Origin of the sequence: Pseudomonas sp. yb_2 (genome assembly GCF_043103905.1) — a bacterium.
GTDB lineage: Bacteria > Pseudomonadota > Gammaproteobacteria > Pseudomonadales > Pseudomonadaceae > Aquipseudomonas > Aquipseudomonas alloputida.
In genome coordinates this window covers 1-115,343 of the sequence record NZ_JBICKH010000001.1, presented here as the reverse complement: position 1 = coordinate 115,343, position 115,343 = coordinate 1, and the positions used below count along the sequence as shown (strand labels likewise).

79 protein-coding genes and 2 pseudogenes (1 of these 81 running past the window's edge) are annotated in these 115,343 nt (G+C 63.4%); 23 read left to right on the top strand and 58 right to left on the bottom strand.

Annotated features, from left to right (window positions below):
- On the top strand, positions 1-2,760 hold the 3' portion of the coding sequence (locus tag ACF8FB_RS00405) for an aminotransferase (protein WP_392510782.1). Its footprint begins 171 nt before the window's first position; 2,760 of the gene's 2,931 nt are visible here — the last part of the coding sequence; the start codon falls outside the window, past its left edge; the stop codon is at positions 2,758-2,760.
- A 3-nt stretch (positions 2,761-2,763) separates the two neighbouring features.
- On the opposite strand, the gene ACF8FB_RS00400 is transcribed toward ACF8FB_RS00405, so the two are convergent.
- Positions 2,764-3,987 (bottom strand): FAD-dependent oxidoreductase, encoded by a 1,224-nt coding sequence (locus ACF8FB_RS00400; protein ID WP_392510780.1) that lies wholly within the window; start codon positions 3,985-3,987, stop codon positions 2,764-2,766.
- 90 nt (positions 3,988-4,077) lie between these two features.
- Between ACF8FB_RS00400 and ACF8FB_RS00395 the strand changes: the two genes are divergently transcribed.
- Positions 4,078-4,983, top strand: coding sequence for a LysR family transcriptional regulator (locus tag ACF8FB_RS00395; protein WP_010954926.1), 906 nt, complete (start codon positions 4,078-4,080; stop codon positions 4,981-4,983).
- 61 nt (positions 4,984-5,044) lie between these two features.
- Here ACF8FB_RS00395 and ACF8FB_RS00390 read toward each other — a convergent pair whose 3' ends face one another.
- The 14 genes from ACF8FB_RS00390 to ACF8FB_RS00325 form a co-directional block, all read right to left on the bottom strand.
- Positions 5,045-5,740 carry a response regulator gene (locus tag ACF8FB_RS00390; protein WP_392509086.1) on the bottom strand — a complete coding sequence of 232 codons (696 nt, stop codon included), beginning with the start codon at positions 5,738-5,740 and terminating at the stop codon, positions 5,045-5,047.
- Positions 5,737-8,391 carry a sensor histidine kinase KdpD gene (locus ACF8FB_RS00385; protein WP_064493156.1) on the bottom strand — a complete coding sequence of 885 codons (2,655 nt, stop codon included), beginning with the start codon at positions 8,389-8,391 and terminating at the stop codon, positions 5,737-5,739. Before ACF8FB_RS00385 ends, ACF8FB_RS00390 begins: the two co-directional genes overlap by 4 nt.
- Positions 8,392-8,540: 149 nt before the next feature.
- Complete coding sequence (gene kdpC, locus ACF8FB_RS00380; RefSeq protein ID WP_003251480.1) at positions 8,541-9,098, bottom strand: potassium-transporting ATPase subunit KdpC; 558 nt, start codon at positions 9,096-9,098, stop codon at positions 8,541-8,543.
- 10 nt (positions 9,099-9,108) lie between these two features.
- Entirely contained in the window at positions 9,109-11,163 is a 2,055-nt protein-coding gene (kdpB, locus tag ACF8FB_RS00375; RefSeq protein WP_049588226.1) for a potassium-transporting ATPase subunit KdpB, read from the bottom strand.
- Between the two features lie 9 nt (positions 11,164-11,172).
- On the bottom strand, positions 11,173-12,867 hold the full coding sequence (gene kdpA / locus ACF8FB_RS00370) for a potassium-transporting ATPase subunit KdpA (RefSeq protein ID WP_010954929.1): 1,695 nt from the start codon (positions 12,865-12,867) through the stop codon (positions 11,173-11,175).
- 9 nt (positions 12,868-12,876) lie between these two features.
- On the bottom strand, positions 12,877-12,966 hold the full coding sequence (gene kdpF / locus ACF8FB_RS00365; RefSeq protein WP_003251485.1) for a K(+)-transporting ATPase subunit F: 90 nt from the start codon (positions 12,964-12,966) through the stop codon (positions 12,877-12,879).
- Between the two features lie 176 nt (positions 12,967-13,142).
- On the bottom strand, positions 13,143-14,195 hold the full coding sequence (locus tag ACF8FB_RS00360) for an AI-2E family transporter (protein WP_019750854.1): 1,053 nt from the start codon (positions 14,193-14,195) through the stop codon (positions 13,143-13,145).
- Positions 14,196-14,207: 12 nt separating this feature from the next.
- A complete protein-coding gene (locus tag ACF8FB_RS00355) occupies positions 14,208-15,002 on the bottom strand; it encodes a DUF4892 domain-containing protein (RefSeq protein WP_010954931.1) in 795 nt (264 codons plus the stop codon).
- 109 nt (positions 15,003-15,111) lie between these two features.
- Positions 15,112-15,966 (bottom strand): alpha/beta hydrolase, encoded by an 855-nt coding sequence (locus ACF8FB_RS00350; protein ID WP_392510775.1) that lies wholly within the window; start codon positions 15,964-15,966, stop codon positions 15,112-15,114.
- Positions 15,963-16,751, bottom strand: coding sequence for an alpha/beta fold hydrolase (locus tag ACF8FB_RS00345; protein WP_049588223.1), 789 nt, complete (start codon positions 16,749-16,751; stop codon positions 15,963-15,965). Before ACF8FB_RS00345 ends, ACF8FB_RS00350 begins: the two co-directional genes overlap by 4 nt.
- A gap of 92 nt (positions 16,752-16,843) precedes the next feature.
- Positions 16,844-17,218, bottom strand: a complete 375-nt coding sequence (locus ACF8FB_RS00340; RefSeq protein ID WP_010954933.1) for a hypothetical protein — start codon at positions 17,216-17,218, stop codon at positions 16,844-16,846.
- 162 nt (positions 17,219-17,380) lie between these two features.
- On the bottom strand, positions 17,381-17,839 hold the full coding sequence (sixA, locus tag ACF8FB_RS00335; RefSeq protein ID WP_010954934.1) for a phosphohistidine phosphatase SixA: 459 nt from the start codon (positions 17,837-17,839) through the stop codon (positions 17,381-17,383).
- Positions 17,836-18,183 carry a DUF4389 domain-containing protein gene (locus tag ACF8FB_RS00330; protein ID WP_003251499.1) on the bottom strand — a complete coding sequence of 116 codons (348 nt, stop codon included), beginning with the start codon at positions 18,181-18,183 and terminating at the stop codon, positions 17,836-17,838. Before ACF8FB_RS00330 ends, sixA begins: the two co-directional genes overlap by 4 nt.
- 36 nt (positions 18,184-18,219) lie before the next feature.
- Positions 18,220-19,245, bottom strand: coding sequence for an NAD(P)H-dependent glycerol-3-phosphate dehydrogenase (locus tag ACF8FB_RS00325; RefSeq protein WP_010954935.1), 1,026 nt, complete (start codon positions 19,243-19,245; stop codon positions 18,220-18,222).
- Between the two features lie 227 nt (positions 19,246-19,472).
- Between ACF8FB_RS00325 and ACF8FB_RS00320 the strand changes: the two genes are divergently transcribed.
- The 5 genes from ACF8FB_RS00320 (at position 19,473) to fabB (ending at position 26,360) form a co-directional block, all read left to right on the top strand.
- A complete protein-coding gene (locus ACF8FB_RS00320) occupies positions 19,473-21,587 on the top strand; it encodes a TonB-dependent receptor plug domain-containing protein (protein WP_392510772.1) in 2,115 nt (704 codons plus the stop codon).
- Positions 21,587-22,477: an ABC transporter substrate-binding protein gene (locus tag ACF8FB_RS00315; RefSeq protein ID WP_392509083.1), complete on the top strand. Its 891-nt coding sequence runs from the start codon at positions 21,587-21,589 to the stop codon at positions 22,475-22,477. The genes ACF8FB_RS00320 and ACF8FB_RS00315 overlap by 1 nt, the downstream gene beginning before the upstream one ends.
- A complete protein-coding gene (locus tag ACF8FB_RS00310; protein ID WP_010954939.1) occupies positions 22,474-24,405 on the top strand; it encodes an ATP-binding protein in 1,932 nt (643 codons plus the stop codon). Before ACF8FB_RS00315 ends, ACF8FB_RS00310 begins: the two co-directional genes overlap by 4 nt.
- 207 nt (positions 24,406-24,612) lie before the next feature.
- The gene (fabA, locus tag ACF8FB_RS00305; RefSeq protein ID WP_003251509.1) at positions 24,613-25,128 is read left to right on the top strand and encodes a 3-hydroxyacyl-[acyl-carrier-protein] dehydratase FabA; all 516 of its coding nucleotides are present in this window, start codon (positions 24,613-24,615) and stop codon (positions 25,126-25,128) included.
- A gap of 11 nt (positions 25,129-25,139) precedes the next feature.
- A complete protein-coding gene (fabB, locus tag ACF8FB_RS00300; protein ID WP_392510771.1) occupies positions 25,140-26,360 on the top strand; it encodes a beta-ketoacyl-ACP synthase I in 1,221 nt (406 codons plus the stop codon).
- Positions 26,361-26,490: 130 nt separating this feature from the next.
- Here fabB and ACF8FB_RS00295 read toward each other — a convergent pair whose 3' ends face one another.
- Positions 26,491-27,498, bottom strand: coding sequence for an amidohydrolase family protein (locus tag ACF8FB_RS00295; RefSeq protein WP_392509081.1), 1,008 nt, complete (start codon positions 27,496-27,498; stop codon positions 26,491-26,493).
- A gap of 117 nt (positions 27,499-27,615) precedes the next feature.
- Between ACF8FB_RS00295 and ACF8FB_RS00290 the strand changes: the two genes are divergently transcribed.
- Complete coding sequence (locus tag ACF8FB_RS00290) at positions 27,616-28,479, top strand: pirin family protein (RefSeq protein ID WP_392509080.1); 864 nt, start codon at positions 27,616-27,618, stop codon at positions 28,477-28,479.
- Positions 28,480-28,573: 94 nt separating this feature from the next.
- Here the strand turns inward: ACF8FB_RS00290 and ACF8FB_RS00285 are convergent, their stop codons facing one another.
- The 4 genes from ACF8FB_RS00285 to ACF8FB_RS00270 form a co-directional block, all read right to left on the bottom strand.
- Entirely contained in the window at positions 28,574-29,299 is a 726-nt protein-coding gene (locus tag ACF8FB_RS00285; RefSeq protein ID WP_010954943.1) for a dienelactone hydrolase family protein, read from the bottom strand.
- Positions 29,300-29,362: 63 nt separating this feature from the next.
- Complete coding sequence (gene htpG / locus ACF8FB_RS00280; protein WP_010954944.1) at positions 29,363-31,267, bottom strand: molecular chaperone HtpG; 1,905 nt, start codon at positions 31,265-31,267, stop codon at positions 29,363-29,365.
- Positions 31,268-31,336: 69 nt separating this feature from the next.
- A complete protein-coding gene (locus ACF8FB_RS00275) occupies positions 31,337-31,819 on the bottom strand; it encodes a PaaI family thioesterase (protein ID WP_003251519.1) in 483 nt (160 codons plus the stop codon).
- On the bottom strand, positions 31,816-32,292 hold the full coding sequence (locus ACF8FB_RS00270; protein ID WP_010954945.1) for a PaaI family thioesterase: 477 nt from the start codon (positions 32,290-32,292) through the stop codon (positions 31,816-31,818). Before ACF8FB_RS00270 ends, ACF8FB_RS00275 begins: the two co-directional genes overlap by 4 nt.
- A 154-nt stretch (positions 32,293-32,446) precedes the next feature.
- Between ACF8FB_RS00270 and ACF8FB_RS00265 the strand changes: the two genes are divergently transcribed.
- Positions 32,447-32,719, top strand: a complete 273-nt coding sequence (locus ACF8FB_RS00265; protein WP_019437947.1) for a hypothetical protein — start codon at positions 32,447-32,449, stop codon at positions 32,717-32,719.
- A 67-nt stretch (positions 32,720-32,786) separates the two neighbouring features.
- On the opposite strand, the gene ACF8FB_RS00260 is transcribed toward ACF8FB_RS00265, so the two are convergent.
- The 11 genes from ACF8FB_RS00260 to sdhC all read right to left on the bottom strand — a co-directional run bounded on the left by ACF8FB_RS00260 (position 32,787) and on the right by sdhC (position 46,825).
- Positions 32,787-33,536, bottom strand: coding sequence for a DUF599 domain-containing protein (locus tag ACF8FB_RS00260; protein WP_010954947.1), 750 nt, complete (start codon positions 33,534-33,536; stop codon positions 32,787-32,789).
- A 235-nt stretch (positions 33,537-33,771) separates the two neighbouring features.
- Positions 33,772-35,085: a branched-chain amino acid transport system II carrier protein gene (gene brnQ, locus ACF8FB_RS00255; RefSeq protein WP_010954948.1), complete on the bottom strand. Its 1,314-nt coding sequence runs from the start codon at positions 35,083-35,085 to the stop codon at positions 33,772-33,774.
- A 403-nt stretch (positions 35,086-35,488) separates the two neighbouring features.
- The gene (gene sucD / locus ACF8FB_RS00250) at positions 35,489-36,373 is read right to left on the bottom strand and encodes a succinate--CoA ligase subunit alpha (protein ID WP_003254203.1); all 885 of its coding nucleotides are present in this window, start codon (positions 36,371-36,373) and stop codon (positions 35,489-35,491) included.
- Complete coding sequence (gene sucC, locus ACF8FB_RS00245) at positions 36,373-37,539, bottom strand: ADP-forming succinate--CoA ligase subunit beta (RefSeq protein WP_003254205.1); 1,167 nt, start codon at positions 37,537-37,539, stop codon at positions 36,373-36,375. The genes sucD and sucC overlap by 1 nt, the downstream gene beginning before the upstream one ends.
- A gap of 171 nt (positions 37,540-37,710) precedes the next feature.
- Positions 37,711-39,147 carry a dihydrolipoyl dehydrogenase gene (lpdA, locus tag ACF8FB_RS00240; RefSeq protein ID WP_003254207.1) on the bottom strand — a complete coding sequence of 479 codons (1,437 nt, stop codon included), beginning with the start codon at positions 39,145-39,147 and terminating at the stop codon, positions 37,711-37,713.
- A 93-nt stretch (positions 39,148-39,240) separates the two neighbouring features.
- The gene (gene odhB / locus ACF8FB_RS00235) at positions 39,241-40,464 is read right to left on the bottom strand and encodes a 2-oxoglutarate dehydrogenase complex dihydrolipoyllysine-residue succinyltransferase (RefSeq protein WP_010954950.1); all 1,224 of its coding nucleotides are present in this window, start codon (positions 40,462-40,464) and stop codon (positions 39,241-39,243) included.
- Between the two features lie 42 nt (positions 40,465-40,506).
- Positions 40,507-43,338: a 2-oxoglutarate dehydrogenase E1 component gene (locus tag ACF8FB_RS00230; protein ID WP_010954951.1), complete on the bottom strand. Its 2,832-nt coding sequence runs from the start codon at positions 43,336-43,338 to the stop codon at positions 40,507-40,509.
- Positions 43,339-43,584: 246 nt separating this feature from the next.
- Complete coding sequence (locus tag ACF8FB_RS00225) at positions 43,585-44,289, bottom strand: succinate dehydrogenase iron-sulfur subunit (RefSeq protein WP_003254212.1); 705 nt, start codon at positions 44,287-44,289, stop codon at positions 43,585-43,587.
- 11 nt (positions 44,290-44,300) lie between these two features.
- Positions 44,301-46,073: a succinate dehydrogenase flavoprotein subunit gene (gene sdhA, locus ACF8FB_RS00220; RefSeq protein WP_003254213.1), complete on the bottom strand. Its 1,773-nt coding sequence runs from the start codon at positions 46,071-46,073 to the stop codon at positions 44,301-44,303.
- A 3-nt stretch (positions 46,074-46,076) separates the two neighbouring features.
- Complete coding sequence (gene sdhD / locus ACF8FB_RS00215) at positions 46,077-46,445, bottom strand: succinate dehydrogenase, hydrophobic membrane anchor protein (RefSeq protein ID WP_003254214.1); 369 nt, start codon at positions 46,443-46,445, stop codon at positions 46,077-46,079.
- Positions 46,439-46,825 carry a succinate dehydrogenase, cytochrome b556 subunit gene (sdhC, locus tag ACF8FB_RS00210; RefSeq protein ID WP_008091902.1) on the bottom strand — a complete coding sequence of 129 codons (387 nt, stop codon included), beginning with the start codon at positions 46,823-46,825 and terminating at the stop codon, positions 46,439-46,441. The genes sdhD and sdhC overlap by 7 nt, the downstream gene beginning before the upstream one ends.
- Before the next feature lie 352 nt (positions 46,826-47,177).
- Here sdhC and gltA point away from each other — a divergent pair, with 352 nt between their 5' ends.
- Positions 47,178-48,467, top strand: coding sequence for a citrate synthase (gltA, locus tag ACF8FB_RS00205; RefSeq protein ID WP_003254218.1), 1,290 nt, complete (start codon positions 47,178-47,180; stop codon positions 48,465-48,467).
- Positions 48,468-48,642: 175 nt separating this feature from the next.
- Here gltA and ACF8FB_RS00200 read toward each other — a convergent pair whose 3' ends face one another.
- The 9 genes from ACF8FB_RS00200 to ACF8FB_RS00160 form a co-directional block, all read right to left on the bottom strand.
- On the bottom strand, positions 48,643-49,248 hold the full coding sequence (locus ACF8FB_RS00200; protein WP_049588216.1) for an START domain-containing protein: 606 nt from the start codon (positions 49,246-49,248) through the stop codon (positions 48,643-48,645).
- A 33-nt stretch (positions 49,249-49,281) separates the two neighbouring features.
- Positions 49,282-49,536, bottom strand: a complete 255-nt coding sequence (locus ACF8FB_RS00195) for a YkgJ family cysteine cluster protein (protein ID WP_010954952.1) — start codon at positions 49,534-49,536, stop codon at positions 49,282-49,284.
- 129 nt (positions 49,537-49,665) lie between these two features.
- Positions 49,666-50,100: a hypothetical protein gene (locus ACF8FB_RS00190; RefSeq protein WP_010954953.1), complete on the bottom strand. Its 435-nt coding sequence runs from the start codon at positions 50,098-50,100 to the stop codon at positions 49,666-49,668.
- A 64-nt stretch (positions 50,101-50,164) separates the two neighbouring features.
- Positions 50,165-51,607: a PLP-dependent aminotransferase family protein gene (locus ACF8FB_RS00185; RefSeq protein WP_003254223.1), complete on the bottom strand. Its 1,443-nt coding sequence runs from the start codon at positions 51,605-51,607 to the stop codon at positions 50,165-50,167.
- Between the two features lie 171 nt (positions 51,608-51,778).
- Positions 51,779-52,591: an OmpA family protein gene (locus ACF8FB_RS00180; RefSeq protein WP_010954955.1), complete on the bottom strand. Its 813-nt coding sequence runs from the start codon at positions 52,589-52,591 to the stop codon at positions 51,779-51,781.
- Positions 52,588-52,941, bottom strand: a complete 354-nt coding sequence (locus tag ACF8FB_RS00175; RefSeq protein ID WP_010954956.1) for a DUF4398 domain-containing protein — start codon at positions 52,939-52,941, stop codon at positions 52,588-52,590. The genes ACF8FB_RS00180 and ACF8FB_RS00175 overlap by 4 nt, the downstream gene beginning before the upstream one ends.
- 9 nt (positions 52,942-52,950) lie before the next feature.
- A complete protein-coding gene (locus tag ACF8FB_RS00170) occupies positions 52,951-53,772 on the bottom strand; it encodes an ABC transporter substrate-binding protein (protein WP_010954957.1) in 822 nt (273 codons plus the stop codon).
- A 75-nt stretch (positions 53,773-53,847) separates the two neighbouring features.
- On the bottom strand, positions 53,848-54,777 hold the full coding sequence (locus ACF8FB_RS00165) for an electron transfer flavoprotein subunit alpha/FixB family protein (RefSeq protein ID WP_010954958.1): 930 nt from the start codon (positions 54,775-54,777) through the stop codon (positions 53,848-53,850).
- The gene (locus ACF8FB_RS00160) at positions 54,778-55,527 is read right to left on the bottom strand and encodes an electron transfer flavoprotein subunit beta/FixA family protein (RefSeq protein ID WP_003254232.1); all 750 of its coding nucleotides are present in this window, start codon (positions 55,525-55,527) and stop codon (positions 54,778-54,780) included. It lies immediately after the preceding gene.
- Positions 55,528-56,062: 535 nt separating this feature from the next.
- Here ACF8FB_RS00160 and ACF8FB_RS00155 point away from each other — a divergent pair.
- Positions 56,063-57,745: an electron transfer flavoprotein-ubiquinone oxidoreductase gene (locus tag ACF8FB_RS00155; RefSeq protein WP_010954959.1), complete on the top strand. Its 1,683-nt coding sequence runs from the start codon at positions 56,063-56,065 to the stop codon at positions 57,743-57,745.
- 372 nt (positions 57,746-58,117) lie between these two features.
- Here ACF8FB_RS00155 and ACF8FB_RS00150 read toward each other — a convergent pair whose 3' ends face one another.
- The 3 genes from ACF8FB_RS00150 to ACF8FB_RS00140 form a co-directional block, all read right to left on the bottom strand.
- The gene (locus tag ACF8FB_RS00150) at positions 58,118-59,443 is read right to left on the bottom strand and encodes an MFS transporter (protein ID WP_010954961.1); all 1,326 of its coding nucleotides are present in this window, start codon (positions 59,441-59,443) and stop codon (positions 58,118-58,120) included.
- A gap of 72 nt (positions 59,444-59,515) precedes the next feature.
- Positions 59,516-59,995: a hypothetical protein gene (locus ACF8FB_RS00145; RefSeq protein ID WP_010954962.1), complete on the bottom strand. Its 480-nt coding sequence runs from the start codon at positions 59,993-59,995 to the stop codon at positions 59,516-59,518.
- A gap of 168 nt (positions 59,996-60,163) precedes the next feature.
- Complete coding sequence (locus ACF8FB_RS00140) at positions 60,164-60,640, bottom strand: sigma-70 family RNA polymerase sigma factor (protein WP_010954963.1); 477 nt, start codon at positions 60,638-60,640, stop codon at positions 60,164-60,166.
- Positions 60,641-60,852: 212 nt separating this feature from the next.
- Here ACF8FB_RS00140 and ACF8FB_RS00135 point away from each other — a divergent pair, with 212 nt between their 5' ends.
- From ACF8FB_RS00135 to ACF8FB_RS00125, 3 genes are read left to right on the top strand one after another with little or no spacing between them, the layout of a single operon-like run.
- Positions 60,853-62,031, top strand: a complete 1,179-nt coding sequence (locus ACF8FB_RS00135) for an efflux RND transporter periplasmic adaptor subunit (protein ID WP_392510763.1) — start codon at positions 60,853-60,855, stop codon at positions 62,029-62,031.
- A complete protein-coding gene (locus tag ACF8FB_RS00130) occupies positions 62,032-63,996 on the top strand; it encodes a MacB family efflux pump subunit (RefSeq protein WP_010954965.1) in 1,965 nt (654 codons plus the stop codon).
- 3 nt (positions 63,997-63,999) lie between these two features.
- Entirely contained in the window at positions 64,000-65,412 is a 1,413-nt protein-coding gene (locus ACF8FB_RS00125; protein ID WP_392510762.1) for an efflux transporter outer membrane subunit, read from the top strand.
- 20 nt (positions 65,413-65,432) lie between these two features.
- Here the strand turns inward: ACF8FB_RS00125 and ACF8FB_RS00120 are convergent, their stop codons facing one another.
- On the bottom strand, positions 65,433-67,055 hold the full coding sequence (locus ACF8FB_RS00120) for a twin-arginine translocation signal domain-containing protein (protein WP_010954967.1): 1,623 nt from the start codon (positions 67,053-67,055) through the stop codon (positions 65,433-65,435).
- Between the two features lie 200 nt (positions 67,056-67,255).
- Here ACF8FB_RS00120 and ACF8FB_RS00115 point away from each other — a divergent pair, with 200 nt between their 5' ends.
- From ACF8FB_RS00115 to ACF8FB_RS00095, 5 genes are all read left to right on the top strand, one after another.
- Positions 67,256-68,599 (top strand): dipeptidase, encoded by a 1,344-nt coding sequence (locus ACF8FB_RS00115; RefSeq protein WP_274146711.1) that lies wholly within the window; start codon positions 67,256-67,258, stop codon positions 68,597-68,599.
- A gap of 14 nt (positions 68,600-68,613) precedes the next feature.
- Complete coding sequence (locus ACF8FB_RS00110; protein WP_392510760.1) at positions 68,614-69,900, top strand: aminotransferase class V-fold PLP-dependent enzyme; 1,287 nt, start codon at positions 68,614-68,616, stop codon at positions 69,898-69,900.
- A 34-nt stretch (positions 69,901-69,934) separates the two neighbouring features.
- The gene (locus ACF8FB_RS00105; protein ID WP_392509413.1) at positions 69,935-70,840 is read left to right on the top strand and encodes a formylglycine-generating enzyme family protein; all 906 of its coding nucleotides are present in this window, start codon (positions 69,935-69,937) and stop codon (positions 70,838-70,840) included.
- 34 nt (positions 70,841-70,874) lie between these two features.
- A complete protein-coding gene (locus ACF8FB_RS00100; protein WP_392510758.1) occupies positions 70,875-72,533 on the top strand; it encodes a cyclic peptide export ABC transporter in 1,659 nt (552 codons plus the stop codon).
- A gap of 86 nt (positions 72,534-72,619) precedes the next feature.
- Positions 72,620-75,058, top strand: coding sequence for a TonB-dependent siderophore receptor (locus tag ACF8FB_RS00095; RefSeq protein ID WP_010954972.1), 2,439 nt, complete (start codon positions 72,620-72,622; stop codon positions 75,056-75,058).
- A gap of 68 nt (positions 75,059-75,126) precedes the next feature.
- On the opposite strand, the gene ACF8FB_RS00090 is transcribed toward ACF8FB_RS00095, so the two are convergent.
- The 8 genes from ACF8FB_RS00090 to ACF8FB_RS00055 all read right to left on the bottom strand — a co-directional run bounded on the left by ACF8FB_RS00090 (position 75,127) and on the right by ACF8FB_RS00055 (position 105,934).
- Entirely contained in the window at positions 75,127-76,083 is a 957-nt protein-coding gene (locus ACF8FB_RS00090; RefSeq protein ID WP_010954973.1) for an alpha/beta hydrolase, read from the bottom strand.
- A 42-nt stretch (positions 76,084-76,125) separates the two neighbouring features.
- Complete coding sequence (locus tag ACF8FB_RS00085; RefSeq protein ID WP_392510756.1) at positions 76,126-86,538, bottom strand: amino acid adenylation domain-containing protein; 10,413 nt, start codon at positions 86,536-86,538, stop codon at positions 76,126-76,128.
- 160 nt (positions 86,539-86,698) lie between these two features.
- A complete protein-coding gene (locus ACF8FB_RS00080) occupies positions 86,699-94,585 on the bottom strand; it encodes an amino acid adenylation domain-containing protein (RefSeq protein ID WP_392510754.1) in 7,887 nt (2,628 codons plus the stop codon).
- Position 94,586: 1 nt separating this feature from the next.
- Positions 94,587-101,111 (bottom strand): amino acid adenylation domain-containing protein, encoded by a 6,525-nt coding sequence (locus ACF8FB_RS00075; RefSeq protein WP_392510752.1) that lies wholly within the window; start codon positions 101,109-101,111, stop codon positions 94,587-94,589.
- A 155-nt stretch (positions 101,112-101,266) separates the two neighbouring features.
- Entirely contained in the window at positions 101,267-102,250 is a 984-nt protein-coding gene (locus tag ACF8FB_RS00070; protein ID WP_392510751.1) for a TauD/TfdA family dioxygenase, read from the bottom strand.
- 105 nt (positions 102,251-102,355) lie between these two features.
- Positions 102,356-103,756 (bottom strand): aspartate aminotransferase family protein, encoded by a 1,401-nt coding sequence (locus tag ACF8FB_RS00065; RefSeq protein ID WP_049588211.1) that lies wholly within the window; start codon positions 103,754-103,756, stop codon positions 102,356-102,358.
- A 175-nt stretch (positions 103,757-103,931) separates the two neighbouring features.
- Positions 103,932-105,254, bottom strand: a complete 1,323-nt coding sequence (locus ACF8FB_RS00060; RefSeq protein ID WP_010954979.1) for an ATP-binding protein — start codon at positions 105,252-105,254, stop codon at positions 103,932-103,934.
- Complete coding sequence (locus ACF8FB_RS00055) at positions 105,251-105,934, bottom strand: response regulator transcription factor (RefSeq protein ID WP_020193358.1); 684 nt, start codon at positions 105,932-105,934, stop codon at positions 105,251-105,253. Before ACF8FB_RS00055 ends, ACF8FB_RS00060 begins: the two co-directional genes overlap by 4 nt.
- Before the next feature lie 258 nt (positions 105,935-106,192).
- On the opposite strand from ACF8FB_RS00055, the pseudogene ACF8FB_RS00050 reads away from it, so the two are divergent.
- Together ACF8FB_RS00050 and ACF8FB_RS00045 are read left to right on the top strand one after the other, a co-directional pair.
- Positions 106,193-106,654: pseudogene (locus tag ACF8FB_RS00050) on the top strand (DUF6861 domain-containing protein); the annotation flags it as partial.
- Between the two features lie 17 nt (positions 106,655-106,671).
- A complete protein-coding gene (locus ACF8FB_RS00045; protein WP_392510749.1) occupies positions 106,672-107,289 on the top strand; it encodes a GAD-like domain-containing protein in 618 nt (205 codons plus the stop codon).
- A gap of 54 nt (positions 107,290-107,343) precedes the next feature.
- Here the strand turns inward: ACF8FB_RS00045 and ACF8FB_RS00040 are convergent.
- Positions 107,344-107,673 (bottom strand): annotated as a pseudogene (locus tag ACF8FB_RS00040) (two-component sensor histidine kinase); the annotation flags it as partial.
- 94 nt (positions 107,674-107,767) lie between these two features.
- On the opposite strand from ACF8FB_RS00040, the gene ACF8FB_RS00035 reads away from it, so the two are divergent.
- Positions 107,768-108,385: a GAD-like domain-containing protein gene (locus tag ACF8FB_RS00035; protein ID WP_060489310.1), complete on the top strand. Its 618-nt coding sequence runs from the start codon at positions 107,768-107,770 to the stop codon at positions 108,383-108,385.
- A 22-nt stretch (positions 108,386-108,407) separates the two neighbouring features.
- Positions 108,408-109,034, top strand: coding sequence for a GAD-like domain-containing protein (locus ACF8FB_RS00030; RefSeq protein WP_392509418.1), 627 nt, complete (start codon positions 108,408-108,410; stop codon positions 109,032-109,034).
- 16 nt (positions 109,035-109,050) lie between these two features.
- Here ACF8FB_RS00030 and ACF8FB_RS00025 read toward each other — a convergent pair whose 3' ends face one another.
- Genes ACF8FB_RS00025 through ACF8FB_RS00005 form a run of 5 tightly spaced genes read right to left on the bottom strand, consistent with a single transcriptional unit; the run spans position 109,051 to position 115,163 of the window.
- Entirely contained in the window at positions 109,051-109,617 is a 567-nt protein-coding gene (locus ACF8FB_RS00025) for an NTP transferase domain-containing protein (protein WP_392509419.1), read from the bottom strand.
- A complete protein-coding gene (locus ACF8FB_RS00020) occupies positions 109,614-110,585 on the bottom strand; it encodes an XdhC family protein (RefSeq protein ID WP_392509420.1) in 972 nt (323 codons plus the stop codon). Before ACF8FB_RS00020 ends, ACF8FB_RS00025 begins: the two co-directional genes overlap by 4 nt.
- A 3-nt stretch (positions 110,586-110,588) precedes the next feature.
- Positions 110,589-111,800, bottom strand: a complete 1,212-nt coding sequence (locus tag ACF8FB_RS00015; RefSeq protein WP_392510746.1) for a cytochrome c — start codon at positions 111,798-111,800, stop codon at positions 110,589-110,591.
- 2 nt (positions 111,801-111,802) lie between these two features.
- Positions 111,803-112,339, bottom strand: a complete 537-nt coding sequence (locus tag ACF8FB_RS00010) for a (2Fe-2S)-binding protein (protein WP_003254265.1) — start codon at positions 112,337-112,339, stop codon at positions 111,803-111,805.
- Positions 112,332-115,163: a xanthine dehydrogenase family protein molybdopterin-binding subunit gene (locus ACF8FB_RS00005; RefSeq protein ID WP_392510743.1), complete on the bottom strand. Its 2,832-nt coding sequence runs from the start codon at positions 115,161-115,163 to the stop codon at positions 112,332-112,334. The genes ACF8FB_RS00010 and ACF8FB_RS00005 overlap by 8 nt, the downstream gene beginning before the upstream one ends.
- Between the last annotated feature and the right edge of the window lie 180 nt (positions 115,164-115,343).

The following is a 115,343-nucleotide window of genomic DNA, read 5'->3' as shown; positions in this document are numbered from 1 at the left end:
CGCGTGGTCACACCGCAGGGTGGCTATGTGCTGAAGGCCTGCCACGGCAGCTACGCCCAACTGGAGCTTGAAGCCCAGCACGCCGCCCTGGCCTTCCTGCGCGATCAAGGTTTGCCGGTACCCGCCGTGCGCTCAGCCCACAACGGCATGGGGTTGCTGGAACTGGACATCGACGCGCAACCACTGCGCCTGCGCCTGCTCGATTACATCGAAGGCCAACCGCTGACCCGCCTCAAGCACATGGAGCCGCGCTTGATGGCTGAACTGGGCGGGCTCTGTGCAAAGCTGGACAAGGCGCTTGCCCATTTCGATCACCCGGGCCTTGCGCGCACCTTGCAATGGGACCCGCAGCATGCCGGGGCACTGATCGATCACCTGCTACCGGTGCTGCAGGACGGCGGGCAGCGCGCCCGCATCGAACACGCCACGCGACAGGCCAACGAGCACCTGATGCCGCTGGTCGATCAACTGCCCAGTCAGGCCGTGCACCTGGACATCACCGACGACAACACCGTGTGGGCCCGTGATGCCCAGCGTCAGTGGCAACTGCAAGGCGTGATCGATTTCGGCGACCTGCTGCGCACCTGGCGTATCGCCGACCTGTCGGTGACCTGCGCTGCGCTGTTGCACCACGCCGAGGGCGACCCCCTGCGCATCCTGCCAGCCGTGCAGGCCTACCAGGCGCTCAACCCGCTGACCGAGGCCGAATTGCGCGCCCTGTGGCCGCTGGTGCTGAACCGCGCTGCCGTGCTGGTGCTGAGCAGCGAACAACAGCTAACCGTCGACCCGGGCAACCAGTACACCCGCGACAACATTGCCCACGAATGGGAAATTTTCGACACGGCCACCGCCGTGCCTTTCGCCCTGATGGAGGCGGCCATTCTGCAGGCTGCGGGCCTGCAACCCGCGGCGCCGGACTGGAACGACTGTGCCCCCCTGCTCCCCGAGCTGGCCGGGCTGGCTGTCACACGGGTGGACCTGGGAGTACTCAGCAAACACTTCGAGGCCGGCAACTGGGAGCAACCCGGTTACGACCAGCATCTGCTGACTTCGCAAGCCGCCCCGGCCTGCAGCCTGCACGGGCAGTATCGCCTGTCGCAAACCCATATCGATCGCCCCGAGGAGCCTGCCACCTGCGCCCTTTTCGTCGAGCTGCATGTGCCCAACGGCAGCCCGGTGCAAGCGCCGGCAGCCGGCACCTGGCAGCACAGCGGCGACGGCCGGGGCTGCCTGCGCACCCCGCATTGGGCTTTGTGGCTGCAAGGCCTGGAAGACGCACCGGCAGACGGCCAGGCCGTGGAAAAAGGCCAGGCCCTGGGCAGCAGCTGCGGCTTCCTCAGCGTGCAGGTATGCCTGGACAATGGCAGCCAGCCGCCGCGCTTCGCCACGCCGTCACAAGCCGCCGCCTGGCTGGCCCTGTGCCCGTCACCAGCCGCACTGCTGGGCTTCGATTGCGATGCCGAGCCGCTACCCGATCCGCAAGCCCTGCTGGCCCGCCGCGATGCCAGCTTCGCCCGCTCGCAGAAGCACTACTATGCGCAACCGCCGCACATTGAACGTGGCTGGCGCAACTACCTGATCGATATGCAGGGCCGTTCCTACCTGGACATGCTCAACAACGTCGCAGTGCTGGGCCATGGCCATCCACGCATGGTTGCCGAGTCGGCGCGGCAGTGGTCGCTGCTGAACACCAACTCGCGCTTCCATTACGCAGCAATCACCGAATTCTCCGAGCGCCTGCTGGACCTGGCCCCCGAAGGTTTCGACCGGGTGTTCATGGTCAACAGCGGCACCGAGGCCAACGACCTGGCGATTCGCCTGGCCTGGGCCTACAGTGGCGGGCGCGATCTGCTCAGTGTGCTGGAGGCCTACCACGGCTGGTCGGTGGCCACCGATGCCATCTCCACGTCGATCGCCGACAACCCGCAAGCCCTGGAAACCCGCCCGGACTGGGTTCACCCGGTCGAAGCACCGAACACCTTCCGCGGCCGCTTCCGCGGGGCCGACAGCGCCGCCGACTACCTGCAAGACGTCGACGCCAAGCTGGCTGACCTCGACGCCCGTGGCCGTCAGCTGGCGGGCATCATCTGCGAACCGGTGTACGGCAATGCCGGCGGTATCTCGCTGCCCGCAGGCTACCTGCGCGCAGCCTATGCCAAGGTCCGCGCCCGCGGCGGGGTGTGCATCGCCGACGAAGTGCAGGTAGGCTATGGCCGCCTGGGCGAGTACTTCTGGGGCTTCGAGGAACAGGGCGTGGTGCCGGACATCATTACCATGGCCAAGGGCATGGGTAACGGCCAGCCGCTGGGCGTGGTCATCACCCGTCGCGAAATCGCCGAGGCGCTGGAGGCCGAGGGCTACTTCTTCTCCTCGGCCGGTGGCAGCCCGGTCAGTTGCCGCATCGGCATGGCAGTGCTGGATGTCATGCAGGAGGAAGGCCTGTGGGACAACGCCCGTGACACCGGGCGCTACTTCAAGGCACGCCTGCAGGCGCTGGTCGACAAGCACCCGCTGGCCGGCGCGGCACATGGCTCGGGCTTCTACCTGGGGCTGGAACTGGTGCGCGACCGCACCACCCTGGAGCCGGCCACCGAAGAAACCATGATGCTGTGCGATCGCCTGCGTGACCTGGGCATCTTCATGCAGCCGACCGGCGATGACCTGAACATCCTCAAGATCAAGCCGCCGATGTGCACCAGCCGTGCGAGCGTGGACTACTTTGTCGACAGCATTGACCGGGTGCTGGGCGAAGGCCTGTAAGTGTCAAGGCGTGGGCCCGACGGCTGCGGCCCACGCCTGCAATGCCTCACACGCGGCCATGGCCACCTGCTCATCGGTGCGCCCGGTGAACTGCCGCTCGATCGCATCGGCGGCAATCAGCCCGGCAATGGTGGGCTTGCCGACAGCATCGGTCAGGTCCAGCCATTCCCCCCAACTGGCGGGTACGTCGTACCAGCGCAGGTAGCCTGAGGGTGAACACGGCCACCATCGCTCATCGAACTGCAGAATCACTTTCTCCAGCTTGCCCATCCCCAGATGCGCCAACGCTCCCTGCTGTGTTTCAGGTAACGCAGGGGTAAAGCGCAACGTTTTCAGAACCCCCACCGGGACTGTGCAAATGCAGAAGTCGCACACGTCTTCATTCACCATGACGCGCGCGCTCGACCAGTCGATGTGGGTGACAGGACTGTTCAGGCGGATATCCAGGTGCTTCGACAGCAAGTCGACAAGCTCGCTGTAGCCGCCTGGCAGCATACGATCACCATGCCCGACCCCCTCTTCATCCAAGGCACAGGCCGACAGTTGCTCGACGGGCAAACACGCTTCCAGTACAAGGTTGGCGTCGATGGCGAACTGCGTGGCACGCGCGAGCGCGGGGTCGAGTGTGGCCATGTAGCCATCGATCGCGTCAGACAAAGGTTGTTGCCGATCGAGACGCCTGGTCAAGGCTTCCCAGGCGGTGTCGATATCCGGCAACGCCCCGCCGCGTGCCGCTGCAAGCGGGCAACTGAAATCGGTCTCGACGCAAGCCAAGCCATGTTGAAGTGCAACAGCGGCCAATGGGTTCTCGGCAAAATGCTGAAGCCATGCCGCACCTTCATCTGCTTTCACGCCGCCCAACTCGACAGTGTGCGTGCGCCCACCCGTTCGCCCACGCGCCTCCAGCACAGTGCAATCGACACCCCTTTCCCGCAAGCGTTGAGCGGCAGCCAAGCCTGCACACCCCGCACCGATCACGATCACCTTGCTCGCACCGGCACTCACGGCTGCCTCGGCGGCACGCAGCCCATCATTCCACGCACCATGAGTCATTGCCGGAGCGCTGGCATTACAAGCTTCTCCAGCGATGACCAAGCGCCCATGCAGCACTTGGCCCAGGGCGCTTCGATGCAACGGCGATCCGCCAGGCAGCAAGGCACTGTAGGCACCGAGGCTGAACGGGTCGCTACTCCAGTGGGTGACATGCCACGCGGTTGGTCTGTGCACGCTTTTCTCCGTTGAGGGGACTGTCCTGCAGGTGCATTAATGTTCATAATTTTTAGCAATAAAAGATGATCATCATCAGGTTTACTGACAATGGCCTTTACCAGCGACTCCCTGGCGATTTTCCTCGCGGTGCTCGATGCCGGCTCGTTCTCCGCCGCCGCCCGCAAGCTGGGCCGTGTGCCTTCAGCCGTGAGCATGGCAATCGCCCAACTGGAAGCGGAACTGGACCTGCCCCTGTTCGACCGGGCCACGCGCAAAGCCTTGCCCACCAACGCCGCCCTGGCGCTGGAACCTCAGGCCAGGCAGGTCATCTGCCAACTCAACCTGCTCGATGCCCAGGCCCTGCAATTGCACAAAGGCCTGGAAAAGCGCCTGACCATCGCCATGGCGCCCGAGTTGCAGACCGGCCGCTGGAGCCAGCCGCTGGAAATCCTCGCCCAGGCATTTCCCAGCCTGGAAGTCGAGGTACGTTCGGCCACCCAGACCGAGGCCATTCGCCTGCTGCATGACGGCAGTGTGCAATTGGCATTGGTGTTCGAACGGCCCGGCATCGATGAGCGCGAGTCATTCCTCGAGGCCGGCAGCCAACTGCTGGTAGCCGTTGCCTCACCGCGCCATCCAGCCGGGCAGAACAGCGGTTCGCCATTGCCTGAAGAGGCCTTTGCCGAACAACGGCAGATCATCGTGGCTTCGGGCAAGGCCACCGGATCGGACCCGCGCATGGTGCTGTCCCGGCGCATCTGGCTGACCGACAGCTACCTCGCCACGCTGGACCTGGTGCAGTCCGGGCTGGGCTGGGCCTACCTGCCGCAGCCATTGGTCGAACCGCTGATTGCCTCGGGCGCACTGGCCGAGGTGCGCTTCGACAACATGGCCAACCGCCTGCGCTTGTGGGTAGACATCATCTGGATCAAGTCGCGCCCGTTGGGCCTGGGCGCGCGACGCTACCTGGAAGTCATGCGCCAGCTGTTCGAGAAGGAGCCCCCCAGGGCCTGATATCCCTTGCACGCGTCCAGGCCCTGCAGGCGTTCGCCCAGCCCTTTGGGCTGTGTGCGGGTTATGCTGTCGGCGCCACCAACCTGTAGCCAACCCCCGCCTCGGTAATGATGAACCGCGGCGCCGTGGGGTCATCGCCCAGCTTCTGTCGCAGATGCCCGACCACGATGCGCAGGTAGTGGGTATCCTCCGCATGGGTCGGCCCCCAGATATCCTTGAGCAACTGCTGCTGGGTAATCACCCGCCCGGGGTGCCCGGCCAATATCGCCAGCAAAGCATACTCCTTGCGTGTCAATGCCACCTCCACACTGTCGAGCGTCACCCGGCGGAAGGCAAAATCCACCGTCAACGGACCAAAGCTGGCTGCCACTTCCGAGCCGCCGGCTTGTGGCACCTGACGCAGCAACGCCCGCACACGCGCGAGAAACTCCTGGATACCGAACGGCTTGGTCACATAGTCATTGGCACCACCATCCAGCGCATCGACCTTCTGCACTTCACTGGCACGCACCGACAACACCATCACCGGCACTGCACTCCATTCGCGCAACTCACGCAGTACCTGCTGGCCGTCCATGTCCGGCAGCCCCAGGTCGAGCACCACCAGGTCCGGCTTGCCCAGTGCCGCCTGGGACAACCCTTCGGCACCGGTGGCGGCCTCCAGCACCTTGTAGCCTTGCGAGGCCAGGCTGATACGCAGGAACTTGCGGATCTGCGGTTCATCGTCGATGACCAACAGGGTGGCGGACTGGCTCATGGGGTTTCGCTTTCGGCTTCAGGTTGAGGAGGCAGCGGCAAGCATAGAGTGATGCTGGTGCCTTGGCCATCAATGCCTTCGCCCACCAGAATCTGCCCGCCATGGGCACCGATCATGCCCTGGCAGATAGCCAGGCCCAGCCCGGTACCCTGCCCGCCGCGGTCGCCACGGGCGGCGGTGTAGAACATATCGAAGATTTTCTCGCGGTCGGCTTCAGGAATGCCGGGGCCCTGGTCGCTGACGGTCAAGCGCAGTTGGTCGTCATGCACCGCCACCTGCAGCTCAAGCCGACCATTGGCCGGCGAAAAGCGTGCGGCGTTTTCCAGCACGTTGACCAGTGCCTGCTCGATCAACGCCGCATGCACGAACAGCAATGGCAGCTCGGCCGGCACGTCCGTGTGCACACGCAGCGGCGCCAGCACCACCCGCAGGCGGTTGAGCGCACTGCCGACGATATCCGCCGGGGCCACCCAGTCGCGGGCCAGCTTGAGGCCGCCATGGCCCAGGCGGGTCATGTCCAGCAGGTTCTGGATGTAGCGATCGAGGCGTTCGGCTTCGTTACGGGTGCCCTCCAGCAGCTCGCGGCGGTCTTCAGCCGGGATCGCATCGCCCAACGCCAACAGGCTGTCGATGCTGCCACGCATGGCGGTCAACGGCGTGCGCAAGTCATGGGATACGGAAGCCAGCAGGGCGCTGCGCAGTTGCTCGGTTTCGCCGTGCAGGCGTGCGGCTTCCAGCTGTTCAGCCAGGCGTGCGCGGGCCAGGGCCTGGGCCAGGGGCTGGCCTAGGGCGGTGAGCAGGCGCCGGCGTGGGTCGCTGAGCGGCTGCCCGTTGCGCGGGCGCACACCCAGCAGCGCCAGCGGCTGATCGTCTACCGCCAATGGCCACCACCACCAGCGGCCATTAGGCAGGGTATCGCTGCCGTGACCGGCGGCCTGCCCATGCTGCCAGGCCCAATCGGCAGCCGCCCGTTCGGTGTCGCTGAAGGTGCAGGCTTCCCCGCTGGCCACTTGCAACTGGCCTTCGGCGTTGCGCTCCAGCAAGCACACCTGGGCGTCCTGCCAGCCGTCCAGGTGCTGGCCGGCAGCCTTGAATATGGCTTGGCGGTCGGTGGCTACCGTCAACCGGCGAGACAGGTCGAGCAACTGGCTGGTCTGTGCCTGGGTCTCGCGCAGCGCCTGCAACTGGCGACGCTGGCGCGCGGCCAGGTTGCCGGTAAGCGCAGCCATCAACAGAAAGAACACCAGTGTCAGCACGTCTTCTTCGCGCTGGATGGTGAACGAGAAGTTGGGCGGTATGAACAGGAAGTCATAGACCAGGAACGACAGCGCGGCGCAAGCCAGCGCAGGTCCCAGGCTACTGCGCACCGCGACCAGCAACACCGCCGCCAGGAACACCAGCGAGATATTGGGCAACGCGAGCACACTGGACACCGCCCAGGCCAGACCCGCAGCCATCACGGTGGCCAGCAGCGCAAGCAGGTAATGACGCCACACCCACACCCGCCGCACGGCTGAACGCGGCGCTGGCGGCTGCACGTCGCGGTCCAGCACGTTGATTTCCAGGCCACGGCTTTCGCGCAGCAGCCGCGCCGCCACACCCGCGCCGAACAAACGCCTACGCAGGCGGTTGCGGGACTGCCCGACCAGCACCAGGCTGGCCCGCCGCTCGACAGCATGCTGGATCAGCGTACGGGCCACTTCGCCAGCACGCAGCAGTACCACCTCCCCGCCCAGTCGCTCGGCCAGTTGCTGCGCGGCTTGCAAACGATGCCGTGCGGTTTCGTCACGCAGGCGGCCGTTGTCCACATGCACCAGGCTCCAGGGCAGGTGGCGGCGCTGGGCCACGCGGCTGGCATGGCGCACCAGGCGTTCGGCCTGGTCGTCACCGTCTATGCCCACCAGCAACCGGCCGCGCAAGGCCGGCGCCTCCTGGCCGCGCTGACGATAGCCGTGGGCCAGGTCGGCATCGACCTGAGCAGCGGCGGTCTGCATGGCCAGCTCGCGCAGGGCGGTGAGGTTGGTTTGCGAAAAATACGCATCGATGGCCGCCCTAGCCTGCTCGGGCACGTACACCTTGCCTTCACGCAGGCGTTCGAGCAGCTCTCGCGGAGGCAGGTCGATCAGCACCAGCTCGAACGCTTCCTGCAGCACCCAGTCCGGCAGGGTCTCGCGCACTTGCACGCCGGTAATGTCGCGGACCTTGTCGTTGAGGCTTTCCAGGTGCTGGACGTTGACCGTGGTGTACACGTCGATGCCCGCGGCCAAGAGTTCTTGCACATCCTGCCAGCGTTTGGCGTGGCGGCTGCCGGGGGCGTTCGTGTGGGCCAGTTCGTCCACCAGGGCCAAGGCCGGCGCGGCACGCAGCAGGCCGTCAAGGTCCATTTCCTCAAGGGTGACGCCACGGTACTGGCTGCGCAACAAGGGCTGCTGATGCAGCCCTCCGAGCAACGCTTCGGTTTCGGCGCGGCCATGGGTTTCGACCACCCCGGCCAACACCTGCACGCCCTGGCGTTGCTGGGCGTGTGCGGCCTGGAGCATGGCGAAGGTCTTGCCGACGCCGGGGGCAGCGCCCAGGAACACCTTCAGCCGGCCCCGGCCGGTGCGTGGGAGGTTGGCCAACAGCGCATCGGCGCGGGCGGAGTCACTCATGTTTCATCCTTTACTTTGTCCAACAGTCCGCCGCTTCAGGGAAAGCCCCCTTAACGTGTAGGAGCGGGTTTACCCGCGAATACGTCAGTGGCACCACCACCGCATTCGCGGGTGAACCCGCTCCTACAGGCTTCCTGCCAGCGCTTCGATTACCTGACAATGGCGAGCTTTTCCAAGGCCTGGTTCAACGCCAGCACGTTGACCACCGGCGGGCCGATCAATGGGTGGAGGGTGGCCTGTTCCAGCAAGGCTTGCAAGCGCTCGACCGGCAGCTGCCGTGCCGCCGCCACCCGCGGGATCTGATAGGCCAAGGCCTCCGGTGGCAAGTGCGGGTCCAGGCCGCTGCCCGAGGTGGTCAGCAGCGCCTGCGGCACTGGCCCCTGCTGCGCCTGATACAACGTGGCCGCATCGCCCTTTACCCGCTCAGCCAGCGCCGGGTTGCTCGGCGACAGGTTGCTGGCGCCGCTGGCCACGGTCGCGTAGGCACCTGCCGAGGGCCGCGAGTGGAACCAGCCATCGCCCTGGAAGTCCTGGGCGATCAATGCCGAACCCCGCACCTGGCCTTGCGCATCGCGTACCAGGCTACCGTTGGCCTGGTTCGGGAAAGCGACTTGGGCAATACCGGTCACCGCCAGCGGATACAGGGCGCCCGTCACCAGGGTCATCAACAAAGCCAGGCTCAATGCCGGGCGTAGATAAGCAGTCATGGCGGCCTCCTCAGACCAGGTTCAGGGCGTTGAGCAGCAGGTCGATCAGCTTGATCCCGGCAAACGGCACCACAATGCCACCCAGCCCGTAGATCAGCAGGTTGCGCCGCAACAGGTGCGCCGCACTGGCCGCCTGCACGCGCACCCCACGCAGCGCCAGCGGGATCAGCACGATAATGATCAGCGCGTTGAACACGATCGCCGACAGGATCGCGCTCTGCGGGCTGGCCAGTTGCATCAGGTTGAGCACACCCAGTTGCGGGTAGATGGCTGCGAACAGCGCCGGCAGGATGGCGAAGTATTTGGCCACGTCGTTGGCAATGGAGAACGTTGTCAACGCACCGCGGGTGACCAGCAGCTCCTTGCCGACCTGGACTACGTCCAGCAGCTTGGTCGGGTCGCTGTCCAGGTCGACCATGTTCGCGGCCTCCCGCGCAGCCTGAGTGCCGTCGTTCATGGCCATGCCTACGTCAGCCTGGGCTAGTGCCGGGGCGTCGTTGGCACCGTCGCCACACATGGCAACCAGGCGGCCGTCATTCTGCTCCTGGCGAATGCGCGCCAGCTTCTTCTCGGGCGTGGCCTCGGCCAGCACGTCATCGACCCCCGCTTCGGCGGCGATGGCGGCCGCAGTCAACGGGTTGTCGCCGGTCACCATGACCGTGCGAATGCCCAGCTTGCGCAGCTCGGCGAAGCGCTCGCGGATACCAGGCTTGACCACGTCCTTGAGGTGGATCACACCCAGCAAACGCTTGTCGACGCACACCAGCAACGGTGTGCCGCCACTCTGCGCGATGCGTTCGACTTCGCGAGCCAGCGCCGCCGGCATTTCCAGGCGTTGCATACCGACGAATGCCAGCACCGCATCGACGGCGCCCTTGCGGTAGCGGTGCTGTTCGAAGTCGATGCCCGACAGGCGTGTCTCGGCACTGAAAGCCACCGCTTCGAACTGCCCGGCAGGCGGGTCGACGAAGTCGTGCAACTGGCGCAGGTATTCGACAATCGACTTGCCTTCGGCGGTGTCGTCGGCCAGCGAGGCCAGCAAGGCGCCCTCCCCCAGTTCCTTGGCGGTAATGCCCGGTGCAGCATGCAGTGCGCTGCAGCGGCGGTTACCGAAGGTGATGGTGCCGGTCTTGTCGAGCATCAGCGTATGCACGTCCCCGGCCGCCTCGACGGCGCGGCCCGAGCGGGCAATGACATTCAGCCGTACCAGCCTGTCCATGCCGGCGATACCGATGGCCGACAGCAGGCCGCCGATGGTGGTCGGGATCAGCGTCACCAGCAGCGCGGCCAGGAAGATCAGCGGCAGGCTGCCACCCGCGAAGTGGGCGAACGGCTGCAAGGTCACCACCACGATCAGGAAAATCAGGGTCAGGCCGATCAGCAGGATGTCGAGGGCGATTTCGTTTGGGGTCTTCTGCCGCTTGGCACCTTCGACCAGGGCGATCATGCGGTCCAGGGTCGACTCGCCCGGGTTGCTGGTGATGCGGATAAGCAGCCAGTCGGAGACCAGCCGCGTATTGCCGGTCACCGCCGAGCGGTCGCCACCTGATTCGCGTATTACCGGTGCGGATTCGCCGGTAATGGCGGCCTCGTTGACGGCCGCAATGCCTTCAATCACCTCGCCGTCGCCGGGGATCATTTCGCCGGCGACCACGCGTACCACGTCGTCCTTGCGCAGCGCGCTGGCAGCCACCGTCTCGTAGCTGCCATCACGCAGACGACGCTGGGCGGTCAGGCCCTGGCTGCCGGCCTTGAGGCTGTCGGCGCGGGCCTTGCCACGGCCTTCGGCCAACGCCTCGGCGAAGTTGGCGAACAACACGGTGAACCACAGCCACAGGGCAATCTGCACCGCAACGCCGATGCTCACGCCGCCGCCGGGGGCGAAACACAGCACGGTGGTCAGCACCGCGGTCAGGGCCACCACCAGCATTACCGGGGAGCGCTTGAGCTGACGCGGGTCGAGCTTGACGAACGCCTGCACCAGCGCCGGGCGCCACAGCGCGGCGAAGCGGGTCTGGTCCTTGGCACTGTGCCGGCTATTCACTTCAGGAATGGGCATGTTCATGATCGGTCCTCAAAAACCCAAGCTAAGGTGTTCGGCGATTGGCCCAAGGGCCAGGGTCGGCAGGAAGGTCAGGCCACCGACCAGCAGGATGGTCACCAGCAGCAAGCCGGTGAACAGCGGGCCGTGAGTCGGGAAGCTGTTCTGCCCCAGCGGCGCGCTTTTTTTCGCCGCCAGGCTGCCGGCCAACGCCAGTATCGGCAGGATGTAGCCGAAGCGGCCGATGAGCATGGCCAGGCCGATCATCAGGTTGTGGTACACGGTGTTGGCGCCAAACCCGGCAAAGGCCGAGCCGTTGTTGGCCGAGCCCGAGGTATAGGCGTACAGCAACTGGCTGAAACCATGCGCCCCCGGGTTGGTGACCGCCCCGGCCGGGCCGGGCAGGCTGGCGGCGATGGCGCCAAGTACCAGCACGCCAACCGGCATCACCAGCAGGGTTGCCACCAGAAGCTGCACTTCACGGGCCTGCAGCTTCTTGCCCAGGTATTCCGGGGTACGGCCAATCATCAGCCCGGCCAGGAACACCGCGATAAGGACGAACAGCAGCATGCCGTAGAGGCCCGCGCCGACGCCGCCGAATATCACCTCGCCGACCATCATGTTGACCATCGCCACCATACCGGTCAGCGGGTTCAGGCTGTCGTGCATGGCGTTGACCGAACCGTTGGAGGCAGCGGTGGTGGTGACCGCCCACAGCACCGAACCGGTGGTACCGAAGCGGCTTTCCTTGCCCTCCAGAGGGGCGGTCTGTTGCACCTGCGTGCTTTCCAGGGCCGGGTTCGGCTGATGCTCGGACCACAGCGCCGTGCTGCCACCGATCAGGAACAGGGCAAGCATGCAGGCGAGGATGGCGCGGCTCTGACGCAGGTCCTTCACGTAGTGACCGAAGGTGAACACCAATGCCACTGGAATGAGGATGATCGATGCCACCTCGAACAGGTTGCTCCAGGCCGTTGGGTTTTCGAACGGGTGCGCCGAGTTGACGCCGAAGAAGCCACCGCCATTGGTACCCAGCTGCTTGATGGCGATCTGGCTGGCGGCCGGCCCCAGCGGAATGGTCTGGTCGGCCCCTTGCAAGGTCAGCGCGTGGGCGTAGTCGGCAAAGGTCTGCGGTACGCCCTGCCATACCAGCAGCAGCGCCAGCAGCAAGCAAAGCGGCAGCAGGCCGTAGAGGGTGGCACGGGTCATGTCGACCCAGAAGTTGCCCAGCGTCGTCGCGCTGCGCCGGGCGATACCGCGGCACAGGACAACCAGTACGGCCAGGCCGGTGGCAGGGCTGACAAAGTTCTGCACGGTCAGGCCAAGCATCTGGCTCAGGTAGCTGACCGACGCCTCACCGCTGTAGGCCTGCCAGTTGGTGTTGGTAACGAAACTGACGGCGGTGTTGAACGCCAGTGACCATTCCTGGCCAGGCAGGTTCTGAGGGTTGAGTGGCAGGTAGCCCTGCAACAGCAGCACGGCGAACAGCAGCAGGAAGCCGACCAGGTTGAACGCCAACAGGGCCAGGGTGTATTGCCGCCAGTTCTGCTCCTGGCTGGCGTTCACACCCGCCAGCCGGTAACAGCCCTGCTCGACCGGCCCCAGTACAGGCGTCAGCCAGGTACGCTGGCCTTCCATGACCTTGTAGTAGAACCGCCCGAGCCAGGGTGCCGGTAGCAGCACGATGACAAAGAATGCCAAGAGCAAGGCGAAATCGTAACTGTGCATGGCCGCTCCCTAGCTGCGATCGGCGCGCAGCAGCGCCACCAGCAGATAAAACGCCAATGCCACTGCCAGCAGCAGTGACAGCCCGTCGAGCATGTTCATGTGTGGATCTCCCCGTGTTACGGCTTGGGCCGCTTTGGGGAAATTGTCCGAGGGAGAGGCGTAAAGGGGCGAGATCGGGGGGTGGGGGTGGGTATAAAGAATGCGTAAAAATCAGCGTTGTGGTCTGCCTGTAACGGCCTCTTCGCGGGCTTGCCCGCGAAAGGGCCGTTACAGGCTTATTGTTGTGGCGGCTGCTGCGCCGCGTTACGGCTCCAGTCCAGCAGCAGGCTGTAGCCTACCGCCAGCAAGGTCGGCCCGATGAAAAGGCCAATGAAGCCAAAGGCAAGCAAGCCGCCGAACACGCCCAGCAGCACGATCACCAGCGGCAGGTTGCCGCCACGGCTGATCAGGTACGGTTTGAGCACGTTGTCCACGCCGCTGATGACGAACGTGCCCCACACACCCAGGAACACCGCCATGCCGTATTCGCCCTTCCACACCAGCCAAGCGGTGGCCGGGATCCAGGCCAGTGGCGGCCCCATGGGGATCAGGCTGAGCATGAAGGTGACCAACCCCAGCACGATCGCCCCGGGCACCCCGGCGATCAGGAAGCCGATCAGTGCCAGCAGGGCCTGCGCGGCCGCCGTGCCGATCACCCCGTTGACCACCCGCTGCACGGTAGCGGCTACCAGGTCCAGGTAATACTCGGCGCGCTCGCCCACCAGCCGGTGCAGCAAGCGCAGCACGAATGCCGCCAAGCGTGGTCCGTCGCGGTAGAAGAAGAACACGAACACCAGGCTCAGGGTCAGTTCCAGCACGCCGCTGCCGATCTGCGCGCTGCGCGCCAGCAACCAGTTGCCCACCTGCCCAAAGTAAGGCTTGATCGAGGTAAGCAAGGCTGCGCCTTGCTGGTCCAGCGATTGCCATCCGTTGACCAGACGCTCGCCAACGAAAGGAATGCCACCCAGCCAGGCCGGTGCATCGGGCAGGCCGTCGACCTGCACGTCACGCACGAACGCCGTAGCGTCGCGAATGTGATCGGCCAGGTTGAACCCCAGCCACACCAGCGGCAGTGCCACGATCAGGATCCAGGCCATGGTCAGCAGGCCGGCGGCCAGCGTCTCGCGACCGCCCAGCAGGCGCGTAAGAAAGCGCATCAACGGCCAGCTGGCAAAGGCCAGGATGGCGCCCCACAGCAATGCCGATATGAAGGGTGCCATCACCCACAGGCCGGCCCCCAGCAATGCCACCAGCAGAATCTGGACCAGCAGGCGATCATTGTTAACCATGAGGGTGCTCGTTCAAGGGATCAGTTCAAGGTGCAGGCCGTCTGTAGGCGCGCTGCCGACTTCAAGACGGCGATTGCGCACCCCGGCCTTGACCAGCGCCTCGCGCCAGGCCTCAGCCTGGGCGCCACTGAGGCTGACGCGCAAGGTGCTGTCAAGGTTCAGGCTGCGGGCCAGCAGGTTTACCCAGGCGTCTTGCGGTGCAGCAAGGTCAGGGTAGTCGAGCTTGCCGGTGTCACGCATTTCGCGCAGCACCGTAGCGGCGGTTGGCAGCAGCTCGCCCAGCGGGCTGCCTGAGATGAACTCTTCCACATGCAGATAGGCACGGCGGTTGCCACGGGTAACGCTGTACAGCGCGACCAGGGTGTCGGCCTCGTCTGCCGAGCGGCGCAGCAGGATGAACGCCTGCTGCTCGTCGCCTCCGTTGAGGCGGGCATTGGCGAACACATCATTGGCCCACAGGCTGGCCTCACCGCAATCACGCCCCTGACACCAGAACAACGGGTAGCCACCCTCGCGTACAAGTGCTTCGCGGGCACTGGTGAAGGCCTCGCGTGCAGTACGCTCGACGGGCAATTCGTAGGTCACCGAGCTGACCTGACCGCGGCTCTCGACTTTGTCATCGACCCGCAGGCGGCCACTGATCTTGCGTAGCGGGCCCATCGGGTAGACCCGCTCCTGCTCCGTCGCCGGGCGTTGATCGACCACCTTGGCGTCCTGCGGGACCGGTAGGCTGCCGGCCCACGACACGGGGGTGGCGAGCACCAGGCAGGCAGCCAAGGCAGTGCGAATGGAAACGGGTACGCTCATTGGCGAACCAGGCGGCGCTCAGCGCCGAATTGAAGCTCCAGGATGTCTGGCAGTTGCATGGTTGTCTCCCTGTTCAACCCGCCAAGCCTCGACACTTGTCCGGTGCAAGTCAAGCAAAGCCAAAGAAGCGATTGATACAGTCTGCAACAAGGGCCGCGCCCTGCGCATCGTTCAGGTGCAGGTGATGGCCGCCGGGTAGTGTCACCTGTTCAAAGGGTAGCTGCTCCAGCAACCCGGTGTGGCGCGCCAGCATACCGTTGGCGGCCACCACCAAGAGCGCCGGGCAACTCACCCGCCGCACATAGGCCATGGCCTGGGCCTCGCTCAGGCGCACCGGCGAGGGCAGGGTCAGCCGGCTGTCGCTGCGCCAGCTATAGCCACCGGGCACTGGCATCAGGCCACGCTGGGCCAGCAGCTCGGCCGCTTCACGGCTGACCGCGACCATGCCTTTCATCCGGGCTTGTACCCCTGCTTCCAATGTCGCATACACCGACTTGCGCTTGCCATCCAGCCGCAACTGGGCTTGCAGTGCCATCCCTAAGCGCTCACCTGCGTCCTGCTCGGCGCCAGTCGGCGGGATGACGCCGTCGATAAGCGCCAGGTGACTGACCCGATCGGGCAATGCACCGGCCAGTTGCACCGAAATGATCGCGCCCAGCGAATGCCCCAGCAGGGCGAAACGCGGCCAACCCAGTTGCTCGGCCACGCGCAGCACGTCATGAGCATAGTCGGCCAGGGCATACCCGGCGCCGAGCGGGCGGTGCTCGGAATAACCATGGCCGGCCAGGTCCAGGGCGACGAGGCGTAGACCTTTCAGCTGCGGTGCCAGGCGGGCAAAGCTGTTGGCGTTGTCCAGCCAGCCATGCAGGGCAATCACCGGCAGCCCGTCTTCGGGGCCGAACAGGTGTGCAGCCAGTTCGATATGGCCCAGGCTCAGGCAAATTTCCTCAACGTGTGCGCTCATGCCTGGCTCCAGCGGTCGAACAGGCCCTTGATCAGGCTGGCAGTGTCGGCCGGGCGCTCCAGGGGGAACATGTGCCCACCCGGTACACTGTGGTATTCACCTTTGGGCATACCGCGCACAGCCAAGGTGTGGTGGCGACGAATGACGTTGCTGCGGTTGCCGCGCACCATGGCCAGCGGCACCTGCAACTGGCGCGCGGGGGCGGGGCTGGTATGCGGGATGCTGCGGTAGATGCTGATTTCAGTGGCAGGGTCGAAGCGCAACTGCAGCCCTTGCCCCACCACCTGCAGGCCGTGTTCTACATAAGCGTCGAGGCAATCGGGATCGAAATGGCGGAACAGTGATTTGCCAGCGAAATAGTCCCGGGCGCTGTCGCGGTCATTGAACGTTTCGCGACGCCCCAGGGTGCGCCCGGCCGGTGTGATACGGTCGATGAAACCAAAGCGCTTGGCTGTGCGCAGCAGCCATTGATCAGCGCGGGTGAGCACCGGAGAGTCGAGCATCACCAGCCCCCGGTAGTACTCGGGGCAGCGCAATGCCGCGTGCAGGTGCAACACGCCACCCAGCGAATGGCCAACGCCCCAGACCGGCTGATCCTGCTGCGCCAGGTGATGCAACAATTCATCGACCAGGCTTTGCCAGTTTTCGTCCACGGGAAAACGCGGGTCATGCGCATGCTGGGCCAGGTGCTGCACCTGATAGTCCGGCGCCAGCGCGGCAAACAGCTTGCCGTAGGTGGCCGATGGGAAACCGTTGGCATGGGCGAAGAAGATCTGCTGCGACATGGCGCCTGGTCCGGACCGGAATGATGGCCCATTGTCGGCATCGCGGGGCAGTTCGGCAATGTCCATAAAGGTCATCGGCGAGGGGGATCAGGTCATGCCGAGCGGTCGAAACTGCTCAGCGACCGACGCAGGCAGGCCTGCATGTAGGCCACTTGGCTCTCCAGCGCCTCGCGGGCCAGACGCTGGTCCTGGTAGTCCAGTTGCAGGCGGCGCAAGGCCAGACAACTGGTTTGCAGCAGGTGCGAGACCCGCAGGCAGGCATCCTGCAGCGTACGCAGGTCCTGCTCGCATTGTTGCCTCGCAGCAGGGTCCAGCCCAGGGTTGTCGTTCACCTTGCGCATCAGGTGGTAAAGCTTGGCATCGGCCGATTCACGCAGCAGGCTGTATTGGGCGAAATCCAGCGAAGTACCTTGGTCAACCTGTTCCAGGGTGGGTTGCAGGTCCAGGGAGCGCAACAGTTCCAGCATTTCACCCCTCATTCGCCGTTCCCTGATGTTTGCCATGTGGCAACGCTAGCAAGCGGTGGTGAAGCGCGACAACTGACAAAAATGCCAGTTGCCTTATCGATCTTTACCCATGCCAGCATGCAGACGCGAGCGAAACATTGGCCTGCACAAGCCATGGGAAGTTCACGCGGGTGAGTGGATGGCCCGAAGCGTCATCAACCCGGCCAGCGGCCACTCCCCTTCCAGCTCCGCCAGGCTGGCAGTGCTCATGGCTGCCGGCTGTTGCCTGTCGCCGTGCTCCAGTGCACCGACCAAGGTACCTACCAGCGGCTGGTGGCTGACCAGCAGCACATGCTCGAGCCCCAGTCGCTCGATTTCGCCGATGACCTGCTGCACATCACCCTCGGGCGTCAGCCAGGGCACGGTGCGCACCGGTTCGGCGAAGCCCAGGGTGTCATGCACCAGCGCGGCGGTCTGCTGGGCGCGTACGTAAGGGCTGGCAACAATCGCCTGCAATGGCTGCCCGATCAGGTAAGCCGCACTGTGCAGCACCTGCTCGCGACCATGGGCAGTCAACCGGCGCTCGGCATCCGTCTTGGCCCGCGGCTCAGCTTCACCGTGGCGCAGCACCCACAGCTTCACAGCTTGGGTTCCTCGTCACGCACCGGATGCGCGGCCGGTGCCACGGCGTGCGCTGCTTCACCTTCCGGCGCACGCGGGGCCGGCCAGTCTGCGAACGGCCACGGCTTCTGGTCGCTGTGGAAACTGCCGAAGCGGCCGATCTGTGCCAGGTACTGGCTCAGACTGTCGCCGAAGTTCATCAGGCTGGCGCTGGGCGCGCCATACACCAGTCGGTAGATCAGCTGTACCAGCACCAGGCCACCCAACAGCAACTCGGCCAGTTGCCAGACCACCAGGAACACCAGCATCCACAGCACCCGCAGGATGATCGACTCGCGCTGGGCGCGTTCGGGCGTATCGTTCATGTGTTGCTCCTTGCTCGTGTCAGAGCCGCCAAGGGCTCAGTTGAAACCGCTGATGGAAATGAAATCGACATCGGTCTTGGGCTCGGCGCGCATCAGGTGCTCGATCACCTGGTTCAGCGTGCGCCCTTCGAACAGGATGGCATGCAGGCCAGCCACCAGCGGCATGTACACCTGCACTTGCTGGGCCTTGGTCTTGAGCACCTTGAGCGTGTTGACCCCCTCGGCCACTTCGCCCAGGCGGTTGACCGCCTCTTCCAGGCTTTGGCCCTGCCCCAGTGCGTAGCCAACCTGATAGTTGCGGCTCTTGGGCGAGGAGCAGGTGACGATCAGGTCACCGACACCGGCCAGGCCGAGGAACGTCATGGGGTTGGCGCCCTGGCTGACGGCGAAACGGGTCATCTCGGCCAAGGCCCGGGTAATCAGCATGCTCTTGGTGTTCTCGCCCATCCCCAAGGCCACCGCCATGCCGGCGATGATCGCGTAGACGTTCTTCAGTGCACCGCCCAGTTCGACGCCGAAACGGTCGGCACTGGCGTAGACGCGGAAGGTGCGCCCGTGCAGTACGGCCTGTACCTGCTGGCACAGGTCTTCGTGCTCACTGGCCACCACTGTGGCAGTCAGCGCATGTTCGGCGATTTCGCGCGCCAGGTTGGGCCCCGACAAAACGCCGATGCGCGCCTCGGGGGCGATCTCTTCGAGGATCTGGCTCATCAGCTTGAAGCTTTGCGCTTCGATGCCCTTGGTCAGGCTGACCAGGCCCTTGCCGCGCAGCAGCTCGGCATGCGGTGCCAGCACGCTGCGCAAGGCACTCGATGGCAGGGCAACGAAGATCAGCTCGCTGGCCTGCAGGGTGGCCAGCAAGTCGTTGACCGGCTCAACCCCATCGTGCAGGCGGATACCCTTGAGATAGCGCGGATTCTCGCGATTCACACGCATGGCCTCGGCCTGCGCCGGGTCGCGCATCCATTGGCGCACCGGCACACCGTTTTCCGCCAGCAGGTTTGCCACGGCGGTGCCGAAGCTGCCGCCGCCCAGAACCGCAACAGGTTGCTGTTCAGTCATATCCAATCCATTAAAGCCAAAAGTTAAGTGGCGACCCGGCCATTATACGGCTCGCCTGCTACAGAACCAGTGTCTGGGCGTTTGCGGTATTTGCCATGGCATTTTCGGAGCCGTCGAGATCGAGCACCGCCACGCGGTACTTTTCAAGACGTACGCCCGACACCCACTGGCAAAACCCCCACGGTCAGTTACCATGCCTGTTTCAATCCTGAAACAAAGGCCGCTCCGTGTTCCCTGGCACGCCCCCGTACCCGCGCCTGCTGTTATTGACCGCCCTGCTCGGCGGTCAGGCCGTGGCCGACGACCTGTTCATCGACAACACCGACCTGCCACAGGTTCTGACCGCCACACGCCTGAAACAATCCCCCGCCGCTGTCCCGGGCAGCATGACCGTACTCGACAGCGAACTGATTCGCGCCAGCGGTGCCCGTGACATCCCCGAACTGCTGCGCCTGGTACCGGGCATGATGATCGGCTACGGTGCCGGTAATCAACCCACGGTCAACTACCACGGCAGCAACGTCAACGACGCACGGCGCATGCAGGTATTGATCGATGGCCGCTCGGTATACCGCGCGGGCCTGGCCACGGTGGACTGGAGCGACATCCCCTTGGCCATGGAGGATATCGAGCGCATCGAGGTGTTTCGTGGCCCGAATACCGTCAGCTATGGCGCCAACGCGCTGATGGCAGTGGTCAACATCCTCACCCGCAAACCCGCCGACAGCCATGGTACGCGGCTGAAAGTGACACGCGGCCAGGACGGTATCAACGACTTCTATGCCAGCCACGGCTTGGGCTGGGACGGTGGCGACATGCGCCTGTCGCTGTCGGGCCAACAGGACGACGGCTTCGATGAGAACCAGTTCGGCCAGGACTACCGCGACAGCCGCCGCCTGACCCGCTTCAACCTCAGCGCCAACCACAACCTGGCGGTCGACCAGACCCTGGAGTGGCAACTGGCGGCCAAGGAAGGCAGCAATCAGCGGCCCTACACCTACCAGCCGGTGTTCCAGCAGTACGAGTCCGGGAACAATGCCGACGTCAACGCCAAGGACTATGCGGGCTCGTTGCGCTGGACCAAGGACTTCAGCGCTGAACACAGCCTTTATATCCAGGGTTCAGCCCAGCATTTTGATCGCCAGCAAGTGTGGCGCGCCTGTGATGCCTTGCAGTCGTTCAGCCCCGAACTGACCCAGCTCTGGCAGATGAACCCCGACTTCGCCGAAAAAGTGGCGCGCGGCATTGCGACTGGCGCCCCCCTTTCCACTGATGACCCTGCCATGAAAGGGCTTCTGCAGAAAGTGCAGCAGCAATGGGAGCAGGGAGGACAGGAGCAGGTCTGCGGCGATGTCGATCAGAGCACCCGTGAAACCCGCTATGACCTGGAAATCCAGGACACCCTGAGCCTGACCGATAGCCTGCGCCTGCTCAGTGGCATGAACTACCGCTATGATCGCGCCGACTCGCAGACCTACTTCAACGGCAGCATCGACGACCAGACCTGGCGCCTGTTCGGCCAGCTGGAATGGCGGGCCGACGAGCACTGGATACTGCAAGGTGGGGCCATGTTCGAAGACTCGCGCCTGTCTGGCAGTTCGCTGACCCCGCGCGTTGCGGTCAACTACCTGATCACCCCGCGCCACGGCCTGCGTGCGGTGTACTCCGAAGCGGTGCGCTCGCCCGACATGTTCGAGAACAACGTCAACTGGAGTTACACGGTCAAGAACCTCACCCCCAATTCATTCGGCCTGCAAAACGGTGAGTACTTCGTCAAGACCCGTGGCCCTGGCGACCTTGAACAGGAGCGCATGCGCTCGCGCGAGCTAGGCTACAACGGCTACTTCAGCGACCTCGACCTGGGCCTGGATGTGAAGCTGTTCTACGACGAGATCACCGGCATGATCAGCGAGCCTCTGAGGAACAACCAGTACATCGCCAGCAATGCCAACAAGGCCCGTTTCAGCGGCAGCGAGGCGCAAATGGACTGGCGCCCCACCCTGCGCGACCGCCTGCGCCTGACCTATGCCTACGTCGATGCCTGGGCCAGCAACCCCGACGACCGTCGCCTCAGCGCCCGCAACAGCGGCTCGGCCGGGTGGATGCGCGAATGGGGTGCCGGCTGGTCGAGCGCGCTGTTCTACTACGGTGACGATGCCCTCAACCAGTACCGCTACGAGCGTCTGGACCTGCGCCTGGCCAAGCGTTTTCGGGTGTATGGCAGCAACCTGGAGCTGGCGGCGCTGTGGCAGCAGCGCCTGGACGATGAACCCACCTCGGCCCTGCAGAACCGCTACGACAGCCGTCACCGCCTGAGCGTGAGCGCGGAGCTGGAGTTCTGATGGCCCTGCTGCTGCGCCTGTTGCTGCTCTGCCTGTGGCCGTTGGGGCCTTTGTCCGCCAGCGAAGTCCTGCTGGTGGGGGCTGAGGACCAGCCCGGTGTCCGCAGCTTCATCGCCGCCCTGGAAAGCCGCCGGCCGCACGATCATGTGCAGTTTCAAACCACCGCCAACCTGCCGCGCCCGAGCAAGCTCAAAGCCGACCAACGCCTGATCCTGCTCGACAACGCAGCACTGGAATGGCGCCTGGGAGAAACCGCCGGCCCGCCGGCGCTGGTCATGCGGGTCAGCCGGGTACAGGCTGAACAGCGCCTGGGAAAGTCGCGCCCCGCGTTCCTCACACTGCTGTGGAGCGACGCACCGCTGGGACGGCAACTGCGCCTGGCACGTTACCTGTTGCCGCAGGCCAGGCGCATTGGCGTGCTGTACGGCGAGCACAGCAGCTTTCTGCTGGACGAACTGCGCCATGCTGCGCGGCCGCTAGGCCTGGAGATCGTGGCCCAGGACTGGTCCGACCCGCGTGACAACAGGCCCCTGCAGCACCTGCTGGGCAACAGCGATGTGCTCCTGGGCCTGGACGACCCTGACTTGTACAACTCCAAGACTGCAAAGAACCTGCTGTTGAGCAGTTATGGCCGGCAGATGGCACTGATCGGCCCGAACGCCGGCTTCGTTCGCGCCGGCGCCCTGGCCAGTACCTACAGCGACCAGGACGACTGGCTGTGGGTGCTCGACCAGTTGCTCGACCAGCCGCCGACGCGCTGGCCGCGCAGCCTGTACCCGGTGCGTTACGGCGTCAGTGGCAACCAGCAGGTGGCCCGTGCCCTGGGTCTTGAACCAATCGATCAGAACGCCGCCGTCAAGGCCCTGGCCGAGGGAGAACCCACCCCATGAGCAAACGCTTGAGCTGGGACATTCATACCCGCACGCAGATCATCAGTCTCGGCCCCGCCCTGCTACTGACCTTGCTCTTGATCAGCTTCTTTACCTTCGTACGCATCCAGGACCTGCGCCAGGAACTCAACCACACCGGGCAACTGATCGCCAACCAGTTGGCACCGGCGTCGGAATATGGGGTGATCTCGGGCAACAACGAAGTGCTTGAAGGGCTGATGCGTGCCACCCTCAGCATCCCGCACGTGCGCTTTCTGGAAGTGCAGGACAGCCGCAACCACATCCTGGTGTACGTCGAGCAGTCCGACGAAAGTGCCAACCGCGCGCAACAGGTCGAGGTGTTCCAGGCGCCCATTCGCCTGCAGCAAATCCGCCTGGACAACGACTTCCTGCAACAGGGCAAAGCCACCAGCCCGGCCATCGGTGACGACTACCTGGGCCGCGTGATCGTCGGCATGTCCGATGACGCCTTCAGTCAGCGCCAGCAGGAAATCGTGATCAAGGCCGGAATCCTGGCGTTGTTCGCCCTGCTGTTCACCTTCTTGCTGGCACGCCGCCTGGCCCTGAGCCTGGCCAAGCCGATCAGCGACATGGGCCATGCGGTCAAGGCGATTCAGCAAGGCGAGTACAACACCCCCTTGCCGGTCGTCGACGACAGCGAGCTGGGCCACTTGGCCCGCCACATCAATAACCTGGCCAGCGCCCTGGAGCAGGCCAGCGATGAACAGAAGCAGGCCATCGCCGAACTGATCCAGGCCCGCGAGGAGGCCGAACAGGCCAACCGTGCCAAATCGGATTTCCTGGCGATGATGAGCCATGAGTTGCGCACCCCGATGAATGGCGTGCTGGGCATGCTGCAACTGCTGGAAACCACACCGCTGAGCAGTGAACAGGCCGATTACACGGCAGTGGCCAGCGAGTCCACCGGGCATTTGCTCAAGGTCATCAACGACATCCTCGATTTTTCGCGCATCGAACGCGCTGCGCTGCAGCTGGAGCACATCGACTTCAACCTGGGCGAGCTGATCACCAACAGTGTCCAGTCGTTCCAGCACAGCGCCCAGCAACGCGGCCTGGGCCTGCACCTGCAACTGCCGGCCGGCATCGAGCAGTTGCAGGTGAACGGCGACCCCACGCGCATCCGCCAGATCCTGCTGAACCTGATAGGCAACGCCCTGAAGTTCACCGAACGTGGCCAGGTGCAAGTCGACGCACGCTGGCAGGTGCTCGACCGGCAGTTGATCTGGCTGACCTGCAGCGTGCGCGACACCGGCATCGGCATCGACAGCGACCGCCTGGAAATGATGTTCGTCGCCTTCCAGCAGGCCGACAGCTCGATTTCCCGTCGTTATGGCGGCACCGGGCTGGGGCTGTCGATCGCTCGTACCCTGGCCGAGCGCATGGGCGGCAAGCTACGCGGTGAAAGCCGTGAAGGCCTGGGTTCGACCTTCACCCTGGAGATGCCGTTGGCCCTTGCCAACCCTGCCCCCGTCCCGTTGACGCCGCCAACGACTGTACGAACGACGGTGCCGGACAATGATCAGGTACTGCTGGTGGAGGACAATCCGGTCAACCGGAGTGTCGTGGAAGCCATGCTGCGCAGCCTGGGGCTGGCAGTATGCACGGCAGAAGATGGCCTTGAAGCCGTCGAGCTGGTCGGCCGGCAGCGCTTTGCTGCCGTGCTGATGGATTGCCGCCTGCCTCACCTGGACGGCTATGAAGCCACCCGACGCATCCGCCAGTTGCCCAACGGCGCCGGGCTACCGATCATCGCCCTGACCGCCAACGCGTTGCAGGGCGACCGCGAACGTTGCATGGCCGCCGGTATGGACGATTACCTGAGCAAACCCTTGCGCCGCACCGAATTGCAGCAGGTGCTGCAGCGCTGGTTACCCGGTCAGACAACCGCGACTGGCGATAAATGCTAAAGTGCGGCAGTCTTAAACACTGGACAGGACCTTCATCGGACCTGAAAATAGACGTTTCAGTGCACACCTGTACTTCTTTCGCCAGGTGCGCTGTGACTTTCACCACAACGCAATAGTCTACCTGTAGGCTGCCGTCTCGAAGCGCTTGGTTTTCGGGCCGGCCGGGAAGATTCATCCCCTGCCGCAGGGGGTTATTGAGGAGCTCGCATGACCAAACAACACGCCTTTACTCGGGAAGACCTGCTGCGCTGCAGTCGCGGTGAGCTGTTCGGCCCAGGTAATGCGCAACTGCCCGCGCCGAACATGCTGATGGTCGATCGCATCACCCATATCAGCGAAGAAGGCGGCAAGTACGGCAAAGGTGAATTGGTCGCCGAGCTGGATATCAACCCGGACCTGTGGTTCTTCGCCTGCCATTTCGAAGGCGATCCGGTAATGCCGGGCTGCCTGGGCCTCGACGCCATGTGGCAGCTGGTTGGCTTCTTCCTCGGCTGGCAGGGCCTGCCGGGCCGTGGCCGCGCCCTGGGTTCGGGCGAGGTGAAATTCTTTGGCCAGGTACTGCCTGAAGCCAAGAAAGTCACGTACAACATTCACATCAAGCGCGTCCTGAAGGGCAAGCTGAACATGGCCATCGCCGATGGTTCGGTCAGCGTCGACGGCCGCGAGATCTACACTGCCGAAGGCCTGCGGGTCGGCGTGTTCACCTCCACTGACAATTTCTAAGGGTTATTCGCATGCGCCGCGTCGTTATCACTGGTCTGGGCATCGTATCGTGCCTGGGCAATGACAAAGCTACCGTCACCGAAAACCTGCGCAACAGCCGTCCGGGTATCCGTTTCAACCCGGAATACAAGGAAATGGGGCTGCGTAGCCAGGTTTCCGGGTCCATCGACCTCAACCTCGAAGAACTGATCGACCGCAAGGTTTACCGCTTCGTCGGCCATGCGGCTGCCTACGCCTACCTGGCCATGCAGGACGCGATCAAGGACGCTGGCCTGACCGACGAGCAGGTTTCCAACCCGCGTACCGGCCTGGTGGCGGGTTCCGGCGGCGCCTCGACCCTGAACCAGATGGAAGCGCTGGACACCCTGCGTGAGAAAGGCGTCAAGCGCGTCGGCCCATACCGCGTTACCCGCACCATGGGCAGCACCGTTTCGGCATGCCTGGCCACCCCGTTCAAGATCAAGGGCATCAACTACTCGATCTCGTCGGCCTGCGCCACCTCGGCTCACTGCATCGGTACCGCACTGGAGCAGATCCAGTGGGGCAAGCAGGACATCGTCTTCGCCGGTGGCGGTGAAGAAGAGCACTGGAGCCAGTCGTTCCTGTTCGATGCCATGGGCGCCCTGTCGACCAAGCGCAACGAAACCCCGGAACTGGCCTCGCGCGCCTACGACGCTGACCGTGATGGCTTCGTCATCGCTGGCGGTGGCGGCATGGTCGTGGTCGAGGAACTGGAACACGCCCTGGCCCGCGGCGCCAAGATCTACGCCGAAATCGTTGGCTACGGTGCGACTTCCGACGGCTACGACATGGTTGCACCGAGCGGCGAAGGCGCCATCCGCTGCATGCAGCAGGCGCTCTCCACTGTCGACACCCCGATCGACTACCTGAACACCCACGGTACCTCGACTCCGGTCGGTGACGTGGCCGAGATCAAGGGCGTGCGTGCCGTGTTCGGCGACAAGGCTCCGAAGATCAGCTCTACCAAGAGCCTGTCGGGTCACTCGCTGGGCGCTGCCGGCGTGCACGAGGCGATCTACTGCCTGCTGATGATGGAAAACAACTTCATCGCCGGCTCTGCCAACATCGACGAGCTGGACGCGGAAGTCGCCGACTTGCCAATCCTGCGTAAAACCGAAGAAAACGCCAAGATCGACACGGTCATGAGCAACAGCTTCGGCTTCGGCGGCACCAACGCCACCCTGGTGCTCAAGCGCTGGGAAGGCAAGTAAGACGCTGCTGCTGTAAATGAAAACGCCCCGACTGGTTCGGGGCGTTTTTGTTTGGGTTGCCTGTGCTGGCCTCTTCGCGGGTAAACCCGCTCCTACACAGGTCATTTGCAGTGCTTGTGGCCATTGCAGGCTAATGGCGCGCCTTGGGCAACACCGCCAGAAAATTCTCCCGGGCCACCTTGTGCGCCACCGACTCCGGCAAGGCATCCAGAAACGGCTTGAACCCGTGCATCTGCTCCCCCAGGCTGCCAAACCGCCCCACCACATCCGACCCCAGCATGAACCGCTCCGGGTACTTCTCGACCAGCGCCAGCCATTCCTTGCGCGGCGCGCCCTGCTCATCCAGCAAATACGGTTGCAGCACACTCCACGACAAATCGACATACAGGTTCGGGTAGTCCTCCAGCAATCGCGTCAGCACCGGCAGTAGAAAGTCCATCTGCGTCTGGTGGCGGTGTATCTCCATGCTGCTGCCCGCGTGCGCCCAGATGAATCGCGTATGCGGGTGATTGCGCAGCGGCTCTTCGATCTCCGCCAGGTACAGCGGGTTGCGCTCGCGCTTGGAGGTGATGTTGGAATGCAGCAGCACAGGCAGGTCGCGCTCGGCCGCCAGATGGTAGATACGCGTCATGGCCTCATTATTGGCACGTGGCGTGTCGCCACTGGTCAGCGCTGTCAGGTCATCATGTCGGGTGAACACCTCGCCGATGCCCTGCCAAAGGCCCGGGTACAAATCGAGCATGCGCTCGATATGGCTGACCGCATTCTTGTCCACCGGGTTGAAACCGCTGAGGAACGGGTGGAAGCGCTTGCGCTGATCACTTGGCAATTGCTGCAGCGCCGCCGCCACGTAAGTATCAGTGGCGCTGTACCAGTAGGCATCAGCGTCATCACCGGCGTAGTAGCGCGGGCGCTTGGGTTCGTCTTCGTGCCATTTCTTGGCCACCGGTATGCCTGAAATCATCGACTGCTCAACCCCTGCGGCATCCATGGCCTTGATCAGCGCCGGCATGCCTTCACTTTCCTGGAAGAAGTCCACGTAGTGCAGATGGGCATCACTGTAGCGGTACTCGCGCGCCTGGGACGCCTGGCACAGCCAGCCGAACAACAGCACACAAGCCAGCGCTCTGGCGGTCATGGTCATCCTCCTCATGCAAGTACGAACCCAGTAGACCAGGCGGCCGCCAAGACGGTTCAGCCACGGCGGGCAAACCGCTATGCTTGAGGCACTTCCACCGTGCCTGGAGCCTTCCCCATGAGCAGCCCACTGGTCATCCACCCCCGAGCCGAGACGGTCGAGGGCCAGCCGATCCTGCGCCCGCTGCCGTCAGCCCAGTGCCGCAGCGTCGGCCCGTTCGTGTTCTTCGACCACATGCTCGAAACAGACTATGCCCCGGGGCATGGCATGGACATCCGCCAGCATCCGCATATCGGCTTGTCGACGCTGACCTACCTGTTCGAAGGCGCAATCCTGCACAAGGACAGCCTCGGCTCGGCGCAGCGGGTGCTGCCCGGTGATGTCAGCTGGATGACCGCAGGCAGCGGCGTCGCCCATGTCGAGCGCACCCCGGAAGATGCCCTGGCCCATGGTTCACGCCTGCATGGGCTGCAGGTATGGCTGGCATCGCCACGCGAGTTTGAGCAAGGCCCGGCAAGCTACAGCCATCACCCCGCCGCGAGCTTGCCCGTCAGTGACAGCCTGGGTGTGCGTATCTGCATGATTGCTGGCAGCGGGTTCTGCCTGGCGTCACCGGTGCCGGTGCTGTCCCCTACCCTTTATGCGCATGTCCGGATGCAACCGGCGACCACCTTGCTGGTACCGACCGAGCATGTGCAGCGAGCGCTGTACGTACTCGATGGTGAGTTGATGATGAACGATGAAGACGTGGAGCCGTGCAGCCTGGTGGTACTGCCGGAAGGGGAAGAGGTGACGTTGTATGCGGAGGGTGAATGCCAATTGGTACTGATTGGCGGCGCACCGCTGGATGGGCCGCGTCGGATGAACTGGAATTTCGTGGCCAGCGACCCGGAACTGATCGAGCGGGCCCGGGCCAGGTGGGCTGCGGGGGATTGGCCGGTGGTGCCGGGGGAACATTCGAGGATCGAGTTACCTCGGTGATCGGGGATGGGCACAGGTCGGCGGTTGGGCGCAGTCCACCGTCGCGTAGGAGCGGGTTCACCCGCGAAGGGCTGCAAAGCAGCCCCCTGCAATCTCAGCGCTGGAACACTTCACTCAGCAGATTATGCATCGAACGGAACGCTCGCTCGGAAGTGCGCCGGTCATACTGCATCTTGCCCGGCATATTGGCATTCGGGTCGGTAAACGAGTGCACCGCGCCACCATAACTGAGCAACTGCCAGTCCACCTTGGCTGCGTTCATCTCGTCTTCGAATGCCGGCAGCTGCTCTTTAGGCACCAATGGATCGGAGGCACCATGCAACACCAGCACCGAGCCCTTGATGCGCTTGGCATCTTCAGGATTCGGCGTGTCCAGGGTGCCGTGGAACGACACGGCCGCACGCAGGTCGGCGCCGCTACGGGCCAGTTCCAAGGCACAGCAGCCACCGAAGCAGAAGCCGAAGGTGGCCACCTTGCCAGGCTCCAGCAACGCCTTCGACTGCCCCAGCAATTGCGCCAAGGCCTCCTGCATGCGCTTGCGCAGTTCGCCACGGTCATTCTTCAGCGGCATCATCGCCACGCCTGCCTCATCGGCATTGGACGGGCGCACCGATTGCCCGTACAGGTCGGCGATCAGCACCACATAGCCCTTCTCGGCCACTTCCTTGGCAATGCGCTCGGCACCTTCACCAATGCCCATCCAGTTCGGCGCCATCACCAGCCCTGGGCGGCCCAGCGCACCCGGCTCATAGACCAAACGGCTTTCGTAGGTCTTGCCAGACAGGTGATAAACCAGCGATTCGACGATTACTTTGCTCATCAAGCACTCCTTTGGCACTCGTCATAAAAAAGCCCGCCGAAGCGGGCTTTGCTGTGCATCAACTCAAGCAGACAGCTCGACCAGTAGCTTGTTCAGGCGACGAACGTAAGCCGCCGGGTCCTTCAGGCTGTCACCGGCCGCCAGGGCCGCCTGATCGAACAGGATGTGCGACAGCTCGGCGAAACGGTCTTCGCTCTGCTCGTGATCCAGCTTCTCGATCAGCGGGTGGCTCGGGTTGAACTCGAAGATCGGCTTGGACTCCGGCACTTTCTGCCCGCTGGCTTCCAGGATCTGGCGCATCTGCAGGCCCAGGTCCTGCTCGCCAATGGCCAGGATCGCCGGCGAGTCGGTCAGGCGGTGCGATACGCGTACTTCGGCCACGCTGTCACCCAGCGCACCTTTCAGTCGCTCGACCAGACCTTCCTTGTCCTTGGCGACTTCTTCCTGGGCTTTCTTGTCTTCCTCCGAATCCAGCTTGCCCAGGTCCAGGTCGCCACGGGCAATATCGACAAAGGCCTTGCCGTCGAATTCGTTGAGGTAGCTCATCAGCCACTCGTCGATGCGATCAGTGAGCAGCAGCACTTCGATGCCTTTCTTGCGGAAGACTTCCAGGTGCGGGCTGTTCTTGACCTGCGCGTACGACTCGCCGGTGAGATAGTAGATCTTGTCCTGACCTTCCTTGGCGCGGGCCAGGTAGTCGGCCAGGGCGACGCTCTGCTCGCCGCTGTCGTCCTGGGTGGACGCAAAGCGCAGCAGACCGGCGATTTTCTCCTTGTTGGCGAAGTCTTCGGCCGGGCCCTCTTTCAGCACCTGACCGAAGTTTTTCCAGAAGCCCTTGTATTTCTCGGGTTCGTTCTTCGCCAGCTTCTCCAGCATGTCCAGCACACGCTTGGTCAGCGCGGTCTTCATCGAATCGATGATCGGGTCTTTCTGCAGGATTTCACGCGACACGTTCAGCGACAGGTCATTGGAATCAACCACACCCTTGATGAAGCGCAGGTACAGCGGCAGGAACGACTCGGCCTGGTCCATGATGAACACACGCTGCACGTACAGCTTCAGGCCGCGCGGCGCTTCGCGCTGGTACAGGTCGAACGGCGCACGGGCCGGCACGTACAGCAGCGAGTTGTATTCGAGCTTGCCTTCGACCTTGTTGTGGCTCCAGGCCAGCGGGTTTTCGAAGTCATGGCCGATGTGCTTGTAGAACTCCTGGTACTCCTCGTCCTTCACTTCGGTGCGCGAACGGGTCCACAGGGCGCTGGCGCGGTTGACGGTTTCCCACTCTTCGGCCGGCTGCTCTTCACCTTCGGTGGCGGCCTGCTCTTTCGGCAGTTGAATCGGCAGGGCGATGTGGTCGGAGTATTTCTTGACCACGTTGCGCAGGCGCCAGCCATCGGCGAACTCCTGCTCGTCCTTCTTCAGGTGCAGGACGATACGGGTACCGCGCTGTGGTTTGTCGATGGTGGCGACTTCGAATTCGCCCTCGCCTTTCGACGACCAGTGCACACCTTCGGCCGCTGGCTGGCCGGCACGGCGGCTGTACACGTCGACCTTGTCGGCAACGATGAACGCGGAGTAGAAGCCCACGCCGAACTGACCGATCAGGTGCGAGTCCTTCTTCTGGTCACCGGTGAGGTTCTTCATGAAGTCGGCAGTACCGGACTTGGCGATGGTGCCCAGGTGGGCAATGACGTCTTCGCGGCTCATGCCGATGCCGTTGTCCTCGAGGGTCACGGTACCGGCGTCCTTGTCGAAGCTCAGGCGAATCTTCAGGTCAGCATCGCCCTCGAACAGCTCTGGCTTGGCCAGGGCTTCGAAACGCAGCTTGTCGGCGGCGTCGGAAGCGTTGGAAATCAGCTCCCGCAGGAAGATTTCCTTGTTCGAGTACAGCGAGTGAATCATGAGGTGCAGCAGTTGCTTCACCTCGGTCTGGAAGCCCAGCGTTTCCTTTTGTGTTTCCACAGTCATGGTCTTCGAAACTCCGATCTGATGGCGTTGGCGCCTGGCGGCCGGTTCGGCCAGCGTTAACGGCGGATGTCATGCAGATGGGGGCTGCCCGGATGATTTCAAGGGCTTTTCCGGTTCGATCTTGAAATGCGCACGGGCCGTGGCAATCGGCGACTGCCTGTCGCCCTGCCAGGCGGTGATGGCCACATTGGTCACCCGCCGGCCCTGGCGCCACAGCTGGCACTGGGCGTAGGTATCGCGAAAATGCCCGGCGCGCAGGTAGTCGATGGAAAAGTCGATGATCTTCGGAATGCTTGCGCTCTCGCTGTAGATCAGCAGGTACAGCGCTGCCGACAGCTCCATGAAGCCGGCGATCACGCCGCCATGGATGGCCGGTAGCAGTGGGTTGCCGATATTGTCCGGGCTGGCCGGCAGGCGGAACAACACGTCATCGCCCTGACGCTCGCATTCGATGCCGATCAGCCCGGCATAGGGAATCAGTGCCAGCAACGGTCGATAGTCGCCCACCGCATGGGCGGCGTTGAGCTGCTGGCGTACCGCGTGCGGAATCATGCCTTGCCCTCCTTCAGACTGTCGCCGAAACGGATGCCGCCCTTGATGTCCTGGCCCAGGCGCATGAACGTGCCCACCACCTGGCAGATGGGCTGGTCGGGGTCGTCCTGGTAGGCGGTGCCACGGGTGAAGATCACGTCGCGGGTAACACGGTAGCACTGGGCGTGGCCATAGATGTCCTTGCCGGCCTCAGCCGGGTGCATGTAGTCGATACGCAGGTCCAACGTCGGGCACACTTCGAAGCGCGGCAGCACACACAATGTGGCCATGCCACAGGTGGTGTCCATCAGCGTGGTCAGCGCACCGCCGTGCACGGCACCGGTTTGCGGGTTGCCGACAATCGCCGGCGACCACGGCAGGACCAGGGTCATGCCATCGCCATCAGCCTGCGCCACGCGCATCTGCAACAGCTGACAATGTTTTAACGCCGAGAGAAAGCGCTCGGCCATTGCCATCAAGGTTGAATCGCTCATCGGCTGTTCCCATCGGCCGCAGGGCAGCGGCATAAATTCGTTAAAAAGTCCATGTAGAACGGGACGTTATATATCTGTAATCTTCGTTGAACTTATTCCGCGTAGTTGTACTCGAAGGAACAAGTCACTTATTCCACCAAGGAGAAACACCCCCATGCGTAAACCTTTTGCTTTTGCTCTGATGCTGGCCGCTGCCATGGGCCTGGCTGCTTGCGATAAAGCGAGCGAAGACAAAGCCCAGGACGCACAGCAACACGCCGAGCAAGCCCAGGAAAAAATGGGTGAAGCTCAGGATAAGATGAACGAAGCCGCCGAGGAAAACGCCGAAGCTGCCAAAGATCAGGCCGAAGCCGAGCAGAAGGCTGCCGAAGAAGCCGCTCCGGCTACTCCGGCTCCTACTACACCGGCAGAACCTGCCAAGCAGTAATTGGCTAAAACAAAAAAACCCGACGATGTCGGGTTTTTTTGTGCCTGCGAACTTTCGATTAATCGTTTCAGTTGGAAACAACCGAGCTTTCCTTGGCCGGCTCCGACAGTACACTTTCGGTCGGTGTGAACACCATCACATCGAGTACATCCGAATGGAACTCTCGACGGTACAGAATCAGCACTACTCCCACACTCATCGCCATGAACAACCATGGGCTGATAAACCAGCTCAACATGGCCATGCCGAAGTAATACGAACGCAGCCCCAGGTTGAACTGGTTAGCCGCCAACGACAATACCCGTGCCGCGCGGGAAGCGAACGCCTTGCGCTCCAGCTCATTGACCAGCCGTTCGCCGATCATCGGCGCCGAGCCCACCAGCACAGCGGCAAAGTTGTATTGGCGCATGCACCAGCTGAACGTGAAGAAGGCATAGACAAATACCATGGCCAGGCACAGCAGCTTGATCTCCGACATGCCCTGGGATGTTTGCTGAACCAGCGGCAGGTCGGCCAGCAATGACAGTGCCCGGTCGGAGGCACCGAGCACGGTGAGGATGCCAGCCAGAATGATCAGGGTGCTGGAGGCGAAGAACGAAGCGTTGCGCTCCAGGTTACCGATCACGCTGGCATCGGCGATGCGGTTGTCGCGCAGCAGCATGCGGCGCATCCAGTCTTCGCGGTACAAGTGCAGCACGCTGGCCAGGCACGCGGTGTCGCGCCCCTTCCAGATCGCATAGCGGGTATAGCCACCCCAGCACAGGGCGAACCAGGCGATGGCCAGCAGGTTGTTGAGGTTGCTTTGGATGAAGTTCATGCAGGGTTACCGAAAGGGCCATGTGCCTAAAGGATAGGGACCGGATTTCGACGCTGGCAAGCGGCAAAAGGCACACCTGCACACTGAAAAATGCATTACCTGCTGCGAAGCGGCCGAAACCGGCAAACAGCAAAAAGCCCCGCATCCTTTCGGAGACGGGGCTCTCTTGTTTTCACCCTTGGCGGGCACCCTTCGGCTTGTGGCCGGTGCCGCCCTCAGGCTTCCACTTGTCCGGTCAGGCCAGCGCCTCGCGCGGCTTGCCGAGCATGCGGTCGCAGGCCACGGCACCCACCAGGGTCACCACCGAAGGTACCAGCCAGGCCATGCCGGCATCACTCAATGGCAGGTGCGCCATGAAGTCTGGCAACACGTGGGCAAGGCTGCTGCCCTTGATCGCATCGACCATGCCGAACAACAGCGATACCAGCATCACGGGTGCCAGGATGCGCGTTGGCGAGTTCCACAGGTCTTTCACGAAGCTCAGGCCAACCACCACGATGCACGGCGGATAAATGGCGGTGAGCACCGGGATCGAGAACATGATCAGCTTGGTCAGGCCAAGGTTGGAAATCAGCAGCGAGAAGCCGGCGAGGATCACCACCAGCGCGCGGTACGACAGCGGCAGGATCTGGCTGAAGTACTCGGCGCAGGCACAGGTCAGGCCAACCGCGGTCACCAGGCAGGCCAGCGCGATCAGCACGGCCAGGAAGCCGCTGCCCAGGGAGCCGAAGGTATGCTGTACGTAGGCATGCAGCACCGCCGCACCGTTGGTGGCGTCAGCCGCGATGTCGTGGCTGGTGGCACCCAGGCGGAACAGGCTGATGTAGACCAGGGCCAGCCCGACACCGGCGATCAGGCCGGCGATGATGGCGTAGCGGGTAATCAGCCTCGGCGACTCGACACCGCGCGAGCGAATGGCATTGACAATGACGATACCGAACACAAGGGCACCCAGGGTATCCATGGTCAGGTAGCCATCAGAGAAGCCCTTGGAGAACGCAGCGGCAGCATAGGCAGGCTGTGCGTCACCAATGCTACCGGCGGGCAGCGCGAAGGCAGCGATGCCCAGTACGGCCAGGGCAATGATCTTCAACGGTGCCAGGAAGCGGCCCACGGTGTCGAGCAACTTGCCAGGGTACATGGACACGGCCAGCACGACGATGAAGTACACCAGGCTGTAGATGAACAGCGCCAGCGGGCTTTCACCGGTCAGCGGTGCAACGCCCACTTCGAACGACACGGTCGCGGTACGCGGGGTGGCGAACAATGGGCCGACCGACAGGTAGCACACGGCTGCCAGCAGGCCGCCGAAGAACTTGCCGATCGGGCTGCTCAGTGCATCCATGCCGCCACCGACCTTGGCCAGGGCGACCACCGTGATGACCGGCAGGCCCACGGCAGTGACCAGGAAGCCCAGGGCCGCCATCCATACGTGCGGGCCAGACTGCAGGCCGACGATAGGCGGGAAGATGATATTGCCTGCACCCACGAAAAGCGCAAACGTCATAAAGCCAAGCGCCAGGATATCCTGGCCTTTGAGAACTTTCATTTAAGGTAGTACCACACTGCTGAAATCGGGATTCGAGAGGGGATTTCCCTTTGGGTAAGGGGAAATGCTGCCCGGCTTGATAGGCCAGACCCGTTTAGCGTGTCGTTCCCTTTTGGGGTACGGGCACAGAGTGAACGCGTAATGTAACTGGTTTGTCAGTCAAACGCACTGGCACAGTGCTGCTTGTCCGATGTGCGTACATGTTTGTCGTCTGTGTGACCGAGGACGGCAGGTATTATCCTCGGATTGAAACATTCGTCTGCGTGAAAATTCCTATCAAACCTATCGAAGAATCTCTATTGCCAGCACCGGCCTCTTCGCGGGTAAAACCGCTCCTACAAACCCCACATACGACAAAGGCCACCCGAAGGTGGCCTCTGTGCGCGTGGGGGGTGTAGCAGTATTACTTCTTGGCTTCCCAGCCAGTCAGCTCGGCCAGGGCCTTGCCGATGTCAGCCAGGGAACGCACGGTTTTCACACCCGCGTCCTGCAGGGCGGCGAACTTCTCATCCGCAGTGCCCTTGCCGCCGGAGATGATGGCGCCAGCGTGGCCCATGCGCTTGCCTGCAGGTGCAGTAACACCGGCGATGTAGGAAACGACAGGCTTGGTGACGTGGGCCTTGATGTAGGCCGCAGCTTCTTCTTCAGCCGAACCGCCGATCTCACCGATCATGACGATCGCTTCGGTCTTCGGGTCTTCCTGGAACAGCTTCAGGATGTCGATGAAGTTGGAGCCCGGGATTGGGTCACCGCCGATGCCGACGCAGGTCGACTGGCCGAAGCCGGCGTCGGTGGTCTGCTTCACAGCTTCGTAGGTCAGAGTGCCGGAACGCGAAACGATACCGACCTTGCCTGGCAAGTGGATGTGGCCTGGCATGATGCCGATCTTGCACTCGCCCGGGGTGATGACACCTGGGCAGTTAGGGCCGATCAGGGTCACGCCCAGCTCGTCGCACTTGACCTTGGCATCCAGCATGTCCAGGGTAGGAATGCCTTCGGTGATGCAGACGATCAGCTTGATGCCGCCAAAGGCAGCTTCCAGGATCGAGTCTTTGCAGAACGGAGCCGGTACGTAGATGACCGAAGCGTCAGCGCCGGTCGCTTCCACGGCTTCCTTGACGGTGTTGAACACCGGCAGGCCCAGGTGGGTGGTGCCACCCTTGCCTGGGGTTACGCCGCCGACCATCTTGGTGCCGTAGGCAATGGCCTGTTCGGAGTGGAAAGTACCCTGCGAGCCGGTGAAGCCCTGGCAGATGACTTTGGTATCTTTATTGATCAGGACGCTCATTACTTGCCCTCCGCAGCTTTGACAACTTGTTGAGCAGCGTCGGTCAGGCTGGTTGCCGCAATGATGTTCAAACCGCTTTCTGCCAGTACTTTAGCGCCCAGTTCGGCGTTGTTGCCTTCGAGGCGAACGACGACCGGAACTTTAACGCCGACTTCTTTCACTGCACCGATGATGCCTTCGGCAATCATGTCGCAGCGAACGATGCCGCCGAAGATGTTGACCAGAACGGCCGCGACATTGCTGTCGGACAGAATGATCTTGAACGCTTCGGTAACGCGCTCTTTGGTAGCACCACCGCCAACGTCGAGGAAGTTGGCCGGCTTGCCGCCGTGCAGGTTGACGATGTCCATGGTACCCATGGCCAGGCCGGCACCGTTGACCATGCAGCCGATGTTGCCTTCAAGGGCAACGTAGTTCAGTTCGAACTTGGCAGCGTGGGCTTCACGGGCGTCGTCCTGCGACGGGTCGTGGAAGGTTTTCAGCTTCGGCTGACGGTACATGGCGTTGGCGTCGATGTTGATCTTGGCATCGAGGCAGTGCAGGTCGCCATCGGCCTTGATCACCAGCGGGTTCACTTCCAGCAGCGCCAGGTCATGATCCTTGAACAGCTTGGCCAGGCCAACGAAGATCTTGGCGAACTGTTGAACTTGCTTGCCTTCCAGGCCCAGCTGGAAAGCCAGCTCGCGACCCTGGAACGGCTGAGCGCCGACCAGTGGGTCGATGGTGGCCTTGAGGATTTTCTCAGGCGTTTCGTGAGCGACTTTCTCGATGTCCACGCCACCTTCGGTGGAAGCCATGAACACGATACGGCGGCTCGAACGATCGACTACAGCGCCCAGGTACAGCTCTTTGGCGATGTCAGTGCAGGATTCGACCAGAATCTTGGAGACGGGTTGACCGTTGGCATCGGTCTGGTAGGTAACCAGATTCTTGCCCAACCACTGTGCAGCGAACGCCTTGGCGTCTTCCTTGCTGCGAACCAGCTTTACGCCGCCCGCTTTACCGCGACCACCCGCGTGAACCTGGGCTTTTACAACCCACTCGTTCCCGCCGATCTTGTCGCAGGCTTCTGCAGCTTGCTCAGGGGTGTCGACTGCGAAACCCTTGGAAACTGGCAGGCCGTACTCAGCGAACAGCTGCTTACCCTGATACTCGTGAAGATTCATGCTTTTTACCGTCTTCGTTAGGTACTGCGCTTCGGCGCTGCGCCATCAGTGGCGCCGCACCACCTGTGACCGTTGACCCCGGGTTTCCCGTGTGATCCGGTCCGGCGGACTTTCCGCGGTGAGTCATGCACGCAAGACTCACGACGGGCAGCCCGCCGTGGTTTCTTATAATTAACGCTTCTTACGGTTGGCCACGTGAATGGCGCCGCCATTCACCGCCAGCGCTGCTTCATGCAACGCTTCGGACAGGGTTGGATGGCTGAAGACCATCATGCCCAGATCCTCGGCACTGGTGCCGAATTCCATTGCGATTGCGCCCTGCTGCACCAGTTCGGCAGCCGATGGGCCAATCACGTGAACACCCAGAACGCGGTCGGTCTTGGCATCGGCGATGACCTTGACGAAACCACCGGTGTCGTTGGCAGCCATCGCACGGCCGCTGGCCGCGAACGGGAAGGTGCCCACGTTAACCTCAACGCCCTCGGCCTTCAAGGCCTGTTCGGTCTTGCCGACCCACGCGATTTCCGGGTGGGTGTAGATGACCGACGGGATCAGGTCGTAGTTCATCTGGGCCTTGTGGCCCTTGATGCGCTCGACGACCATGATGCCCTCTTCCGAAGCCTTGTGGGCCAGCATCATGCCGCGTACCACGTCACCGATGGCGTACACGCCCGGAACGCTGGTGGCGCAGTAATCGTCGACGAAGATGTAGCCACGCTCGTCGATGGTCACGCCGCTGTCGGCAGCCAGCAGATCGGTAGTCACCGGGCGACGGCCGACGGCAACAATCAGCTTGTCGAAGGTGATCTTCTGCTCGCCTTCGGCGTTGGTGTAGGTCACTTCGACTTCGTTGCCGTTGACTTTCGAGCCGGTGACGCGAGCGCCCAGCTTGATGTCCAGGCCTTGCTTGGTCAGGGTCTTCTGGGCTTCTTTCGACACGGCGGTGTCGGCAGCCATCAGGAAGGTGTCCAGGGCTTCCAGGACGGTCACTTCAGCACCCAGGCGAGCCCAAACCGAACCCAGCTCCAGGCCGATCACGCCTGCACCGATAACGCCCAGGCGCTTCGGTACGGCCTGGAATTCCAGGGCGCCGGTGGAGTCGACGATGACGTTCTGGTCGACCGGGGCCGGCGGAATGTCGATCGGGCGCGAGCCGGAAGCCAGGATCACGTTCTCGGCTTCGATGACTTCGGTGGTGCCGTCAGCCTTGGTGACTTCGACTTTCTTGCCGGCCAGCAGCTTGCCGTGGCCCTGGATCGAAGTGACGCCGTTGGCCTTGAACAGGGTGGCAACGCCACCGGTCAGGTTCTTGACGATGCCGGCCTTGCGGCCAACCATCGCGGCGACGTCCATCTTCACTTCGCCCGTGGAGATACCGTGGACGTTGAAGCTCTCTTTGGCTTCCTTGTACTTCCAGGAGCTGTCCAGCAGCGCCTTGGAAGGAATGCAACCTACGTTCAGGCAGGTGCCGCCCAGGGCCAGTTTGCCCTCGGCGTCGGTGTACTTCTCGATACAGGCAGTCTTCAGACCAAGTTGGGCAGCCTTGATGGCAGCCACATAGCCGCCTGGGCCTGCACCGATTACCACTACGTCGAATTTCTGGGTCATAAAAGATTCCTTATCAGCTACAAGCTACAAGCCGCGAACCGCGCGGCCTGGCTTCTTGCGAAGCCAGGCCCGGCACGGTACGCAGCCAGAGGGTTAGATGTCCAGCAGCAGGCGGGACGGATCTTCCAGCAGGTTCTTGATAGTGACCAGGAAGGTTACCGCTTCCTTGCCGTCGATCAGGCGGTGATCGTACGACAGCGCCAGGTACATCATCGGGCGAATCACGACCTGGCCATTGATGGCCATCGGGCGCTGGATGATGTTGTGCATGCCGAGAATGGCGGCCTGCGGCGGGTTGACGATCGGGGTCGACATCATCGAACCGAAGGTGCCACCGTTGGTGATGGTGAAGGTGCCACCGGTCATCTCTTCGATGGACAGTTTGCCGTCACGGGCCTTCTTGCCGAAGGTAGCGATGCCGTTCTCGATTTCAGCCAGGCTCATCGACTCGGCGTTACGCAGCACCGGCACCACCAGGCCACGGTCGCTGGACACGGCAACACCGACGTCGGCGAAGCCGTGGTAGACGATGTCGTTGCCGTCGATCGAGGCGTTGACGGCCGGGAAGCGCTTCAGCGCTTCGGTAGCGGCTTTGACGAAGAACGACATGAAGCCCAGGCGCACGCCATTGTGGGTCTTCTCGAACAGGTCCTTGTACTTCGAACGCAGGGCCATGACTTCGGTCATGTCCACTTCGTTGAAGGTGGTCAGCATCGCCATGTTCGACTGGGCTTCGACCAGGCGCTCGGCGATCTTGGCACGCAGGCGGGTCATCGGCACACGCTTCTCGGTACGGTCGCCAGCGGCGACGACAACCGGGGCAGCGGCAGCAGCGGCAGGCTTGGCAGCCGGTGCAGCGGCAGGAGCCGACTTCTTCTTGGCAACAGCAGCAACCACGTCTTCCTTGGTGACGCGACCGCCTTTACCGGTACCTGCAACGGTAGCCAGGTCGATGCCGTTTTCTTCAGCCAGCTTGCGCGCGGCCGGGGCTGCGATCGGGTCATCTTCGCCGGCGTCAGCGGCAGCAGCGGCCGGAGCAGCAGCAGGGGCGGCTGCCGCGGCAGGCGCAGCGGCAGCACCGCCCTCAACGATCGAACCCAGCAATTCGTCGGACAGGACAGTGTCGCCCTCGCCCTTGACGATGTCGCCCAGCACGCCATCGGCAGTAGCCAGTACTTCCAGGACAACCTTGTCAGTCTCGATGTCGACGATCAGCTCGTCACGCTTGACGGCTTCGCCCGGCTTCTTGTGCCAGGTGGCAACGGTGCCATCGGCAACCGATTCCGGGAAGGTTGGGGCTTTGATCTCGATAGCCATTATCTGTGTTTCCTTAAATTCGGTTTCAGGTGCGCGAAGGCGTTAGACAGTGAAGGCGTCTTGCAGCAGTTTTTCCTGCTGTTCGGCGTGCTTCGAAGCGTAACCACAGGCTGGCGCGGCAGAAGCGTCGCGACCGGCGTATTCCAGGACCAGTGCCTTGTTGTGGCGGCCCAGGATACGGCGCATGTGGTGCTGGCTGCTGTACCAGGCGCCCTGGTTCATCGGCTCTTCCTGACACCAGACCGCATGCTTGAGGTTGGTGTAAGGGGCGAGGATTTCGACCAGATCGTCCTCAGGGAACGGATACAGCTGCTCGATACGCAGGATGGCGATGTCTTCGCGGCCTTCGGCACGGCGTTTTTCCAGCAGGTCGTAGTAGACCTTGCCGCTGCACAGCACCAGACGCTCGACCTTGGCCGGATCGATTGCGTCGATTTCCGGGATCACGGTCTGGAACGAGCCTTCTGCCAGGTCTTCCAGGGTCGAGATGGCCAGCTTGTGGCGCAGCAGCGACTTCGGCGTCAGGACTACCAGCGGCTTGCGCAGCGGGCGAATGACCTGGCGACGCAGCAGGTGGTAAATCTGTGCCGGCGTCGTCGGTACGCAGACCTGGATGTTGTGCTCGGCGCACAGCTGCAGGTAACGCTCCAGACGCGCGGAGGAGTGCTCCGGCCCCTGCCCTTCATAGCCGTGTGGCAGCAGCATGGTCAGACCGCACAGGCGGCCCCACTTGTGCTCACCACTGGTGATGAACTGGTCGATCACCACTTGCGCACCGTTGGCGAAGTCGCCGAACTGGGCTTCCCAGATCACCAGCGCGTTCGGCATGGTGGTGGAGTAGCCGTATTCGAAGGCCAGTACCGCCTCCTCGGACAGGAACGAATCGTACAGATCGAAACGTGGCTGGCCTGGGAACAGGTTCTGCAACGGAATGTAGGTGCTGGCGTCCTTCTGGTTGTGCAGCACCGCGTGACGGTGCGAGAAGGTGCCACGGCCGATGTCCTGGCCGGTCATGCGGATCGGGTGACCTTCGAACTGCAGGGTGGCGTAAGCCATGGTCTCTGCATAACCCCAGTTGATCGGCAAGCCACCGGCCTGCATCTTCTGACGGTCTTCGTAGATCTTCGACACCTGACGCTGGACCACGAAACCTTCCGGCAGCTCGAGCAGCTTGGCCGACAGATCCTGCAGGGTCTTGAGGTCGAAACGGGTGTCGTGACGCGCGGTCCAGGCATGGCCCAGGTACGGACGCCAGTCGACGAACAGCTCGCGGTTCGGCTCCTTGACCAGGCTTTTCACCACGTGCAGGCCATTGTCCAGCGCGTTGCGGTACTCGTCGATCTTGGCCTGAGCGCGCTCGGCGTCGATGCGACCGGCCTGGATCAGCTGCTCGGCATACAGCTCACGGGTAGTGCGCTGCTTGCTGATTTGCTGGTACATCAGCGGCTGGGTGCCGTTAGGCTCGTCAGCCTCGTTGTGGCCACGGCGACGGTAGCAGACCAGGTCGATGACCACGTCACGCTTGAACTGCATGCGGTAGTCGATGGCCAGCTGGGTAACGAACAGCACGGCTTCCGGGTCATCGCCGTTCACGTGCAGGATCGGTGCCTGGATCATCTTGGCAACGTCGGTCGCGTACTCGGTGGAGCGCGCATCCAGCGGGTTGCTGATGGTGAAACCAACCTGGTTGTTGATCACGATGTGCACGGTACCGCCGGTCTTGAAACCGCGGGTCTGCGACATCTGGAAGGTTTCCATGACCACGCCCTGGCCAGCGAACGCAGCGTCGCCGTGGATCGAGATCGGCACCACCTTGTCGCCAACGGTGTCGTTGCGGCGGTCCTGACGGGCGCGCACCGAACCCTCGACCACCGGCGAAACGATTTCCAGGTGGGACGGGTTGAACGCCATGGCCAGGTGCACTTCGCCACCCGGGGTCATCACGTTCGAGGAGAAGCCCTGGTGATACTTCACGTCACCGGAGCCCAGCTCGTTCATCTTCTTGCCTTCGAACTCGTCGAACAGCTCGCGCGGGTTCTTGCCGAAGGTGTTCACCAGCACGTTCAGGCGGCCACGGTGGGCCATGCCGATCACGACCTCCTTGGCGCCGTAAGAGCCGGAACGCTGGATCATTTCATCCAGCATCGGAATCAGGCTCTCGCCGCCTTCAAGGCCGAATCGCTTGGTGCCCGGGTACTTGGTGCCCAGGTACTTTTCCAGGCCCTCACCGGCGGTTACGCGCTCGAGCAGGTGGGCCTGCACGTCAGCGGAATACTCCGGACGGCCGCGCACGCTTTCCAGCCGCTGCTGGAACCAGCTGCGCTGCTCGGAATCGACGATGTGGGTGAATTCGGCGCCAATGGTGCGACAATATGTCTTCTGGAGTGCATCGAAGATGTCGCGTAGGCTCGCCTCCTCTTTGCCGATGAACAGGTCGCCGGCACGGAAGGTCGTATCAAGATCGGCATTGGTCAAGCCGTAGTGATTGATCGACAGGTCTACGGGCGCAGGACGCTGCCACAACCCCAACGGGTCGAGCTTGGCAGCCTGATGGCCGCGCATACGATAGGCCTGGATCAGTCGCAGAACTTCAACCTGCTTCTTCTCGTGTTCACTGCTCACGCTCCCGGCGGAAACCGGTTGGGCGCGGCGCTGGTTCTTTGCCAGCAGTACGAAATGGTCGCGGATTGTCGAGTGCGATACATCAGTAGCGGTGCTGCCGTCGGCTGGCAACTTCTGGAAGTAAGTGCGCCACTCTTCTGGCACAGCGTTAGGGTCGTGCAGGTAGAGCTCGTAGAGCTCTTCCACATATGCAGCGTTACCACCTGAAAGGTGGGCGCTATCCCACATGCGCTGCATCACGCTTTCTTGCATGCTTGGTCACCCTCGATTAGGGGACTGATCGGCGAGAGCCACAGCAAACCTGGAAAAGTCCGAAAACAGCGACTGAACCACGCCACTTGGATCCTGCTGATTTTCCGGGTACCAGCCCGGAAAGCCCCTGCTGGTCTCATATCTTCATAGGTAATGAACGCGGGCTTTGTGGGCCCTTGTTCGGGTTTTACCTCAGTGCAGGCTCACCACCCGCACCTCGGCTTACTGCAGGTACAACGCTTTGTATCAGGTGCCGCTTTGCAGCAGCATGTTACGTACGTGACCGATTGCCTTGGTCGGGTTCAGACCTTTCGGGCAAACGTTTACGCAGTTCATGATCCCGCGGCAGCGGAATACGCTGAACGGGTCATCCAGGGACGCCAGGCGCTCCTGAGTCTTGGTATCGCGGCTGTCGGCAAGGAAGCGGTAGGCTTGCAGCAATGCTGCCGGGCCCAGGAACTTGTCCGGGTTCCACCAGAACGACGGGCAGGAAGTCGAGCAGCAAGCGCACAGGATGCACTCGTACAGGCCGTCCAGCTTGTCACGGTCTTCCGGCGACTGCAGGCGCTCGATGGCCGGGGCCGGGGTGTCGTTCTGCAGGAACGGCTTCACCTTCTCGTACTGCTTGTAGAAGATGCTCATATCGACCACCAGGTCACGAATGACCGGCAGGCCTGGCAGAGGACGCAGAACCAGCTTGCCGCCCTTCACCACCGCCGACAGCGGGGTGATGCAGGCCAGGCCGTTCTTGCCGTTCATGTTCATGCCATCGGAACCGCAAACGCCTTCACGGCAGGAGCGACGGTACGAGAAACCCTCGTCCTTTTCCTTGATCAGTGCCAATACATCCAGCACCATCAGGTCCTTGCCGCCGGTATCGACGTCGAACGACTCCATTTTTGGCGCCGAGTCGGTGTCCGGGTTGTAACGATAAACTTCGACTTTCAACATAGCAGCCACCCTTAGTAAGTCCGGACTTTTGGTTCGAAGGCTGGAACAGTCTTCGGCGCAAAGTTGACGCCGCGCTTGGCAACGCGCTTCTCACCCGGGTAGTACAGGGTGTGGCACAGCCAGTTTTCGTCGTCACGGTCTTCGAAGTCTTCACGGGCGTGAGCGCCGCGGGACTCTTTACGGGCTTCGGCCGCGATGGCGGTAGCTTCGGCGACTTCCAGCAGGTTCTGCAGCTCCAGCGCTTCGATACGCGCGGTGTTGAAGGCCTGGGACTTGTCGTTGATCTTGACGTTGGCGATACGGTCACGCAGACCGGCCAGCTGCTCGATACCCTTCTGCATGTATTCGCCAGTACGGAATACACCGAAGTAGTTCTGCATGCAGCTCTGCAGCTCGCGCTTCAGGCTGGCAACGTCTTCACCGCTGGTACGCTCGTTGAGCTTGTTCAGGCGGTTCAGGGCAACATCGACGTCGGTGTCGCTGGCGTCGCGGTATTCCACGCCTTCGCTCAGCGCCTTCTCCAGGTGCAGGCCGGCAGCACGGCCGAACACCACCAGGTCGAGCAGCGAGTTGCCGCCCAGGCGGTTGGCACCGTGAACCGATACGCACGCCACTTCACCTACGGCGAACAGGCCCGGGATGATGTGATCCTGGCCGTCGGCGTCCATGGTGATGGCCTGGCCATGAATGTTGGTGGCAACGCCGCCCATCATGTAGTGGCAGGTCGGCACGACCGGCACCGGCGCGACCACAGGGTCGACGTGGGCGAAGGTCTTGGACAGTTCGCAGATACCTGGCAGGCGGCTGTGCAGCACTTCCTCGCCCAGGTGGTCCAGCTTCAGCAGTACGTGGTCCTTGTTCGGGCCCACGCCGTTGCCGGCGATGATTTCCTTGACCATGGAACGGGCAACCACGTCGCGGCCGGCCAGGTCTTTGGCGTTCGGCGCGTAACGCTCCATGAAGCGCTCGCCGTGGGCGTTGATCAGGTAGCCACCTTCACCGCGGCAACCCTCGGTGACCAGTACACCGGCGCCGGCGATACCGGTCGGGTGGAACTGCCACATTTCGATGTCCTGCACCGGCACGCCTGCACGCAGGGCCATGCCGATACCGTCACCGGTGTTGATCAGGGCGTTGGTGGTGGACGCGTAGATACGGCCCGCACCGCCAGTGGCCAGCACGGTGGCCTTGGACTTGATGTACAGGGTTTCGCCGGTTTCGATGCAGATGGCGATCACACCCACGAATGCGCCGTCCTGGTTTTTCACCAGGTCAACTGCGTAGTACTCGTTGAGGAACGTGGTGCCCGCCTTCAGGTTGCCCTGGTACAGGGTGTGCAGCAGCGCGTGACCGGTACGGTCGGAAGCGGCACAGGTACGGGCGGCCTGGCCACCTTTACCGAAGTCCTTGGACTGACCACCGAACGGGCGCTGATAGATGCGGCCGGTTTCGGTGCGCGAGAACGGCAGACCCATGTGGTCCAGTTCGAAGACCGCAGCCGGGCCTTCCTGACACATGTATTCGATAGCGTCCTGGTCACCGATATAGTCGGAACCCTTGACGGTATCGTACATGTGCCAGCGCCAGTCGTCGTTCGGGTCGGCCGAAGCGATGGCGCAGGTGATGCCGCCCTGGGCGGATACGGTGTGCGAACGGGTCGGGAAGACCTTGGTGACTACGGCAGTCTTGTGGCCGCCTTGAGCCAGTTGCAGCGCTGCGCGCATGCCGGCGCCGCCGCCACCGATGATGATGGCGTCGAAGGAAATGGTTGGAATGCTAGCCATGGATCAGATACCCCAGAGAATCTGCACACCCCAGACGAAGTAAGCGAACATCGCAACGCCGCATACCGCCTGGAACAGGAAACGAATCGCAGTTGCCGACTTGCCGAACGACATAGGCGTCAGGTAGTCGGTTGCAATGGTCCACATGCCGACCCAGGCGTGAGCGCCCAGGGCAACGAGGGCCAGCAGACTGAAGATCCGCATCGCGTTGTTGGAGAACAGACCATGCCACTGGGTGTAGTCGATGCCTGGGTGGGCGACCACGTAGCCGATCAGGAAGAGGAAGTAAGCCGCGAGAACGACCGCAGAAACGCGCTGCGCCATCCAGTCATAGAGGCCCGAACGCGACAGGTTCGTGACATTGGTTACCATACCCAAACTCCCACCAGAACGATCAGCACCACGGAGATGACGATCACGATTTTCGAGCCCAGCTTGCCGCCTTCCAGCGTCTCACCGATACCCATGTCCATGATCAGGTGACGAACACCTGCCACGAGGTGATAAAGCAGGGCGGACAGCAGGCCCCAGGTCACGAACTTGGCCAGCGGGCTGGTCAGACACGCCTTCACCTCACCGAAGCCTTCCTCGGAACCCAGCGACTTGCCCAGTGCATAAAGCATGATGGCAAGGCCGATGAACAGGATGACGCCGGAGATACGGTGCAGGATGGACGTGTACGCAGTGACGGGGAGCTTGATGGTCCTTAGGTCTAGGTTTACAGGTCGTTGGCTTTTCACGGCTTTTTTCACACTGAAGAGCCCCTAGCGAATCAGGGCAAAGTTGTTGGTAAGTGTACTGGTCAGGTACCCACCACCCAGGGAACGGCGACCCCCAGCAGTTCGGGCTTGCAAGCCCCTGGCGGTCGGGTGCCGAGTATAGACAGTTAGGCTGCTTATGACAACGTGACGGGGTAGCCCAAATAGCGCATTGCCTTTAATGAACAAAAGGCGTAAATGGGCGAGAATTTCGGGAAAAATCAGGCTTGAATGCCTGATTCAACAAGCCTTTAGGCAAATTGACATCTGAATTTATCCCTCTATAGTGGTGCGGGCCCTGCGTGGGGGGTCTGTCTGATGATTTCAAGCATTAATAGGAGGCCACATGGCTGACAAAAAAGCGCAGTTGGTCATCGAGGGCGCTGCCCCCGTCGAGCTGCCCATTTTAACCGGCACCGTTGGTCCTGATGTAATCGACGTCCGCGGGTTAGGGGCCACTGGTCACTTCACCTTCGACCCAGGTTTCATGGCGACTGCCTCGTGCGAGTCGAAGATCACCTATATTGACGGCGACAAAGGTATCCTGCTGCACCGCGGCTACCCGATCGAGCAACTCGCCGAACAGTCCGACTACCTCGAAACCTGCTACCTGCTGCTCAATGGCGAACTGCCGAATGCCGAGCAGAAGGCCCAGTTCGTCAGCACCGTCAAGAACCACACCATGGTTCACGAGCAGCTGAAGTCCTTCTTCAACGGCTTCCGTCGCGACGCTCACCCGATGGCGGTGATGTGCGGTGTAGTCGGCGCCCTGTCGGCGTTCTATCACGACTCCCTGGATATCAATAACCCGCAACACCGCGAAATCTCCGCGGTGCGCCTGGTCGCCAAGATGCCGACCCTGGCTGCGATGGTTTACAAGTACTCCATGGGCCAGCCGATGATGTACCCGCGCAACGACCTGTCGTACGCGGAAAACTTCCTGCACATGATGTTCAACACCCCGTGCGAGATCAAACCGATCAGCCCGGTGCTGGCCAAGGCAATGGACCGGATCTTCATCCTCCACGCCGACCACGAGCAGAACGCCTCTACCTCCACCGTTCGTCTGGCAGGCTCGTCGGGTGCCAACCCGTTCGCCTGTATCGCCGCCGGTATCGCCGCACTGTGGGGCCCGGCCCACGGCGGTGCGAACGAAGCCGTACTGACCATGCTGGATGAAATCGGCGATGTCTCGAACATCGACAAATTCATCGCCAAGGCCAAGGACAAGAACGACCCGTTCAAGCTGATGGGCTTCGGTCACCGCGTGTACAAGAACCGCGACCCGCGCGCCACCGTGATGAAGCAGACCTGCGACGAAGTCCTGCGCGAGCTGGGCATCAAGAACGACCCGCAGCTGGAACTGGCCATGCGCCTGGAAGAGATCGCCCTGACCGATCCTTACTTCATCGAGCGCTCGCTGTACCCGAACGTCGACTTCTACTCGGGGATCATCCTCAAGGCGATCGGCATTCCGACCAGCATGTTCACCGTGATCTTCGCCCTGGCACGTACCGTGGGCTGGATCTCGCACTGGAAAGAAATGCTCTCCAGCCCGTACAAGATCGGCCGTCCGCGCCAGCTGTACACCGGCGAGCAGAAGCGCGACATCGTTGCCCTGAAAGACCGCAAGTAAGCTGCAGTAGCCGAACGCAAGAAGGCTGCCCTCGGGCAGCCTTTTTTATTTGTCCTGTACCGGCCTCTTCGCGGGCTTGCCCGCTCCCACAGGTACTGCACAGATCTCGAGGGCTGCGCTGTACCTGTGGGAGCGGGCAAGCCCGCGAAGAGGCCGGCACAGACACCACAAAACCTCAGTTTTTCTCCGCCCGCTCACGCAGCCCTTTCAGGGTATTGAACGGCGCATCCACCACGAACTTGTTGGCCACCATCGCCGGCACGCTACCACCTGGCTCGGTGTGCACCTGGTAGGTCACTTCAGTGCTGTCACCCTTGGGCACCAGCTTCCAGAAGCCGTCGACTTTTGCCACCCGAACAAAACCCTTCTCTTCCGGCAGGTAAGTCGGCTCTTCTTTCAGGTTACGGGTCAGGCTGCCATCCGCCTCCTTGATGGTCGTAATGTGCAGCACGGAATCACGCGGCGTCACCGGCCATGGCGTATTGAACTGGGTATAGGTCCAGCTCTGGTCACCTTCGTGCTTGAGCAGCTTCTGCGACTTGCATTCGTGAATCCAGGCACAGGCCCCGGACACGTCCTCCTGCAGCGCCTCGACCTTGGCCAGCGGCGCCTTGATCACGGTCACACCGCGATAGGCCTTGTACTTGGACCCGGCCACCTCACTGAGGGACACCTTGATCCCGTCCTCGTCCTTGGCCACTTGCCAGTTTTCAGCCCAGGCCACAGGCGACAGCAGAACACCCACACCACACAGCAGTGCAATACGCTTGAACGATCTCATCATGTTTATCCTTGTTGTCGAAGATCCAGCCTGTCACGCCGCCGTCATCTGCTCCCACCAGCCAAGAATCCTGATTGCCTCGTCACGATCACTGCCGCACACCTCGGCATCTGCCTTGAAACCACCGCACACCGCCGGCCGCTCAGGCTTGCCGAACAGGTCGCAAAGGTTGGCCGCAGTCAGGTGCAGGCAGCGCTCACCCGCCGGCTTGCCATTGGGCATTCGCGGCATCGCAGAAGTGATGGACGGGGCGATGCAGCAGGCACCACAACCCTCACGGCATTGCATGGCTATTCACCAAAATCAGGACTCCCTGGAACAAAACGGGACGAACGTCCCTGGATAGTAACCGCTCAAACAGTCGTTTGAAATTGCTGGCACGATGAAATCTGCTGTGACCTGGCAGTCAGCTCCCGCCTATTGGCGATACTCGAAATCGATGGCGGCTCCTTCCACGTCATGACGGCTGTCATTGCGCAGTTGCAGCTGCATTTCGTTGTTGATAAGCCGGCCATTGAGCTGATACGGACTGTCATTGGTCTCTGGCTTTTCTGTGAACATGGGCGGCAACAAAGGTTTGCGCCGCTGGATTGGCGAAGGCGTGCCCACATTCGGCTCAAGGTTGTCGACCATCTCGACTGGCAGGCTGAGGTCCAGATTTGTCTTGGGCAAGGGCTTGGCAACCGCTTTGCTGACCGGCTTGTGTGCAGGCTTGGCAGTCGCCTTTTTTGGCACGTGCTTACCCTGAGCTGTTTGAGCCTGGTTTGCCGGTTGCGCAGCCAAGGCAGGGACGACCGGGCAGCAGAACGTCAGAAGGCACACGATCAGGACAAAGCAGCGCGAAGCGTTCATGGCAAATGGACAGACTGGCAGGAAAAATGCCTATGCTCCCTGTTCCACAGGCGGCTTGCAAGCCTTACAACAGCGTGACCGCAGTCTCCCTGCACAACTGCTGCGCCAGCAAACCGAGCGTAATCACAGCCCGCTCGGCCTCTTTATTCCAAGGTATGCCGCAATTGAGTCGGACACAGTGGTTGAACTGCTCTGTGTTACTGAATATCAGTCCTGGTGCAATGCTGATGCCCTGCTCCAGCGCGCGCACATGCAGCTCCTGGGTATTGACCCGACCGGGCAGGCTCACCCAGAGGATGAAGCCGCCTGTCGGCCGGGTCATCTGGGTACCCTCGGGGAAGTGCTGCTGCACTGCCAGCTGGTAGGCACTGAGGTTCTTGCGATATTCCTGGCGTATGTAGCGCAGATGCCGGTCGTAGCCGCCATTTTCCAGGTAGGCTGCCACGCCCATCTGCGTCACGCTACAGGCCGAGTGGGTGGTAAAAGTCTGCAGGCGCTGAATCTCGTCCTGGTAACGCCCTGCGATCATCCAGCCCACCCGCACGCCAGGGGACAGGGTCTTGGAGAAGCTCGAACAGTAGATCACCCGGTCCAGCCGGTCGAACGCCTTCAGCGCCTTGGTCTTGCCTTGCTCGAACATCAGCTCACCGTAGATGTCATCCTCGATGATCTGGATATCGAAGTCCGAGGCCAGGCGCAGCAATTGCTTTTGCCGCTCTTCGGGAACGGTGCCGCCCAGCGGATTGCTCAAGCGGGCAGTGAGCACCAGCGCCTTGATCGACCATTGGTTAGCCGCCAGTTGCAAGGCTTCGAGGCTGATACCGGTGGACGGGTCACTGGGGATTTCGATCACTTTCAAACCCAGCAGGTCAGCCAGCTGCAGCAAGCCGTAATAGGTCGGTGACTCGGCGGCGATCAGGTCACCTGGGCGGGTCAGCACCCGCAGCGACATCTGCAGGGCATCGACACACCCATGGGTCACGATCACTTCGCGCGGGTCGACCAGCACGCCGGCATCGCGCATGCGTATGGCGATCTGTCGGCGCAGCGGCTCGAAACCGGGGCTGAACATGTAACTGAAGGCGCGCGGGCTATGGAAGCGCGTCACCTTGGCGATTTGCTGATGCAGGGCGCGCACTGGCAGGTAGTCGACATGCGGCACAGCAGCGCCAAACGGGAACACACCATCGCGGCGCGCCTCAGTCAGCACCTGCTGGATGATGCTGGCGCGCGTGACCAGGCCCGGGCGCTCCACCCGAGCGATGTCGGGGGTTTGCGCGGTCAAGGCAGGGGTCTGGTGCACGTAATAGCCAGACTGCGGCCGCGCCCGGATAAGCCCTTGGTCCTCGAGATTGGCATAGGCCTGCAACACCGTGGCATGGCTGACATTGAGCTGGGCGCTCATCTTGCGCACGGAGGGTACCCGCTCGCCTGGCTGGTAGACACCGCGACGGATATCATCGGCCAGTTGCTGGGCGATACGCTGGTACAGCAGCAGGTTGGTCATGTCGACATGCTCGTTGTTCTTGTACGGGTCACTGACGGTAGAGGATACCGTAACAGTTGCAAAGTGTACTGGGACAGATTGCAACGTAGTCGACAATACAACAGCGTGACAGCTATCGAAACGATTAAACCGACATAAAACAGGCCGCAAAGCGGCCCATTTCTACAAGACTCAGCGCGCCGGTGCGAGCCGCCCCTTGTCATCGGAGAATACGATCTCCACCCGACGGTTCTGCGCCCTGCCCCGCTCCGAAGCATTGGCCTCGATCGGGTACTGGTCGCCATAGCCTTCAACCTGCAGGCGCTTTTCGTCGATGCCCAGGTCCACAAGCATGTCAGCCACGGACTGCGCCCGGTCGCGCGACAGCTTGAGATTCTCCTCGCCCGCGCCAGTACTGTCGGTATAGCCCTCGATACGCACTACCCGGCGCGGGTTGAGCTGCAGGAACTGCACCAGCTTGAGCACAGTCCGGCTGGCCGAGTTCTTCAGGTCGGCACTGCCGGTATCGAACAGCACATCGCCCAAGGTCATCACCAAGCCACGGTCGGCCTGCTCCGAAGCCAACGCGGCAATCTGCGACTCGACCCACTTGCCCTGCTGCTGCACGCTGGCCAGTTTGGCCTCACGCAAGGCCAGCTGCAGGCGCTGGCGCTCCAGGTCGAGCTTGGCCTGGCGCTCCTGGTTCAGCGCCAGCTTGGCATGCTCGCGGGCAATCTCGCTGTAGCGCTGGCTGAGGTAAGCATAATGCCGCACATCGGAACCGGTGCCGATGTAACTGGACAGGCGCTCGGCGCGAGCCAGCGACTCACCCGCCCGAATCACGTCACGCGGTGCGCTGCGCAGCACATCGGAATCATCTTTGACCCCCTGGAAGGCGACGGTGGCCTCATCCAGCGCGGCACTGCTGCGCTGGCTGGCGCAACCTTGCAAACCTGCCGTCAGCGCCAACAATGCCAGTGCAGCCAAAGGCGTACGACGGATCATGGCTGCACCTCCAGTTGCTTGCGCAAGCGCTTGACCCGCGACTGCAGCACCTGCAGCTGCTCTTCGCTCTTCTGGTTCAGCACCTGGGCCTCGGCCAGGCGCGCATCCAGCTCGGCTTGCTCAGCGCGCATGCGCGCATCGCGGTAGTCCTGGGTAAGCATGTTGGACTTGGCGCGGGCCAACTTGTCTTCAGCCAGTTTCAGCGTTTCGACCTGCTCAGTGGCGCCGACGGCCTTGGCCTGGTCCAGTGCCTGTTCGGAAATGCGCATCTGCTCTTCAGGGGCCGGATCATTGGCGCAGCCAGCCAGGCCGAGCACGGCCAGGGCAAGGATTAGTGGTTGGGTTCTCACGCAATCTTCCTAGTGTTTGGGGGCGTCCGCCGGTACCTGCATCTGCGCTTTCCAGCGCTCGACATTTCGTTGCAGCACAGCTTCGGATGCACCAGAGATCGGCAATTCTGTCAGTTTTTTTGCCAATTGCCCACGCAACCAGCTGTCATTACACGCCGAGTTGTGCGACAGCGCCAGGTACAGGCCCGGCCTGTCCACCGGCAAGCCGCGGGCTATGAGGTCATTGCTCATGCCGAGGCTCTGGGCCATGGCCATACCGGAGTAACGGCCAGCCAGCACATAGTCCACCTGGCCGAGTACCAGTTTCTGAAAGGCCTGGGTCAGGTTTTGCGCCGGCACCAGCTTGAGCTGTGCCTTGGCGAACGCAGTAAAGGCCGGGGTCAGGCGTGCACGCTCGGACAAACTGCCCTGGTATCTGGCCAGATCGGCCGGGCCATCAAAGGTCACCGCTGCATCATGGCGGGTCCACACCAGGTACTCATTGAGCTGCAACGGCGGATGGATGTAGTCCAGCGCGGTCAGTTGCTCCACCTGCAAGGGGGTGTCGAGCAGCAGGTCCATGCGCCCACTGCGCACCTCTTCCAGCGCCTGATCACGGCGACCGGCACTCAGCACCTCGACCTTCACACCCAGTTCGCCAGCCACCTGGCGCAACAGGTCGACGTTGGCGCCAATCAGGTGCCCGGGGTCTTTCGGGTCTTGCCACGAATAGGGCGGCGCATCAGGGCTGCCGGTCGCCACCAGGCGCTCGCACTTGCCTGCGGCCATGGCCAGTGGTGACACCAACAGCGCCACACATGCCAGCACCCTGCCCGTTCCGCGCAACGTCATCCCTCACCCCTCAAGCCATAAAAAAACCCGACCCTCAAAACGAGGGCCGGGTTCTTTATAAGTGAAGCAGGCGGATCAGACCAGCTTTTCCAGCTCCGGAACCGCTTCGAACAGGTCAGCGACCAGGCCGTAGTCGGCCACCTGGAAGATCGGCGCTTCTTCGTCCTTGTTGATCGCCACGATCACTTTGGAGTCTTTCATGCCGGCCAGGTGCTGGATCGCGCCGGAGATACCGACGGCGATGTACAGCTGTGGCGCAACGATCTTGCCGGTCTGGCCGACCTGCATGTCGTTCGGCACGAAGCCTGCGTCGACTGCGGCGCGCGAAGCACCAACCGCAGCGCCGAGCTTGTCGGCCAGGCTGTACAGGTGCTTGAAGTTGTCACCGTTACCCATGCCACGGCCGCCGGAAACGACGATTTTGGCAGCGGTCAGCTCTGGGCGGTCGGACTTGGCCAGCTCTTCGCCAACGAAAGCCGAAATACCGGCGTTGTGGGCAGCGCCAACAGCCTCGACGGCAGCCGAACCACCTTCGGCGGCCACGGCGTCGAAGCCGGTGGTACGCACGGTGATCACCTTGATGGCCGCACTCGATTGCACGGTGGCAATAGCATTACCCGCGTAGATCGGGCGCTTGAAGGTGTCGGCGGACTCGACCGAGATGATCTCGGAGATCTGGTCCACGTCCAGCAGCGCGGCAACCCGTGGCAGGATGTTCTTGCCGTTGGTGGTAGCCGGGGCCAGCACATGGCTGTAACCCTTGGCCAGCTCGACGATCAGCGGCGCGACGTTTTCCGGCAGGACGTGGGCGTAGGCGGCGTTATCAGCCACCAGCACCTTGGCAACGCCGGCGATCTTGGCAGCGGATTCGGCAACGCCACCGACGTTCTGGCCAGCGACCAGGACGTGCACATCACCACCGATCTTGGCGGCTGCAGCGACAGTGTTCAGGGTGGCCGGGGCTACGGCGCCGGCCTCGTATTCAGCGACAACCAGGATAGTCATTTAGATTACCTTCGCTTCGTTCTTCAGCTTCTCGACCAGTTCGGCCACCGATTTGACCTTGATGCCCGCGCTGCGGGCAGCCGGGGCTTCAACCTTCACGGTCTTGTTGGTGGAGGCGAGGGAAACGCCCAGTGCGTCTGGAGTAACAGTCTCCAGCGGCTTCTTCTTGGCCTTCATGATGTTCGGCAGCGACGCGTAGCGTGGCTCGTTCAGGCGCAGGTCGGTGGTGACGATCGCAGGCAGGTTCAGTGCAACGGTCTGCAGGCCGCCATCGATTTCACGGGTGACATTCAGCTTGTCGCCAGCGACTTCGACCTTGGACGCAAAGGTACCCTGGGCGAAGCCAGTCAGGGCGGCCAGCATCTGGCCGGTCTGGTTGTTGTCACTGTCGATGGCCTGCTTGCCGAGAATGACCAGCTGCGGCTGCTCCTTGTCGACAACGGCCTTCAGCGCCTTGGCCACGGCCAGGGAGTTCAGTTCGTCAGCGGCTTCTACCAGGATGGCACGGTCGGCACCCAGGGCCAGGGCAGTACGCAGTTGCTCCTGGGCAGTGGTCGGGCCGACGGAAACCACGACGATCTCGGTCGCAACGCCTTTTTCCTTCAGGCGTACGGCTTCTTCCACGGCGATTTCGCAGAAGGGGTTCATGGACATCTTGACGTTAGCAAGGTCGACGCCGGAGTTGTCCGCTTTGACGCGAACCTTGACGTTGTAGTCGACCACTCGTTTGACAGCTACAAGAACCTTCATGGATTCCTCGTTACTCTCCGGTGAATAGATAGTCGCCTGGGGCAGAGCCCAGCGATGCGCGTGGGTACAAGGGCACCTCTAAAAACGTATCGGGAGGCAGCAACTTCACAGTGACCAAACAGTCTTGTTCGGACTCTTGCGACAAATCCTCACGGGTCATTTCCTGTCGTGGCGTGTAAACTCCACTACAAACCGACCTAAGCCCGCAAAACCCTGCTCCACACCTGGTCTTTAGAGGTGTACCTGCGCCCGGCTGCAAGCCTACGGCGAACGTAAAACCGCTCGTATCTTGACCGTAACACCCATTCCGGTCAATACGGCAAATCGGTCACCCTCCAGCCGCGTTCCTGTGATTTTACTGGCCTGCGGCAAATTCAAACAAACGTTTGTATTGGACCCGCCAAGTGGTGTAGATATAATGCGCGGCCAAGACAAAACGGTGTAGTCCGTCATTTGCCCAGCTACAGTTCCGCCGTTGCGTAGAACCGCTGCAAATGCCCCGCACCCATAAGACAAAGCAACAGCACGAGCCTTGATGAGTAGGAGAGAACCAGTGGAACGCGAATACATGGAATTCGACGTGGTCATCGTCGGCGCCGGCCCGGCGGGCCTGTCCGCCGCCTGCCGCCTGAAGCAGAAGGCCGCCGAAGCCGGTAGCGAAATCAGCGTCTGCGTGGTGGAGAAAGGCTCTGAAGTCGGCGCCCACATCCTCTCTGGCGCAGTGTTCGAGCCCCGCGCCCTGAACGAGCTGTTCCCCGACTGGAAAGAGCTCGGTGCACCGCTGAACACCGAAGTGAAGCGCGACGACATCTACGTACTCAAGGATGCCGGCAGCGCGACCAAGGTGCCTGACCTGTTCGTGCCCAAGACCATGCACAACCATGGCAACTACATCATCTCGCTGGGCAACCTGTGCCGCTGGCTGGCCCAGCAGGCCGAAAACCTCGGCGTGGAAATCTACCCGGGCTTCGCCGCCCAGGAAGCGCTGTTCGACGACAACGGCGTGGTTCGCGGCATCGTCACCGGCGACCTCGGTGTCGACCGCGAAGGCAACCCGAAAGACGGCCTGTATACCCCGGGCATGGAACTGCGTGCCAAGTACACCCTGTTCGCCGAAGGCTGCCGTGGGCATATCGGCAAGCAGCTGATCAAGCGCTTCAACCTCGACAGCGAGTCCGACGTCCAGCACTACGGCATCGGCTTGAAGGAAATCTGGGAAATCGACCCGGCCAAGCACGAGCAAGGCCTGGTGGTGCACACCGCCGGCTGGCCGCTGGACGTGGTGGCCAAGGAAAACACCGGTGGCTCGTTCCTTTATCACCTGGAAAACAACCAGGTGGTGGTCGGCCTGATCGTCGACCTGTCCTACGCCAACCCCTACCTGTCGCCGTTCGACGAATTCCAGCGCCTCAAGCACCACCCGGTGATCAGCCAGTACCTCGAAGGCGGCAAGCGCATCAGCTACGGCGCCCGCGCCTTGGCCAAGGGCGGCATCAACTCGCTGCCGAAAATGGTCTTCAATGGTGGCGCGCTGATCGGTTGCGACCTGGGCACCATGAACGTGGCCAAGATCAAGGGCAGCCATACCGCGATGAAGTCCGGCATGCTCGCCGCCGAAGCAGTGGCCGACGCTTTGATCGCCGGTAGCGAAGGCGGCGATCAATTGAACAGCTATGTCAGCGCCTTCAAGGCCAGCTGGCTGTACGAAGAACTGTTCGCCAGCCGCAACTTCGGCCCGGCCATGCACAAGTTCGGCCCGCTGCTGGGCGCGGCGTTCAACTATGTCGACCAGAACTGGTTCGGTGGCAAGCTGCCGTTCACCCTGCATGACACCAAGCCGGACTATGCCTGCCTCAAGCTGGCCGCCGATTCGAAAAAGATCGACTACCCGAAACCGGACGGCAAGCTCAGCTTCGACAAGCTCAGCTCGGTATTCCTCTCCAGCACCAACCACGAAGAGGAACAACCCTGCCACCTGAAGCTGACCGATCCGAGCGTACCGATCGCCAGCAACCTGCCGCTGTACGACGAGCCTGCCCAGCGCTACTGCCCGGCGGGCGTGTACGAAGTGGTCACCCAGGAAGACGGCAACAAGCGTTTCCAGATCAACGCGCAGAACTGCGTGCACTGCAAGACCTGCGACATCAAGGACCCGGCCCAGAACATCACCTGGGTCACCCCTGAAGGCGCTGGCGGGCCGAACTACCCGAACATGTAAGGCCCCTGCCCTTGCGGCAACAAAAAGCCCCCGGTCCTTATGGGCCGGGGGCTTTTTGTTGTGAGTATGCGTCTGGACCTACGAGGTGTTCGCCGTGAGAGGTTCAGCGCCTATCAGATCGAGCGCCGCCCGCGCGGCGCATCGCGAGCAAGCTCGCTCCTACATCTGTTTCGAGCCAGTCCATCCTGTGCCAGGCGCGCGCGACCGCCTTGTTTGTACGACGCGATATCGAGCCATGCGCCAGGGCGTTCGCGCGCAAATCCCACAGGCATACTTGGCCCGGAACAAATGTAGGAGCGAGCTTGCTCGCGATGCGCCGCGCGGGCGGCGCTCGGTGCAAGCCTTGCTACACAACCCAAGACATGCACCTGCTCATTTGTCGCCGCACATGACCGGTATCGGCTCCGCCGCAAACACCAATGGCTCACGACGCCCGAAATACAGGGCCGTCAGCAGCCCCACCGCGCCCATGATCAGACAAAACCCGACACACACCCATGGGCTCCACGGCATCAGCGCAATCAGTGCCAACGGCGTGGTACTGGCCCACAGTGCGTAGGCCACGTTGTAGGTGAAGGAAATGCCCGATACGCGGATCTGCGCCGGGAACAGCCCCACCATCACCGAGGGCACCACCCCCACCACGCCGCAGCTCAACCCCGCCAGCGCATAGGCCAGCCAGGTCATGCCCCACTGCCCCACCAGGCTGGCGTACAACGCGCCGATACCCAGCGGCAGCAACAGGCTATACAGCATCAGCGCGCGCCAGGCACCCACACGGTCGACCAGCAGCCCGGCCAGCACGCAGCCAATGTTGAGGAAGACGATGCCCACGCTGCTCAGGGCGAAGGTGTGCCCGGCACTCATGCCGAAACGCTGCTGCATCACCGTCGGCGTGATCACCACCAGCACCACCACCGCCGAGGTCAGCACACAGGTCAGCAACGCAGCAGGGATCAACGCCCGGCGGTGCTCGCCCAGCACTTGCCGCAGCGGAAACGTCACAGGTTGCTCCTGGCGCGCGCGCAGGGCGAGGAACACCGGTGTTTCACTGAGCCAGCGGCGCAGCCACACACCAATCACACCAAACACCCCACCCAACAGGAACGGGTAGCGCCAGGCGTAATCGAGGATTTCCTGCGGGGTGAACAGTTGCGCCAGCAAAGTTGCGGTCAGCGCCCCCAGCAGGTAGCCGAAGGTCAGCCCGGCCTGCAGAAAGCCCAGGGCATAGCCGCGCCGCCCGTTGGGCGCGTGCTCGGCAACGAACGTCCAGGCGCTTGGCACCTCACCGCCTACGGCAGCCCCCTGGAGGATGCGCAAGGCCAACAGGATCAGCGGGGCGGCATAGCCGATGTCGGCATAGGTCGGCATCACACCGATCAGCAGACACGGCAGGGCCATCATCAGGATGCTCAGGCTGAATACCCGCTTGCGCCCCAGATGGTCGGCGAAGTGCGCCATCAGGATGCCGCCCAGCGGCCGCGCCAGGTAGCCGGTGACGAAAATGCCGAAGCTTTGCAGCAGGCGCAGCCATTCGGGCATCTCGGGCGGGAAGAACAGCTGGCTGAGGGTCAGCGCGAAGAACACGAAAATGATGAAGTCGTAGATTTCCAGCGCGCCGCCCAGCGCCGCCAGGCCCAGGGTCCGATGGTCGCCGCGGCTGAACCGGGGCGGGCGAGCGGTATCGATGGCAGTCATGGCAGGGTCCGCAGATCGGCAAAGGGCAAGAGCATAACAAATAGCTGCCCGATTGCCCCGCCGGCGGCACCGCTAGCGGTTGAATACCGTATGCGCGAAGTTGGCTCGCGGCCGTGGCCGCGCTGTACTGGCCGGCAGCGTGCCCGGCAGCGGTAGCCTGCCGACCACCATCGGGGCGTCGATGATTGCCATGAACGTCTCCAACGCCTCGTTATCGGGCGCCTGAGGCAGGCTCAGGCTGACCGCCTGGCGCTCGGTCTGCGGCACTGCTGGCACTTTCAACTGGCTGGAATGGTAAAGCAGGGCATGCTGGATTTGTGTGCTGACGCGGCAGAAACGCTCCAGATCGACGCCACAATGGCTGGCCAACTCGATATTGCCCAGCAACAGGTGAAAGGGCTGCAAGGCGCACTGCACCAGGCGCTGCAGTTCCTCGAAGCTAGCCACGGGGGCTATCCGGTAATAGCCCAAACCATTGAGCAACCGCTCCAGCTGCAGGCGCTGGCACGGGTGTGCGTCGGCGATGAGGATGCGCAGGGTCTTGTTTGCCATGGTGGGACCTGGGCAGTTGGGTAATGGGTGCGCTCCATGACCATACTGCGCCGGTAACGGCTATTGCCAGGGCCATGCCTGGCAGCGGTCTTCTTTGATAGAAGTCGGGAAAGCCGCATAAATCAAGTGATTGACTGACGGAATTTGCATTTGCCTTTAACCTGGCAATCAGGATTCCCATTGCCGCATGCGCACCCGGCAGTGCTTCATGGCATTGACGATGTGCTTTTCCACCAGGCTGCGCGAGATGCCCAGCCGCTCGGCGATCTGCTGATGGGACAGCCCCTCGATTTTGCGCAACAGAAAACTGTCACGGCAGGGCCTGCTCAACTCATCAAGGGCCTTTTGCATCAGTGCCAGGCGCTGGTCCAACTGCAGGTCATGCTGCAACTCAGAGCTATGCAGCCGACTATCGGCATCCAGGGCATCGAGCGGCTCGGCCTGGCGCACCAACTGACGCCGGTGCCGGTCGACAACCAGGTTCAGCGCGGTTCGATACAAGAACGCACGCGGATGCTCGATCTGTTCGCTGCCAGTACGCTCCAGGACCCGCAGATAAGCATCGTGAGCGACGTCCTCCGCCGCCTGACGGCTACCCAAGCGTGCAGACAGAAAGCTCACCAGTTCACGATAGTAATGTTCCACGAGGGTACCTGAGGGCGTCCTGCCGGCCCTTGATCAGCAGCTTGGGGACTGAGTGATATCAGTGTGGAATACTACAAATTATAATTATTCTCAGCAACACACCGGCGCGTACTATCCTGCCTAAATCTGCCTTGCCAGCGTTCGTCTAACTGTGACCTCCCTGCGCACCGCGATTGGCTGCGCGTGGCCTTTATCCCTGGCTGGAAGTCCGCATGAGACGCTCAACCCACACTCGCCGTCGCCTCCTCCTCGGCGGCCTGGGCCTGCTTGGCCTTGGCAGCCTGCTGGCCTGGACATCTCTGCCGTTCGGCGCGCAGCCGGTCAGTACCGTTGCCGTTACCCGCGCCGACATCGAGAGCAGCGTAACAGCGCTGGGCACGCTGCAGCCGCGGCGCTACGTAGACGTCGGTGCACAAGCCTCCGGGCAGATCCGCAACCTGCACGTCGAGGTTGGTGATCAAGTCCACAAAGGGCAGTTGCTGGTCGAGATCGACCCCTCCACGCAGCAGGCCAAGCTCGATGCCGGGCGCTTCTCGATCGATAATCTCAAGGCGCAGCTGGCAGAGCAGCGCGCCCAGCTCAGACTCGCCCAACAGCAGCTCAAGCGCCAGCGCGACCTGGCAGCGGTCGGCGCCACACGCGAAGAAGACCTGCAAACGGCCGAAGCCCAGCTCAACGTGACCCAGGCACGCATCGACATGTACCAGGCCCAGATCCGCCAGGCCAACGCCAGCTTGCGCAGCGACGAAGCCGAACTGGGCTACACACGCATCTTCGCCCCTATGGACGGCACGGTAGTGGCAGTGGATGCCCGTGAAGGCCAGACCCTCAACGCCCAGCAACAAACGCCGCTGATCCTGCGCATCGCCAAGCTGTCCCCCATGACCGTCTGGGCCCAGGTCTCGGAGGCCGATATCGGCAAGATCCAGCCTGGCATGACCGCCTACTTCACCACCCTGGCCGGCGGCAAGCGCCGCTGGACCAGCACCGTGCGCCAGGTGCTGCCCATTCCGCCCAAGCCACTGGACCAGACCAGCCAGGGCGGCGGCAGCCCAGCCAGCGCCACCGCCGGCGCCACCGGCAGCCAAGTCGTGCAATACACCGTGCTGCTGGACGTGGACAACCCCGATGGCGCCCTCATGGCAGAGATGACCACCCAAGTGTTTTTCGTCGTCGGCCAGGCCAGCCAGGTGCTTAGTGCCCCGTTGGCCGCACTGGACGATAGCGACAACGAAGGCCTACGCCTGGCCCAGGTTTTCGGCCGCGACGGCAAGGTCGAACAGCGCAAGGTGCGCACCGGTCTGAGCGACCGCTTGCGGGTGCAGATCCTAGATGGCCTCAGTGAAGGTGATCGACTGGTCATCGGCGCCCCTGCCGCCAGCGGAGGTTGAATGGCCACGCCCCTGATCGAGCTCTGTGACATCCGTAAAGCGTACGGCGGCGTCGACACCCCCAGGGTAGAAGTCCTGCGCGGCATCAGCCTGCGCGTGCATGCCGGCGAATTCGTCGCCATCGTCGGCGCCTCCGGCTCCGGCAAGTCGACCCTGATGAATATCCTCGGCTGCCTCGATCGCCCAAGTGCCGGCAGCTACCGCTTCGCCGGCAAGGACGTTGCCGAGCTGGACAGCGACGAACTGGCCTGGCTGCGCCGTGAGGCCTTCGGTTTCGTGTTCCAGGGCTACCACCTGATCCCCTCCGGCTCAGCCCAGGAAAACGTCGAGATGCCAGCCATCTACGCCGGTACCCCAGCCGCCGAACGCCAGGCCCGCGCCAGCGCCCTGCTCGGCCGCCTGGGCCTGGCCAGCCGCACCGCCAACCGTCCGCATCAATTATCCGGTGGCCAGCAGCAACGGGTCTCGATTGCCCGGGCCTTGATGAACGGTGGCCACATCATCCTGGCCGACGAACCAACCGGCGCCCTCGACAGCCATAGCGGCGCCGAGGTGATGGCGCTGCTCGACGAGCTGGCCAGCCAGGGCCATGTAATCATCCTCATCACCCACGACCGCGAAGTGGCTGCCCGGGCGCACCGGGTTATCGAGATTCGCGACGGCTTGGTGATCAGTGACTCCGCCGCCGACCAGCCGCCCGCCCATGCCCACAAAGGCATACAGGCAGAAGAACTGCGCCAGCGCCTGGACCGTGGTGCAACCCAGCACGGTGCCTGGAAAGGTGAACTGCTCGAATCGCTGCAGGCGGCATGGCGAGTGATGTGGATCAACCGCTTCCGCACGGCACTGACCCTGCTCGGAATCATCATCGGAGTCGCGTCGGTGGTGGTGATGTTGGCTGTCGGTGAAGGCAGCAAACGCCAGGTAATGGCACAGATGGCCGCCTTCGGCTCCAACATCCTATACCTCAATGGCAGCCCCCCGACCCTGCGCGAACCGGCTGGGCGCATCACCCTGGACGATGTTGCGGCGATCGGTGAGCTGCCGCAGGTCAAACACATCATGCCGGTGCTCGGCGAAAAGATGATGGTCCGCCACGGCAACAACAGCCAGCAATTCTACGTGGGCGGCAACAACACCTTTTTCCCGGAGATTTTCAACTGGCCGGCCGTTGAAGGCAGCTTTTTCACCGAGACCGACGAGGCCAGTAGCGCAGCGGTGGCTGTGATCGGCCAGAAAGTCCGGGAAAAGATGCTTGCCCCTGGCAGCAACCCTATCGGTCAGTACCTGCTGATCGGCAATGTACCGTTCCAAGTGGTCGGCATCCTTGCCGGCAAAGGCGCCAGCTCTGGCGACCAGGACAGCGACGGGCGCATCGTGGTGCCATTTTCGGCAGCGGCCATCCGCCTGTTCGGCCACCGCGACCCGGACTATATCGCCATTGCCGCGCGCGACTCAGGCCAGGTCAAGGACACCGAAGCGGCCATCGACCGCCTGCTGCGCCAGCGCCACCAGGGCAAACACGATTTCGAGCTGACCAACGATGCCGCCCTGATCCAGGCCGAGGCGCGCACGCAGAACAGCCTGTCGTTGATGCTCGGGGCCATTGCCGCCATCTCGCTGCTGGTCGGCGGTATCGGAGTGATGAACATCATGCTCATGACCGTGCGCGAGCGCACCCGTGAAATCGGTATCCGCATGGCCACCGGCGCCCGCCAGCGCGACATCCTCCGGCAGTTCCTGAGCGAGGCGATCATGCTGTCGATGGTTGGCGGCCTGACCGGCATCGCCCTGGCCCTGGTGGTCGGCGCCAGCCTTACCCTGGCCGACATTGCCGTGGCGTTCGCCCTGCCTGCCATTGTTGGCGCATTTGCCTGCGCCGTCATCACTGGGGTGGTGTTTGGTTTCATGCCAGCACGCAAGGCTGCACGCCTTGACCCGGTCAAAGCCCTTACCAGCGAATAGCCCATGACATTGCCACGCCACCTTTGCCTGCTGCCCCTGAGCTTGTCACTTCTCGCCTGCTCCACGCCAACGCCGCCAACTATGGGCATAGCCCCGCCCGCCGGTTGGCAAAGCCCTACTGCGAGCAAGGCACAGGCACTGCCTGATCAACGCTGGTGGCAGGCCTTCGCCAGCCCAGAGCTTGACCAGTTGATCGAGATTGCCCGAAACAACAGCCACGACCTGGCCGCGGCTGCAGCCCGGGTACGCCAGGCCCAGGCGCGGGCAGTAATCGCCGGCGCGCCGCTGCTGCCTGAGGTGCAGTTCGGCCTGGATGCCAGCCGCCAGCGCCTGCTGCGCGGCGAGGGCAACGATCAGCTCGATGCCAGCAGCAGTGAGCGCACCAGCACCTCGTTCGATGCCAACCTCAGCGCCAGCTACGAAATCGATTTCTGGGGCGGCCTGCGCAGTGCCCGCGACAGCGCCTTGCGCAGCCTCGACGCCAACCGCTTGGACCGCCAGACCGTGAAGCTGACCCTGTTCGGCAGCGTCGCCGACACTTACCTGCAAAGCCTGGCTCTCAAAGAACAGCTGCGTATAGCCCAACTCAACCTGCGCAACGCCCAAGCGGTGCTGAGCCTGGTCGAAGCCCGCCAGCAGTCCGGCTCCAGCACCCAACTCGAGCTGGCCCAGCAGCGCAGCCTGGTGGCCGCTCAGCAACGCCAACTGCCGCTACTTGAGCAGCAGTGGCAAGACACCCAGGTCACCCTGGCAACGCTACTGGGGCTACCGGTGCAACAACTGCCGACCAGTACCGCAGCATTCGCTGACCTGCGCTGGCCTCGCATCGCCAGTGGCGTACCCAGTGAGCTGCTGGCGCGTCGCCCCGACATCGCAGCCGCCGAGGCGCGCCTGGCCGCGGCCAGCGCCAATGTGCAGGTCGCCAGGGCAGCCCTGCTGCCCAAACTCACGCTGGGCGTGGAATTCGGCAGCGGCGCCAGCACCTTCGCGCAGATTTTCGACAGCCCCTACTACACCCTGACCAGTGGCCTGGTCGCCCCGGTGTTCAACCGAGGCCGTCTGCGCGCCGCGCAGCAACTGGCCGAGGCCGAACAGGAAGAATTGCTGGAGGCTTACCGCACCAGCATCCTGGCCGCTTTCGCCGATGTAGAAAAAGCACTGAACGCCACCCAAGGGGTGGACCGTCAACGCCAGTGGCAGGATCAGGAAGTGGAACAATCACGCATCGCCTTCCAACTGGCCGAGCGCCGCTACCGCGCCGGCGCCGAGACCTTGCTGACCGTGCTCGACACCCAGCGCAGCCTGTACCAGGCCCAGGACCAGCAGGCCCGCCTGCAGCTAAGCCAACTGCAGGCCAGCGTGGCCCTTTACAAAGCCTTGGGCGGTGGCTGGCAAGCGGTTAGCCCGACGCGCTAGGGCGTCAGGCTATCTGGTGTTCACGACCGCTGCCTGACCTTCAGGTGGCGAGCATACCAGGGGCGGCGCGGCACTTTGCCTACCAGCCCGTCAAAGCGCTCCTCGTCGCTGTAAATCAGGCGCAAGGCCAGCTTCATGGTTTCCGGATCCATCTCCACGCTACGCCCTGGGCGCAGCCCCGCCACGTTACTGCAGCCGTGCGTGTCCGGCCCCAGCCAAGGATCGGCGACCTCCACCCAGCGCCCCGGCGCGAACCATGGCACGCCATTGACCTCCTGGCGCACGACTGCGCCAGGGTGGAATCGTTCATGGGCGCGGAACCAGTCCTCGACACGGTCGTCGATCCAGCCATGGAAGCGCCAGAACACAGGGTTGACGTGGGAAGAGAACGGGTCCCCGAGAAAGTCGTTCTGCGCGCCATACCAGCGCGCCGCGAAATCATCCGGCGTGCGCGCCATCGGCACCGGCATGCCGTTGCTCGGGTCACGTGGGACTGAGGCCCAGCGCATGTGCAGCCAGTCGTGCAAGCCCAGTTCAAGCTCCGAGCCGAACTGTCCCAACGTCAGCCGGGACAGGTACTGGGGGTCGCTGTAACGCGACTCCCACACCTCGAAATTGCCATGAAAGGTTTCGGCGCTTTTGATATCGCGCACCCACTGGGTGTACTCGTCATCATCGTAAGCCAACCAGGTTGGTGGCAAGGCATTGCCGTCATGATTATCGAAGTAACGCGCGAAACCCAGGCGATCGCGCTCAAGTTCAGGCTGTGGCAAGGGGAAGCGCGGCCATGACGGCAGGTCCTGGATGGCCCGTGCAGCGCCGAGCATGTGCCGGTGCATGAACAGGAAGTCTTCACCCGAGCCGTTGCGGTCCTTGTGCCGGCCACGGGCATCGCGCTCACGGTCACGCGGCCCCGGCTGCCAGCCCAGGCCACGCAATGCGTTGCGCTTGTCCTTGTCGAGCTTGTGCCATTTGTCACGGGAGGCGTGCCACAGCTGGTGGAACAGGCGATGCTCCGGCGCGATCAGCCAATCGATCATCGCCGGCGACAAGGCGGTGCGTTCGCGGGCTTCGGGAAAGGTCTGCTTGTGGGCCAGGAAGCGATTGTCCTGCTCGGGCATGGCCAATGGCCGCTCAAGGTCGAGGATGCTGCCATTGAGGGTGGCCGGCCCCGCATTGCCAAATACCCCCCACACTTCATCCAGCACGAGATGGCACTCGTAGCGCGGCATGCGGCCGCCATCGGCACTGTCGAACAAGCGCCAGCGTAACCGTCCCGGCTTGTCGGCAGGCAAGTCGCCGAGCACCCGATATCGTGGCTCGGCACCGCTGCGCAAGCGCTCGGCGGTATCGAGGTAACCGCGAATGCTGCGGCCCTTCTGCGCAACATCGATGAACAATTCCAGCGTCTCGCCCTGCAAGCCCGGCAAGCCGGCCTGCGCCCCCTTGAACGACCAGCGCCAGATGCCGCGCAAGGTGTCGCCCAGTTGCTGGGTCGCCGTATCAGCCAATTCCACGACCGCCTCGCCGGGGGTTTCCGGGAATTCCTCTCGGGTGAGCTGACGCTGGACATACAGCGCCCCCGGCACGGTAACGCCCGCCAGTGCCACGCCCGCGATGAAGCCTCTCCGAGAAATCGTCATTGAACTACCTGTGCCAGTCGTTATGGCCGCTTAACACGGCCCATCGAAGGCTAGAACGTTGAGCTGGCAAGAAAATTTAACCGTCCTGACGGCGCGCCCGTGACTGGAGGGCCGGTTAAATTTCTGCCGCGTGCACTCGTTCCCTCCAGGTAGCAATGGCCCCAGGCCCGAACCTCTGCGGTGAACCTACTGAGACCGAAATGACGACAGCACGCTGGAAAAAAGCCTTGTATATCAGCCTGGCCGCCACCTTGACCGTCGGTGCCGGGGCGGCTGCCTGGTACCACTTCGACAAGGACGGCTACCCCATAGAGGTCGTGCGCCAGGCCAATGATCTGCAAGAGCGGATCATTTCGTTCGACAGCCATCTCACCCTGCCGCTGGACTTCGGCACCGAAGGCCGCGAAGCTGACAAGGATGGCCCGGGCCAGTTCGACCTGGCCAAAGCCGCGCGCGGGCGACTGTCCGGCGCTGCCCTGACCGTCTTCGCTTGGCCCGAGTCCTGGACCGGCGACAACGGCCCGCACCACCCCACCGACGGTTTCGTCGATGCCGGGCGACATGCCCAGGAAGTGCGCTACAACGCCATCAGCGCGATGGTGCGAGACTTCCCCAACCAGGTCGGTATCGCCTACACCCCCGACGACATGCGGCGCCTGCACGGCGAAGGCAAATTCGCGGTGTTCATCAGCATGCTCAATGCCTATGCCCTGGGCGACGACCTCAGCCAGCTGGACACCTGGGCCGCCCGTGGCGTGCGCATGTTCGGCTTCAACTACATCGGCAACAACAACTGGGCCGACTCCTCGCGCCCGCTGCCCTTCTTCAACGATACCCCAGATGCCCTCGGCGGTTTGTCTGCCATCGGCCGCCAGGCGGTGCAACGGCTCAATGACCTGGGCGTGATCATCGACGTTTCACAGATGTCGACCCAGGCCCTGACCCAGGTGGTCGAACTCAGCCGTGCGCCAGTGGTGGCCTCGCATTCGGCCCCCAGGGCCGCCGTTGACATTCCGCGCAACCTCACTGACAAGGAAATGCAACTGATCAAGGGCACCGGCGGGGTCATCCAGATCGTTGCCTTCGGCACCTACATCAAGCCGCTGACCCAGAAGTCGCAAGAGCGCCTGAACAGCCTGCGCGCCGAGTACGGTCTGCCGCCCCTGGTCAACCAGGCCAATGCCTTGATGCCCGGCGACCCGATCATCGCCGGCTGGCCCGAGCAGAAAGTCGGCCAGTACGCCGAAGCGCTGTACGCGATCCTTGAGGAAGAACCCCAGGCAACACTGAAGGATTACGGCGACATCATCGACTACGCAGTACGCAAGGTCGGCATCGACCACGTCGGCATTGCCTCGGACTTCAACGAGGGCGGCGGCATCGCCGGCTGGAACGATGCCAGCCAGGCGCGCAACGTCACCGCCGAGCTGATCAGCCGCGGCTACAGCGAAGCCGATATTGCCAAGCTATGGGGTGGCAACTTCCTACGGGTCTGGGGCCAAGTGCAAAACGCTGCACGCCCGACCGCCACCTCTTCCCGTTGAGCTGCGAGCCGCCCATGAACGACCGTCGTACTTTCCTCAAGCAGGCCAGCCTACTTGCAGCCGGGCTGCCCTTGGCCGGCCAACTGCTGGGCAGCGCCCAGGCGGCGCCGCGCACGCCTCCGGCCACGGATGCCTGGAGCGGTTTTCGCCAACTGTTCGAGCTCGACCCCCACTACGCGCACTTCGCCAACTTCCTCATCACCTCGCACCCGCGCCCCGTGCGCGAAGCGATCGCAAGCCTTCGCGCACAACTCGACCAACACCCGGCACGCTGTGTCGAGTGGGACACCCAGAGCGAGTGGAAGCACGAAGCCGAGGTGCGTGAATGGGCAGGCCGCTATCTTGAAGTCAAGCCACGCCAGATCGCCCTCACCGGCAGCACCACCGAAGGCCTCGGGATGATCTACGGCGGCCTGCGCCTGAACCCGCAGCAAGAAATCCTGACCACCGAACACGAGCATTACTCCACCCGCAACATCCTCGCCTATCGCAGCCAGCGTGACGGCACCCAGGTGCGTAAGCTGCGCCTGTTCGACGACCCGGCCAAGGTCTCCGACGACCAGGTACTAAGCACCATTGCTGCCGCCATCAAGCCGCAGACCCGTGTGCTGGGCATGACCTGGGTGCATTCAGGCAGTGGCGTGAAACTGCCCGTCGGGCAGATCGGCGCCCTGGTCCACGAGGCCAACCGCAACCGTGACGAAAACGACCGCATCCTCTACGTGATCGATGGCGTGCACGGCTTCGGCGTCGAAGACATGCGCTTCGCCGACCTGCAGTGTGACTACTTCATCGCCGGCACCCACAAGTGGATGTTCGGCCCACGAGGCACCGGGATCATCTGTGCCGCCTCCACCGAGCTCAAGCACCTTACGCCCACCTTCGCCACCTTCTCGGAGAATGAGGATTTCGCCACCACCATGACCCCAGGTGGCTACCACGCCTTCGAGCATCGCTGGGCGTTGGGCAAGGCATTCGAGCTGCATCTGCAGCACGGCAAGGCGGCGATCCAGGCACGCATCCATGGCCTCAACGACTACCTCAAGGAGCGCCTGGCGCAGCACCGCGCCATCGAACTGGTGACGCCGCGCAGCCCTAACCATTCAGCGGGCTTCACCTTCTTCCGGGTCAAGGGCCAGGACGTCGAGTCCATAGCAGCGCACCTGAACAGCCAGCGCATCGTGGTCGATGCGGTCGATCGCGATGTCGGGCCGGTCGTGCGTACCGCGCCTGGCCTGTTGAACACCGAAGCCGAGATCGACCGCCTGGTCGACGTCCTGGGCCAACGCCTGCGCGCCTGATTTTTCTTAGCCAACAGCTGACGGAATCTACTTCATGTCCGATGATGCACGCCTCACCTCATCCCCCCGGTTCACGCCTCGCTTGCGCCACTTGTGCTGCCTGGCCGTGCTTGGTCTGGGCGCCGCCAGTGCCCAGGCCGCCAGCCAGCCCACCCCAGGCGAAGTCTTCCGCGACTGCAAGGCGGCCTGCCCGGAAATGGTGGTGCTGCCCGCCGGCAGCTTCGTGATGGGTACGCCCGAGGATGAGCCCGGGCGCGAGGGCGATGAGGGTCCACAGCACACCGTGACCTTTGCCAAACCATTCGCCATCAGCCGCTACCATGTCACCGCAGGCGAACTGGATGCCTATATCCGCGAGAGCGGGGTAAAGATCGCCGACGGCGACACCCGCCCAGGGCGCTTCTGCGCCGCCAGCAAGCCGACCTACAAACAGGGCCAGCGCCAGCCTGCCGTGTGCGTGAGCTGGTTCGATGTCGAGCAATACGCCAAGTGGCTGTCGAAAAAAACCGGCCACACCTATCGCATGATCAGCGAAGCCGAGCGCGAATATGCCGCGCGCGCCGGTTCAACCGGCCCGTTCCCCTTCCCCTTCGATAACGGCGACGCCTCCAGGTACAGCATCGCCCAGCACGCCAACACCTACGGCCCCACCGACGGTTACTCGTACACCGCCCCGGTCGGCAGCTACCCGGCCAATGCCTTCGGTGTCTACGACATGCACGGCAACGTGTATGAGTGGACGGCCGACTGCTGGCACGACGGCTACGACGGTGCGCCGAGCGATGGCAGCGTCTGGTCCGGCGGCGACTGCAGTGTGCGAGTGATGCGTGGCAACGACTGGGGCGAAGCCCCGGTGTTCTCGCGCTCCGGCAACCGCAACAACCGCGCACCCGATGTGCGCGGCGATTTCCTCGGCTTCCGGGTCGCTCGCGAACTCTGATGGCCCCTAACCACGCGTGATTCGGGAGACACCCATGACCAGTAAACCACGTGGCGCCGTCAGCGAACTGTTCGGCCTGCTCAAACCCTTCTGGCCCCTGGTGACGGTTTCGATCATCCTGGGCATGGTCGGTGGCCTCAGTGTCACCGCCCTGCTGGCGACCATCAACTCGGCCCTGCACAGCGACACCGGCCTGACTCAAGGCGTGGTCCTGGGTTTTGCCGGGCTGTGCCTGCTGGCGCTGTTCAGCTCGATCTGCTCGGACATGGGCACCAACTGGGTCGGCCAGCACATCATCGCGCGCCTGCGCCGTGAGCTGGGCGAGAAGGTGCTGGCAGCGCCGATCGACCAGATCGAACGCTACCGCAGCCATCGCCTCATCCCCGTGCTGACCCATGACGTCGACACCATCAGCGACTTCGCCTTCGTCTTCGCGCCCCTGGCCGTTTCGCTCACCGTCACCGTGGGCTGCCTGGGCTATCTGGCGCACCTGTCGATACCGATGTTCCTGGTGATCCTGGTGGCCATCGGCATCGGCTCGGTCATGCAGTTCGTTGCCCGCTCGTGGGGTGTGCGCGGCTTCGAAAGCGCCCGAGAAGCCGAGGATGAACTGCAAAAGCATTACAGCGCGATCGCCGAAGGTGCCAAGGAACTGCGCATTCACCGCCCACGCCGCAAACGCATGTTCCAGCACGGCATCCAGGACACCGCCAACCGTATTTGCGCCACCCAGGTACGCTCGATCAACACCTTCGTAATCGCCAAGACCCTGGGCTCGATGCTGTTCTTCGTGGTCATCGCCGTGGCCCTGGCCATGCAGTCGCTGTGGCCCACAGGCGACAAGAGCGTCACCAGCGGTTTCGTGCTGGTGCTGCTGTACATGAAAGGCCCGCTGGAACACCTGATCAGCACCCTGCCGATCATCAGCAAGGCCCAGATCGCCTTCCGCCGCATCGCCGAACTGTCACGCCAGTTCTCATCGCCCGAGCCGCACTTGCTGCTGGATGACACCCGCGCCGCCGACAAGGCCCTGCACACCCTGCGGCTGCAGGACGTCAGCTACACCTTCCCCCGCGTGGAAGGCAGTGAGCCGTTTCATCTGGGTCCGGTGAACCTGAGCATCAAGCAAGGCGACATCGTGTTCATCGTCGGCGAAAACGGTTGCGGCAAGACCACCCTTATCAAGCTGCTGCTCGGCCTATACGCACCTCAGCAAGGCACGATCAGCCTCGACGGCAAGCCGGTGACGGCCGAAAACCGTGACGACTACCGGCAGCTGTTCACCACCATCTTCGCCGACTACTACCTGTTCGACGATGTCATCCAGGGTGACCGGCCAGTACCTGCCGACGCCAGTCGCTACCTGGAGCGCCTGGAGATCGCTCACAAGGTCAGCATCCGTGACGGCGTGTTCAGCACCACCGACCTGTCCACTGGCCAACGCAAGCGCCTGGCGCTAGTGAGCGCCTGGCTGGAGGAGCGCCCGGTGCTGGTGTTCGACGAATGGGCCGCCGACCAGGATCCGACGTTCCGGCGAATTTTCTACACAGAGCTGCTGCCGGACCTCAAGCGCCTGGGCAAGACCATCATCGTGATAAGCCACGACGACCGCTACTTCGACGTCGCCGACCAGCTCATCCACATGGCGGCAGGCAAGGTCCAACAGGAGAACCGCGTCGCAGATTGCATTTAATTTTTCCGGTTTTGGCCGATGAGTGCGTCCCAATCAATAACAAGAATTAATACTATTAACATCTGACACTCAAGGGCTTTGAAAAAATGCCAACACAACGTCTTCGCCCCCACGCTCTGGCGCTGGTCATTCGCCGCTCGTTGCGCCTTGCAGCGCCAATGGCCGTCGGCCTGGCGGGCCTGCCGGCGATCGCCCAGGCCCAACAGGTCCAGTTCAACGTGCCGGCCCAGCCGCTGGCCAGCGCCTTGTTGGCCTTCGGCTCGCAATCGAACCTGCAGGTGCTCTATAGCCCACAGGACGTGGAAGGCAAGCGCAGCAGCGCACTGACCGGTGCAATGGAGCCCGCCGCGGCCCTGTCGCGGCTGCTGCAGGGTACCGGTGTGAGCTACCAGATCCAAGGCAACCAAGTCACCATCCACACCCGGGAGGGGGGCGCTGCGGTGGAACTTGGGGCAACCAACATCGATGGTAAGGGTTTGGGGCAAACCACCGAGAACACCGGTTCCTATACCACCGGCAGCATGCAGACCGCGACCAAACTGCCACTGACCCTGCGCGAAACCCCGCAGGCCGTCACCGTGATCACCCGCCAGCGCATGGACGACCAGTCGATGCGTAGCCTCGACGACGTGGTCCAGGCCACTCCTGGTCTGCGCATGTCGGCCGCGCGCCCGGCCAACAGCGAGTACTTTTCCCGCGGCTTTCCCATCAACAACCTGATGTTCGATGGCCTGCCCACCACCTACAACGCCGACTGGGTCGCCGCGGCCGACATGGCGCCCTACGACCGCGTCGAGATCGTGCGGGGCGCCACCGGCATGATGCAAGGTGCCGGCAACCCGTCGGCAGCCATCAACATGGTGCGCAAACGCCCTACCAAGGATTTCCAGGGCAGCGTCACCGGCTCGGCCGGCAGCTGGGACAATTACCGCGGCGAACTCGATCTCAGCGGCCCACTGAATGACAACGGCAGCGTCCGTGGCCGCTTCGTCGGCGCCTACAACGACAAGGACAGCTACCAGGATTACGCCGGTCGCGAACGCGGCCTGTTCTACGGCATCACCGAGTTCGACCTGACCGACGACACCACACTGACCGTTGGCGCGTCGAACCAGAACGACAACAACAACATCAACTGGGGTGGCCTGCCGGTCAACCGCGATGGCAGCCATGTGGGCTACTCGCGTTCGCGCAATATGGGCTACGACTGGAGCTACCAGGACATCGATAACACTACGGTGTTCGCCGAGGTCGATCACCGCTTCGACAACGACTGGCGCCTGCACCTGGCGGCGTCCAAGAACTGGTCGGACTTCGCCATGCAAGGCGCCGTGTTCGAGCGCACCGGTTCGGCAACCAACGAAGGGTTCCGCCAGCGCGTGTTCAACCAGCGCCGCGACTACGACCAGTCGACCTACGACGTCTATGCCAATGGCCCGTTCCAGCTGTTCGACCGCCAGCATGAACTGGTGGTGGGCGCGAGCAAGCGCGAAGTCAAGACCAGCGCCCACGGCGGCACCGTGTTCATCCCGGTCGACAGCCTCTTCAGCGTCAACCCCAGTGGCATCGACAAGCCGAATGTCGATGATATCTACAACCTGAGCGAGCACGTCGAGCAGGAAGGGGCGTACGTCACCACCCGCCTGAACATCGCCGACCCGCTGAAGGTCATCCTGGGTGCACGCCTGGACTGGTACGACAACAAGTCGGTGTACAGCGAAATCAACGACGGCTACTACACCAACAGCGATTACAAGGTCACCCGCAACGTCACCCGCTACGCCGGAGTGATCTACGACCTGGACGACCACCACTCGGTCTACGCCAGCTACACCGATATCTTCATGCCGCAATCGGAACTGGCGCGTGACCGCTCCATCATCCGCCCAATCGAAGGCAAGAACTACGAGATCGGCATCAAGGGCGAGTACTTCGACGGCGCACTCAACGCCAGCGCGGCGATCTTCCAGATCGACCAGGAAAACCGCGCCGCAGAAGCTTCTAACCAGGAAGGTTGCGTCGACATCACCTGCTACGAAGCCTCGGGCAAGGTACGCACCCACGGTATCGACCTGGAGTTGATGGGCGCACTGACCCCCAACTGGCAAGTCGGCGCAGGCTACACCTACTCGCAAACCAAGTACCGCAAGGATGCCGACAAGAACAAGGAAGGCACCAAGTTCGACACCGACCTGCCAGAACACCTGTTCAAGCTGAGCACCACCTACACCTTGCCGGGCGAGCTGAACCAGTGGCGCGTGGGCGGTAACGTGTATGGCCAGAGCAGCATCTTCAACAAAGGCAGCAACAGCTTCGGCAACTACCACATCGATCAAGGTGCATACGCGGTAGTGGGCCTGATGGTCGGCTACAAGGTCAACAAGAACCTCGACACTCGCCTGAACCTCAACAACGTATTCGACAAGAAGTACTACCAGGGCATTGCCAGCAACAACTCCTGGAGCCCGTACGACGTGTATGGTGACCCACGCAACTTCACCATCACCGCCAAGTACAGCTTCTGATCGCCTGACGTTGAACGCAAAAAACCGCACCCAGGTGCGGTTTTTTCATGGATGCCTGAAAGGCTCCCTTACAGATGCTGCTGCAGTGCCTCGACCACCATCGCCAGGCCTTCGTCGGCCTCCTCGATGATCGAACCCATACGCATGAAGTCATGGGTCACTCCCGGGATCACCGCAAGCTGCACCGCCACCCCGGCTTGCTCCAAGTGCCGTGCATAAGCGACACCCTGGTCATGCAGCGGGTCGCACTCGGCAATCAGCATCAGTGCAGGTGCACTGTTGCTGGCGACGCTGCCCAGCAACGGTGAAAAACGCGGATCGTGACGGTCTGCCGGCACCGTGGCGTATTGCTGGTAGAACCACTCCAGGGTCTGCGCTTCAAGCAGGTAACCGCTGCCATAGCGCTGCACCGAAGGCCGCCGGCAACTGGCATCGGTCACCGGGTAGATCATTACCTGCAGGCGCGGTGCCGGCAGCTCGCGCTGCGCAGCCAACTGGTTGGCCAGAATGGTAGCCAGGCTACCACCGACACTGTCGCCCACCACCGCCAGTCGCTGCGCATCGATGCCCAGCGCCTCGGCCTGCTCGACCAACCAGCGCCAGGCATCCAGGGCATCGTCACTGGCTGTCGGGAAACGCCACTGCGGCGCCAGCCGGTAGCCCACGGCAATCACCGGCACCCCGGCATCCTGCGCCAGGTTCCAGCACAGCGTGTCATGCGAATCGAGGCTGCCCACCACGTAGCCGCCGCCATGCAGGTACAGCAGCGCCGCGCCGGCCAGTGCAGGGTCGGCCTGCGGCGGGCGGTACAAGCGCACCGGCAAGGTATGGCCATCGCGGGTGGTCAACGAAAGGTCGCTGATGCAGTCCGGCTCGTCGGCCTTGCCCGCAATCAGCGCCGAGGACTCTTCGAACTGGCGGCGCGCCTCGTCCGCCGCCAGGGCATGCATGGGCAGCACCTTGCCGGCGCTGCGTCCGGCCTCCACCAGTTGCAGGTAGGCCGCCAGGTCAGGGTTCAGGGACATCGTTCGATTCTCCAGAGGGGCCGCGCTGGCGGCCCCGAAAGCTCATGAAAGTTCAATGAAGCAGGCGTGCGTGAGGTTGGGTTCGAGCAGCGCTTGTACGTCGTCGAGCAGGGTGGCCTCATGCGGCACCTGGAAGTGCCCACAGGCCAGCAGCCGCGCAGTGTCCAGGGCCTGGCCAAGCTGCGCGGCCAAGGCTTCGCGCTCATCGTCACGGCCCGCTACCCACCAACTGTGCGGTACCACCTGCACGGGCTGGCAAGTGTGCAGCTCACGCGACAGGCGCTTGAGGCTGCGCGCAGTGATGAACACCTGGGTCAGTTCATCGACGCCCAACCCCGTCGCCCCCTGCCTGTTGCCCAGTGCCTGCGTGATCAGCGCCCGCGCACTCCCCTCGCCTTCCGGCAGCGCCACATCACGCTTCACGGGCTGCGCCGAGGGTACGGTGGCCTGCAACAGCTCGTTCAAATCGTCCAGCCAATGATCGACTTGCAGGTGGGTTTGCGTGCTGGGCACGAAGCTGTCCAGCAGCGCGAGCAACTCCACGCGCTCACCCTGCCCTTCCAGCACCGCCGCCATCAGTGACGCCAAGGTGCCGCCGAGCGACCAGCCCAGCAAGCGGTACGGGCCATGCGGCTGCTGTTCACGCAGGCAGGCAACGTAGTCGCTGGCCATGCTCTGCAGCGACGCTTCCTGCCAGGCACCGTCGAGCAGCTGCCGCGCCTGGATGCCGATGACCTGGCAGCGTCCATTCAAGCGCCTGGCCAGCGGTTCGTAATCGAACACCGTGCCAAACCCGGCATGCACGCAGAACATCGGTGCCTGGCCAGCCACAGGGGCGTTGAGCGACAACAGCGGGCTGTGCTTGCCCGCCACGGCGGTCAGCTCGGCGATGGTCGACTTCTGGATCAGGTCACGCAGGCGCAGGGTAAAGCCGATTTTTTTCAGCCCACGGGCCTTGGCCACCACCTGCATGCTGAGGATCGAATCGCCGCCCAGCTCGAAGAAGTTGTCGGTGATACCGACCTGCTCAACCTTGAGCACGTCCTGCCAGATGCGCGCGATGGCCAGCTCCAGTTCGTTGCGCGGTGCCACATGTTCACGCAACGCCTGCATCGCAGGCAGCGCGTTGCGATCGAGCTTGCCGTTGGGGCTAAGCGGCATCCGCTCCAAAACCATCAGCTGCGCCGGCACCATGTACTCGGGCAGTTCTTGCTTGAGCCGCTCGCGCAATTGCTCGGCAATGCCTTGAGCGTGTCCCTCGGCCAGGGTCACATAGCCGAACAGCTGTTTGCCGCTGGGGCCGTCGCGCACCACCACCGCCGCCTGGCGTACCGGGTCCATGTCGGCCAGGCGCGCCTCGATTTCGCCCAGTTCGATGCGGAAACCGCGAACCTTGACCTGATTGTCCAGGCGCCCGAGGTAATCGAAGGTGCCGTCCTCCCGCTGGCGCACCAGGTCACCGGTACGGTACAGGCGCCCACCCGGGTTGCCTGGGTCGGCGACAAAGCGTTCGGCGGTCAGCCCCGGGCGGTTCAGGTAGCCGCGGGCCACGCCGGTACCGCCCAGGTAGAGTTCTCCCGCCACACCGGGCGGCAGTGGGTTCAGGTCAACGTCCATGACATAGGCGCTACGCTGCCCTACCAACGTACCTATTGGCGCATAGACCGCGCCGCAAGGCTGCTGTGGCGCGGCTTTCCAGATCGTCGGGGTAACCACGGTTTCGGTCGGCCCATAGCCATTGATGATGTACTGCGGCTGCAAGTAGGCATGCGCCTGTTCATAGCTGGCCTGCGGCACCGCATCACCGCCGAAGCAATAGATGCGCATCGGCGGTGGGTTGCCGTGCTCGCGTACCTGCTCGATCAATTGCTGCAAGTACACCGGCGGGAACGCTGCGACGCTCACGCCATGGCGATGCAGTGCCTGGCAGGTCTGCTCCGGGGTCCACAGCTCATCGCCGCGCAGCAGCACACTGCCGCCGTGGGTCAATGCGGTGAGCCAACGCTCGTGGGCGCCGTCAAAGGCAAACGACATGAACAACAGCTCGCAGTCGGCGGGGGTCATCTCATAGCGCTCACCAATAGCCTGGCAGTGCATCGCCAGCGCGTCATGGCTGACCACCACGCCTTTGGGCTTGCCGGTGGAGCCGGAGGTGTAGATGACGTAGGCCAGGTTCTCACCCTGCAGCGTTACCTGGGGTGCATGGCCTGGCCACTGCGCGGGGTCGAAACTGTCCAGGTTCAAGGCATGCACGTTGGCCAATTTCGGCAGGCCCGCCAGGGCCGCGGTCTGCGACACCAGCAGCGCGACGCCGGAGTCTTCCATCAGGTAACTCAGGCGCTCGGCGGGGTACGCCGTGTCGATCGGCACATAGGCTGCGCCAGCCTTGAGCACCGCCAGCAGGGCGACGATCATCTGTGGGGTACGTTGCAAGGCGACGCCCACCCGCACTTCAGGACCCACGCCTTCAGCAATCAGAGCATGTGCCAAGCAATTGGCGGCGCGGTCGAGTTCGGCGAAGCTCAGGGTTTGCCCATCGACCTTGACCGCCACGGCATCACCTTGCTGCTGCGCCCATTGCGCGATGCGCTCGTGGACCAGCAGCGGCGCCTGTTGCGCTGGAGGCGTCAGCGCACGCAGGGGCGCGCCGGGCAGCAGCCCGAGGTTGCCCAGGCGCGCCCGGCCGTCCAGCGACAGCGCCTGCAGCAGCGCCTCCATGTTGGCGCGAATGCCCGCCACCGCTTCCTCGCTGAAGCACTGGCGCAGGTACATGTACTCGATGATCAACTGGTCTTCGACGATGACCATCAGGTCCATCGGGAAGTCGGTCAGGCCGGAGCCACCGACATCGCCGAATTGCAGGCTGTCGTCCTTCCACTCGCGCAGGGTGCGGTCCAGAGGCTGGTTCTCGAACACGATGATGCTGTCGAACAGTGGTTGGCCACTGCGCCCGGCCCAGCGCTGGATTTCGCCCAGTGCGGTGTACTCGTGGTCACGCAGCTCCAGGTTGATGCGCTGCAACTGCTGCAGCCACTGCCCGACCTGCGCCTGCGGGTCGACCTCATGAATCACCGGCAGGGTGTTGATGAACAGGCCCAGCATGCTCTGCACACCCGGCAAGGCGGCCGGGCGCCCCGCCACCGTGGCGCCAAAGCTGACACTGCGCTGGCCGCTGTAGCGGCTGAGCAGCAACAACCAGGCGCCCTGCACCAAGGTGTTGAGGGTGATGCGCTGGGATTGTGCGAAGGCCTTGAACGTCTCGGTCTGCGCGACACTGAAACGGCTGTAGAGGGCCTGGTGGCCGCTGCCGCGCTCACCGCTGGCGAAGGCATCGGCCAGGTAGGTCGGCTCCTGCAGGCTGGCCAGCTGCTGCTTCCAGAACGTTTCGCTGTGGCGCGGATCCTGCTGGCGCAGCCAGCCGATGTAGTTGCGGTAAGGCACCACGCTGTCGAGCGTCTGCCCCGAATAACAGGCCAGGACTTCGCCCATCAACTGCGACGTACTCCAGCCATCGAGCAAGATATGGTGGTAGGTCCAGATCAGTTGATGGCGCTGATCGTCCAGGCGCACCAGCAGCATGCGCTGCAGCGGCGGCCTGGCCAGGTCGAAGCCGCGTTCACGCTCTTCGTTGGCCAGTGCCTCCAGCGCCTGCGCGCAATCGCCACGACCGCGCCAGTCCAGCTCACGCAATGGCAGTGGCAACTGCCCCATCACGTACTGCAATGGCTCATCCAGGTCTTGCCAAAGGAAGCCGGTGCGCAATACGTCGTGGCGCGCCACCACCGTTTCCCAGGCTTGGCGCAGGCGCTCGGCAACCAGGCCCTGTACCGGTACGCTCAACTGGTTGATGTACAGCTGGTCTTCAGGGCGGCCGTTGAGGCTCAGGAACAGCATGCCCTGCTGCATGGGCGACAGGCTGTAAAGGCCATCGACCCCAGCATGCTCCAGGGGCAATGCCTGCACCTGTTGCTCAGTCAGGCTGTGCAGGGCAACCGACGGCTGCTCGACGATCTGCCATTGGCCTACCCGAGCCGCCAGCTGCTCAATGGTCTGCAACAGAAACAGGTCGCGCGGGGCAATGTCCAGCCCCAGTTGCCGGGCCTGGCTGACCACCTGGATGGCGATGATCGAATCGCCTCCCAGGGCAAAGAAGTTGTCCTGCATACCGACTTGGGGCAGGTTCAGCACCGTCTCCCAGATCGACGCCAGTTGCTGCTCCAGCGCCGTGCGCGGAGCGACATACACCTGCCTGGCGGCGTTGAAATCCGGTGCCGGCAAGAGGTTGCGCGCCAACTTGCCGTTGGCGGTGACCGGCAAGTTGGCGAGCAGCATCAGGTGCGCCGGCACCATGTAATCGGGCAAGCCCTGACCGAGGAAATACGCCAGTTGCTCACGCAGTCGCTGGCCCGCCTCGCTGCCCGGCTCGGCCTGCTCGGCAGCCATCGGCACCACATAGCCCACCAGTTGCTTGCCGCTCGGGCCGTCCTGGGCCAGCACCACTGCCTCGCGCACTTGGGCGTGCTCGGCCAGTCGTGCTTCGATCTCACCCAGCTCGATACGCAGGCCGCGAATTTTTACCTGGTGGTCGATACGCCCGGCGTAATCGATCACACCGTCCGGGCGATAGCGCGCCAGGTCGCCAGTGCGGTACAGACGACCGCCCTGTTCATCGAACGGATCGGGCACGAAGCGTTCAGCCGTCAGTGCCGGGCGACCGTGGTAGCCCCGCGCCAGGCCAATGCCGGCCAGGTACAGCTCCCCATTGACGCCGCGCGCAGCGGGCAGCAGGTCGGGTTCGAGGATGTGCGTGCGCAGGTTGTCGATCGGTTGGCCGATCGGCACGCTGAAGCCCTGCTTGTCGCCGCAGGTCCAGTGGGTCACGTCGATGGCGGCCTCGGTCGGACCGTACAGGTTGTACAACCCGGCATGAGGCAGGCGCTCGCGGCACTGTTGGGCCAACACGGCCGGCAGCGCTTCGCCACTGCACACCACGCGGCGAACGCTGCGGCACTGCTCGACCTCGGCGCTGGCCATGAAGGCCTGCAGCATCGAAGGCACGAAGTGCAGGGTGCTGACCTGGTGGTCGATGATGGTCTGGCACAGGCGCTGCGGGTCGCGGTGATCGCCGGGCAAGGCCACGGCCAGGCGCGCGCCGGTCATCAGCGGCCAGAAGAACTCCCACACCGACACATCGAAGCTGAACGGGGTTTTCTGCAGCACCGTGTCGCTGGCATCCAGGCCATAGGCGCCTTGCATCCACTGCAGGCGGTTGAGCAGCGCCTCGTGGGTGTTGCCCGCGCCCTTGGGCCGCCCTGTGGAACCGGAGGTGTAGATCACATAGGCCAGGTTGGCGAGGCGAACGTCCACCTCAGGGGCGGTGTCGGCATAGCCGGCCAGCCACTGCGCGTCCTGGTCCAGGCACAGGATACGTACCGCTGCCGGCACCGGCAGGCGCTCGGCCAATGCTTGCTGGCTGAGCAGCAGGCCGATGCCGCTGTCCTCGATCATGTAGGCCAGGCGGTCGCTCGGGTAATCCGGGTCCAGCGGTACATAGGCGCCCCCGGCCTTGAGCACGGCCATCAGGCCTATCACCAGTTCCAGGCTTCTTTCCACCGCCACGCCAACCAGCACTTCCGGGCCGACACCTTGCTCACGCAGTTTGTTCGCCAGGCGGTTGGCACGCTGATCCAGTTCGGTGTAGCTAAGGGTGGCATCGGCGAAAATCAACGCCGGCGCCTGCGGATGACGCTGGGCCTGATCCTCGAACAATTGATGCACCAGGCGCGCCTGCGGGTAGGCCACTGCGGTCGCGTTCCAGTCATGCAGCATGCACTGCTGCTCGAGATCATCCAGCATCGGCAGTTGCGCGACCACCTGGTTGGCGTCGCGACTGATGGCCTGGAGCAGATTGCGCCAGTGCCGGGCCATTTGCTCGATGGTCTGGCGGTCGTACAGTTCGGTGGCGAAGGTAAAAGCTGCCGTCATGCCGTCAGCGTGCTCGGCGGTATCCAGCGCCAGGTCGAACTGGGTGCTGTGCACCTGCCAGTCGACGGCCTCGATCTGCAGCCCCGGCACTTCCCGTGGCGCGCCTTTGGCCTCGGCCTGGTGGTTGAACATCACCTGGAACAGCGGGTTTTGGTTGAGGCTGCGGTCCGGTTTCAAGGCGGCGACCAACTGTTCGAACGGCAGGTCCTGATGGGCCTGGGCATCCAGCGCGGTCTGGCGCACCTGGCGCAGCAGCTCGACGAAACGCAGGCGCAGGTGAAACTCGGCCTTGTGCACCTGGGTATTGACGAAGAAGCCCACCACCCCTTCGGTTTCGCCGCGCGTGCGATTGGCCACCGGCACGCCCACGCGGATGTCCGGCTGAGTCGAGTAACGATGCAGCAGGGTCTGGAAGCTGGCCAGCAGCAACATGAACAGGGTGACGCCCTGGGCCTGGGCCTGCCGCCTGAGTGCCTGCACCAGCGGCGCGTCCAGCGCCAGGCTCAACTGGCCGCCAGCGCGGCTTGGCTGCGCCGGGCGCGGGTAGTCGGTCGGCAATTCCAGCACCGGCTGTTCACCGCCCAACTGTGCTTCCCAGTAGGCCAGCTGCCGCGCTTGCTCGCCCGCCTCCAGCCATTGGCGCTGCCAAGCCGCGTAGTCGGCGTATTGCACCGCCAGCGCGGGCAGTTCGACGGCCTGCCCGTGACGATAGCCCTGGTACAGCGCCACGAGCTCGTTGACCAGCACCGCCATCGACCAGCCATCGGTGATGATGTGGTGCAGGTTCATCACCAGCACATGCGCCTGGGCCTCAAGGCGCAAAAGGTCAACGCGGATCAGTGGGCCGTTTACCAGGTCGAAGGGTTCACGGGCCAACTGCTCGACCGTGGCCTGCAATTCGACAGCATCGACATCCGCCTGGCGCAGGCATGCACCCTGCGCCTCGGGGGCGTGAATCACCTGGCGCGCTTCGCCGTTGACCTGGACGAAAGTGGTGCGCAGGCTTTCGTGGCGTGCCACCAAGGCCTGGAAGGCCTGCTGCAGCGCCGCCACATCCAGCGACCCGCGCAAGTGCAGGGCCGACGCGATGTTGTAGGCGGCGCTGTGCGGCTCCAGTTGCCACAGTACCCATTGACGTTGCTGGGCATACGACAGCGCCAGGGGCTCTCCCCGTGGCACCACAGCGATGGCCGGCAGCTGCGCACCCGTCGTGGCAGCCGCCACCCGCTCGGCGAAGCCCGCCAGGTCCTGGGCCTCGAAGACACTGCGCAGCGGCACTTCCAGCGCCAGTTGCTGGCGCACGCGGCCAATCATCTGCGACGCGAGCAAGGAATGGCCACCCAGTTCGAAGAAGCTGTCGCTCAAGCCAACCTGCCCGACCTTCAGCACATCGGCCCAGATCGCCGCCAGCGCTTGCTGCAGCGGGCTGGTCGGCGCCTGGTACTGGCGCTGGGCGGCGGCAAGGTCAGGCGCCGGCAGCGCCTTGCGGTCGAGCTTGCCGTTGGGGGTCAGCGGCATGCGTGGAATGAACACCAGGTGGGTCGGCACCATGTAGTCCGGCATCGACTTCAATGCGTGGGCCTTGAGTGCCTGGCGCAGGGTTTCCTGAACCTCGGCATCAGCCTGCAGCAGGCTGGCATCGTACGGCACGATATAGCCTGCCAGCTGCTTGCCCAGCGGCCCGTCGACGTCGATCACGGCCACTTCGCGCACCGCACCGAAGCCCTGCAGGCTGGCCTCGATCTCGCCCAACTCGATGCGGAAACCGCGAATCTTCAACTGGTGGTCGATGCGCCCCATGTACTCCAGCACGCCATCGTCGCGGTAGCGCACCAGGTCGCCGGTGCGATACAGCCGGCCGTGGCCGTGCGGGTTGGGGATGAAGCGCTCGGCGGTCAGCCCTGGGCGCTTCAGGTAACCGCGCGCCAGGCCATCGCCGCCAATGAACAGTTCGCCGCTCACGCCCACCGGCACCGCGTCGAACTGGGCGTCGAGGACGTGGAAAGTGGTATTGCCGATCGGCTTGCCCAACCACACCTGGCGGCTGTCGGTGACCTTCTCGATACCCGACCAGATGGTGGTTTCGGTCGGTCCGTAGAGGTTCCAAACATGCCCTGCCTGGTCGATCAGGCGCTGGGCCAGCTCGCTGCTCAAGGCCTCGCCGCCGCTGATTACCCGCTTGCCACGCAGGGCCTGGGGCGGGGCGTTGTCCAGCAGCATGCGCCAGGTCGACGGTGTCGCCTGGATCACGCTCACCGCCTGTTGCTCGATCACCCGCAGCAAGGCGAAGGGATCTTTGTTCTGCTGGTCGGCCAGTAGCACCACGCTGGCCCCGTGCAGCAACGGAAGGTACAGCTCCAGGCCGGCGATATCGAAGGACAGAGAGGTCAGCGCCAGTACCCGGTCGCTGGCCGCGATACCCGGTTGGACGGCCATGCTGGTGAGGAAGTTGACCAGGGCACCGTGGCGCACCGTGACGCCTTTGGGCCGGCCGGTGGAGCCTGAGGTGTAGATGACATAGGCGGGATGATCGGCATCGACGTCAAGCGGCAAGTCTTCTGCGGCAGCCGAGGCGTAGCACGCGGTATCAGTGTCCAGGCACAGGCTGGCGACCGTGGCCGGCACCTGCAGCCTTGCCAGCACAGCCTGCTCGGTCAGCAGCAACCCCAGGCCGCTGTCCTCGATCATGTAGGCCAGGCGCTCGGCCGGGTAGTCCGGGTCGAGCGGCACGTAAGCGCCCCCTGCCTTGAAGATCGCCAGCAGGCCCACCAGCATGCGCGGCCCGCGCGGCATCGCCACACCCACCAGCACTTCAGGGCCGACGCCACGCTCGCGCAGGGCGTGGGCCAACTGGTTGGCCTGGCGGTTGAGTTCGGCGTAGCTCAAGGTCTGCTCGCCAAAACGCAGCGCCACGGCATCGGGCGTGCGACACACCTGCTGTTCGAACAGGCGATAGACGCCGAGCTTGGTGGGATAGGCCATCTGCGTCTGATTCCACTGGCCGAGGATGCGCTCGCGCTCGTCGTGCTCCAGCAACGCCAGCTCCAGCACACGCTTGCGCGGGTCCTGGCAGGCCTGAATCAGCAGGTTACGCCAGTGCCGCGCCATCTGTTCGATGCGCGAGACATCGAAGAGGTCAGTGGCATAGGTCAATGACGCGAACAGTCCATCGGCGTGCTCACGGGTGTCCAAAGTCAGGTCGAACTGAGTGGTGCGGCTGTCCCACTCCAGCCCACGCACCTGCAAGCCACTGAGCTGGGCATGGGCGTCGCTGGCAGCTTGCGCCTGGTGGTTGAACATCACCTGGAACAGCGGACTGTGGCTCATGCTGCGCTCCGGTTGCAGCGCCTCCACCAGTTGTTCGAACGGTAAGTCCTGGTGCGCCTGGGCCTGCAACGCGGTTTCCTTGACCTGTTGCAGCACATCGATGAAGCGGCTGTGCAGCGCGAAGTCGGCCTTGAGTACCTGGGTGTTGACGAAGAAACCGATCAACCCTTGCACTTCACTGCGGTTACGGTTGGCGATCGGTACGCCCACGCGCACCTGGGGCTGGCCGCTGTAGCGGTGCAGCAAGGTATGGAACGATGCCAGCAACAGCATGAACAAGGTTACACCCTGGGCATTGGCCAACGCCTTGAGCGACTGCAGCAACACGGCATCGATCTCGATGCCCACCCGCGCGCCGCGCCCGCTGGGCGCCACCGGCCGGGAGCGATTGGTCGGCAGGCTGAGCACCGGTTGCTCCCCGCCGAGGGTGTCCTTCCAGTAAGCCAGCTGCCGCGCCTGCTCACCCGCTTCCATCCAGTTGCGCTGCCAAATGGCATAGTCGGCGTATTGCACCGGCAGGGCCGGCAGATTCGGTGCCTGCCCCTGGCTGAGGCGTTCGTAGCACTGTACCAAATCGTTGATCAAGATCGGCATCGACCAGCCGTCAGCGGCAATATGGTGCACGGTCAGCACCAGCACGTGGTCGTCTTCGCCAAGCGGCAGCAGGTTCAGCCGCAACAGCGGCCCTTGTTCAAGATCGAACGGCTTGGCGATGCACGCCTCGACGTGCTCGCGCAAGGCGTCGCTGGTCGCGCTCATGCCGATGAGCGGCTCGATGAGCAACTCGAACGGCATCTGCGGGTGGATGATCTGCACCACGCGGTCGCTGTCTTGTCGCAACGTGGTGCGCAGCACTTCGTGGCGCTGGATCAGCGCCTGGCAGGCACCGCGCAAGCCCTCGATATCCAGCCGCCCCTGCAGCTGCAGCGCCGCACCGATGTTGTAGGCTCCGCTGGCGGGGTCCAGTTGCCAGAGAAACCACTGCCGCTCCTGGGCGTAGGACACCGGGGTCGGGTCGGCCGGGTCGCGGGCGAAGATGCGCGTCACCCCGTAGAGGTTGACACCCTGCTGCTTGAGCAAGGCGGCCAGGGCCTTGCGCTCCCGGGACGACAGTGACTCCACGGAATCGAGCAATGCTTGCACTTGAACATCTCCTACCAGGGCACCGGTCTTTGCCTGCGGAACGTGCCAGCCCGCGACAGGCTCATGATGCTGCCGAACAAATGAAAGAGCCGGACGGCTGCCGGCTCTGGGTGTACTGAAGTTGACGAGCCGGGCCCGGTCATACCGGGCCCGCAGAGCGCTACTGGGTCAACTCGTCGATCTCCTCTGCAGTAAGACGTTTCAAGGCGGCCAAGGATTTAGCCAACTCGTCCTGAATCGACGCGCCCTGCCCTTGCAACGCTTCGACGGCCTCGCTGAACGCTCCGAGGGTCGGGTGCTCGAACAACGATCGCAGGCTGACTTCGATGCCCAGTTCGCGGCCCACCCGCGCCACCACCTGCACCACCAGCAGCGAGTGCCCGCCCAGCTCGAAGAAGTCATCGCCCAGACTGATCCGCTCGACGCCCAGCACCTCGCTCCAGACCTGCGCCAATTGCTGCTGCAACGACGTTTCCGGTGCCTGGTAGCGCTGCTGAGCGGTGCTCGCGTCCGGTGCCGGCAATGCTTTGCGGTCGAGCTTGCCATTGGCAGTCAGCGGCAGGCTGTCGAGCCTCACCCACAGTGCCGGCACCATGTAGCCCGGAAGGCTGGCACGCAGATAGTCGGCCAGCACGCTGCGCATCTCGGCTGCGGCGACCGAGGCATCGCGGGCGACCCAGTAGGCCACCAACTGCTTGCCACCGGCCACCTGCGCATCCACTACCACGGCGCTGTGCACGCCTTCATGGGCCAGCAGGCGCGATTCGATTTCGCCCAGTTCTATGCGGTAGCCGCGGATCTTCACCTGGAAGTCGGCGCGTCCTACATACTCCAGGGTCTGCCCATCGGCGCACACGAGCGCCAGGTCGCCACTGCGGTACAGACGCTCACCCGGGCGGCTGGCGAACGGATCGGGGACAAAGCTCAATGCCGTGCGCACCGGATCCCCAAGGTAACCGCGCCCGACACCTACGCCGGCCACATGCAACTCGCCGGTGGCCCGGGCCGGCATCGGTTCGAGCAGGTCGTTGAGCACATGCAGGCGGTTGTGCTCGGTCGCGGTACCGATCGGCAGGTGCACGGAGCTTGCGTCATCACGCACCCGGTACAGCGCCACGTCGTCGGAACACTCCGCCGGGCCGTAGGCGTTGACCAGTTCGACCTGCGGGTAGCGCTCGCGCCAACGGCGGGCCAGTGCCGGTGACATGGCTTCGCCAGTGGTGAGCAGGTAACGCAGGCGTGGCAATTGCCGGGCTGGCAGTTCCAGCATGGCCTGGATCATCGCCGGTACGCATTCGAGGATGGTCACGCCCGTGGCCTCGACCTGTTGCAGCAGCGCCTGCGGATCCTGCGCCACGGCGTCGGGGAAGATTTCCACGCGGCAACCACACAGGGCCGCCGTCAGCAATTGCCAGACGCTGATATCAAAGCTCTGCGAGGCCGTCTGGGCGATCACATCGCTGCCCCGCAGGCCCAAGTACGGTAGCTTGCTCAGCTGGTTGTTGAGCATGCCGGCCTGTTCGACCATGACGCCTTTAGGCACACCGGTCGAACCGGAAGTGAAGATCACGTAGGCCAGCAGCTTGGCGGCATTGATGGGCAGGTGCAGCATCTGTGCCGGCGCGGCGTGTGCCTGCACCTGCTCCCAGACCAACAAGGTCGGCGGCGCTTGGAAGCCTTCGAGCATCGCTTGGGCCAAGCCCAGGCAATGCTCATCGCACACCAGCACCCGCGCCTGGCTCAAGCGCAGCACATCGGCCAGGCGCGCCACCGGCAAGGACGGATCCAGCGAGAGATAACCGGCACCCGCCTGGAACACCCCGACCACCATGCCCAGCAACGACAGGTCACGCTCACCGAGCACAGCGACCAGGTGGTCGACGCTCACACCATTGCCCTGCAGTACACCCGCCAGGCGTCGCGCCCGTTGATCCAGCTCGGCGTAGCTCCATTCACGGCCCTGGCAAGCGGCCGCAGGCAGTTGCCCGGCACGCTGCACAGTGGCGTCGAACAGCCGCGCATAGCCCTGCTCGTAGGCCTCGGGCAGCGCGGTCGGCACCTCCGGGGCACTGCCAGGAAGGGCGGTGGCCACAGCATGGAAGTCCGCGTCCAGCTGCTCGCTCAAGGCCAGCAACAAAGCCCGGAAGTCAGCCAGCAGCACGCTGATGGTCGCGCTGTCGAACAGGCGTTGGTCATACGACAGGTGCAGGCCCAGCACCTCACCCGGGTACACCACCACGGTGAGCGGGTAGTTGGTGTGCGTGCGCGAACTCCCGGCCTTGACCTTCATGGTCGAAGCCTGGGCGCCAACGCTGGACTCCACGGGCGCGTTCTCGAACACGAACAGGCTGTCGAACAGGGCCTGACCGCTACCGACCTCGCTGCACGCCTGGATATCCACCAAAGGCAAGTGCTCGTGCTCGCGCAGGTTGAGGTTGTGGTCAAGCAGTGACTTGAGCCACGCCTTGGCCGTGACGCCGGCTTCGGCGCCCGGCAACCGGACCCGCAGCGGGATGCTGTTGATGAACAGCCCGACGGTAGCCTGCATCTCGGGGAATTCCACCGGCCGACCGGCCACGGTCACCCCGAACACCACGTCACGGTCGCCGCTGTAGCGTTGCAGTAACAGTGCCCAGGCGCCTTGCACCAGGGTGTTGACCGTCAACTGTGCCGCCTGGGCGCGCTGCGCCACCTGCGCGCTTTGCTCGCGGGTCAGGTACACCAGCTCATCGGCCACTGCTGCATGGTTGTGCTCGGCGCTGGCGCTGCGGTCGAACGGCAGCGCGGTCGGCCGCTCGAAACCTTGCAGCTCATTGCGCCAGAAATCACGCGAAGCCTCACGGTCCCATCGCTGCAGCAAGGCGATGAAGTCGCGGTAGCGCGGCGGCGTCGGCAGTTGTACCGGCACACCGGTGGTCAGGCTCTGGTAGACCTTGAAGAACTCATCGACCACGCCCATCCGACACCAGGCATCGAGCAGCACATGGTGGTTGCTGAAGACGAAGCCGAACTGGTCGGCATCCAGCAGGATCAGGCGCAGGCGGAACGGCACTTCCCTGGCCATATCGAAGCCCTGGCGCAGCTCCGCTTCCAGTTCGGCCTGAAGGGCCTGTTCGTACTGATCTTCAGCCAGGTGACGCCAGTCCAGCAGGCGCAATGCCGGCTCGGTGCGGCGATGGACGATCTGCACCATGCGCTCACCCAGGTCCCAGCAAAACGAGGTGCGCAGCACGTCATGGCGCGCAATGACCGCTTTCCAGGCTTCGCTGAACGCGCCGACATCAATGGCGTGGTCGACGCGGTAGCAATACTGCATCAGATAGATGCCCGAACCCGGTTCGAGCAGGGTGTGCATCAGCAGCCCTTCCTGCATCGGTGACAACGGATAGATGTCTTCGATATCGCGCGCGGCCACCGGCAGGCGATCCAGTTGCTGCTGGCTCAGCCCGGCCAGTGGGAAATCACTTGGCGTAATGCCTTGCGCTTCAGGTTCCACGCAGTGCTCGATGACCTCGCGCAACGCCTGCTGATACCGGCTGGCCAGTTGCTCGATGGTCGCCTCGTGGAACATGTCGCGGCTGTAGGTCCAGTCCAGGCGCAGCTCACCGTCGTACACTTGGCCATTGATGCTCAACCAGTTACCCAACGGCGAATCCTCGCCCTGGCTACGGCCGGCACTCTCGTTGGCGGGCACGAACAGCGCACCGCCCTGCTCGCTGAAGCTGCCATCGAACTGGCCGAGGTAGTTGAAGGTCACCCGAGGCTGCGGCAACGCAGCCAGGCGCTGGGCGAACGCGGCTTCGCCCAGGTAACGCAGCACGCCGTAACCGATACCTTTGGCCGGGACCTCGGCCAACTGCTGCTTGATGTGTTTGATGCTGGCCGCCACGCTTGGCAGCGGTGTCAGTTGCACCGGGAACAGACTGGTGAACCAGCCAACGGTGCGGCTCAGGTCGAGGTCGTCGAACAGGTCCTCGCGGCCGTGGCCTTCGAGCAGGATACTCACCGATGGTTGGCCGCTCCAGTCACACAAGGCGCGGGCCAACGCCGTCAACAGCAGGTCGTTGACCTGGGTGCGATACGCCGCTGGCGCGACCTTGAGCAGCTTGTGGGTCAAGGCTTTGTCCAGGCGGGTGGTGGCATGCGCCGCCTGGCGCAGGTTGCATTCGCCTTGCGGGTTATCGCAAGGCAGCTCGCCCGCGGGCTGCTGCGCGGCCTGGAGCCAGTAATCACGTTCAGCCTGCAGGTTTTCGCTGCGCGCATAGTCATCAAGCTGTCGCGCCCATTGGCGCAGGGGTGCCGACCTGGACGGCAGGCTCACCGCCTGCCCTAGGCTAGCCTGCTGGTAGGCCGTCTGCAGGTCTTCGAACAGGATGCGCCAAGACACCCCATCCACCACCAGGTGATGCACCGCCAGCAACAGCCGTTGCTGACCATCGGCGAGTTCGAACAATGTCGCCCTGAACAGCTCGCCACAGGCCAGGTCGAGGCTGGCCTGCACCTCGTTGGCGGCGGTTTCGAGCGCTGCAAGGCTGTCCAGAGTGACTACCTGCAGGAGGGCCTGCACCGGTGTCGTACGCGGTGCAGCCTGCCATTTTCCGGCGTGCTCAGTGAATGCCAGGCGCAGCGCCTCATGTTCATCGACCAGCGCCAGCAGCGCCTTGTCCAACGCCTGCGCCTGCAATGTTTGCAGCGGCTTGAGCAGCACCGACTGGTTCCAGTGATGGCGTTGGGCGATGGCGGTGTCGAAGAAGCGCGCCTGGATCGGCAGCAACGGCAGCGGGCCGTCTGCCTCGGGCTGAACCACAGCGGCTTGCGGCTTGTCCTGGATGACCCTGGCCACCTGGGCCAAGGCCGCGACGGTCTGTTTTTCGAACAGTTGCTTGGGGGTCAGCTTGATGCCCTGGCGCTTGGCGCGGGCGATGATCTGCAAACTGAGGATAGAGTCGCCACCGAGCTCGAAGAAGTTATCGGTGCTACCGACCTGTTCCAGCTTGAGCACATCGGCCCAGATCGCCGCCAGCTTTTCCTCGACCTCACCTGCTGGGGCTACGTAAGCCTTGCCGGCCACTTCGGGCTTGGGCAAGGCACGCTTGTCGAGCTTGCCGTTCGCGGTCAGCGGCAGCTGTTCGAGCAACACCAGGTGGGCCGGCACCATGTAGTCCGGCAGTTGGGCCTGCAGTTGCGTCAGCAATGCGCTGGCCGCCACGTCGGGTGCGGTCACGCAATAGCCCACAAGCTGCAGACGTGCAGGGTCGCTCTCCAGTGCCAGCGGCAAGACCACGGCCTCGTGCACGCCCTCCAGCCCGCGCAGCACTTCACCGACTTCGCCCGGTTCGACGCGGTAACCACGGATCTTCACCTGATCATCGGCGCGGCCCAGGAATTCCACCTGGCCTTGCGCCAAGCGAGCCCGGTCGCCGGTACGGTAGACCCGCGTGCCATCGCCGTGTGGGTCCGGCACGAAGCGCTCGGCGGTCATGGCGGGCCGGCCGAGGTAGCCTTGAGCAACCCCCTGTCCGCCCAAGTACAGTTCGCCGGCAACCCGCTCGCCCACCGGGTTCAGGCCACTGTCGAGCAGGTACACATGACTGTTGGCCAACGGTTGCCCGACCGGCACGCAGCGCAGGTCCGGTTCGCTCGCGCCAACTTCATGGCTGAGAATGCCCACCGTGGTTTCGGTAGGGCCGTAGTGGTTGACCATGCGGCACAGCGGCTTGAGCTGGCGGACCTTTTCCACCAGCGACCACGGGCTCGCTTCACCGCCGACGATCAACAGCTTGCGCGGCAGCACGCTGGCTGCATCGCTGGCCTGGAGCAAGGCCTGCAGGTGGCTGGGGACAATCTTCAGTACGTCGACCTGATGCTCCGCCATGTAGCTGGCGAAGGCGTCCGGATCGAAGGCATGCTCACGCGACATCAGGTGCAGCAGACGGCCGGATGCCAGCGCGCCGAACAGCACGGTGTGCCCCAGGTCCGCCGCCACGGTCGAGACCATCGCCATGCTGGCGTCGGCTGGCAACTGCAGGCGCTGCAGGATGCCCTGCACGTAGTTGGCCAGCATGCCGTGGGCAACGACCACGCCCTTGGGCTGGCCGGTGGAGCCGGAAGTGTAGATGACATAGGCCGGTTGGGCGGCGCAGACCTCGATGGCCAGCGGCGTCGTCGGGCACTGTCGCCAGGCGGCAGCATCGAAAGGCAATACCGGGCACGCGGCGAAACCACCGAGGGCAAGCTTGGGGTCGTGCACCATCAGCACGGCCTGGCTGTCCGTCACCAGTTGAGCCAGGCGCTCGACCGGCTGGGCGCTGTCCAATGGCAGAAAGGCCGCCCCCACCTTGAGCACTGCCAGCAGGCCGGTCACCCATTCGATGGAGCGCTCTTGGCACAAGGCAACCACTGCGCCCGGCTTGACGCCCATTGCCAGCAGGTGGTGCGCCAACTGGTTCGAACGCTGATCGAGCTGGGCATAGCTCAACTGCTCCGCGCCCGCACGCAGCGCGGGGCGCTCGCCGGCATTGGCCAGCGCCCGGCGGAACAGGCTGAGAAAGTCCGTGCAAGGGAAGCTCGCGGGCTCACCGTGCAAAACCGCATCGGCATCACCGACACAGTCCAGCAGCCGGCTGGCAGGTGCCGCGACCATGTCCTGCAACAACGTGTGCAGGGCCGTCACCAGGCGCTCGACGGTGCTGGCCTTGAACAGGTCGGTTGCATAGGTGAAGTACGCCTGGATACCGTCGGTGCCATCGGTGAAGTCGAAGGCCAGGTCGAAACGCGCATCGGCGCCGCTCAACGGGTACTCCTCGACCTGCAGACCGCTGAGGGTCTTGCGCTGCTCGCCGCCGGCAGCTTCACCCGCGACGTTCTGGTTGAGCTTGAACTGGAACAGCGGGTTATGGCTGAGGTTGCGCTCTGGGGCCAGCGCATCGACCAGTTGCTCAAACGGCAGCTCCTGATGCGACTGGGCCTCGGCCACCACCTGGCGGACCTGGGCGAACAGCTCGCTGAAGGTGGCCTGTTCATCCACCTGCACGCGCATGACCTGGGTATTGATGAAGAAACCGATCAGCCCTTCGAGGTCCTTGCGGTTGCGCCCGGCATTGGGCACGCCGATGCGGATGTCGTGCTGGCCACTGTGGCGCGACAGCACCACGGCCAGGGCGCCGAGCAGCACCATGAACAAGGTCTGGCCATTGGCCTGAGCCAGGCTGCGCAACGCGCTGGACAGCGCGGGCGGCAGGTCGGCGCGCACCACCGCGCCCTGGTAGCTGGGCTGCGCAGGGCGTGGGTAGTCCAGCGGCAGGTCGAGCAACGGCTGTTCATCGCCCAGCTGGGTCTGCCAGTAACGCAATTGCCGCTCGCCCTCACCGGCTTCCAGCCAGGCACGTTGCCAGATGGCGTAGTCGGCGTACTGGATCGGCAGCGCTTCAGGGTTCGGCGCCTGCCCGGCCAGCAGTGCGTCATAGAACGACACGAACGTCTGCACCATCAGCTCGCTCGACCAGCCATCGCTGATGATGTGGTGCATGCACACCGTGAGCACGTGTTCGGTGGCACCCACACGCAGCAGCTTGACCCGCAGCAACGGGTCTGCGAACAGGTCGAAGGGGCGACGCAGTTCGTCGCGCACTGCGCCATCGAGGTCGTGCGCCTGGACCTCGACGCACTCCAGGACCACCGGCGACTGCTCCAGCACCTGCTGATAGCACTCCCCTTCGTCCATGACCAGCCGAGTTCGCAGGGTCTCGTGGCGTTGCACCAGCAGCTCCAGGGCACGGGCCATGGCACCGACATCGATCTCGCCCCTGAGCGTCACCGCCATCGGTACGTTATAGAACGCACTGGTCGGTTCCAGTTGCCAGAGGAACATCAGCCGCTGCTGGGCATAGGACAGTGGGATACGCGCCACGTCATGACGGCTGGCGACAATTGGCAGCAGGCGGAAGCTCTGGCCGCCGGCGCTCATCTTTTCGACCACCTGGCGGCGCTGCTCCAGCGGCATTGCTACGAAACGTCTGGCGATGCGTTCTGCGGTTGTCTTGTCCATTTCAAGCCTCAGTCAATTCATTCATCAGTTGTTCGATACCGGCGAGGCCTTCTTCGGTCAGGGCCTGGCCCGCGCCTTCCAGCGCCTGGGCAAAGGCCCGCAGAACCGGTGTTTCGAAGATGAGACGGATCGGCATATCGATGCCCAGTTGGCTGTTGATACGTGAGAGGGCCTGGGCCGCCAGCAGCGAGTGACCACCCAGTTCAAAGAAGTTGTCGTCCAGCCCGACCTGCTCGATGCGCAGGACATCGGCCCAGATCGCTGCGACCTTGCATTCGGTATCGCTGTACGGCGGCACATAGCGCACCTGAAGCTGGGCCAGATCGGGTTGCGGCAGCGCCTTGCGGTCCAGCTTGCCGTTCGGGCTCAGGGGCAGCTCGGGCAACCATATGAGGTGGGCAGGCACCATGTAGTCCGGCAGGCTGCTGCGAAGGTCGGTGCGCAACTGCGCCAGAAGCTCCTGTTGCGTTTGCACGCTGGCCTGGGCGACGTCTGCCACCGCAGGCACCAGGTAGCCAACCAGTTGCTTGCCCAGCGGCCCATCGACGTCGATGACCAGGGCATCACGTACGCTGGCGTGCTCCAGCAGGCGCGCGCCGACTTCTCCCAGCTCGATGCGGAAGCCGCGAATCTTCACCTGATGGTCGATGCGCCCGGCATATTCGATCTGCCCATCGGCGAGGTAGCGCGCCAGGTCGCCGGAGCGATAGAGGCGGCTGCCGGGGGCGCCGAACGGGTCGGGGATGAAGCGCTCGGCAGTCAGGCCAGGGCGCTGGTGGTAGCCCCTGGCGAGCAGTTCACCGCCGATCATCAGCTCGCCGACCGCGCCATTGAGCACAGCACCGCCGCTGTTATCCAGCAGGTGGATGCTGCGCCCGGCCAGCACCCGGCCGATCGGCATCACCGGTGGCAGCGCCTGCGCCGTGGCGCCTAGGTAAGGCGCGCAGTCGTGGGCGGTAACCGTGACGGTCGCCTCAGTCGGGCCGTAGGTATTGAGCAGCGTTACATGGCCAAGGCCCGCCGCCTGCCAGGCGAGCAAGCCCTCCGGCGGCATGGCTTCGCCGCCGGCGTGAAACTGGTGCAGGCGGCCGTAGTCGCGAGGGCCGTGCTCGGCAAAGTCCTTGGCCAGCATGAACCAGTAGGCGGTGGTCACATCTACCACGCTGATGTCATTGCTGATCAGTTCGCGGTAGGACCGCTCACTGCCCCACAACTCCGGCCCGCGGACCACCACCGAAGCGCCGCAGATCAGCGCCGGGTACAGCTGCTCGACGAAGCCGTCGAAGTTGAAGGTGGCGAATTGCAGGATGCGATCGCTGGGCTTGAGGTTGAAGAAGCCCAGCGACACCTGGGCATGCTGGCTCAGTGCGCCCTGGGTGATCGCCACACCCTTGGGCCGCCCGGTGGAGCCCGAGGTGTACATGACGTAGGCCAGCGTGGCAGGGTCGATGGCGACCTGCGGGTTGGAAGCGTCACCGTCTTCGAGCAGCGCGTCGAGGCACACCTGCGTGACACAGGCAGGCACCGCCAGCTGCTCACTCAGGCTTGCCTGGGTCAGCAGCAAGGCCAGGCCGCTGTCCTCGATCATGTAGGCCAGGCGTTCGGCCGGGTAGTCAGGGTCCAGCGGCACATAGGCAGCGCCCACCTTGAGGATCGCCAGCAAGCCCGCGACCATCCCCAGGCCCCGCTCCAGGGCCACACCGATCAGCACCTCAGGCCCGGCGCCGAGCGCTTGCAGGCGATGGGCCAGGCGGTTGGCGCGCCGGTTGAGTTCGGCATAGCTCCAGGCCTGGCCTTCATGGATGACAGCCACGGCATCCGGTGCGCGCAGCACTTGCGCTTCGAACTGGCGGGCCACGGCGGTATCGCTCAATTGCTCTGCAGGCCCCTGGCACCAGTCTCTCTCGACCAGACGGCGCTCGTCGGCCGTGGCCAGGGCCAGGCGATCGACGCAGGCGTGCGGCTGGGCACACAGCGCTTGCAGCAGGTTCAGCCAGTGCGTGGCCATACGCTGTATGCGTGAGGGGTCGAACAGGTCGACGGCATAGGTGAAGGTCGCCAACACGCCGTCGGAGCGCTCCACGGTGTCGAGCGAGAGATCGAACTGCGCGGTGCCTTCGTCAAGGTCCACCTCCTCTACCTGCAGGCCATTCAAGCTTTGCCCGGTCACCTGCTCACCCAGATCGCGCAAGTGGTTGTACATCACCTGAAACAACGGGTTGTAACCCATGCCGCGCTCTGGCTGCAGCGCCTCGACCAGAGCGTCGAATGGCAGGTCCTTGTTGGCCTGGGCCTGCAGGCTGATTTCTTTGGTATGGGCCAGCAACTGCTCGAAACTGACGCTGTAGTCCACACTCAGCCGCAGCACCACGGTGTTGACGAAGAACCCGATCAACCCTTCGAGCTCCAGGCGATTGCGGTTGGTCATGGGCACGCCGATGTTGATCTTCTCGTTGCCGCTGTAGCGCGCCAGCAGCAGGCCGAACGAGGCTAGGAAGACGTGGAACAGCGTGGCGTTGCAGCGCACTGCCAGGCGCCGCAGGTCCGCCGTCAACTGCGTGGGCAGGCGCACGTCCAGACGTCCGCCCCGATAGCTTTGCAGCTCGGGCCGTGGGCGGTCGGCAGGTAACTGCAGCACTGCAAAATCATCTTCCAGGTGCGCCTGCCAGTAGCCGAGCTGGGCTTGCATCTGGCCTTCGCTCAGGCGCTCGCGTTGCCAGCTGGCATAGTCGGCGTATTGCACCGGCAAAGGCGCGAAATCAGGCTGCGCTGCCCCTGCGGCATGGTGGTTGTAGACGGCAATGCACTCGCGCACCATCACGCCCATCGACCAGCCGTCGGAGACGATGTGGTGCAGGGTCACGAGCAGTAGGTGCTCCTGCTCGCCACGCTGATACAGCTTCATGCGAATCAGCGGCCCGTTGGCAAGGTCGAATGGCTGCTGGATGTCGGCCTGCAACTGCTGCAACAGTTGCGCGGGGTCAAAGGCTTGCGCCTGCTGCTGCTCAAGGGTGACCGCGAGATTGGCGTGGACGCGCAAGCCAGGCACACCTTGCTGCTCTTCGAAACAGGTACGCAATGATTCATGCCGTGACACCAGCGCCGAAAACGCTTGGGCCAGCGCTTCACGGTCCAGGGCACCGGTGATGCGCACGGCCATCGGCGTGTGGTAGGCCGAGCTGTGCGGATGGATTTTCCAGAACAGCCACTGGCGGTACTGGGCATGGGACACCGGCAACCAAGCCTGGCGGTCGAGCACCTGGATCGGTGCATCGGCCACCTCGCCCAGTTGGCTGACCCTGTGGCTGAAGCTGCGCAGGTCAGCCGTATCGAACAGCAGGCGCAACGGGATATCCAGGCCCAGTTGTCGGCGTGCGCGCGAGACGATCTGGGTGGCCATGAGCGAGTGCCCACCCAGGGCAAAGAAGTTGTCGTCCAAGCCGACCTGCGGACAGCCCAGCACTTCCTGCCAAAGGTTGGCCAGGTCGATCTGCAGTGGCGTCTGAGCCGGTGTGTGGCTGGCCGCCGGGTGTTGTTGGTCCGGCAGCGGCAATCTGGCCAGGTCGACCTTGCCGTTGGCAGTCAATGGCAGGCTGTCGAGGAACAACACGCGGGCTGGCACCATGTGCGCCTGCACGTGCAACTTCAGCGCTTGCTGCACGGCCTCCTGTGCCGCCTCGGCATCACGCTCGCGGGCCAGCAGCCGCGGCGCCACCAGGTAGGCCAGCAGCTGCAAACTGCCATCCTGGCCGGTGGCACGCACCACCGCCTTGTCCACATCCGGCAGGCCTTGCAGGCACGCCTCGATCTCCCCCGGCTCGACGCGGTAGCCGCGAATCTTCAGCTGGTGATCGACGCGCCCCAGGTACAACAGGCGGCCTTGGCGATCACGCTGCACCACATCGCCGGTGCGGTACAGACGCGCCCCAGGCTCGCCGTGGGCATCAGGCACGAAACGCTCAGCGGTCAACCCAGGGCGTGCGAGGTAACCACGGGCCAGGCCGGCCCCGGCGATGCACAGCTCGCCTTTGGCCATACCGGGCACCGCCTGCAGCGTGGCGTCGAGCACCTGCACTCGGCTGTTGCGCAACGGGCTGCCCAGATGCGTTACCTCGCCAGCCGCCAGTTCGGCGGTGAGCACGCCTACCGTGGTTTCGGTCGGCCCGTAATGGTTCAAGACCTTCAGGCCCGGGCGCAAGGTGCCGATACGCGCCAGCAGTGCCGGCGGGCAGGCCTCGCCGCCAAGCACCAGGCAACGCTGCGGCAGCACGCTGGCATCGGCGCAGGCATCGAGCAGCGCACCCAGGTGCGAAGGCACGATTTTCAGCGCATCGACGTGGTTTGCCGACAGGTAGGCGGCGAAACCGTCGGCATCGAGCACCGCCTCGCGCTGCAGCAGATGTACCGTCTTGCCGGCCCAGAGCGCGCCAAACAGCATGGTATGCCCAAGGTCGGCGGCAGGCGTGGAGACCATGGCGAAGTGTTCCAGATCGCCAAGGGCAATCCGCTCGGACAAGCCTTCAAGGTAATTGGCCAGCGCCCCATGAGACACCGCGACCCCCTTGGGCATACCGGTGGTGCCCGAGGTGTAGATCACATAAGCCAGGTTGCCGGAGTGAACCGCCACGGGCACCCCTGCCTCGCCACCTGCCGCGTTCAGCGCCAGGCACTGTACGCCCCCGATGGCCGGGCCAGGCTCGTCCTCGGCCCTGAGCAAGACCTTGATCTGTGCGTCACGCAGCATGAATGCCATTCGCTGCTGCGGCTGACCCGGCTCCAGCGGTACATACGCCCCCCCGGCCTTGAGAATCGCCAGCAGGCCAACCAACAGGTTCACCGAGCGCTCGGCGATCAGGCCCACCGGCTGATCGGCGACCACACCGTGCGCTTGCAGCTGGGCACACAGCTGATCGGCGCGCGCGTCGAGCTCGCCGTAACTGAGCGAGCCATCGGCACTGACAACGGCGATGCGCTGCGGCTGCGCCTTGGCAAAGGCCGTCACGCGCTGGTGCAGCAACGGGCCGGCATAAGGCAGCACCTGCGGTGCGGCAACAGGTGCGCCCGCCAGCGGCCAGTCACCCAGCGCAGCGACGTCATCGCGGCTGAGGGCGGCCAGCAGGCTCAGCCAATCACGCCCCATGGCCTCGACGGTGTCGCGCTCGAACAGGTCAAGGGCAAAGGTGAAGGCGGCGCGAAGCTGCCCGGCAACCTCCACGGTGTCCAGGGTAAGGTCGAAGCGTGCAGTGCTCTTGCGCAGCTCGAGTTTTTCCAGCTCAAGGCCCGAGGCGGTGCGCACAGTGGCGACGTCGGTGACCATCGACTGATGGTTGAAAAGCACCTGGAACAGCGGGCTCACGCCCCCGGTGCGCTCCAGGCCCAGCGCTTCCACCAGCTTGTCGAACGGCACGTCCTGGTGCGATTGCGCCTGCGCCGCACAGGCTTTGACCTGGCTCAGCAGGTGCGCACCACCCTGAGTCGGATCGATGTCGGTCTGCAGCACCTGGGTATTGATGAAGCAACCGATCAGTCCCTCCACTTCACTGCGGTTGCGGTTGGCGATCGGCACACCGACGCGTACCCGCGACTGGCCGCTGTAGCGGTACAACAAGGTCTTGAAAGCGGCCAGCAGCACCACGAACAGCGTAACGTTGTGCCGCCTGGCCAGGGCCTGCAGGCGCTGGGCCAACGCTGCATCGATTTGCAGCTCCAGGCGTTCGCCACGGTAGCTGGGCAGCGCCGGACGCAGGTGATCGCTCGGCAATTGCAACACGGGGTGGTCGTTGCCCAGATGAGCCAACCAGTACTCCAGCTGGCGCGCCTGCTCGCCGGCTTCCAGCCAGCTGCGCTGCCACAGGGCGAAATCGCGATACTGGATGGCCAGCGGCGCAAGTGCTGACGCCTGGCCGGCCACGGCGGCATCGTAAAGCCGAACCAGTTCGTCGATCAGGATACCCAGCGACCAGCCGTCGGCGATGATATGGTGCAGAGTGATCAGCAACAGGTGCTCGGTGGCCGAGGTGCGCAGCAAGCGCACCCGCATCAGCGGCCCGGCGGCCAAGTCGAAGGGTGCCGCCGACTCTGCAGCACATACGGCCTCGACCTGCTGCGCCTGGGCCTCGCCCTGCAGGTGGGAAAGGTCCAACAGCTCGCCCCTGATCGACGCCTGCGCCTGCACGCGTTGGCGTGGCTGGTCGTCAACCTCGGGAAACAGCGTGCGCAGCGATTCATGTCGCGCCACCAGGGTGTCCAGCGCCTGCTGCAAGGCCTCAGGCGCTATCGGCCCCTTGAGCTTGACTGCCATGGGCAGGTTGTAGGCAGCACTCTTGGCATCGAGCCGCCAGGCGAACCACATGCGCTGCTGGGCATATGACAGCGCGTCACGGGCGGCAACCTCGACCCCAGGCGCGATCGGCAACAGCGCGAAATCGACGCCCTCCCCGCGCATGGCATCCAGAAACAACCGTCGCTTGGCAGCGGGCAGCTCGATGAAGCGTCGAGCCAGTTTGAGTGAGTCTTGGGCGTTCATGCTCGGGGTCCTTACTGATCTGCAGCTCGGCCGTGCGGCCAAAGCGTTTCCAGTAGAACGAGCGGAGGGAGGGCGAATTTAACGCGGCAGCGCCATGCCCGGACGCTGCGCTGGCGAGCGCCTGCGGCAAGCCGCAAGCGCTCGCCACAGTGGCCTCAAAGCGCCGCTTCGCGGTGCCCCTGAGCCATGGCCACGACCACTTTGCGTGGCCCGGTGAACGGTGCCCGGGCGTGCGCCGCGAGCATGTTGTCGAGCATCAGCACGTCGTTTTCCTGCCAGGGGAAACTGATCGCGCAATCGTCCAGCACAGCGCGAATGCGTTCGAGCACTTCGTTCTCGATCGGTGTGCCGTCGCCGTAGTAGACGTTGCGCGGCAAGTCTTCCTCGTCGACGATTTCCAGCAGGCTTTCGCGCACCTCGGCCGGTAGGTTGGAGACATGGAACAGGTGGGCCTGATTGAACCATACCTGATCCCCCGTCCAGGGGTGCGTGGCCACGGCCTGGCAGACCTGGCGCGTGCGCAGCTCACCGTCGTCCTTCCATTCCCAGTCGATGTGGTGCGCGCGGCAATAGGCCTCCACTACGCTGCGGTCCTCGGTGTTGAACACCTGCTCCCAACTCACATCAAGGCCATTGCCGTAGTTGCGCACATACATCAGGCGCTTGCTGGCAAAGCGCTCGCGTATGTCGGCCGGCATGCGCCGGAACACTTCACGGCTGTCGGCAATTGGCGTTTCACCGCCAGTCTGAGCGGCGATCACACTGTAGAACCAGATCCGCATCGGCCAGTCGAGGCTGTAGGCCTGCTCGTTGTGCAGCGGGATGCTCTGGTGCGCGGGGTACTCCGTGGAGGTGTAGACCCCTTGGGTAACATTGCTGCGCGGCGTCGAGCCGAACTCGTAGTTGAGCAGCGGGTGGCCGAAGGCCTGGGCGAATTCGCGAAAGGCCGTGACTCCGCCCACGTCGAAACCGCGCAGCAGTACCCCGCCGCACTGGTCGAGGTGGCCATCGACGATAGCCTTGAGTTCGTCGAAGACATCCAGCAAGCCAAGCCCCGGTTCGGGCGCTTCGATCAGCAGCGGTAAAGCGCCCCGTTCGGGCATCAATGGCCGCGCCTTGACCCCGGCAAGTACACTCATGTTTCGCTCTCCTTGTCGCCAGGCTCCGTAGAGACCGTCGACACGCTTGGGTTGGCGGCCAGCCTTGCAGGCCGACCGCGTCAAACAGTGGCATGCAGCGCGGCGTCAAACGCTGCCTACGGCGGCGGCGACTGCAGCGCTGAAGCGCTGGGCAACCTCGTCGATCTGCTCGGCACTGATGATCAACGGCGGCAGGAAACGCACCACCGCCCCATGCCGCCCACCCAACTCCAGGATCAGCCCGCGCTTGAGGCACTCGCGCTGCACCTTCGGCGCCAAGTCGCGATTAGCCGGTGGGTGGCCCAGAGCATCCGGCTGGCCTTGTGGGTCGACCAGTTCCACACCCAGCATCAAGCCACGGCCACGGATATCACCCAACTGCGGATAGTCCCGCTGCAGGCGCTGCAAATGCCCACGCAACCGCTGCCCCATGGCCTCGGCATGCTCGGCCAGGCGATGCTCGACCAGGTAGTTGATCACCGCCGAGCCCGCGGCCATGGCCATCTGGTTGCCGCGGAAGGTACCGGCATGCGCACCTGGCTTCCAGGTGTCCAGCCAGTCGCGATAGACCACTACCGCCAGCGGCAGGCTGCCACCGATGGCTTTGGACAAGGTGACCACATCAGGCACGATACCGGCGTGCTCGAAGGCAAACATGCGCCCGGTACGGGCGAAGCCGCTCTGGATCTCGTCGACGATCAACGCCACGCCCGCCTGCTCGGTAATGCGCCGCACGCCCTTGAGCCATTCGATGTCGGCCGGAACCACCCCGCCCTCACCCTGCACCACTTCGAGGATCACGGCGGCGGGCAGCGGCACGCCGCTTTCCGGATCGAGCAGCAGGTTTTCCAGGTAATGCAGGTTGGCCTTGACCCCGGCCTCACCGCCCAGGCCGAACGGGCAGCGGTAGTCGTACGGGTAAGGCATGAACTGCACGCCGTTGCCGAGCAAGGCCCCCAGTGGCTGCTTCGGCCCATGGCTGCCCATCAGGTTCAGCGCGCCTTGGCTCATGCCATGGTAGGCGCCCTGGAAGGCCAGCACGGTGCTGCGGCCGGTGGCGGTGCGCACCAGCTTGAGCGCAGCCTCGACTGCATCAGTGCCGGTCGGGCCACAGAACTGCACCTTGGCCTCGCGGCGCAGCGCCTCGGGCAGGATGCCGAACAGGTCCTGGACGAAGCGGTCCTTGACCGGGGTGGTCAGGTCCAAGGTGTGCAGCGGCAACTCGTCAGCCAGCACCCGCTGGATCGCCTCGACCACCACCGGGTGGTTGTGGCCCAGGGCCAGGGTGCCGGCACCGGCCAGGCAGTCGATGAACTGGCGGCCTTCGACGTCTTCGACGTGGATGCCACGGGCACGCCTGAGCGCCAGCGGGATGCGCCGCGGGTAGCTGCGGGCGTTGGATTCCTGCTGTTGCTGGCGTTGCAGCAAAGGCGAATCGGTGAATTCGTACAAGGGTTGCGGCACGCTGGCCGGTACAACCCGGGCAAGGCTGGAAGCGGTGGACATGGGTAAATCCTCGCGAGCAAGCGGATGGGCGGTTATCGCTTTGGAAACGCTTGAGTGGGGGGAGGATTTAGCGGTTGTTACGCGATTTTATTTTTGTCTGTGCCGGCCCTTTCGCGGGTAAACCCGCCCGTAGGAGCGGGTTCACCCGCGAAGAGGCCAGCACAGGCGATAAACATCAATGCCCAGGACGCGCCGGTACCTGCAACAAAACCCGCAAGCCGTCACTACGGCTGTCAAAGCGCAGGCTACCGGCACACCGCTGCACGATCGCCTGCACAATCGCCAGCCCCAAACCGCAACCACCACTCTGCCCATTGCGCCAGAAGCGCTCGGTCAGGTGCTCCAGGTCCGCCTCAGCAATGCCTGGCCCATGGTCACGCACCATGAAGCCCACCTGGCCGTCCGCCATCTGCACCTCCAACTCCACGGCTTCATCGCCGCCATGACGCAAGGCATTGTCCAGCAGGTTGCGCAGCGCTGCCACCGCCAACGGTGCCGGCATCCCCAGGTAGATTTGCGTCGCCTCCTCTGGCAAACGCAACAGGATACGCCGGTTGTCGCCGCCGCCGGCATCCTGCACCGCCTGACGGGCCACCTGCTCGGCGCTGCACTGCACGCCATCCTCGAACGACAGGCTGCCTTCCACCCGCGCCAGCATCAGCAACTGCTCAAGCGTGCGGTGCATGCGGTCGGTGCCCTGCTCGGCATGCTCCAGCGCCTGCTCGCGCACGGCACCGTCGGTCATGCGCGCCACCTGCAGGTGGGTCTTGATCGCGGTCAGCGGGCTGCGCAGTTCATGCGCGGCATCGTCGGTCAGGCGCCGCTCACGCTCGAGGGTCTGGGCAATGCGCAGGAACAGCTGGTTCTGGGTCTCCAGCAACGGCTGCAACTCGCTGGGCATGCCCGCCACCTGCAGCGGCTCGACACTATCCGCACGCCTGCGGCGCAACGCATCACGCATGCGGTTGAGCGGCTCCAGGCCCTTGCCAAGGCCGATCCACAACAGCCCCAGGCTGCCGAGCAGGGCCATCAGTACCGGCGCCGATGCCGCCAGCAGAATCGACTGGTTCAGCGCCTCGCGCTCCATGTGCCGGTCAGCCGTGGTGATGCGCACATCGCCGTGGTTGTAGGTAAAGGTGCGCCAAAGCGCATCGTCGATGGTCTGGTCACGAAACCCGCTGCGCTCGTCGTCCATGGCGCCATCGTGCTTGTGGTTGCTGGCGAGGATCTCGCCACGCAGCGAGCTGACCTGGCAGGCCATGCCATCCGGTACGCTGAACTGGTCGGCAGAAAAATGCGCCTCCCCGCCCTTGGCGGTCAGCGGCTGCGGCAGTTGGTCGATCAGCCCGGCGACCATACGCGCCGACGCCACCAGGCGCTGGTCGAGGGAGAACATCATCTGCTGGCGCAGGTCTCGCAGCATCCACGCGGCGGCCAGTGCCCAGATGATCACGAAGGCACTGCCGAGGATCAGGCTCAGGCGTACCCGCAGGCTCATGATGCGGCCTCTTGCGGTGCCTGCGCCGGGCCCAGCCGGTAGCCCAGGCCACGCACGGTCTCGACAATGCCGTTACCCAGCTTGCGCCGCAGGTGGTGGATGTGCACGTTCAGGGCGTTGCTCTCGACTTCGTCGCTGAAACCATACACGCAGTCTTTCAGTTGCTCGCTGGACAGCACGCGCCCGGGGTTCTGCAGCAGCGCCTGGAGCAGGGCCTGCTCACGGCGGGACAGGTCGACATGCTGGCCGGCCAGGGTCGCCTCGCAGCTACTCGGGTCATAGCGCAGCGGGCCGTGCTCGATCACGTTCACCGCCCGCCCGGCCACCCGCCGCAGCAAGGTATGCAGGCGTGCGGCAAGCTCGCGCAGATCGAAGGGCTTGAGCAGGTAATCGTCGGCACCGGCCTGCAAGCCATCGACACGATCGGTGACGGCATCGCGGGCGGTGAGCACCAGTACCGGCAGGGTCTCGCCTTTTTCGCGCAGGCGGCGCAGCAGCTTGAGGCCATCTTCGTCGGGCAGGCCGAGGTCGAGGATCATCACGTCGAACTGCGCGGCCTGCAGCATTGCCCGCGCATCGGCGGCGTTGCCCACACGGTCCACGGTCAAGCCCTGGGCGGTGAGACCGGCGCAGATGCCGGCGGCGATCAGGTCGTCGTCCTCGCAGAGCAGAACGTGCATGGTGGGGCTCCCGGTGTGGTGTGGCTGTTATTGCACCTTGGGCGGATTAAGGGGGGATTATGGACCTTTTGGGGAGGGTTTGGGGGAGATCGAGCGCCGCGCGGGACGCCACCCTGCCCCTCGCAGCCTCAACCCCAATTCCCGAGCTTCTCGAACACAACAGAAACGAAGTCGCATTTTCCTACAACCGACCCAGAAACCTCTGATCCGAATCCATGATGGGATTTCCCCCTGCACACGTTGTCAGGGAGACACCTCATGTACCTGGATTACCTCGTGCCCTCCTGGCACGAGATCGAGTCACGTGTCATCGCCATGGTGGGCTACCAAAGCGGTGGCCAGTTCCGCACCAGCCTCAATGAAGAGGTCGCCTCACTGGGCCTCAACCTGCGCCGGATCGAAGCTGTCCGCACAGCCTTCTACCACGCTGAATGGCAGGCGGCGCACATGCTACGCCAGCGCTTCGCCGACCTCGACATCAACAGCATCATCGACGAACTGCTGAGGGTCGTGCAGCAGATGGCAATGATCGTCGTCGGCAGCACCATTACCGGTGGCCTGCTTGGCGCGACGGTAGGCGCATTCGCCGGCGGCGCCGGAACCATTCCGCTCGCTGGTGCAGGCGCGGTCATGGGCCTCAAGGTCAGCGGCTGGATCCTTGGCGCGCTGGGGCTGGCTTCCATCGCCGAGTTCTTCGTCGAGGGCTTGCCGCGTATCGGCGGATGAGGAGCGCGACAATGGACGAATTTTTCTCCCTCTTCATAGAAGAGATGGGCGAGCCGATTTTCAGGCAGGAGGTGCCTCCTTCTAGCATAGAGCGCTACAGCGGTAAATTGCCGAAGAAACTGTTGGAATACTGGACCGAGCACGGATGGTGCGGATATGGTGATGGAATATTCTGGACGGTCAATCCGCAAGACTACGAGGGCGTAGCCGCCTCATTCATAGAAGGCACTGCGCTCGAAGGGCGAGATACCTATCACGTCATCGCTCGGGGCGCCTTTGGTGATCTCTATCTGTACAGAGAAAATTCCGGTTTTTCATTAGACATCGTAGCCCACACTTCACAATACTGCGGCAGAGTGAATGAACTTGATGCAGGCAACATGGACAAGGAGGTGCAAGGCTTCTTTCTATTGATCGAACGGGAGTCCAGCGACTTTGGCGATTTATTCGATCCTGCATATAACAAATTAGGCAAACTCAATCATGATGAGATGTATGGCTTCGTTCCAGCCTTGGCATTCGGTGGCCCCTGCGATCTTGCCCACCTAGAAAAAGTCAAAGCTGTCGAGCACTTAATACTACTTGCACAGATCTCCACCCTCGAACCCTATAGCTTTTCTGACTTCTAAACACAGTATTGGCCGGGAAAAAGCGGCGGATGAGATGCACGGCTTCGTCCCGGCGTCCATGACGCCATCGTGCTTGTGGTTGCTGGCGAGGATCTCGCCACGCAGCGAGCTGACCTGACAGGCCATGCCATCCGGTACGCTGAACTGGTCGGCGGAAAAATGCGCCTCCCCGCCCTTGGCGGTCAGCGGCTGCGGCAACTGGTCGATCAGCCCGGCGACCATACGCGCCGACGCCGCCAGGCGCTGGTCGAGGAAGAACATCATCTGCTGGCGCAGGTCACGCAGCATCCACGCCGCGGCCAGCGCCCATATGATCACGAAGGCGCTGTCGAGGATCAGGCTCAGGCGTACCCGAAGGCAATGGCGAAACAGACTAGCCAGCATCAAAGAGGCTGCGGAAAAATCGCCGAAATTCGGCATCCACTCGACTTACATGAATGTAAGACTTCATAAGTGCTAACGACAAGAGGCATCGCAAATGGATGAGGTATTCTCCATATTCCTTGACAATATAGGCGCGCCTTTTTCGCGTCGAGAGGTGCCCCCCTCCAGTATTGATCGCTATAACGGAAAACTTCCAGAGTTGTTACTTGCATACTGGAAAGAGCATGGATGGTGTGGTTTTGGCGAAGGTATATTCTGGCTGGTTAATCCACAGGAGTATGAGGGCGTTGTCTCATCCTGGACCGAGGGTACCCTCCTTGAAAACCGGGACACTTACCACTTGATTGCCAGAAGCGCTTTCGGCGACCTGTATCTTTGGGGAGAAAACAGTGGCTTTTCAGTAAAAATCACAAGTCTTCTGTCCCGTTACACAGGTGAAAACTGCACACTCACTGAAACCGAAGCAACCAGAGAGGTCCAAAGCTTCTTTCTATCAAGAAAAAAAGAACACAACGATTTTGAAAACTTTTTTGAGCCCGCGAAGAAAAAGCTGGGCATTTTGAAAGAAGATGAGATGTATGCCTTTGTTCCTGCATTGATGCTGGGAGGGCGCCCCGACCTCAAAAACCTAGAAAAACTTAAAGCAATAGAGCATTTGATTTTGCTGTCTCAAATCACCGAACTCGAACCCTACAGCTTCTCTGACTTCTGAGCACACAAAAGGACCTAAACGAATGGATGTCATCTTCAGCATTTTCCTGGAAACCTTCGGCGACCCCATCGGCCAGCAACCCGTACCCCCTGCGGCTGTCGATCATTACCAAGGCAAACTCCCCAATCGCCTCCTTGAATACTGGCAAGACCACGGCTGGTGCGGCTACGGCGGCGGCTTGTTCTGGCTGGTAAATCCTCAGGAATACCAGGGTGTAGTGGCCTCTTGGTTGGCAGGTACGCACTTCGAAGCAAGCGACACTTATCACCTCATCGCCCGCAGCGCTTTTGGCGACCTGTACCTATGGGGTGAGAAAACCGGTTCGGTGCTGACCATTGCGGCCTACCATTCCCGTTACCTCGATGGCGCTCACAGCTCAGGCGACGAAGAACGGGACAGCAGGATCCACGGTTTGCTCATGTGGCTGATGACCGAGTGCGTCTACTTCGACGACCTGTTCGAACCTGCCAGGGAACGGCTCGGCACCCTGGGCCCAGACGAGATGTACGGCTTTGTCCCCGCCTTGATGCTGGGAGGCCCAGACAGCCTCGAGCGTCTTGAGAAGCTGAAGACAGTGGAGCATCTGGTGCTGCTTTCCCAACTGGGCGAACTCGAACCCTATGAACTCACTGACGAAGAAGATGAATAGCCTCTGAAGAACGCATTCAAGGGCGCACCGCATCCGGCCTATCGACATCCTGCAGCACGCCGGCATCCTCGACATCCAGCCGGACGCAACGGTCCGCATGGGCCTTCAGCACCGAACGCGCCCCTTCATCACCCTTCAACCGGGCAAGCGCCGGCCAGAAATCGCGCCCGAACAACACCGGATGGCCCTGTCGTCCAGCATGACAAGGCAGGACTATCGTTGACCCACTGGCCTCGCGTGCAAGCAAATCCAGGGTCGCGGGCTCCACCCAGGGCATATCACCCAACAGAATCGCTACTGCCTGCGCTTCGCTGTCAGCCAGCGAAGCGGCACCGGCCGCCAGGCTATGGCCCATGCCCAATGTGAAATCCGGACTGGAGACCACCCTGCACCGCGCTGGCAACCCCAGGTCTACACCTCGCTCCCCTTCACGCAACACCACCCGCACATCATCGAACACTGCGCAGGCGCTCTCTACGCTGTGCACCAGCAAGCTTCGACCGTCAGCCAGCAGCGAACGGCGCTTGTCAGAGCCGAAGCGCACACTGCTGCCTGCCGCCAATACCAACGCAACCACGCTCACAGCGCCGCCCGCTCGATGCCATTGCGCACACGAAGGATATCGGCCAGTACCGCCAGGGCGATCTCGGCCGGGGTCTTGCTGCCCAGGTTCAGGCCAATCGGCGCATGGATGCGCGCCAGCTCGTCGCAACCCAGGCCACCAATTCGCTGCAAGCGTTCGCGACGCTTGTCGGAGGTGGCCTTGGAGCCCATCACGCCGATGTAGAACGCTTCGGTCCGCACGGCTTCAAGCATGGCCAGGTCATCGATTTTTGGATCATGGGTCAATGCCACCACTGCCGTATCGGCATGGCAACCGCCATTGGCGATGAATTCCGAGGGTAGCTCGCGGCGCACCTCAATGCCATTCAGCACTACGCCGTCGAGTACTTCATCACGCGGCTCGCAAAGGATGACCTCAAACCCCATGCCCCTGCCGAATTCGACGCAAAAATGCGCCACGCTGGAATAACCGGCCAGCAGCAGCCGCTGGGCGGCGCCGACACGCAAGCGCACCCGGGCATTTTCCCGTTCCACCCGTGGCCCCTGACTATGGTCATCGAACAGCTGGCGGGTACCCATAGGCAGGCTCACCTCACGCAGTACCCGGCGCTGGCCCTGCAGCGCACGTTCCAGCTCACGCAGATGCGCCTGCACCTCGCATTCAACCGGCAGGTTCTCCACCAGTACTTCAAGCACACCGCCACACGGCAGGCGAACGCGCGAACGCGGGTCGCTGCCGTCGCCATAACGCACGATGGCAACCGGCTCCGGGAATTCCCCCAGGGCCACGCGTTCGAGAAAGTCGTCTTCGACACAGCCACCGGACAGCGAGCCCAGCCACTGGCCGCTGGCGTTCACCGCCAGCAGCGAACCCGGCGCACGCGGCGCCGAGCCGTAGGTGGCGAGCACTGTGCACAACCATACCCGCTCGCCGTTGCAGGACCACTGCAAAGCCTGACGGATCACCTGTAGATCGAGATGCTGCACGCTTTACTCCGCCTTCAGCTCGGCGAGCTGCTGTACGTTCAGGTCGCCGGGCAATCCACCCCAGGCCTGGCGCAAGTAGTTGACCATATCTATCACCTGTTGGTCATCAAGCTTGTCGGCAAAGCCCGGCATCGGCTGCATGCGCTCGAAGCCGGTGAACTGCTGTTCACGGATGCCCTCGAGGACCACCTTGACCAGATTGCGCGAGTCGGCCTGACGCAGCACGGTGTTGCCGCGCATGGCCACGGCGATGTGCGGCTTGCCCTCACCGTCAACCCCATGGCAGCCGGCGCAGACATTTAGGTACTGCTGGTGGCCCCGCTTGGCACTGTCGCTCATCTGCTCCAGGGCAACGGACTCGATAGCCTTGGCCGGCGGCGGCTGGTCGCCCAGCAGGTAGGTGGCCATGGCCGCAAGGTCTGCATCTTCCAGGTGCTGGGTGCTGTGGTGCACCACCGGGAACATCTCGTTGAACATGCTGCCCTGGGCGCTGATGCCGTGCTTGAGGAAGGTGGTCAGGTCCGGCTGGGTCCAGCCGCGCTCGGCCAGGTCCTGGGCCAACAGGCTTGGCGCCAGGTAGCCACCCAGCAGGCCGCCGCTCAGGCGTTGGTCCTGCTGCAGCGCACCGATCGGGTTGCGCGGGGTATGGCATTCGCCACAATGGCCCATGACCTCGACCATGTACTGGCCGCGCTGCCAGGCCGGGCTTTTACCCTCGGTCGGCTGCAGTTGCACGCTCTTGCCATACAGCATGTTCCAGCCGCTGAGCCCCATGCGCACATTGAACGGGAAGCGCAGCGCGGTCTGCGGTGCCGGGCGGTTGATCGGCGGTATGGTCATCAGGTAGGCGAGGATCGCGTCCGAATCTTCACGCTTGATCAGGTGGTACGAGGTGTAAGGCATCGCAGGATAAAGGTTGGCGCCGTCCTTGCGCTTGCCCTCGGTGACTGCGGCGAAGAACTCGTCGGCGCTGTAGTTGCCGATGCCGTACTGTTTGTCCGGGGTGATATTGCTGCCATAAATGGTGCCGAACGGCGAATGGATCGGCAGGCCGCCCGCATACGGCGCGCCGCCTTCGGCGGTGTGGCAGGCCATGCAGTCGGCCGCGCGGGCCAGGTATTCACCGCGCTTGACCTGCGCATCGTCGGCCGCCAAGGCAAACGAGCTGACAGCCAGCCCGAGGGCCAACGCCGAGGCGCTACGTACGAAGCCCATGTTCAACCCTCCTTGACCAGGCCGAGATCGTTGAGCACCTTGCGGGTGGCATCGTAGTAACGCACATAGCCTGTGCAGCGGCAGATGTGGTGACCGAGGCTGGCCTCGATGCGGTCCTCCACTTCGCTCTTCTTCAACGGCTGGCGCTGGGCCGTTTCCACCAGCACGGTAGCGGCATTGACGAAGCCTGGTGCGCAGTAGCTGCACTGGAAGGCGAACAGGTCGACGAACTTCTGCTGGATCGGGTTGAGCGTCAGGTTGCCGGCCTCGTCTTTCTTGGCATGGCCTTCGATGGTGCGAACCTTCTTGCCTTCGAAGTAATGCGCACCGGTGATGCAGGTGCGCACTTCTTCGCTGGTGCCGTCGGGGTTGTCGACGATCACCACGCAGGCGTGGCAGATGCCCTGGCCGCAACCCAGGCGCGAGCCGGTGAGGTTCTGGTGTTCGTGCAGGTAGTCGATCATCGCCAGGTCCGCGGGGACCTCGACCGGCCCGACCGGTTGACCATTGAGCGTCAGTTGCAGTGGACGGTTAGCCATTGAGGGCCTCCTTGATACGGGCTGGGGTGATGGGGAGATCGCGCACGCGCTTGCCGATGGCATGCGCGACGGCATTGCCGATGGCACCGACGACCGGGATCATCACCACTTCGGCGATGCCCTTGGAGGGGTCGGTCGGTGACAGCGGCGGGAGGATTTCGCTGGTCTGCTGCCACACCGCCACATCGCGCGCATGCGGCAGGCGGTAGCGGTTGAAGTTCCAGTCGCCCTCCCCGGGCCCACCCTCGTACAACGGCATTTCTTCGGTCAGTGCATGGCCAATGCCCATGGCGATGCCGCCTTCGAGCTGGCCCTTGACCAGTTCCGGCACCAGCACCCGGCCACACTCGACCCAACTGTGGTGGTTGAGCACCTGCGTCTCCAAGGTGCCTTTGTTGACCTTGACCTCGACGATGGTCGCCACCGGGCTGTAGTAGGTGACCATGGCGTTGTTCAGCTGGGTGTCGGGGTAGGCCGCATTCTGCCGGTCGAGCAGGTGATAGCCATGGCTGCCCATCTGCGCCTTCTTGGCATTCACCGCACCATCGCCGTATTTCACCGCCATGGCATCGAGCGGGAAGCGCTCGCGCACGCCATCGATGACAAAGTCGGCCTCGGCCCAGCTCCAGCGGTTGAAGCCGTGCACGCTCACGCCAGTGACCAGCCCCATGTCGTGGGCCTTCTGCGCCAGCTGGGCAAACGGAATCGGCGCCAGGCCGTTGCCGGTCAGCTCACCGTTGACCCAAACCGCATTTTCGCGGCGCACCACCAGCGGGTTGGCCTGGCCGCCGTGCGGGCCTTGGCTCCAGATCGCCATGGCCGCCGGCCACAGCCCATGATTGAACAGCACACGCGCCGCTTCGCGGGTGGCATGGCTGAAGTAGAATGCCGAGTTGGTCGCCGACGACGGCGACGCCAGCTTGCCGACCCAGCGCGGGTTGCGCAGCGCGGCGTCCTGTTCGGGCTGACTGATCAGGTAGGGGTTGCCGCTGGTGGTCAGCTGCAGCTCCGGCCATTCGGTGACCGCGGTCTTCACCTCGTCGGCCGAACGGCCAAGGAAGTCGCTGACCACCAGTGCTTGGGAAGTGGACATGCCAGTGCCCAGCTCGGTGCCGATGTGGCGCAGGCTGATGCGACCATCGGCGCTGAACTCGACACTGGCCATCGGCGCCTCGGAGCCTGTGCCGAAGTCCTTCTGGCAGATGGCGAAGCCGACGCCGTACCAGTGGTCCGGGTCCTTGGCGTCCATCTGTTGCTTGCGTGCATCGCGGTTGCGCCACCAGTCGTGCACAGCGGCCTTGTCGAGGATCTCGTACAGGCGCAGGGCGCCGGCCGGGACCGCACCCTGGGTGTTCTTCATGCCCGATTTCAGCGCGTTGGCGCGGCGCAGGTCGATGGCATCGACGCCCAGGCGGCCAGCGATCTCATCCACCATCATCTCGGTGGCCGCCATGCTCTGCAGGGTGCCGTAACCGCGCATGGAGCCGGCCTCGACGCCACGGGAGTAGTAGGCGGTTACCGACAGGTCGTTCTGTGGCATGTAGTAGATCGACTGGGCAGCAGTGGCGCCCACGGCGGCCACCGACGGGCTGTAGTTGATGCGCCCGCCGCCGTCGCAGCTCATGTCGGCGCGGAAGATCTTGAAGCTGTTGTCCTTCTTGTCCACCGCCAGCTGGTAGCGGATATCGAAGGCATGGCGCTTGATGCCGCTCTGGAACTGCTCGTAGCGGTCGTTGGCCAGGCGGATCGGCACGCCGGCGCCGTACAGCGCAGCCACCGCGGCATAGAAGACGAAGATATTGTTGTCTTTTGAGCCATAGCCCACGGTATAGCCCGGGTGCATGTTCAGCGTGTTCAAGGCGAAGCGCGACGGTTTGATCATGTGCACGCATTCCTGCGCCACTTCGAACGGGCACTGAGTGGCGACCACGAAGTGCAGCGTGCCCGTGGCCGGGTCATACCAGCCGTTGCCGTTGTCCGGCTCCAGTGCGGCAGGTTCGATGGACGGCGTCTTGTAGCGCTCGTCGAACACCAGCCAGTCCTCGGGCGGGTTGTCCAGCTGCTCGGCCATGCGCTTGGCGTAGAACAACCCCTGCTCGGTCAGGTCGCCGTGCTGGTTGGGCTGCTTCGACCACACCGGCTTGCGGTTGAGAATGGTGGGGAACAGCATGGAGTTCTTCAGGCTGGAGAACTCATCGTCGTCGAACGGCGTGGCGCCACCCACCCGCACGAAGCGAAAGCTGCCATAAGGGTCGCGCTGGTACAGCGGCGCCTGGGCACCGTAACGGATCGCCTGCTGATTGAACTGCAGCTTGCGCTTGGCCTGGCGGAAGCGCTCGAAGTCATGCCAGATCAGGATCGCCACCGGGTGGCCGATGAACATCGGCACCTTGCCGGGCGGCAGCAGCGGGTCGGGCGAATGGGCCTCGGGCCAGGCAATGCCGTCCTGTTCGAGGTCGGCGGCGGTGACGATGCGGTCCGGCTGCAGGTCGCTGCCGAGCAGGCTGAGGTCATGGCCGGCATAAATCCGGTCGACCTTGGTCGCCTTGAGCAGCAGCGCATGACCTTGCTGCGCGGGCCAGCCGGGCATGTCCTTGGCGCGGATGTCGCGGGCGAACACTTTGTCGCCGCAGACCTTGGACAAGGCATCGTTACGGAAACGCGCCTTGCCGTCGTGGTTCATCCACTTCTGTGGCGAGGTGGTGACGCGCTCCTCCATCAACGCGGCGAAGGCCTGGCTGCCAAGTGGCGCCATGGTCACGCCGACACCAGCGATCAGGCCGCCTTGCAGGAAGGCGCGCCGGGAAATATCACGGTTGGACATGCTTGATCCTCTGGGCAGTTGGGGCCTGCCCTTTCTTTTGATTCTTGGCCTGGCTTGAGAAAAGCTGACCTTGGCGTCAACTTTACAGCAATTGGGTGGGTAGAGGCAAAGTCAAGCTGACAATGTGTCGCGGTGTGTATAGGGCAATGGGCGGAATTCGCGCTTTGGCGGGTAGGTGTT

Coding starts and splice junctions, on each gene's coding strand:
- sdhD (WP_003254214.1), bottom strand. CDS start 46,445: ATGGTAACCAATGTCACGAACCTGTCGCGTTCGGGCCTCTATGACTGG.
- ACF8FB_RS00325 (WP_010954935.1), bottom strand. CDS start 19,245: ATGACTGAACAGCAACCTGTTGCGGTTCTGGGCGGCGGCAGCTTCGGC.
- fabB (WP_392510771.1), top strand. CDS start 25,140: ATGCGCCGCGTCGTTATCACTGGTCTGGGCATCGTATCGTGCCTGGGC.
- ACF8FB_RS00075 (WP_392510752.1), bottom strand. CDS start 101,111: ATGAACGCCCAAGACTCACTCAAACTGGCTCGACGCTTCATCGAGCTG.
- ACF8FB_RS00170 (WP_010954957.1), bottom strand. CDS start 53,772: ATGACGTTGCGCGGAACGGGCAGGGTGCTGGCATGTGTGGCGCTGTTG.
- ACF8FB_RS00395 (WP_010954926.1), top strand. CDS start 4,078: ATGGCCTTTACCAGCGACTCCCTGGCGATTTTCCTCGCGGTGCTCGAT.
- ACF8FB_RS00115 (WP_274146711.1), top strand. CDS start 67,256: ATGACGACAGCACGCTGGAAAAAAGCCTTGTATATCAGCCTGGCCGCC.
- ACF8FB_RS00065 (WP_049588211.1), bottom strand. CDS start 103,756: ATGTCCACCGCTTCCAGCCTTGCCCGGGTTGTACCGGCCAGCGTGCCG.
- ACF8FB_RS00045 (WP_392510749.1), top strand. CDS start 106,672: ATGGACGAATTTTTCTCCCTCTTCATAGAAGAGATGGGCGAGCCGATT.
- ACF8FB_RS00130 (WP_010954965.1), top strand. CDS start 62,032: ATGGCCACGCCCCTGATCGAGCTCTGTGACATCCGTAAAGCGTACGGC.
- ACF8FB_RS00010 (WP_003254265.1), bottom strand. CDS start 112,339: ATGGCTAACCGTCCACTGCAACTGACGCTCAATGGTCAACCGGTCGGG.
- ACF8FB_RS00200 (WP_049588216.1), bottom strand. CDS start 49,248: ATGAGATCGTTCAAGCGTATTGCACTGCTGTGTGGTGTGGGTGTTCTG.
- ACF8FB_RS00135 (WP_392510763.1), top strand. CDS start 60,853: ATGAGACGCTCAACCCACACTCGCCGTCGCCTCCTCCTCGGCGGCCTG.
- ACF8FB_RS00225 (WP_003254212.1), bottom strand. CDS start 44,289: ATGTTGAAAGTCGAAGTTTATCGTTACAACCCGGACACCGACTCGGCG.
- ACF8FB_RS00180 (WP_010954955.1), bottom strand. CDS start 52,591: ATGATCCGTCGTACGCCTTTGGCTGCACTGGCATTGTTGGCGCTGACG.
- fabA (WP_003251509.1), top strand. CDS start 24,613: ATGACCAAACAACACGCCTTTACTCGGGAAGACCTGCTGCGCTGCAGT.
- ACF8FB_RS00355 (WP_010954931.1), bottom strand. CDS start 15,002: ATGAGCGTACCCGTTTCCATTCGCACTGCCTTGGCTGCCTGCCTGGTG.
- ACF8FB_RS00165 (WP_010954958.1), bottom strand. CDS start 54,777: ATGACTATCCTGGTTGTCGCTGAATACGAGGCCGGCGCCGTAGCCCCG.
- ACF8FB_RS00385 (WP_064493156.1), bottom strand. CDS start 8,391: ATGAGTGACTCCGCCCGCGCCGATGCGCTGTTGGCCAACCTCCCACGC.
- lpdA (WP_003254207.1), bottom strand. CDS start 39,147: ATGACCCAGAAATTCGACGTAGTGGTAATCGGTGCAGGCCCAGGCGGC.
- ACF8FB_RS00265 (WP_019437947.1), top strand. CDS start 32,447: ATGCGTAAACCTTTTGCTTTTGCTCTGATGCTGGCCGCTGCCATGGGC.
- ACF8FB_RS00005 (WP_392510743.1), bottom strand. CDS start 115,163: ATGTCCAACCGTGATATTTCCCGGCGCGCCTTCCTGCAAGGCGGCCTG.
- ACF8FB_RS00070 (WP_392510751.1), bottom strand. CDS start 102,250: ATGAGTGTACTTGCCGGGGTCAAGGCGCGGCCATTGATGCCCGAACGG.
- odhB (WP_010954950.1), bottom strand. CDS start 40,464: ATGGCTATCGAGATCAAAGCCCCAACCTTCCCGGAATCGGTTGCCGAT.
- ACF8FB_RS00230 (WP_010954951.1), bottom strand. CDS start 43,338: ATGCAAGAAAGCGTGATGCAGCGCATGTGGGATAGCGCCCACCTTTCA.
- ACF8FB_RS00295 (WP_392509081.1), bottom strand. CDS start 27,498: ATGACCGCCAGAGCGCTGGCTTGTGTGCTGTTGTTCGGCTGGCTGTGC.
- sdhA (WP_003254213.1), bottom strand. CDS start 46,073: ATGGCTAGCATTCCAACCATTTCCTTCGACGCCATCATCATCGGTGGC.
- ACF8FB_RS00015 (WP_392510746.1), bottom strand. CDS start 111,800: ATGGGCTTCGTACGTAGCGCCTCGGCGTTGGCCCTCGGGCTGGCTGTC.
- ACF8FB_RS00345 (WP_049588223.1), bottom strand. CDS start 16,751: ATGTCGCAGCAGATCTTCTTCGCCCATGCCAACGGTTTCCCATCGGCC.
- ACF8FB_RS00160 (WP_003254232.1), bottom strand. CDS start 55,527: ATGAAGGTTCTTGTAGCTGTCAAACGAGTGGTCGACTACAACGTCAAG.
- ACF8FB_RS00080 (WP_392510754.1), bottom strand. CDS start 94,585: ATGGACAAGACAACCGCAGAACGCATCGCCAGACGTTTCGTAGCAATG.
- brnQ (WP_010954948.1), bottom strand. CDS start 35,085: ATGAAAGTTCTCAAAGGCCAGGATATCCTGGCGCTTGGCTTTATGACG.
- ACF8FB_RS00350 (WP_392510775.1), bottom strand. CDS start 15,966: ATGAGCGCACACGTTGAGGAAATTTGCCTGAGCCTGGGCCATATCGAA.
- ACF8FB_RS00035 (WP_060489310.1), top strand. CDS start 107,768: ATGGATGAGGTATTCTCCATATTCCTTGACAATATAGGCGCGCCTTTT.
- sucD (WP_003254203.1), bottom strand. CDS start 36,373: ATGAGCGTCCTGATCAATAAAGATACCAAAGTCATCTGCCAGGGCTTC.
- htpG (WP_010954944.1), bottom strand. CDS start 31,267: ATGACTGTGGAAACACAAAAGGAAACGCTGGGCTTCCAGACCGAGGTG.
- ACF8FB_RS00145 (WP_010954962.1), bottom strand. CDS start 59,995: ATGGCAAACAAGACCCTGCGCATCCTCATCGCCGACGCACACCCGTGC.
- ACF8FB_RS00030 (WP_392509418.1), top strand. CDS start 108,408: ATGGATGTCATCTTCAGCATTTTCCTGGAAACCTTCGGCGACCCCATC.
- ACF8FB_RS00340 (WP_010954933.1), bottom strand. CDS start 17,218: ATGCTGGAACTGTTGCGCTCCCTGGACCTGCAACCCACCCTGGAACAG.
- ACF8FB_RS00275 (WP_003251519.1), bottom strand. CDS start 31,819: ATGATTCCGCACGCGGTACGCCAGCAGCTCAACGCCGCCCATGCGGTG.
- ACF8FB_RS00155 (WP_010954959.1), top strand. CDS start 56,063: ATGAGTAGGAGAGAACCAGTGGAACGCGAATACATGGAATTCGACGTG.
- ACF8FB_RS00055 (WP_020193358.1), bottom strand. CDS start 105,934: ATGCACGTTCTGCTCTGCGAGGACGACGACCTGATCGCCGCCGGCATC.
- ACF8FB_RS00260 (WP_010954947.1), bottom strand. CDS start 33,536: ATGAACTTCATCCAAAGCAACCTCAACAACCTGCTGGCCATCGCCTGG.
- kdpA (WP_010954929.1), bottom strand. CDS start 12,867: ATGCACAGTTACGATTTCGCCTTGCTCTTGGCATTCTTTGTCATCGTG.
- ACF8FB_RS00060 (WP_010954979.1), bottom strand. CDS start 105,254: ATGAGCCTGCGGGTACGCCTGAGCCTGATCCTCGGCAGTGCCTTCGTG.
- kdpF (WP_003251485.1), bottom strand. CDS start 12,966: ATGAACATGCTCGACGGGCTGTCACTGCTGCTGGCAGTGGCATTGGCG.
- kdpC (WP_003251480.1), bottom strand. CDS start 9,098: ATGACTGCTTATCTACGCCCGGCATTGAGCCTGGCTTTGTTGATGACC.
- ACF8FB_RS00190 (WP_010954953.1), bottom strand. CDS start 50,100: ATGAACGCTTCGCGCTGCTTTGTCCTGATCGTGTGCCTTCTGACGTTC.
- ACF8FB_RS00330 (WP_003251499.1), bottom strand. CDS start 18,183: ATGAACGATACGCCCGAACGCGCCCAGCGCGAGTCGATCATCCTGCGG.
- ACF8FB_RS00150 (WP_010954961.1), bottom strand. CDS start 59,443: ATGACTGCCATCGATACCGCTCGCCCGCCCCGGTTCAGCCGCGGCGAC.
- ACF8FB_RS00125 (WP_392510762.1), top strand. CDS start 64,000: ATGACATTGCCACGCCACCTTTGCCTGCTGCCCCTGAGCTTGTCACTT.
- ACF8FB_RS00310 (WP_010954939.1), top strand. CDS start 22,474: ATGAGCAAACGCTTGAGCTGGGACATTCATACCCGCACGCAGATCATC.
- ACF8FB_RS00105 (WP_392509413.1), top strand. CDS start 69,935: ATGTCCGATGATGCACGCCTCACCTCATCCCCCCGGTTCACGCCTCGC.
- ACF8FB_RS00195 (WP_010954952.1), bottom strand. CDS start 49,536: ATGCAATGCCGTGAGGGTTGTGGTGCCTGCTGCATCGCCCCGTCCATC.
- ACF8FB_RS00360 (WP_019750854.1), bottom strand. CDS start 14,195: ATGGTTAACAATGATCGCCTGCTGGTCCAGATTCTGCTGGTGGCATTG.
- ACF8FB_RS00270 (WP_010954945.1), bottom strand. CDS start 32,292: ATGAGCGATTCAACCTTGATGGCAATGGCCGAGCGCTTTCTCTCGGCG.
- ACF8FB_RS00090 (WP_010954973.1), bottom strand. CDS start 76,083: ATGTCCCTGAACCCTGACCTGGCGGCCTACCTGCAACTGGTGGAGGCC.
- ACF8FB_RS00285 (WP_010954943.1), bottom strand. CDS start 29,299: ATGAGCAAAGTAATCGTCGAATCGCTGGTTTATCACCTGTCTGGCAAG.
- ACF8FB_RS00290 (WP_392509080.1), top strand. CDS start 27,616: ATGAGCAGCCCACTGGTCATCCACCCCCGAGCCGAGACGGTCGAGGGC.
- ACF8FB_RS00185 (WP_003254223.1), bottom strand. CDS start 51,607: ATGACCAACCTGCTGCTGTACCAGCGTATCGCCCAGCAACTGGCCGAT.
- ACF8FB_RS00315 (WP_392509083.1), top strand. CDS start 21,587: ATGGCCCTGCTGCTGCGCCTGTTGCTGCTCTGCCTGTGGCCGTTGGGG.
- sucC (WP_003254205.1), bottom strand. CDS start 37,539: ATGAATCTTCACGAGTATCAGGGTAAGCAGCTGTTCGCTGAGTACGGC.
- ACF8FB_RS00100 (WP_392510758.1), top strand. CDS start 70,875: ATGACCAGTAAACCACGTGGCGCCGTCAGCGAACTGTTCGGCCTGCTC.
- ACF8FB_RS00390 (WP_392509086.1), bottom strand. CDS start 5,740: ATGAGCCAGTCCGCCACCCTGTTGGTCATCGACGATGAACCGCAGATC.
- ACF8FB_RS00095 (WP_010954972.1), top strand. CDS start 72,620: ATGCCAACACAACGTCTTCGCCCCCACGCTCTGGCGCTGGTCATTCGC.
- kdpB (WP_049588226.1), bottom strand. CDS start 11,163: ATGAACATGCCCATTCCTGAAGTGAATAGCCGGCACAGTGCCAAGGAC.
- ACF8FB_RS00110 (WP_392510760.1), top strand. CDS start 68,614: ATGAACGACCGTCGTACTTTCCTCAAGCAGGCCAGCCTACTTGCAGCC.
- gltA (WP_003254218.1), top strand. CDS start 47,178: ATGGCTGACAAAAAAGCGCAGTTGGTCATCGAGGGCGCTGCCCCCGTC.
- ACF8FB_RS00120 (WP_010954967.1), bottom strand. CDS start 67,055: ATGACGATTTCTCGGAGAGGCTTCATCGCGGGCGTGGCACTGGCGGGC.